General features: G+C 62.7%; 106 protein-coding genes, 4 tRNA genes and 2 riboswitches. Of the genes, 48 read left to right on the plus strand and 62 right to left on the minus strand.

Going from position 1 to position 113,816, the window contains the following annotated elements; genetic code table 11:
• Positions 1-138 precede the first annotated feature (138 nt).
• Positions 139-408 carry a hypothetical protein gene (locus PYR64_RS01650; protein ID WP_275777909.1) on the minus strand — a complete coding sequence of 90 codons (270 nt, stop codon included), beginning with the start codon at positions 406-408 and terminating at the stop codon, positions 139-141.
• A gap of 155 nt (positions 409-563) precedes the next feature.
• Here PYR64_RS01650 and PYR64_RS01655 point away from each other — a divergent pair, with 155 nt between their 5' ends.
• Positions 564-1,340: an SGNH/GDSL hydrolase family protein gene (locus PYR64_RS01655; protein WP_275777911.1), complete on the plus strand. Its 777-nt coding sequence runs from the start codon at positions 564-566 to the stop codon at positions 1,338-1,340.
• A 4-nt stretch (positions 1,341-1,344) separates the two neighbouring features.
• Here PYR64_RS01655 and PYR64_RS21720 read toward each other — a convergent pair whose 3' ends face one another.
• The 10 genes from PYR64_RS21720 to PYR64_RS01705 all read right to left on the minus strand — a co-directional run bounded on the left by PYR64_RS21720 (position 1,345) and on the right by PYR64_RS01705 (position 6,874).
• Complete coding sequence (locus PYR64_RS21720) at positions 1,345-3,174, minus strand: SGNH/GDSL hydrolase family protein (protein ID WP_345799340.1); 1,830 nt, start codon at positions 3,172-3,174, stop codon at positions 1,345-1,347.
• Between the two features lie 3 nt (positions 3,175-3,177).
• A complete protein-coding gene (locus PYR64_RS01665) occupies positions 3,178-3,324 on the minus strand; it encodes a hypothetical protein (RefSeq protein WP_275777914.1) in 147 nt (48 codons plus the stop codon).
• 326 nt (positions 3,325-3,650) lie between these two features.
• The gene (locus PYR64_RS01670) at positions 3,651-3,884 is read right to left on the minus strand and encodes a hypothetical protein (RefSeq protein WP_275777916.1); all 234 of its coding nucleotides are present in this window, start codon (positions 3,882-3,884) and stop codon (positions 3,651-3,653) included.
• Complete coding sequence (locus PYR64_RS01675) at positions 3,881-4,039, minus strand: hypothetical protein (RefSeq protein ID WP_275777917.1); 159 nt, start codon at positions 4,037-4,039, stop codon at positions 3,881-3,883. The genes PYR64_RS01670 and PYR64_RS01675 overlap by 4 nt, the downstream gene beginning before the upstream one ends.
• Before the next feature lie 271 nt (positions 4,040-4,310).
• A complete protein-coding gene (locus PYR64_RS01680; protein WP_275777918.1) occupies positions 4,311-5,201 on the minus strand; it encodes a hypothetical protein in 891 nt (296 codons plus the stop codon).
• A gap of 3 nt (positions 5,202-5,204) precedes the next feature.
• Positions 5,205-5,408 (minus strand): hypothetical protein, encoded by a 204-nt coding sequence (locus PYR64_RS01685; RefSeq protein WP_275777920.1) that lies wholly within the window; start codon positions 5,406-5,408, stop codon positions 5,205-5,207.
• Positions 5,405-5,602, minus strand: a complete 198-nt coding sequence (locus tag PYR64_RS01690; protein WP_275777921.1) for a hypothetical protein — start codon at positions 5,600-5,602, stop codon at positions 5,405-5,407. Before PYR64_RS01690 ends, PYR64_RS01685 begins: the two co-directional genes overlap by 4 nt.
• Positions 5,599-5,796, minus strand: coding sequence for a hypothetical protein (locus tag PYR64_RS01695; protein ID WP_275777923.1), 198 nt, complete (start codon positions 5,794-5,796; stop codon positions 5,599-5,601). The genes PYR64_RS01690 and PYR64_RS01695 overlap by 4 nt, the downstream gene beginning before the upstream one ends.
• A gap of 527 nt (positions 5,797-6,323) precedes the next feature.
• Positions 6,324-6,449, minus strand: coding sequence for a hypothetical protein (locus PYR64_RS01700; RefSeq protein WP_275777926.1), 126 nt, complete (start codon positions 6,447-6,449; stop codon positions 6,324-6,326).
• On the minus strand, positions 6,446-6,874 hold the full coding sequence (locus PYR64_RS01705; RefSeq protein WP_275777928.1) for a hypothetical protein: 429 nt from the start codon (positions 6,872-6,874) through the stop codon (positions 6,446-6,448). Before PYR64_RS01705 ends, PYR64_RS01700 begins: the two co-directional genes overlap by 4 nt.
• A gap of 496 nt (positions 6,875-7,370) precedes the next feature.
• Between PYR64_RS01705 and PYR64_RS01715 the strand changes: the two genes are divergently transcribed.
• Both PYR64_RS01715 and PYR64_RS01720 read left to right on the plus strand, forming a co-directional pair.
• Positions 7,371-7,895, plus strand: coding sequence for a helix-turn-helix domain-containing protein (locus PYR64_RS01715; protein ID WP_275777931.1), 525 nt, complete (start codon positions 7,371-7,373; stop codon positions 7,893-7,895).
• On the plus strand, positions 7,882-9,015 hold the full coding sequence (locus PYR64_RS01720) for a tyrosine-type recombinase/integrase (RefSeq protein WP_275777933.1): 1,134 nt from the start codon (positions 7,882-7,884) through the stop codon (positions 9,013-9,015). Before PYR64_RS01715 ends, PYR64_RS01720 begins: the two co-directional genes overlap by 14 nt.
• A gap of 61 nt (positions 9,016-9,076) precedes the next feature.
• On the opposite strand, the gene PYR64_RS01725 is transcribed toward PYR64_RS01720, so the two are convergent.
• Positions 9,077-9,166 (minus strand) — tRNA-Ser (locus tag PYR64_RS01725).
• Between the two features lie 137 nt (positions 9,167-9,303).
• On the opposite strand from PYR64_RS01725, the gene PYR64_RS01730 reads away from it, so the two are divergent.
• From PYR64_RS01730 to PYR64_RS01745, 4 genes are read left to right on the plus strand one after another with little or no spacing between them, the layout of a single operon-like run.
• A complete protein-coding gene (locus tag PYR64_RS01730) occupies positions 9,304-10,305 on the plus strand; it encodes a zinc-binding alcohol dehydrogenase (protein WP_275777935.1) in 1,002 nt (333 codons plus the stop codon).
• A 3-nt stretch (positions 10,306-10,308) separates the two neighbouring features.
• Entirely contained in the window at positions 10,309-10,707 is a 399-nt protein-coding gene (locus tag PYR64_RS01735; RefSeq protein ID WP_018777978.1) for a 6-carboxytetrahydropterin synthase, read from the plus strand.
• Positions 10,708-11,700, plus strand: coding sequence for a glycosyltransferase family 4 protein (locus PYR64_RS01740; RefSeq protein ID WP_275777937.1), 993 nt, complete (start codon positions 10,708-10,710; stop codon positions 11,698-11,700).
• 22 nt (positions 11,701-11,722) lie between these two features.
• On the plus strand, positions 11,723-12,937 hold the full coding sequence (locus PYR64_RS01745; protein WP_275777939.1) for a crosslink repair DNA glycosylase YcaQ family protein: 1,215 nt from the start codon (positions 11,723-11,725) through the stop codon (positions 12,935-12,937).
• 7 nt (positions 12,938-12,944) lie between these two features.
• On the opposite strand, the gene PYR64_RS01750 is transcribed toward PYR64_RS01745, so the two are convergent.
• A complete protein-coding gene (locus PYR64_RS01750; protein ID WP_144651627.1) occupies positions 12,945-13,325 on the minus strand; it encodes a VOC family protein in 381 nt (126 codons plus the stop codon).
• Between the two features lie 24 nt (positions 13,326-13,349).
• Complete coding sequence (locus PYR64_RS01755; protein ID WP_189076136.1) at positions 13,350-13,907, minus strand: nucleoside deaminase; 558 nt, start codon at positions 13,905-13,907, stop codon at positions 13,350-13,352.
• A gap of 22 nt (positions 13,908-13,929) precedes the next feature.
• Here PYR64_RS01755 and upp point away from each other — a divergent pair, with 22 nt between their 5' ends.
• Genes upp through PYR64_RS01775 form a run of 4 tightly spaced genes read left to right on the plus strand, consistent with a single transcriptional unit; the run spans position 13,930 to position 17,159 of the window.
• Positions 13,930-14,565 carry a uracil phosphoribosyltransferase gene (upp, locus tag PYR64_RS01760; protein ID WP_275777943.1) on the plus strand — a complete coding sequence of 212 codons (636 nt, stop codon included), beginning with the start codon at positions 13,930-13,932 and terminating at the stop codon, positions 14,563-14,565.
• A gap of 46 nt (positions 14,566-14,611) precedes the next feature.
• Complete coding sequence (locus tag PYR64_RS01765) at positions 14,612-14,989, plus strand: VOC family protein (protein WP_018777972.1); 378 nt, start codon at positions 14,612-14,614, stop codon at positions 14,987-14,989.
• A 45-nt stretch (positions 14,990-15,034) separates the two neighbouring features.
• Complete coding sequence (locus PYR64_RS01770) at positions 15,035-15,718, plus strand: HAD-IA family hydrolase (RefSeq protein WP_275777945.1); 684 nt, start codon at positions 15,035-15,037, stop codon at positions 15,716-15,718.
• Positions 15,719-15,767: 49 nt separating this feature from the next.
• Positions 15,768-17,159 (plus strand): aminotransferase class V-fold PLP-dependent enzyme, encoded by a 1,392-nt coding sequence (locus PYR64_RS01775; protein ID WP_275777947.1) that lies wholly within the window; start codon positions 15,768-15,770, stop codon positions 17,157-17,159.
• Between the two features lie 32 nt (positions 17,160-17,191).
• On the opposite strand, the gene PYR64_RS01780 is transcribed toward PYR64_RS01775, so the two are convergent.
• The 4 genes from PYR64_RS01780 to PYR64_RS01795 form a co-directional block, all read right to left on the minus strand.
• The gene (locus PYR64_RS01780; protein WP_275777949.1) at positions 17,192-18,223 is read right to left on the minus strand and encodes a glycosyltransferase; all 1,032 of its coding nucleotides are present in this window, start codon (positions 18,221-18,223) and stop codon (positions 17,192-17,194) included.
• Positions 18,224-18,395: 172 nt separating this feature from the next.
• Positions 18,396-19,253: a hypothetical protein gene (locus tag PYR64_RS01785; protein ID WP_110505008.1), complete on the minus strand. Its 858-nt coding sequence runs from the start codon at positions 19,251-19,253 to the stop codon at positions 18,396-18,398.
• A gap of 3 nt (positions 19,254-19,256) precedes the next feature.
• Positions 19,257-19,444: riboswitch (cyclic di-AMP (ydaO/yuaA leader) on the minus strand.
• A gap of 108 nt (positions 19,445-19,552) precedes the next feature.
• On the minus strand, positions 19,553-21,052 hold the full coding sequence (locus tag PYR64_RS01790) for a HAMP domain-containing sensor histidine kinase (protein ID WP_275777952.1): 1,500 nt from the start codon (positions 21,050-21,052) through the stop codon (positions 19,553-19,555).
• A gap of 3 nt (positions 21,053-21,055) precedes the next feature.
• Entirely contained in the window at positions 21,056-21,796 is a 741-nt protein-coding gene (locus PYR64_RS01795; RefSeq protein ID WP_275777954.1) for a response regulator transcription factor, read from the minus strand.
• A gap of 661 nt (positions 21,797-22,457) precedes the next feature.
• On the opposite strand from PYR64_RS01795, the gene PYR64_RS01800 reads away from it, so the two are divergent.
• Positions 22,458-23,324, plus strand: coding sequence for a winged helix-turn-helix domain-containing protein (locus PYR64_RS01800; protein ID WP_018777965.1), 867 nt, complete (start codon positions 22,458-22,460; stop codon positions 23,322-23,324).
• Between the two features lie 103 nt (positions 23,325-23,427).
• Positions 23,428-23,952 (plus strand): histidine phosphatase family protein, encoded by a 525-nt coding sequence (locus tag PYR64_RS01805; protein WP_275777956.1) that lies wholly within the window; start codon positions 23,428-23,430, stop codon positions 23,950-23,952.
• Positions 23,953-23,958: 6 nt separating this feature from the next.
• Here PYR64_RS01805 and PYR64_RS01810 read toward each other — a convergent pair whose 3' ends face one another.
• Positions 23,959-24,870 carry a LysR family transcriptional regulator gene (locus tag PYR64_RS01810; RefSeq protein ID WP_079581543.1) on the minus strand — a complete coding sequence of 304 codons (912 nt, stop codon included), beginning with the start codon at positions 24,868-24,870 and terminating at the stop codon, positions 23,959-23,961.
• Positions 24,871-24,942: 72 nt separating this feature from the next.
• On the opposite strand from PYR64_RS01810, the gene PYR64_RS01815 reads away from it, so the two are divergent.
• Positions 24,943-25,854: an EamA family transporter gene (locus PYR64_RS01815; RefSeq protein WP_275777959.1), complete on the plus strand. Its 912-nt coding sequence runs from the start codon at positions 24,943-24,945 to the stop codon at positions 25,852-25,854.
• A 43-nt stretch (positions 25,855-25,897) separates the two neighbouring features.
• Here PYR64_RS01815 and PYR64_RS01820 read toward each other — a convergent pair whose 3' ends face one another.
• The 5 genes from PYR64_RS01820 to PYR64_RS01840 all read right to left on the minus strand — a co-directional run bounded on the left by PYR64_RS01820 (position 25,898) and on the right by PYR64_RS01840 (position 31,635).
• Positions 25,898-26,521 carry a hypothetical protein gene (locus PYR64_RS01820; RefSeq protein WP_275777961.1) on the minus strand — a complete coding sequence of 208 codons (624 nt, stop codon included), beginning with the start codon at positions 26,519-26,521 and terminating at the stop codon, positions 25,898-25,900.
• 141 nt (positions 26,522-26,662) lie between these two features.
• Complete coding sequence (locus tag PYR64_RS01825) at positions 26,663-27,295, minus strand: TetR/AcrR family transcriptional regulator (RefSeq protein ID WP_039239714.1); 633 nt, start codon at positions 27,293-27,295, stop codon at positions 26,663-26,665.
• Entirely contained in the window at positions 27,292-29,328 is a 2,037-nt protein-coding gene (locus tag PYR64_RS01830; protein ID WP_275777963.1) for a YhgE/Pip domain-containing protein, read from the minus strand. Before PYR64_RS01830 ends, PYR64_RS01825 begins: the two co-directional genes overlap by 4 nt.
• Positions 29,325-30,107 (minus strand): ABC transporter ATP-binding protein, encoded by a 783-nt coding sequence (locus tag PYR64_RS01835; protein WP_275777965.1) that lies wholly within the window; start codon positions 30,105-30,107, stop codon positions 29,325-29,327. Before PYR64_RS01835 ends, PYR64_RS01830 begins: the two co-directional genes overlap by 4 nt.
• Positions 30,108-30,177: 70 nt before the next feature.
• Entirely contained in the window at positions 30,178-31,635 is a 1,458-nt protein-coding gene (locus PYR64_RS01840) for an NAD(P)/FAD-dependent oxidoreductase (RefSeq protein ID WP_275777967.1), read from the minus strand.
• A 109-nt stretch (positions 31,636-31,744) separates the two neighbouring features.
• Between PYR64_RS01840 and PYR64_RS01845 the strand changes: the two genes are divergently transcribed.
• Entirely contained in the window at positions 31,745-32,614 is an 870-nt protein-coding gene (locus PYR64_RS01845) for a sulfurtransferase (RefSeq protein WP_275777969.1), read from the plus strand.
• 60 nt (positions 32,615-32,674) lie between these two features.
• Here PYR64_RS01845 and PYR64_RS01850 read toward each other — a convergent pair whose 3' ends face one another.
• The 7 genes from PYR64_RS01850 to PYR64_RS01880 form a co-directional block, all read right to left on the minus strand.
• The gene (locus PYR64_RS01850) at positions 32,675-33,361 is read right to left on the minus strand and encodes an N-acetylmannosamine-6-phosphate 2-epimerase (protein ID WP_055973202.1); all 687 of its coding nucleotides are present in this window, start codon (positions 33,359-33,361) and stop codon (positions 32,675-32,677) included.
• 10 nt (positions 33,362-33,371) lie between these two features.
• Positions 33,372-34,352, minus strand: coding sequence for an ROK family protein (locus PYR64_RS01855; RefSeq protein WP_275777972.1), 981 nt, complete (start codon positions 34,350-34,352; stop codon positions 33,372-33,374).
• Between the two features lie 6 nt (positions 34,353-34,358).
• Entirely contained in the window at positions 34,359-35,276 is a 918-nt protein-coding gene (locus tag PYR64_RS01860; RefSeq protein ID WP_018777954.1) for a dihydrodipicolinate synthase family protein, read from the minus strand.
• A gap of 37 nt (positions 35,277-35,313) precedes the next feature.
• Entirely contained in the window at positions 35,314-36,120 is an 807-nt protein-coding gene (locus tag PYR64_RS01865; RefSeq protein ID WP_275777975.1) for an ATP-binding cassette domain-containing protein, read from the minus strand.
• The gene (locus PYR64_RS01870) at positions 36,117-38,237 is read right to left on the minus strand and encodes a dipeptide/oligopeptide/nickel ABC transporter permease/ATP-binding protein (protein WP_275777977.1); all 2,121 of its coding nucleotides are present in this window, start codon (positions 38,235-38,237) and stop codon (positions 36,117-36,119) included. The genes PYR64_RS01865 and PYR64_RS01870 overlap by 4 nt, the downstream gene beginning before the upstream one ends.
• 3 nt (positions 38,238-38,240) lie before the next feature.
• Entirely contained in the window at positions 38,241-39,197 is a 957-nt protein-coding gene (locus PYR64_RS01875; RefSeq protein ID WP_035733684.1) for an ABC transporter permease, read from the minus strand.
• 100 nt (positions 39,198-39,297) lie between these two features.
• Positions 39,298-40,935 carry an ABC transporter substrate-binding protein gene (locus PYR64_RS01880; RefSeq protein WP_055973213.1) on the minus strand — a complete coding sequence of 546 codons (1,638 nt, stop codon included), beginning with the start codon at positions 40,933-40,935 and terminating at the stop codon, positions 39,298-39,300.
• A gap of 317 nt (positions 40,936-41,252) precedes the next feature.
• On the opposite strand from PYR64_RS01880, the gene PYR64_RS01885 reads away from it, so the two are divergent.
• Positions 41,253-41,981 (plus strand): FadR/GntR family transcriptional regulator, encoded by a 729-nt coding sequence (locus PYR64_RS01885; protein WP_018777949.1) that lies wholly within the window; start codon positions 41,253-41,255, stop codon positions 41,979-41,981.
• Between the two features lie 87 nt (positions 41,982-42,068).
• On the opposite strand, the gene PYR64_RS01890 is transcribed toward PYR64_RS01885, so the two are convergent.
• Positions 42,069-42,692, minus strand: coding sequence for a TetR/AcrR family transcriptional regulator (locus PYR64_RS01890; protein ID WP_144027621.1), 624 nt, complete (start codon positions 42,690-42,692; stop codon positions 42,069-42,071).
• A gap of 151 nt (positions 42,693-42,843) precedes the next feature.
• On the opposite strand from PYR64_RS01890, the gene PYR64_RS01895 reads away from it, so the two are divergent.
• From PYR64_RS01895 to PYR64_RS01905, 3 genes are read left to right on the plus strand one after another with little or no spacing between them, the layout of a single operon-like run.
• Positions 42,844-44,079, plus strand: a complete 1,236-nt coding sequence (locus PYR64_RS01895; protein ID WP_275777983.1) for an MFS transporter — start codon at positions 42,844-42,846, stop codon at positions 44,077-44,079.
• On the plus strand, positions 44,072-44,857 hold the full coding sequence (locus PYR64_RS01900) for a cyclase family protein (RefSeq protein ID WP_018777946.1): 786 nt from the start codon (positions 44,072-44,074) through the stop codon (positions 44,855-44,857). The genes PYR64_RS01895 and PYR64_RS01900 overlap by 8 nt, the downstream gene beginning before the upstream one ends.
• On the plus strand, positions 44,854-45,810 hold the full coding sequence (locus PYR64_RS01905; protein ID WP_275777985.1) for a fumarylacetoacetate hydrolase family protein: 957 nt from the start codon (positions 44,854-44,856) through the stop codon (positions 45,808-45,810). The genes PYR64_RS01900 and PYR64_RS01905 overlap by 4 nt, the downstream gene beginning before the upstream one ends.
• Before the next feature lie 136 nt (positions 45,811-45,946).
• Here the strand turns inward: PYR64_RS01905 and PYR64_RS01910 are convergent.
• A tRNA-Arg gene (locus tag PYR64_RS01910) sits at positions 45,947-46,020 on the minus strand.
• 284 nt (positions 46,021-46,304) lie between these two features.
• Here PYR64_RS01910 and PYR64_RS01915 point away from each other — a divergent pair.
• Positions 46,305-48,131, plus strand: coding sequence for a phosphoenolpyruvate carboxykinase (GTP) (locus PYR64_RS01915; RefSeq protein ID WP_018777944.1), 1,827 nt, complete (start codon positions 46,305-46,307; stop codon positions 48,129-48,131).
• 129 nt (positions 48,132-48,260) lie between these two features.
• Here the strand turns inward: PYR64_RS01915 and PYR64_RS01920 are convergent, their stop codons facing one another.
• From PYR64_RS01920 to PYR64_RS01940, 5 genes are all read right to left on the minus strand, one after another.
• Positions 48,261-49,418 (minus strand): globin domain-containing protein, encoded by a 1,158-nt coding sequence (locus PYR64_RS01920; RefSeq protein WP_110505035.1) that lies wholly within the window; start codon positions 49,416-49,418, stop codon positions 48,261-48,263.
• Between the two features lie 159 nt (positions 49,419-49,577).
• Positions 49,578-50,045 (minus strand): Rrf2 family transcriptional regulator, encoded by a 468-nt coding sequence (locus PYR64_RS01925; protein ID WP_018777942.1) that lies wholly within the window; start codon positions 50,043-50,045, stop codon positions 49,578-49,580.
• A gap of 22 nt (positions 50,046-50,067) precedes the next feature.
• Entirely contained in the window at positions 50,068-50,544 is a 477-nt protein-coding gene (locus PYR64_RS01930) for a hypothetical protein (RefSeq protein ID WP_275777990.1), read from the minus strand.
• On the minus strand, positions 50,541-51,455 hold the full coding sequence (locus PYR64_RS01935) for a hypothetical protein (RefSeq protein WP_275777992.1): 915 nt from the start codon (positions 51,453-51,455) through the stop codon (positions 50,541-50,543). Before PYR64_RS01935 ends, PYR64_RS01930 begins: the two co-directional genes overlap by 4 nt.
• A gap of 10 nt (positions 51,456-51,465) precedes the next feature.
• A complete protein-coding gene (locus tag PYR64_RS01940; protein ID WP_275777994.1) occupies positions 51,466-52,884 on the minus strand; it encodes a phosphomannomutase/phosphoglucomutase in 1,419 nt (472 codons plus the stop codon).
• A gap of 140 nt (positions 52,885-53,024) precedes the next feature.
• On the opposite strand from PYR64_RS01940, the gene PYR64_RS01945 reads away from it, so the two are divergent.
• The gene (locus tag PYR64_RS01945) at positions 53,025-55,190 is read left to right on the plus strand and encodes a RecQ family ATP-dependent DNA helicase (protein WP_275777996.1); all 2,166 of its coding nucleotides are present in this window, start codon (positions 53,025-53,027) and stop codon (positions 55,188-55,190) included.
• A gap of 112 nt (positions 55,191-55,302) precedes the next feature.
• The gene (locus PYR64_RS01950; protein ID WP_275777998.1) at positions 55,303-56,742 is read left to right on the plus strand and encodes an MFS transporter; all 1,440 of its coding nucleotides are present in this window, start codon (positions 55,303-55,305) and stop codon (positions 56,740-56,742) included.
• 147 nt (positions 56,743-56,889) lie between these two features.
• Here the strand turns inward: PYR64_RS01950 and PYR64_RS01955 are convergent.
• Together PYR64_RS01955 and PYR64_RS01960 are read right to left on the minus strand one after the other, a co-directional pair.
• Positions 56,890-56,977: transfer RNA gene (locus PYR64_RS01955), tRNA-Ser, on the minus strand.
• A gap of 143 nt (positions 56,978-57,120) precedes the next feature.
• On the minus strand, positions 57,121-59,388 hold the full coding sequence (locus tag PYR64_RS01960) for a prolyl oligopeptidase family serine peptidase (RefSeq protein WP_275778000.1): 2,268 nt from the start codon (positions 59,386-59,388) through the stop codon (positions 57,121-57,123).
• Between the two features lie 60 nt (positions 59,389-59,448).
• Here PYR64_RS01960 and PYR64_RS01965 point away from each other — a divergent pair, with 60 nt between their 5' ends.
• Together PYR64_RS01965 and cycA are read left to right on the plus strand one after the other, a co-directional pair.
• Entirely contained in the window at positions 59,449-61,386 is a 1,938-nt protein-coding gene (locus PYR64_RS01965; RefSeq protein WP_275778002.1) for an FAD/NAD(P)-binding protein, read from the plus strand.
• 75 nt (positions 61,387-61,461) lie between these two features.
• Positions 61,462-61,560: riboswitch (glycine riboswitch) on the plus strand.
• A gap of 146 nt (positions 61,561-61,706) precedes the next feature.
• Positions 61,707-63,167 carry a D-serine/D-alanine/glycine transporter gene (cycA, locus tag PYR64_RS01970; RefSeq protein WP_079581522.1) on the plus strand — a complete coding sequence of 487 codons (1,461 nt, stop codon included), beginning with the start codon at positions 61,707-61,709 and terminating at the stop codon, positions 63,165-63,167.
• Between the two features lie 78 nt (positions 63,168-63,245).
• Here the strand turns inward: cycA and PYR64_RS01975 are convergent, their stop codons facing one another.
• From PYR64_RS01975 to PYR64_RS01990, 4 genes are all read right to left on the minus strand, one after another.
• Positions 63,246-67,778 carry an ExeM/NucH family extracellular endonuclease gene (locus PYR64_RS01975; RefSeq protein WP_275778004.1) on the minus strand — a complete coding sequence of 1,511 codons (4,533 nt, stop codon included), beginning with the start codon at positions 67,776-67,778 and terminating at the stop codon, positions 63,246-63,248.
• 183 nt (positions 67,779-67,961) lie between these two features.
• The gene (locus PYR64_RS01980) at positions 67,962-68,453 is read right to left on the minus strand and encodes a septum formation family protein (protein WP_018777932.1); all 492 of its coding nucleotides are present in this window, start codon (positions 68,451-68,453) and stop codon (positions 67,962-67,964) included.
• 178 nt (positions 68,454-68,631) lie between these two features.
• Complete coding sequence (locus PYR64_RS01985; protein ID WP_018777931.1) at positions 68,632-69,417, minus strand: VOC family protein; 786 nt, start codon at positions 69,415-69,417, stop codon at positions 68,632-68,634.
• A 189-nt stretch (positions 69,418-69,606) separates the two neighbouring features.
• Positions 69,607-69,697: transfer RNA gene (locus tag PYR64_RS01990), tRNA-Ser, on the minus strand.
• Between the two features lie 101 nt (positions 69,698-69,798).
• On the opposite strand from PYR64_RS01990, the gene PYR64_RS01995 reads away from it, so the two are divergent.
• The 7 genes from PYR64_RS01995 (at position 69,799) to PYR64_RS02025 (ending at position 76,169) form a co-directional block, all read left to right on the plus strand.
• Positions 69,799-70,782 (plus strand): NAD(P)H-quinone oxidoreductase, encoded by a 984-nt coding sequence (locus PYR64_RS01995; RefSeq protein WP_039239742.1) that lies wholly within the window; start codon positions 69,799-69,801, stop codon positions 70,780-70,782.
• A gap of 30 nt (positions 70,783-70,812) precedes the next feature.
• Positions 70,813-71,370, plus strand: coding sequence for a PadR family transcriptional regulator (locus PYR64_RS02000; RefSeq protein WP_018777929.1), 558 nt, complete (start codon positions 70,813-70,815; stop codon positions 71,368-71,370).
• Between the two features lie 158 nt (positions 71,371-71,528).
• Positions 71,529-73,799, plus strand: coding sequence for a carbon starvation CstA family protein (locus PYR64_RS02005; RefSeq protein WP_039239745.1), 2,271 nt, complete (start codon positions 71,529-71,531; stop codon positions 73,797-73,799).
• Positions 73,799-73,990: a YbdD/YjiX family protein gene (locus tag PYR64_RS02010; RefSeq protein ID WP_018777927.1), complete on the plus strand. Its 192-nt coding sequence runs from the start codon at positions 73,799-73,801 to the stop codon at positions 73,988-73,990. Before PYR64_RS02005 ends, PYR64_RS02010 begins: the two co-directional genes overlap by 1 nt.
• Before the next feature lie 79 nt (positions 73,991-74,069).
• A complete protein-coding gene (locus PYR64_RS02015) occupies positions 74,070-74,723 on the plus strand; it encodes a bacterial proteasome activator family protein (RefSeq protein ID WP_039239748.1) in 654 nt (217 codons plus the stop codon).
• A gap of 8 nt (positions 74,724-74,731) precedes the next feature.
• Positions 74,732-75,172 (plus strand): hypothetical protein, encoded by a 441-nt coding sequence (locus PYR64_RS02020; protein ID WP_018777925.1) that lies wholly within the window; start codon positions 74,732-74,734, stop codon positions 75,170-75,172.
• 157 nt (positions 75,173-75,329) lie between these two features.
• On the plus strand, positions 75,330-76,169 hold the full coding sequence (locus tag PYR64_RS02025) for an aldo/keto reductase (protein WP_275778010.1): 840 nt from the start codon (positions 75,330-75,332) through the stop codon (positions 76,167-76,169).
• Between the two features lie 56 nt (positions 76,170-76,225).
• On the opposite strand, the gene PYR64_RS02030 is transcribed toward PYR64_RS02025, so the two are convergent.
• From PYR64_RS02030 to PYR64_RS02060, 7 genes are all read right to left on the minus strand, one after another.
• Entirely contained in the window at positions 76,226-76,543 is a 318-nt protein-coding gene (locus tag PYR64_RS02030) for a putative quinol monooxygenase (protein ID WP_018777923.1), read from the minus strand.
• A 69-nt stretch (positions 76,544-76,612) separates the two neighbouring features.
• On the minus strand, positions 76,613-77,785 hold the full coding sequence (locus PYR64_RS02035) for a Gfo/Idh/MocA family oxidoreductase (RefSeq protein WP_110505051.1): 1,173 nt from the start codon (positions 77,783-77,785) through the stop codon (positions 76,613-76,615).
• A gap of 28 nt (positions 77,786-77,813) precedes the next feature.
• Positions 77,814-78,629, minus strand: a complete 816-nt coding sequence (locus PYR64_RS02040) for a sugar phosphate isomerase/epimerase (RefSeq protein ID WP_018777921.1) — start codon at positions 78,627-78,629, stop codon at positions 77,814-77,816.
• Entirely contained in the window at positions 78,626-79,777 is a 1,152-nt protein-coding gene (locus PYR64_RS02045) for a Gfo/Idh/MocA family oxidoreductase (RefSeq protein ID WP_275778014.1), read from the minus strand. Before PYR64_RS02045 ends, PYR64_RS02040 begins: the two co-directional genes overlap by 4 nt.
• A gap of 6 nt (positions 79,778-79,783) precedes the next feature.
• Positions 79,784-80,770 carry an ABC transporter permease gene (locus tag PYR64_RS02050; protein WP_079581516.1) on the minus strand — a complete coding sequence of 329 codons (987 nt, stop codon included), beginning with the start codon at positions 80,768-80,770 and terminating at the stop codon, positions 79,784-79,786.
• A gap of 3 nt (positions 80,771-80,773) precedes the next feature.
• Positions 80,774-82,282 carry a sugar ABC transporter ATP-binding protein gene (locus tag PYR64_RS02055; protein WP_055973269.1) on the minus strand — a complete coding sequence of 503 codons (1,509 nt, stop codon included), beginning with the start codon at positions 82,280-82,282 and terminating at the stop codon, positions 80,774-80,776.
• A gap of 55 nt (positions 82,283-82,337) precedes the next feature.
• A complete protein-coding gene (locus PYR64_RS02060) occupies positions 82,338-83,498 on the minus strand; it encodes a substrate-binding domain-containing protein (protein ID WP_275778017.1) in 1,161 nt (386 codons plus the stop codon).
• 329 nt (positions 83,499-83,827) lie between these two features.
• On the opposite strand from PYR64_RS02060, the gene PYR64_RS02065 reads away from it, so the two are divergent.
• The 3 genes from PYR64_RS02065 to PYR64_RS02075 all read left to right on the plus strand — a co-directional run bounded on the left by PYR64_RS02065 (position 83,828) and on the right by PYR64_RS02075 (position 87,937).
• Entirely contained in the window at positions 83,828-84,904 is a 1,077-nt protein-coding gene (locus PYR64_RS02065) for a LacI family DNA-binding transcriptional regulator (RefSeq protein WP_275778019.1), read from the plus strand.
• A 333-nt stretch (positions 84,905-85,237) separates the two neighbouring features.
• The gene (locus tag PYR64_RS02070; RefSeq protein WP_275778021.1) at positions 85,238-86,902 is read left to right on the plus strand and encodes an alkaline phosphatase D family protein; all 1,665 of its coding nucleotides are present in this window, start codon (positions 85,238-85,240) and stop codon (positions 86,900-86,902) included.
• Between the two features lie 78 nt (positions 86,903-86,980).
• The gene (locus PYR64_RS02075) at positions 86,981-87,937 is read left to right on the plus strand and encodes an AsnC family transcriptional regulator (protein ID WP_275778023.1); all 957 of its coding nucleotides are present in this window, start codon (positions 86,981-86,983) and stop codon (positions 87,935-87,937) included.
• On the opposite strand, the gene PYR64_RS02080 is transcribed toward PYR64_RS02075, so the two are convergent.
• On the minus strand, positions 87,918-89,366 hold the full coding sequence (locus PYR64_RS02080; protein ID WP_275778025.1) for an amidase family protein: 1,449 nt from the start codon (positions 89,364-89,366) through the stop codon (positions 87,918-87,920). The genes PYR64_RS02075 and PYR64_RS02080 overlap by 20 nt on opposite strands.
• 275 nt (positions 89,367-89,641) lie before the next feature.
• Between PYR64_RS02080 and PYR64_RS02085 the strand changes: the two genes are divergently transcribed.
• From PYR64_RS02085 to PYR64_RS02095, 3 genes are read left to right on the plus strand one after another with little or no spacing between them, the layout of a single operon-like run.
• Positions 89,642-90,868, plus strand: coding sequence for an amidohydrolase (locus tag PYR64_RS02085; RefSeq protein WP_275778026.1), 1,227 nt, complete (start codon positions 89,642-89,644; stop codon positions 90,866-90,868).
• An 18-nt stretch (positions 90,869-90,886) separates the two neighbouring features.
• Complete coding sequence (locus tag PYR64_RS02090) at positions 90,887-92,113, plus strand: CoA transferase (protein ID WP_275778028.1); 1,227 nt, start codon at positions 90,887-90,889, stop codon at positions 92,111-92,113.
• Complete coding sequence (locus PYR64_RS02095) at positions 92,106-93,614, plus strand: carboxyl transferase domain-containing protein (protein ID WP_275778030.1); 1,509 nt, start codon at positions 92,106-92,108, stop codon at positions 93,612-93,614. The genes PYR64_RS02090 and PYR64_RS02095 overlap by 8 nt, the downstream gene beginning before the upstream one ends.
• A gap of 312 nt (positions 93,615-93,926) precedes the next feature.
• Here PYR64_RS02095 and PYR64_RS02100 read toward each other — a convergent pair whose 3' ends face one another.
• Together PYR64_RS02100 and PYR64_RS02105 are read right to left on the minus strand one after the other, a co-directional pair.
• Positions 93,927-95,072 carry a site-specific integrase gene (locus tag PYR64_RS02100; RefSeq protein ID WP_275778032.1) on the minus strand — a complete coding sequence of 382 codons (1,146 nt, stop codon included), beginning with the start codon at positions 95,070-95,072 and terminating at the stop codon, positions 93,927-93,929.
• A complete protein-coding gene (locus PYR64_RS02105) occupies positions 95,059-95,718 on the minus strand; it encodes a hypothetical protein (protein ID WP_275778033.1) in 660 nt (219 codons plus the stop codon). Before PYR64_RS02105 ends, PYR64_RS02100 begins: the two co-directional genes overlap by 14 nt.
• A gap of 181 nt (positions 95,719-95,899) precedes the next feature.
• Between PYR64_RS02105 and PYR64_RS02110 the strand changes: the two genes are divergently transcribed.
• The 4 genes from PYR64_RS02110 (at position 95,900) to PYR64_RS02125 (ending at position 97,822) form a co-directional block, all read left to right on the plus strand.
• Entirely contained in the window at positions 95,900-96,130 is a 231-nt protein-coding gene (locus PYR64_RS02110; protein ID WP_275778035.1) for a helix-turn-helix domain-containing protein, read from the plus strand.
• A 219-nt stretch (positions 96,131-96,349) separates the two neighbouring features.
• Positions 96,350-96,649, plus strand: a complete 300-nt coding sequence (locus PYR64_RS02115) for a hypothetical protein (protein WP_275778037.1) — start codon at positions 96,350-96,352, stop codon at positions 96,647-96,649.
• Complete coding sequence (locus PYR64_RS02120) at positions 96,646-97,041, plus strand: helix-turn-helix domain-containing protein (RefSeq protein ID WP_275778039.1); 396 nt, start codon at positions 96,646-96,648, stop codon at positions 97,039-97,041. The genes PYR64_RS02115 and PYR64_RS02120 overlap by 4 nt, the downstream gene beginning before the upstream one ends.
• A gap of 493 nt (positions 97,042-97,534) precedes the next feature.
• A complete protein-coding gene (locus PYR64_RS02125) occupies positions 97,535-97,822 on the plus strand; it encodes a hypothetical protein (RefSeq protein ID WP_275778041.1) in 288 nt (95 codons plus the stop codon).
• A gap of 445 nt (positions 97,823-98,267) precedes the next feature.
• On the opposite strand, the gene PYR64_RS02130 is transcribed toward PYR64_RS02125, so the two are convergent.
• On the minus strand, positions 98,268-99,566 hold the full coding sequence (locus PYR64_RS02130) for a transposase (RefSeq protein WP_275778043.1): 1,299 nt from the start codon (positions 99,564-99,566) through the stop codon (positions 98,268-98,270).
• A 1,646-nt stretch (positions 99,567-101,212) separates the two neighbouring features.
• Here PYR64_RS02130 and PYR64_RS02135 point away from each other — a divergent pair.
• Both PYR64_RS02135 and PYR64_RS02140 read left to right on the plus strand, forming a co-directional pair.
• The gene (locus tag PYR64_RS02135; RefSeq protein ID WP_275778044.1) at positions 101,213-101,362 is read left to right on the plus strand and encodes an ATP-binding protein; all 150 of its coding nucleotides are present in this window, start codon (positions 101,213-101,215) and stop codon (positions 101,360-101,362) included.
• A gap of 53 nt (positions 101,363-101,415) precedes the next feature.
• Positions 101,416-101,544 (plus strand): ATP-binding protein, encoded by a 129-nt coding sequence (locus PYR64_RS02140; RefSeq protein ID WP_275778046.1) that lies wholly within the window; start codon positions 101,416-101,418, stop codon positions 101,542-101,544.
• 590 nt (positions 101,545-102,134) lie between these two features.
• On the opposite strand, the gene PYR64_RS02145 is transcribed toward PYR64_RS02140, so the two are convergent.
• Both PYR64_RS02145 and PYR64_RS02150 read right to left on the minus strand, forming a co-directional pair.
• Positions 102,135-102,344 (minus strand): hypothetical protein, encoded by a 210-nt coding sequence (locus PYR64_RS02145; protein WP_275778048.1) that lies wholly within the window; start codon positions 102,342-102,344, stop codon positions 102,135-102,137.
• Positions 102,345-103,347: 1,003 nt separating this feature from the next.
• The gene (locus PYR64_RS02150) at positions 103,348-104,826 is read right to left on the minus strand and encodes an NAD-dependent succinate-semialdehyde dehydrogenase (protein WP_275778050.1); all 1,479 of its coding nucleotides are present in this window, start codon (positions 104,824-104,826) and stop codon (positions 103,348-103,350) included.
• 147 nt (positions 104,827-104,973) lie between these two features.
• Between PYR64_RS02150 and PYR64_RS02155 the strand changes: the two genes are divergently transcribed.
• The 5 genes from PYR64_RS02155 to PYR64_RS02175 all read left to right on the plus strand — a co-directional run bounded on the left by PYR64_RS02155 (position 104,974) and on the right by PYR64_RS02175 (position 109,620).
• Positions 104,974-105,795 carry an IclR family transcriptional regulator gene (locus PYR64_RS02155; protein ID WP_275778052.1) on the plus strand — a complete coding sequence of 274 codons (822 nt, stop codon included), beginning with the start codon at positions 104,974-104,976 and terminating at the stop codon, positions 105,793-105,795.
• Complete coding sequence (locus PYR64_RS02160) at positions 105,767-106,513, plus strand: IclR family transcriptional regulator (RefSeq protein WP_275778054.1); 747 nt, start codon at positions 105,767-105,769, stop codon at positions 106,511-106,513. The genes PYR64_RS02155 and PYR64_RS02160 overlap by 29 nt, the downstream gene beginning before the upstream one ends.
• Before the next feature lie 216 nt (positions 106,514-106,729).
• Positions 106,730-107,617: a transketolase gene (locus tag PYR64_RS02165; protein WP_275778056.1), complete on the plus strand. Its 888-nt coding sequence runs from the start codon at positions 106,730-106,732 to the stop codon at positions 107,615-107,617.
• Complete coding sequence (locus tag PYR64_RS02170; RefSeq protein WP_275778058.1) at positions 107,614-108,555, plus strand: transketolase C-terminal domain-containing protein; 942 nt, start codon at positions 107,614-107,616, stop codon at positions 108,553-108,555. The genes PYR64_RS02165 and PYR64_RS02170 overlap by 4 nt, the downstream gene beginning before the upstream one ends.
• 9 nt (positions 108,556-108,564) lie before the next feature.
• Positions 108,565-109,620: a 1-phosphofructokinase family hexose kinase gene (locus tag PYR64_RS02175; protein ID WP_275778060.1), complete on the plus strand. Its 1,056-nt coding sequence runs from the start codon at positions 108,565-108,567 to the stop codon at positions 109,618-109,620.
• Positions 109,621-109,705: 85 nt separating this feature from the next.
• Here the strand turns inward: PYR64_RS02175 and PYR64_RS02180 are convergent, their stop codons facing one another.
• The 5 genes from PYR64_RS02180 to PYR64_RS02200 all read right to left on the minus strand — a co-directional run bounded on the left by PYR64_RS02180 (position 109,706) and on the right by PYR64_RS02200 (position 113,545).
• Positions 109,706-110,782 (minus strand): SDR family oxidoreductase, encoded by a 1,077-nt coding sequence (locus PYR64_RS02180; RefSeq protein WP_275778062.1) that lies wholly within the window; start codon positions 110,780-110,782, stop codon positions 109,706-109,708.
• Positions 110,783-110,909: 127 nt separating this feature from the next.
• Positions 110,910-111,875 carry an NAD-dependent epimerase/dehydratase family protein gene (locus tag PYR64_RS02185; protein ID WP_275778064.1) on the minus strand — a complete coding sequence of 322 codons (966 nt, stop codon included), beginning with the start codon at positions 111,873-111,875 and terminating at the stop codon, positions 110,910-110,912.
• 39 nt (positions 111,876-111,914) lie between these two features.
• Positions 111,915-112,253, minus strand: a complete 339-nt coding sequence (locus tag PYR64_RS02190; RefSeq protein WP_275778066.1) for a Dabb family protein — start codon at positions 112,251-112,253, stop codon at positions 111,915-111,917.
• Between the two features lie 15 nt (positions 112,254-112,268).
• Entirely contained in the window at positions 112,269-112,754 is a 486-nt protein-coding gene (locus PYR64_RS02195; protein WP_275778068.1) for a hypothetical protein, read from the minus strand.
• Positions 112,751-113,545 carry an SDR family oxidoreductase gene (locus PYR64_RS02200; RefSeq protein WP_275778070.1) on the minus strand — a complete coding sequence of 265 codons (795 nt, stop codon included), beginning with the start codon at positions 113,543-113,545 and terminating at the stop codon, positions 112,751-112,753. The genes PYR64_RS02195 and PYR64_RS02200 overlap by 4 nt, the downstream gene beginning before the upstream one ends.
• Between the last annotated feature and the right edge of the window lie 271 nt (positions 113,546-113,816).

Consider the following 113,816-nt stretch of genomic DNA (forward strand, 5'->3'; position numbering starts at 1 on the left):
GGTGCGGACGCTGAATTGGCGACAAGTCGAACATCTTCGTTGTTGACGTCTGTTTGGACGAGACAGGCGAGATCCGGACTTACCGCCAAGACAAGCTGGAACAGTTGCCAGACGGCGACTGAGAGAGTTTGTCCTGGCTCAGAGGTACATGATGGACAGGATGCTTGACACAGTGGAGCAGGTGAGGCCGAAGGCGGCCACAAGTGCCGGCCACTTGAGTGCTGAGCGGCGGGAGCGGAAGAGCTCGGGGATGTCATGCTTCATCCACAGTTCAACTTGGCCGTATTTGGTGACTTCCCCTCGTGCTGGATCTGGCATGGTGGGATACGTGCGGAAGAATGCGAAAACGGCGGCGCCGATGGGGAGCACCCAGCCGATGAGTTCGAGGATGATGCAAAGTATCGCCATGGCCACACAGTAGCTCAGCAAAGGGCCCCCGCCTTTCCGTGGAGGGCGGGGGCTCTTGCGTTGCTGGCAATACCGGTCTTACTTGCCCCTAAAACCTGAGTGCGGGGAACCCCGCGAGAGGCCGTAGAATTTGGCTTGACTTTGAAATTGTGACCATGGGGGTTATCTTGTCCAGTTCTTCGCGCCGCCGGGCCAAGCGCAATAAGCTCATTGCTGTCGGCGCCGCGGCTCTACTCGTGTTCGGCGGGCTAGGCACTGCTCTTGCCCTGGGTGTTGGACGTCCGGCTGTCCCCGAAGTTAGCAGCAAGGTCGCTGAGTACTACGCACAGAACAGCGCCGTGCCAACCCCTACCAAAGACACGCGCCCGTTGGCGGTTTTTATCGGGGATTCCTACACTCAGGGCGTCGGGGCCTCAGCCGCCCCGAACAAGTGGGTGGAAGTCCTCGCTGCTAAATCGAATCTGGCGTACGTGAACCTTGGCAAGGGCGGGACGGGCTACGTGTCCACGTCTGGCCCGTCTGGTTGCGGACTGTCGTTCTGCCCGGCCTACAAAGAAATGGTGCAGCAGGGCCTCGCTGAGAAGGACGCCACGTACTTTGTCGTCTCCGGTGGCCAGAATGATTTCGATGACTTCAAGAAAGACCCGGCTGCGGTCACGGCAGCAGTCGAAGACGTCTACCAAACCATCCGAGCTGGACTACCTACAGTCAAGATCGTCGCCGTTGGGCCGTCCACTCCCTGGGGTGTGGATCCTTTGGTGCTGGGCTTGGACAAGGCGGTCCAAGATGCTGCCGCCAAAGTGGGAGCCACCTACGTCAGCATGATTGATCCACCAGCCTTCAATGCCAACATGATCGCCAAAGACAAAGCGCACGTCACTGATGCAGGCCACGCGGCGATAGCGGAGCGCGTCGCCACGGCGCTCCGCTAGGCCCTCACGGAAGCGTCGTAAGGCTGATGGAGCCCCAACGCTGCGAAGTGGTGGATGGGTAAGCGATGAAGCCGTACCCATAGCCGCCTGCGATGGCCGGAACTGTGCCCGTAAAGAGCGTCGTCCCGTTGATGGAAACCGTGGCCGAGGTCCCGTTGAGATCTACAACAATCTGATCCCCCGGAGTTGGGACGGCCTCAAGCGTGGCTATGTCCGTGTTGACGCCACCGACTCGCTGCCGCAGGCGATACTTGAATGGGCTTGTCGTGTTGCCATCAAGCCAGAGATAGTTACTGACATTCTGGTAGCGCATCAGAAGCTCGCCACGAGCTCCCGCTGTCAGGGTTGCTGAGAGCCGGCCATTGGTGGTAGTTCCAGCCATGACGAACGCGAATTGCTCGGTAGTTGCTGTCAAGGCTACGGCGCCGCTGGAAATGACTGCCGTATCGGGTCCTGCCGCAGCCCAGGTGAGCCCACCCGTCGGAGTGGTAGATCCGTAGAGGTTTCCGTCGGCCCGTTCAAAATCGTCCGCGAATATCGTGGTGGGTCCGGGCGGAACCGTGCCGCCTGACACGTCAGGGTTTGCGAGGATCCCTTGATAGTAGCCGCGTGCAATCTTCTTGTGTCCCGCAAAGGTGGGGTGCACCCCGTCCGGCCCAAGATCAGCCTCGGTGATCCATGACTCCGCGATCCCATCCAGGAATGGGCGTCCCACAGCGATAGTGGCAGCCTTCACCGCAGAGTTGCGTCCACTAAACGGGCTTGTCGATGGGCCAGAGACGTAGACCTCTGGGATCGTGGCGAAGCTGTTCAGCAAGCTAGTCACTGCCGCTGTAAGAGCGGCGCTGTCATTCGCGTCATTTCGCGAGCCCAGAATGAGCAGGATATCTGGGTTGTATGTCAAGATATCCGCCGCCCGACCGCTGAACTTAGTGGTTCCTGAGCCGTCTGTGATCCAGCCAGTTCCTCCGATTCCAAAGTTAATGAAGGACCCAGCGCCCAGCAGTTTGGCCACAAAGTTGCACCAAGTTTCGAATCGCAAAGCCCCGTCAGGAGCAATGCCCGAACCGCCCGAATACGAATCTCCCAGGACGGCGAGTTTCCGTTGAACGGGCTCAGCAGGGCGAGTGAACGTGCCCGACGCGGCGATCATTCCGCCGAATGACATTCCGGAACCGCCGTACTCCATGAGTACTCGACGGCGACGCGCCGTCGGAAAGGTCAGGACGATGTAGTACGTCGCGCCGGAAGTAAGGCCAGTGAACCTAGTCGCCTCCTGTGTCACCCAACGCCCACCAACACTGAACCGCAGAGAAAGCCCTGTTAGGCCTGCGCGAACCTTGTAGGCGACTTGGGCAACTGCTGGTGTGTAGGTTTCGATGCGAAGCTGATACTGAGCTCCCTGCCCCGCACCACCTGGCAGGTCTGTCGTTCGGACAAAGGCTGCGGCATTCGCTGGATCCGCGGGGAGGCTGAGCATTCCGTCATACCTGAATGAGGGGTCATTCACTAGATCGACAGGGCCAGATGGGGCAGTGCGTAGCTCTCGCGCCAAAGTTCCGACCGGGGCTGTCGTGGTAATCGAGATAGCTGGTGTATCGCCGCCAGCGGGGGGAGCGAATGTCGCCGCGAAGTAGTCCACCGTGGGCGTCGGGAGGCCAGCCAAGGCATCCGCTATTTGCTCCGCAATAGCGGCCTGGATACCTGCTGCGTCGGGGCCATAAGTGGCATTCAGTGCCGTTGCTCCTAGGCGGGTGGGGAGGTTCGCGTCAGTTGTTTTGACGGAGGGCGGGAGGGTGAAGTTGTCATCTACAGATACGAGGCGGTTTACCATCGGTCATTCTCCAATCAGGTAGAAGCCGGGGTGTTCCGGATCCGGGATCAGGGTGCTTGCTTGGATGTTCTCCGGAGACAACCGATCCGGGAGATGCTTGTCGAAGATCTTGCCGGACTCATCAAGGGTCGGTACGTGCTTTACAGCCATTGTTGGCCTACCTTTCGGCTCGAATCGCAAGACACTGCTCCCCAAGAGTGGGAAGCGAAACACGCGGGCTTTGCCGCAACTGCGAGGTTTGAAATACGTGGGAAAAGTGTGTGCAGTACCGCGGCCGCCCCAAGTTGGGCGGCCGCGGCTTCCGTTGCATCCGGAGGGCTGAGGAGTGAAGGGGGTGGTTTCCTTTCGGTATAGTCCGGCCCATTTGTTCCGGTTGCTGGCGCTGGCGGATCGTCGCGTCGTCTGGTGAACGCTCCCCGCCATGCTTCGGCACTTGCCCTGTTGCAGCCCGCCGTGAGCTTGACGCCAAGTCATCGTCAGAAGTTCGGGGTGCCGTCAGCGGCGTAGGGCGTCCAGGGCTGGTCAGGGATCCACCCCATGTATGGCGGGAGATTCGCGGCCCCTCCGGCAAGGTTCTTGACTGCCCAAGCCTCACGATCCTCTTGCCAGACCTCATAGTCGGCCCAAGTGGCATCCGTAGGCTGCCGCCCTGGGGTGAAGTCCGGCAGCTCGCTCACCTTCTGGTTGAGACCTGTCAACCGGCGCCTCATGCCACCACTCCTGGGACGGATCGGAAGCCTACGCGCCGCTGCTGGGTCCGGCCGGCGGCTTGATCGTCGTCCATGGGGATCCGGAGCGAAGCCACAAGCTTGGCCAGCGTCACCCGCTGCTGGCGGGCCTCCACCAAGGCCGGGTGAGCTCTCACGCCCTGCGGCGAAACGTTCGTGACCCCTTCTGACTGAATGATGTTCTCGAGTTCATCCAATGCATCCACCGTCCTCGCGGCTTCTAGGAGAACCGACAGTTCGTGCTGAGCGAGCTCGAATTGATCCGTAACGGACTTCCACAGTTCGCCGCCTCTTTCCTTCAACCCGGCCGGTAGGTCGATTAATCCAGGGTCCGAGAGTGAATCTGGCACTATGCCGGAGGCGGGCCTGGGGGGACCCCCGGGGGCATGCTGCCCCCGGGTCCCTGGCTTAGTGGACATGGGTTACCTCGTCTGGGTCTACGTAGTCGATGGCGTGGATACCGGCTTTGGCTGCGGTCTTGTGTAGTTGGTCCTTTTCGGTGCGGTGGGCGTCGTCTTCGGGGTCGTGTGGGAGTTGGTAGATGCCGATGCCTCCGCGTTCTGCTCGTATTTCCATTGGGCGTGGTTCGCGGTATGCCTTGGCGTTGTTGAGTTCGGGTGCTTCGATGGTGGCGCCTAGTTTCCAGAGTTCGCGCCAGTGTCCGGCTCGTCCGGTGGTGTTGGTCCAGGCTTCCCAGACGCGGCGGCGGTGGAGGCCTGTGGTGTCGGTTGTGAGGCCGATGAGGCATTGGTCGTGGAGTCCGGTGGGTTCGGCCTTCCCTGCGAGCGTGGCGGCCGTGTGGAGGGCTTGCATGAGGTCGGTGAGTTCGAGTGCTCGGATGGGGCCTTCGGACCATGCTGCGCGGATCTTGGCTGAGGCTTGGACCATCTCTTCGGGGGAAGCTTCAGCGTCGGCGGTTTCCAGTGCTGCAGTCAGTTCGCGGGCTTTGTCGTTGAACTTTGCCCGGATGGTTTCGTAGTTCGCTGCTGCGACGGTGCGGTACTCGGCGCGGAGGGCTGCGAGGATCGCGGCTCCTGCTTCGTTCCGGACGGCGGCTTCCGTGACTGGGTTGGAGTTCTGGGCTGCCAGGGCGAGGGCTCGGAGCTGGGCGAGTTCCGCCGGCGTTGCTTCGGGGTCGAGGATGGCTTTGTTGAGTTCGTCCTGCATGGTTGCTTCGAGTTCCGCGAAGGTTTCCCAGCGTTCGGCGATGGTCTCGAACTTCTGGGTGATGGTGCCCCCGGCTTGTACGACGTTATTGACTTGTTCGATGTATGCCGGGGGAAGGGCGATGTTTCGCATTGGTTAGTTTCCGTTCTGCTGGCTGGCGTTGTCCGCGATGGCTTGGATGATGGATTTCTTGAGTTCGGGGCTGTTGAGCGCTGGGACGGGCTCAGGTGCTTCTCCTGGGTTGTTGAGGTCCAGGGTGAGGGGCTGCTTGATGGCGTCGTCTCCCCAGTGCGCGGCGAGGATGTCACGGATGGATGGCTGCTGGGTCATGTTGGTCATCTGCTTTCTGTGGTTGTGTGGCTGGCTGCGTCCACGAGGTCGTGGAGCTTGTCAGCCAGGTCTCGGGCTTCGTCGTATGTAAGGTGGGCTACGAGGTTGCGGCGCCAGAGGGACAGCCCGGGGACTTCCCTTCCGGAGCGGTCCTTCCAGGTGTATTCGCGGACCTTGACGTATGGGCGCTGTTCGCCGCTCACGATGCCTCGAACATGTCGGGGTAGCGGGCTTCCATGGCTGCGAGTTGTGCAGTGCGTCGGTCTTCTACTGAGGTGGTTTCGAGCAATCCAGGCTTTTCAGCCGCGCTCGCTCTGGTGAGGTGCTTTTGATTGGTGATTTGTACTCCTCCTTGTTTTTCATCCTGTATTCCTCCCAGTGGTTCCTCAGTACTCATAGGGGGCAATGTTTCGTTGGGGCTGTTCCCAATGTTTTGTTGGGGCACGTGGGGCAATGTTTCGTTGGGGGTTGGGGCAACGTTTTGTTGGGGCACGTGCGGCAATGTTTCGTTGGGGCTCTTGTCTCTTGGCACTGGCTCCCACGTGACGCCGCGGCCGTTCCCATCCCGCCCGTGGTCCCATTTGGCGTAGCTCTGTCCGGGGTCCAGAGTCAGGGCATATTCCGCTCTGACGCCGAGCCTCGCTTCGCCGCTGGATATGACCGCGCCAGCGACAGATAGTTTTGCGATTGTCTGCCGAAATGCTTCCTGGGAGCTTGCCCGCTTGTTCTCTGTATCGAGTCCTAGAGCGTCGGCTACTGCCTTCCAGCCTCCGAAGTAGACGGGGGGCTTATCGGCATCAAGGGCGATGAGAGCCATGTACGTCAGGGCGCGTGCTTCCCGGTGGCTGAGGTGCCGCCAGTGGACGAATACCTTGGCGACGTTCTGGGCTCCCATTCGGCGGCGTTCCGTTTCTGTGATTCGTCTTAGGCGCTCAGGCCGAAGATGAGATTGACGAGGATGTCCGGCAGCGACATGACGAGCAGCGCTAGGGATGTGATCACTGCAGCGGTAACCGTGCGGGCTGCTCCCTGGATGAGTTTCTGAGTCACTTTTGAGCCCCGATCTTCGCGACGGCTTCCGTTAGTTCGGTGGCCAATTGGTGCGCCTCACCTGGCGACAGTTGCCGATATGTCTCGTCGGGGTTTGTCGCTATCCACAGCTCGATGGCGTGTTGTCTGGTGGTGGAGTTCCAAGTCGGCGTGATGATCCAGCCGCGGGCGAATGTCTCAGCACCCACCCAGACGTCCGTGCCTCCGGGGGCCAACTCGTATCCTGTTGGTGGCGCCTGCTCCGTGGCGGAATACTCGCTTGTCTCAGAGGATTCGGCCGAGAAGTCTTCGTGGTCGCGATTCCACCAGTTCACGCCCAGGGTCTTGGTTAGGAGGTCTAGAACCTCCGCAAAGCCCATATCCAATTTTTCGGCGACTTCGCCAAGTTCTCGGATTGTGGTCGGCGCTTTGATAGTCTGCTTCATGGATCTACTCCTTGGTGGGTGTTGGTTCATCGGCGGTGACGGACTTTGGCGAGGCGTCACCGCTTTTTTGTGTCTTGAGGCTTACTTTGCAGGCTTTGGCCGGTGTCATCACTGGCACTGGCGGCCCTTCGCAGTAGCAGAGCCCGAGCCATTCGCAGTTGCAGCCGCTCATACAGGCACCTGCTCGCCAGTCTGCTGGCGAGTCTGAGCGTCGAGCCAAGCCGTCAAATCTGAGGCCCTATACCGGACTGAGCGGCCGGCCTTGATGAACTTTGGGCCTTTTCCCAGGTAGCGCTCCTGCGCTGCTGTTCCCTTGCTGATGCCCCTCCACTCGCAGTATTCGGCGACAGTGAGCAACTTTTCCTGCTCCATGCTTCCTCCAATAATCTCAAGTTGACCTTCATCTTTAGAAGGTTAGTTGTCATCTTAGGTTGATTCAGCTTGATCGTCAATAAACGCAGGTGCACTTTCATCTTTTGCATGTCAAGATAGATTCATGGCTGGAAAGAAGATGGACATGGGTCCCAGTGGCGAAACGGTCGCGGACAACATCAAGAGGGTGCGGGAGGCCAGGCGATGGACCTATACCGAATTGTCAAAGCGCCTGACCGACCTCGGGAGGTCGGTTTCTCCGCTCGCGGTGAGACGCATCGAAGAGAGGGAGCGCAGGGTTGATGTTGATGACCTGGTTGCGTTTGCCATCGCTTTGGAAGTCACCCCGAAGACTCTCCTTATGCCCTACAGCGAGAGCATGGAGGACATTGTGGGGATTACGGGAGGGGTTGATGAGCGTGCCGGCGTCATAAACGCCTGGATGACTGGCGAGGCGCAATTGCCCCATCAGTCAGGCACACAGTGGATCGAGTTCATGGCTCTTGCTGCCCCAGCGTGGCGATATAAGGAGATCGCGGCTGTGGTTAGGGGTGTGCGTGTCGTGAACTCGCTCGATGATCTTCGAGCAAGGCAAACCGGGGAGTTGCCGGGGCCTCGAGAAGCTGGACAGCTCAATGGCGACGATTGAGCCATACGAGACTTCGGCCGGTAAGCGATACCAGGTCCGCTATCGGAAGCCGGATCGTTCGCAAACCAAAAAGCGTGGTTTCAAGACCAAGCGTGATGCCGAGCTGTTCTTGGCTTCGGTTGAAGTGTCCAAGGCGCGTGGCGAGTTCATCGATGCGACTGCAGCGAAGGCATTGATTGGGCCCCTTGGTGCTCAGTGGCTTGCGCGTCAGACCCATCTGAAGCCATCGTCCCTCCGCCCAGTGGAGTCTGCCTGGCGAAACCATGTCCTGCCGGCGTGGGGTCACGTCCCTGTCTCCGATGTCCGTAGAACAGCAGTGCAGCAATGGGTGTCAGAGATGACGCTAGGGGACCTGGAAGCGAAGCCGCCGCGTAAGCCCAAGGGGGCAACACTCGTCATCCGCGCCTATGGGGTGCTGGCCGCCATTCTGGATGACGCCGTGAGTGACCGCCGCACGCTCAGCAACCCTGCCCGAGGCGTCGTGCTGCCCCGCAAAGTGAAGAAACCCCACGTCTATCTGACGCATGAGCAGGTCCACGCTCTGGCCGCGGCCAGCAAGTACCCGGCACTCGTGCTCACGCTCGCATACTGCGGCCTACGCTGGGGCGAGGCGACCGGGCTGAGGGTCAAGCACTTAGACATGCTCCGTAGGCGTTTCATGGTCGAAGAGAACGCCGTCCAAGTCGGTTCCGTGATTGAGGTGGGCACGCCCAAGAACCACAAGAAGCGCACCGTTCCCTTCCCACGTTTCCTGAGTGAGCAATTGGCGCTCCAATGCGAAGGGAAGGGGCGCGAAGATCTGGTATTCCCGGGCGAGGACGGGCACCATCTGAGACTGGCGCGGGTGCACGAGGACAACATGAGCTGGTTCGCTGGCGCCGTGAAGCGTTCCGGGATTCCCAGGATCACGCCACACGATCTTAGGCATTCTGCTGCGAGCTTCGCGGTCTCGGCCGGCGCCAATGTGAAAGCCGTCCAGAAGATGCTGGGCCACAGTTCCGCGGCCATGACGCTGGACGTCTACGCGGACCTCTTTGACGGCGACTTGGACTCGGTTTCGGACGCGCTAGATCACGCTGTATCTCTGGCGAATGTGCCCAAAATGTGCCCACCAGCCTGATTTGGACAAAGCAAAAGGCCCCGCCTCCCTTGTAAACAAAGGGAAGCAGGGCCTTTCTCATTGGCGGTGACGGTGGGATTTGAACCCACGTTGGCTTTTACACCAAACAACATTTCGAGTGTTGCACCTTCGGCCGCTCGGACACGTCACCAACTGAAATAGGGTACCGGAGTCGGGGCCGGTTCCCCAAAACGGGCCCGCGGGAAGCCGTCGGCAGAACCACCCCAAGCCCCGCGAAACAAGGTCAACTTCCATCCGAAGCGACCCACCGATAGATTCATAAGCATCATGACTATTCCTCACGATCAAGTGCACGAAGCCCACGCCTACTGGGTCACCAAGTCAGGCGATGGCGAACTACGCCCGGAGTCCCTGCCGCCGAGGCAAAAGGAAGAAGCCCTGGTCAGGACCCTGTACTCAGGAGTCAGCCGCGGAACCGAGCGCGTGGTCCATGAAGGCCGCGTCCCGGAGCGGGTCGCCGATCTGATGCAGGCTCCGCACCAGGAAGGCGACTTCCCCGGCCCGGTGAAGTACGGGTACCTGAGCGTTGGCACCGTCGAAGAGGGCCCGGAGGAATGGCGGGGAAAGACTGTCTTCAGCCTCCACCCGCACCAGGATTTTTACATCGTTCCCACCAGCCAGCTCACGGCTATCCCCGCGGACGTCCCGGCCCGCCGCGCCGTACTGACCGGCATCGTCGAGGTTGCCATCAATGCCATCTGGGAAGCCGGACCGAGGCTGGGAGACCGGGTCGCCGTCGTCGGTGGTGGCTTGGTGGGTGGCGTCCTGGCGACGCTCCTGCGGAAGTATCCGCTGGGCCGTCTGCAATTGGTGGATGCCGACCCGGAGAAGCGCAACCTCGCCGAAAAGCTCAGCATCGAATTCGCCGAGCCTGAGGACGCAGCCAACGACAACGACATCGTCTTCCACTGCTCCGCCTCCAACGACGGCCTGAAGCTGAGCCTGCAACTGGCGGGTGACGATTCGGACGTCATCGAGCTTTCCTGGTTCGCGGACAAGGAAGTCACCCTCCCGCTCGGCGAGGACTTCCACGCCCGCAGGCTGAACATCCGCTCCAGCCAGGTGGGCGCCGTCGCTCTCCCCAGGAGGCACCGGCGCACCAACGCCCAGCGGCTTCAGGAAGCTGTCAACCAGCTCAAGGATCCGCTGTTCGATACGTTCCTCAGCAGCGAATGCCAGTTCCAGAACCTGCCCACCACACTTGTTAAGTTGTTCGAACGGCCCGGCGGTTTCTGCCATGTGGTCGCGTACCCAAACCCGGAGGATTAGTACATGTTCAGCCTGACCGTCCGACGCCATTTCATGATCGCCCACAGCCTTCCCCGCGAAGCGTTCGGCCCCGCGCAGGGCCTCCACGGGGCCACGTTCGTTGCCGAAGTCAGCTTCCGCCGCCAGAACCTCAACGACGACGCAATCGTCCTGGACATCGGCGCAGCAGGCGGCATCCTCGAGGAAATCCTTGAAGACCTGAACTACAAGAACCTGGACGAACACCCCGCGTTCAAGGGCAAACTTTCCACCACCGAGGCGCTCGCAAAGCACATCGCAGACGCCATGGCCACCCGGATCCAGGACACCGAAGACGGGCCCGCGCTCGCCGGCATCGATGTCGTCCTCCGCGAGAACCCCGACGCCTGGGCCGGCTACTCGCTGGAGCTTCCGGCCAAGTAAGTGCACATCCGCTTCCTGGTTCCGGGGAACGTCAGGCACGGCTCCGGCGGCAACAAATACAACGCCAAACTCGCCGAGCACCTGACGGCCCTCGGCGCCTCGGTTGAGACGGTAACCGTCGACGGCGACTGGCCGGTTGGCAGCCCGGCGGACCGGCAGCGGTTCGCGCAAGCGCTCGACGGCGGCACCACCGTGATTGCCGACGGCTTGGTAGCGAGTGGGGCTCCGGAGGAGATCGCCGGCGCGGTCAAGGCCGGAACCAAGGTCTGGATCCTCTCGCACATGGCATTGGCGGAGCACGGTGACCTTGAGTCGAAGGCGTTGGCGGCCGCGACCGGGATTATCTGCCCTAGCGTCCACTCCGCCGCTGAATTGCAGGCTAAACACGGCTCCCTGGACATAGCGGTGGCCACCCCCGGCGCCGAACCAGCAGACCTCAGCGCGGGTTCACAGCCCAAGCACATCGTTGCTGTCGCGGCGTTGCTGCCCAACAAGGACCAAGCACACTTGGTAGAGGCCCTGAGCCAGATAAAGGACCTGCCCTGGACCGCAGCGCTCATCGGTTCGGAGGAAGCTGACCCGGCGTACGCGGCCGAGGTGAGGGCCGCCGTCGAGCGTCATGGACTCAAGGACCGCATCCGTGTCACCGGCGAGCTGACCGGCACCTCACTCGAAGAGCAGTGGCACCAAGCCGACCTCAGCGTCCTGCTTTCGCACTCCGAGTCCTTTGGGATGGTGGTGACCGAATCGTTGGCCCATGGCGTCCCGGTCCTTGTCCGGCAAGGGACAGGTGCAGTGGAGGCGCTGGGCGGTACCGGGGCGGGCGCCGCGTGGGATCCCCGGGAAGCTCTCGCGGACACTCTCCGGAGCTGGCTGACGGACGTCGAAATCCAAGGGTCCTGGCATGAAAACGCCATCCGGGCCCGCGACAACCTTTCGGGCTGGGACAACACTGCTGCGATTGTTTTGAAAGCCGTGACAGCTTCGCCCTGATAACCGGGTGCAGAATGGGGCCATGACCAGCATCGCGCCTGCCGCAGACACCCTGACCCCTGAACGGCTCCGGGCCTGGGCCTGGCACAAGCAGGGCCTGGACGGTTCGCTCCAAGGCAAAACCTCAGAGGAAGTCTTGGACCACGCCGGTTGGGCCCGATCCGTAGGCGGCGCCAACCCGTACCTGACGCTGTTCGCCAGGGCAGGAACCAGTCGCGAACAAGCTGACAAGGACGTCAGGGCGCTCAGAATCCACGAACTCCCGACCGCCCGCGGATGCACGTATGTCCTGGGCCAAAGTGACTACCCGTGGGCTCTCCAGATCGGCCGCGACGCCGCGATTGCCCCGTTCAAGGTGCTGGCACGGCTCGGCGTGGAACGTGGCGAGATCACCCTCCTGGAGGGCGAAGTGGAACACGCCCTCAAAGAGTCAAGTGAGCCAATGGACCCCAAACAACTCAGGGACGTGCTGGGCGATTCGGTCCGCAGCCTGGGTGAGGAAGGCAAGAAGAAGGGCGCCTCCACCACGCTGCCCACCGCCCTGGGGCTACTGCAGGCGGAAGGCCGCATCCGTCGCGTCCCGGTCAACGGCCGCCTGGACCAACAGCGCTACGCCTACACGAATTGGGGCCTGCCGCCCAGCGATATGGACGACGACGGCGCCCGCCGCCTGCTGCTGGAACGGTACTTGCGCTGGACCGGGGGAGCGACGTTCAAGCAGACCCAGTGGTTCACTGCCTTTACGGTGGCCCAGAGCAAGGCAGCGCTCGCCTCCATTGGTGCCATGGAGGTGACCACAGCCAGTGGAGATGTGCTCTGGATGCTGCCTTCCGACGTCGAGCGTTTGGCGGACTTCGAAGAGCCGGGTGACGAACAAATCCAGCTGTTGGCAGGCACAGATTCATTGGTCCTCCACAGGCGCAATTCGGGGGACATGTTCGCCGATGAGGACAAGGGAAAGAAGGTCCTGGACACCACGCTGGCACTTCAGGCCGACCTGCCGGACCACCCCATCCTGGATCGTGGGCGGATCATCGGACTATGGCAATACGATCCCGGTAAGGAACGGATCGCGGCGTGGACTTTTGACGCTCCCACTGCAGCTGTGAGCCAACGGATCGCCGAGGTGGAGGCCTGGATCCGCGATGAACTCGGCGATTTCCGTTCGTTCAGTCTGGACTCCCAGGCATCACGCCAGGTGCGGATCGACGCGTTGGACGCGGCGGCAGGGCGGTAGGGCGCGATCAGCCCGAACCATACGGCCGGGTGATCGCCTCCAGAAAGTGTCCGTCGGGGTCCGTGAAATAGATGCCGCGGCCGCCGTCGTTGTGGTTGATCTGTTGCCCGCGGGAACGTGCAGGGTCGGCCCAGTAGGGCACGTGTTCTGCGGTGATCCTGAGGAAGATCTGGTCGAACTCTTCTTCACTGACCAGGAAGGCGTAGTGCTGCGGTGTGATGTCCCCGTCCGCGCCCAGGAAATCCAGTGTCACGCCGTTCTCGAAGGACACCGTGACGAAGGACCACATGGGCTTCGGTGCCGGGAGACCGAAGATCCGGGCAAGGAACTCTGCGGATCGCTGCTTGTCCGTGGCGTAGACGATGGTGTGATTGAACGAAACTGTCATGGCTTGCTCCCGTGAAGGAAGGGATCAGGATGGGCGGTGCTCTACAGCGTGTTCCGCCGGAGCGTGTCCTGCCGGAGCGCGATGTGAGGCGAAGAAGTCCTTGAGGAGCGCCGCACATTCTTGCTCGCGGACCCCGGCGTAGACCTCCACCCAGTGATTGAGGCGGCGCTCGCGGAGGATATCGAACACGGATCCCGCCGCTCCTGCTTTCTCGTCCCACGCGCCGAAAACGACGCGGGGAATGCGGGCCAGGACGATCGCCCCGGCACACATGGCGCACGGCTCCAGGGTGACCACCAGGGTGCAGTCCTCGAGCCGCCAACCGTCGTCGCCCCCTCCGGAATCCAGGGCGCGTTGTCGCAGCGATGCGGCCGCCTGGCGGATCGCCACCACCTCGGCATGGGCGGTCGGGTCACCGTGCGCCTCCCGTTCGTTACGTCCGGAACCCAGCACGCCGCCGTCGGGCCCCAGCACCACGGCGCCGATCGGCACGTCGTCGGTTTTCAACGCCAACCGGGCTTCGTCCAGGGCAAGGCCCATCCAGGCCAGGTGTTCTGCGTGATACGGCTCGGTGGCGCTCATGTCTCAATGATAGTTTTGGGGGATGCGCACACTCGTCGTGGACCACCCGCTGGTCGCTCACAAGCTCACCGTTCTGCGGGACAAGAACACCCCTTCACCGGTCTTCCGGCAACTCACCGAAGAACTGGTCACCTTGCTGGCTTATGAAGCCACCCGCGGGGTCAAGGTCCAGCCAGTAGAGATCGAGACCCCAGTCACCAAGACCATCGGCACGGCTTTCACCAAGCCCACGCCGCTGGTGGTCCCCATCCTGCGCGCAGGGCTGGGCATGCTGGAGGGCATGACCAAGCTGGTTCCCACGGCCGAGGTCGGCTTCCTGGGCATGGCCCGCGACGAAGAGACGCTGGACATCATCACCTACGCCGAGCGCCTCCCCGAGGACCTCACAGGCAGGCAGATCTTCGTCCTGGATCCTATGCTCGCCACCGGCGGCACCCTGCGCGAGGCCATCAAATTCCTCTTCAAGCGCGGCGCCTCCGACGTAACCTGCATCTGCCTCCTCGCAGCCCCCGAAGGCCTGTCCAAGCTGGAAGAAGAGCTGTCTGACGCCAACGTGAAGATCGTCCTGGCCTCGATCGACGAGAAACTCAACGAAAAGTCTTACATCGTGCCCGGCCTGGGCGACGCTGGCGACCGCCTCTACGGCGTGGCTGGCTGACTCACACCCCTACCGGTTTCCCGGCGGCCCCGTTAGCCTGTGGCGCATGGACTGGAAACTTGAACTGGTATTTGTCCCTGTGTCCGACGTCGACCGCGCGAAGGATTTCTACGTCAACAAGGTCGGTTTCAACGCCGACTTTGACGAGCGTCCCATGGACGGCATCCGCTTCGTGCAACTGACCCCGCCGGGTTCGGCCTGCTCCATCGCTATCGGCGAGGGCTTGTCAGATGCTCCTCCAGGTACCGCCCCTAACCTGCAGGTGGTGGTGAGCGACATCAACAAAGCCCACGATCAGCTCAAGGCAAACGGCGTGGACGTCAGCGATGTCGACATCCAGGACTGGGGCCACTTTGTGTACTTCGCCGACCCCGACGGAAACAAGTGGGCCCTCCAGTACTTGCCGCAGCGGCCGAACGGCTAAGTCACACAGCAGCACCACGTCCCGCGGGTGCGGCAGGATGGAACCATGAGCCATCCTGCCCAGCCTGCCTCCCCGCCGGTGCTGAATGCCCGTGCCGTCCTTTTCGACATGGACGGCACCCTGGTCGATTCCACGGCCATTGTGGAACAGGTGTGGCTGGAGTTCGCCCAACGCTATGGCCTGGACTTCGACGAGATCCTCCGCACGTCCCACGGCGTCCAGGCAGGCGATACTGTGCGCCGCTATGCTCCCGCGGGTTCCGACATGGAGGCGCTGACTGCCGAGCTCGGTGAAATGGAGCGGTCCCGGACGGACGGTGTGATCGCGCTGCCCGGCGCCGAAGCGCTCTTGGCTGGCCTGCCGGATGAGGCCATTGCGTTGGTTACCTCCGCAGACCGCATCCTGGCCGAAATCCGCATGCAGGCCGCCGGGCTCCCCATGCCGTCCACCACCGTCACCGCAGAGTCCGTCACCCGGGGCAAGCCGCATCCGGAGGGCTACCTCAAAGCGGCCGCGCTGCTGGGAGCCGAGCCGGCCGACGTCGTGGTTTTCGAAGACGCACCGGCAGGTATCGCGGCTGCGCGGGCCGCGGGGATGCGGACTGTTGTGGTGGGCGACGCAGGAGGCGGCCTTGAGCCTGGCATGTGGCGGATCCCGGACTACTCGGCCGTGACGGTCACCGTCGTGAAGGACGCCGACGGCGGCCACCTCCTAACGCTGACCCTCTAGCTTTCAATTCGTACTGTTCCAGCCAGTTAACCGGGCGTAGGCTGTGCGCATGTCTGCGATGCCGGAGGCTTACGGTGCTGCATTGGAACGGGCCATGGTCCATGCCGGTGCTTGGCTCACGTCAGTGCCTACCCGCCCTGTCCGTCCTTCGTCCGACGCCGACCAGGTGGCTAAAAGCATCCTGCCGCGGCTGCCTGATGAGGCCACCGATGCCGCCGAGGTAGTGGATGAACTCGCCGCTCTGGCTGAACCCGGCCTCATGGCCATCCAGTCCGGCCGGTTCTTCGGATGGGTCATGGGCGGGACCCTGCCCGCAGCCATGGCCGCCGATTGGCTCGTATCGGCATGGGACCAGAACACCGGACTCCGCTTCGCCACACCGGCGGCGGCCGCCATCGAGGAATCTGCGGCTGCCTGGCTGCTGGACCTTCTCCACCTTCCGGCAACGTCTGACGTCGGATTCACTACCGGTGCCACCACCGCCAACTTCGTGGGCCTGGCAGCGGGACGACAGTTTTTGATGGATGAGGCAGGCTGGGACCTGGACTCGTTGGGACTCAACGGCGGGCCGCGCATCACCACTTTTGCCGGCAGGGAGCGCCACGCCGCCGTGGACCTGGCGCTGCGGTATCTGGGTTTGGGAGCATGCGTCCCTGTTGAAGCGGACCGGCAGGGAAGGATCATTCCCGAAGCTTTGGCTGCGGCCATGGATGAGCAGCCCGGACCGTCGCTGGTCTGCCTGCAGGCGGGCAACCTGCACTCCGGCGCTTTCGACCCGATGGAAGAAGCCATTGCGGTGGCCCACGACCGCGGAGCGTGGGTCCATGTTGATGGTGCTTTTGGTTTGTGGGCAGCCGTCAGCCCCACCCTGAGGCCGAGGCTGGCCGGCGTCGAGGAGGCAGATTCCTGGGCCACGGATGCCCACAAAACCCTGAACGTTCCCTATGACTGCGGATTGGCGATCGTCTCGCGGCCGGAATCCCTCCGCCGCGCGTTCAGTGTCCACACCAGCTACCTGATCGCCACGGAAACAGGCCTGGGGGATCCGTTGGAGAAGGTTCCTGAGATGTCCCGGCGCGCACGCGGCATCCCGGTGTGGGCTGCGTTGCGGCAGCTGGGCCGCTCCGGTGTGATCGCCATGGTGGACAGGCTCGCAGCGAACGCACGGGCGTTGGCGGAAGGCCTGGCCGCTATCCCTGGGGTTGAGATCCTCAATGACGTGGTGTTCACCCAGGTGTCCGTGAGCTTCGGCAGCGATAACCGGACCCACAGGATCACGCAGCGGCTCATGGCCGAGGGGGCGGTGTGGATGTCTGGATCTTCCTGGCGCGGCCGGGAAATCCTCAGGATCTCGGTGAGCAACTGGACCACGGACGCCGGGGACGTTGCAGCGTCCATCGCAGCCGTCCGTGGCGCGGTTGAGGCGGAACCTGAAGAATAGACGCCCGTTACTGTGCCCTGGCCTGCGGCAGCTCAATGCTGGGGACGGTGGGCGGACTTCTGCCCGCGCAGGACGACGCGTAACCCTGCGGCCACCCGGGCGGCCGATCCCGTCAGAACCAGCGCGGTCAGGGCGCCCGGCAATAAACCGAGGGGATTGGACGTCAGCAGGACAACAACGACGAAGACCGCAGCCCACCCCAGGGCGCGAAGTACTCTGCCGGGAATACCGCTTCCCGTTTCCGCCACCGCACCGAGCTCCCTCCTAAGCTCACGGACGGGGACCCGTCCCCGGGCGAGGTCGCGCATCAATCGCGCCATGCCGCGCAGATCGGCGAAGGCTGTCCGTACGACGTCGACGCTTGAGTTGGGATCGTCAGTCCAGTCCACGGGGACCTCGTGGACGCGCAAACCGCAGAGCTCGGCGTCGATCATGAGTTCAGTGTCAAAGAACCAGCGGTCGTCTTTGATGTAGGGGAGGAGCTTGCGTGCGGCGTCGGCCCGGATGGCTTTGAAAGCGCACTGGGCATCGGAGACGTGGGCGCCCATGAGGGTCCGCAGCAGGGCGTTGTAGCTGCGGGAAATGATCTGCCGCTGCGGGCTCAGGTTCGTGTGCGAGGCCGGTGACAGCCGGGTGCCGACAGCGACATCCGAGTGCCCGGAGAGCAGCGGGGCCAGCAGGGGTGCCAAGGCGGAAAGGTCGGCCGGCAGCTCGGCTTCCATGTAGGCCAGAATGGGCGACGGCGAGTTTTGCCAGACCTGGCGGAGTGCGTTCCCACGGCCTCTGTCCTGGAATCGGACGACGAGAAGTTCGGGCAGTTCCCGGGCCAGGCGCTCGGCTATCCGAAGCGTACCGTCCGTACTGGCGTTGTCGGCAACAGTGATCCGGAACGCGTGCGGCAGTGACTCCATGAGGTGGCCGTGCAACCGGCGGAGGTTCGCCTCTAGCCGCGCTTCCTCGTCGCAGACGGGCACGGTGAGGTCCAGGACAGGAACCCGGGCGGGGACGCCCACGCCCGGGTCCTGCGGGTGGTGGACTACGGTCCCTGGATCCGTGATGGTCATGGATCCAGAATGAAGGATCAGATTATGAACGCTTTAGGCGGAAGCTGTGACACTACTGTGAGCCCCGGCAAGCACCTGTGAAAACGAAAGAAGCCGCCCTGGTTCCCGCCATCCGCTCCAGTAAGAACTGAGGCAAACGGCGGAAGCCGGGGCGGCAATCAAACAGCTTGGCTTAGTACCAGTTGTTGGCCAGGTGGAAGGCCAGGGCAGCTGACGGGGATCCGTAGCGTTCCTTGATGTAGTTCAGGCCCCACTTGATCTGGGTCTGGTAGTTGGTCTGCCAGTCAGCGCCGGCAGAAGCCATCTTGCCGGCCGGAAGGGACTGGACAATGCCGTAGGCGCCGCTGGAGGCGTTGGTGGCAGTGGTCTTCCAGTTGGATTCCTTCTCCCACAGCGTGTTCAGTGCCGTCATTTCGGCGGCGCTCCAGCCGTAGCTGCCCAGAATGCTGGCGGCGTAGGCCTTGGCAGCAGCGGGGTCATCCACAGCCTTGGGAGCTGCTGCGGCGGCTGCGGCTTCTGCGGCGGCGGCAGCAGCGGCGTCGGCTGCCTGCTTTGCGGCAGCGTCAGCGGCGGCCTTTTCGGCGGCAGCCTTTTCTGCGGCGGCCTGGTCGGCTGCTGCTTGTGCGGCGGCGGCCTGATCGGCAGCGGCTTTGTCGGCGGCAGCCTTGTCAGCGGCAGCCTTTTCGGCGGCGGCTTTGTCAGCTGCGGCCTTGTCGGCGGCAGCCTTCTCAGCTGCGGCCTTCTTGGCTGCTGCGGCTTCCTCGGCGGCCTTGTTGTTGCTGGCCTCGGCGGCGGTCCGGGCTTCGGCCACGCGGCTTGCCTCAGGGAGAGTAAGAGCTGCGTTGGCGGCGGTTCCGAGCGATGCAACGCCCAGTGCAGCGGCTATAACACCGGCTACTACGGACATGCGTGCACCGGACTTGCCGTCACGGGCTGCCTTCTTGAGGACTGACTGCGACTTGGTCGACGGGTTGTCGTTATGGTCGCGGTGACGCGCGGAATGGCGCGTCTGATCGTTGAATTCAGACATGTGTGATTACCTCTCAGCGCCTGCGGAGTTAGCTGTCGGGTTCGGATGAGGTCATCCGGCCGCGCATCACGCTGCGGCTTCACCCCAAGGGCCGGCAATAAATGCCTGGGCCCGGAGACTCTGGGTCCCCCGTCTCTGCCTCGGAGAAAGTACGGACTCCGGGAAGTGGCAGAGCTCGGCGCATCCCGGATGTGGGCCAGTTGGGGCGACCCACCCTTTCGACGGTACAGGAGGTTTCTGCAGAAGTCACATTTAGGTAACAGAGATCACGACGACGGTGAGTCGCCTTGCCGGGATCGTTACAGTTGTCCGCCGCTCACGGTTGGAAGCCTCACGGCGAACTCCGTACGACCCGGACGGGAGGTCACTTCGACGCTTCCACCATGCGCTTCCACTATGGATTCCACGATCGACAGGCCCAGGCCTGACGTTCCTTCCGACCCCGACCGCGCTGCGTCGGCCCGGGCAAAGCGGGAGAAGATCCGGCCTTGGAAATCGTCCGGAATGCCGGGCCCGTTGTCCGTCACGGTCACCACTGCACTGCCGTCGGCCGAGAGCATCACGCCGGTGACAACCGTAGTTCCGGGATCTGTGTGCTTCCTAGCGTTCGAGAGCAGATTGGCCAGCACCTGGTGGAGCTGCGTGGCATCGCCGCGGACGGTGATGGGTTCATCAGGCAACGAGAGCTGCCAAATGTGGTCCGGGGCCATGACTTTCTCGTCGCTCACTGTCTCAACCACAAGGTGGGTCAGGTCCACATCGGTGACCTTGACCGGTTGGCCTTCATCCAGCCGTGCAAGCAACAGGAGGTCCTCCACCAGCGTGGTCATGCGCTCGGACTGGCTTTGGACCCTGGCCAGCGACTTCCTGCCGTCGTCCGTGAAGTTTTCGGTCATCCGCAGCAACTCGGTGTAGCCGCGGATGGCGGTCAGCGGGGTACGCAGTTCATGGGAGGCGTCCGCTACGAACTGCCGCACCTTGGTTTCGCTTTCCTGCCGGGCTTCCAGTGCGCTGGATACGTTGTTCAGCATTTGGTTCAGGGCGTAGCCGACGCTCCCTACTTCAGTGCCGGGATGGGAAGCCGACGCCGGGACCCGCACCGCAAGTGCCACCTCGCCGGCGTCGAGAGGGAGGCGTGAAACCTTGGTGGCGACTTCGGAGAGCTGCTCAAGCGGCCGCATGGTTCGCCGGATAATCACCGTGCCAACCAGGCCGATCACCACCAGACCGCCCAGCGATACCAGCACCATGGTCCAGACCAGGGACGCCTCGGCGGTCTGCTTGTCCGCCAGCGGCAGGCCCGTCACGATCACGTCGTCGTAGTTTGTTGTCACGGCCACCAGACGGTAGTCGCCGTTGGACAGGGAACGGTCCACAGGGCGGCTGTCCCGGGGGAGTGTCAGAAGTACCTGCTCGTCAGCGTCCGAAAGGGAGACCCTCTTGCCCTGGGCGTCGATCAGGCCTGAACTCCGAACAGTTGATCCGTCGATCCGGGCGTTCAGCGTCCCGGCGGCCTGGCCGCGGGCCTCCAGCGGATCCGGCCTCCCGGACGGTGCGTTCGGAAAGCTCGACGGCGGCCTGCCGAACTCGTTCGCGCGGCTGGAGGCCTGTTGAAGCTGCTGGTCCAGTTGCTTGTTGAACACCGCGTCCATGGAGGCGTAGCTGACGATTCCGACGGCGCTGCAGATTGCTACCAGCAAGGCCATGGCTACCAGCACCAGGCGGGTGCGCAAATGCCAGGTGGAGGGATTGAGCCAGCTGCGCCGGGAGCTCCTGGCAACTCCTGAAAGGGTGCCCAATGCCTAGTCCGCGGGTTTGATGACGTAGCCGGCACCACGGATGGTGTGGATCATGGGTGGGTGGTTCGCCTCGATCTTCTTGCGGAGATACGAAATGTAGAGCTCCACGATGTTGGCCTGGCCGCCAAAGTCGTAGTCCCAGACGCGGTCCAGGATCTGGGCCTTGCTGACGACGCGCTTGGGATTTTCCATGAGGTAACGCAGTAGTTCGAACTGCGTGGCGGTGAGGGTGATGTCTTCACCGGCCCTGGTCACCTCGCGGGTATCCACGTTCAGGGTCAGGTCTCCCACCACCAGTTCGGCGGTGTCCATGGCAGCGACGCCGGAACGCTGGACCAGCCGGTGGAGGCGGAGGAGGACTTCTTCCATGCTGAAGGGCTTGGTGACGTAGTCGTCGCCCCCGGCTGCCAAGCCAACGATGCGGTCCTGCACGGCGTCCTTGGCGGTGAGGAACAGCGCGGGAACTTCAGGGGCGAAGGCGCGGATGCGGTTGAGGACCTCCACGCCGTCGAATCCGGGCAACATGACATCGAGCACCAGCACGTCGGGCCGGAATTCTTTGGCAAGCTTCACCGCCCCGGGACCGTCTGCGGCCACAGCTACGGACCAGCCGGCCATGCGGAGACCCATGCTCATGAGTTCGGCAAGGCTGGGTTCGTCGTCCACCACCAGTGCACGGATGGGGGACCCGTCAGGATGGGTGAGCTGGGGAAGGTTGTTGGTCATGGAGTGCGAGGGGGCCATGGGACAACTCTCTGTTCTGCTGGTTTGCCAGCGCTTTGCCGGTCCTGTGAAGACGCTGTGAAGTCAACACTAGCGAGGTGGGACCCGGCCCGGGGTGGCACTTGGTCCTGAAACGGGGGACGATTTCGCCGTCTCTACCAGATTCCGGACAAAAAATTCGAGAAGTTGCCGGCCGACGATTGGACAACAAGTGTTTCAGAACGTGAGATTCCGAATCAGCTGCGATCGCGAACACGAGAGTGCGAATCATGCCCGATCAGCCGAAGAAAATTCACTGGAAGGCTAATATTTCTTCCTCGCAACGAATGAAATGGCGTTCATTTTAGGGGTCCACGGAATTGTGATTTGCAGCACAATAGACCTCTACGTCTCAAAATGTGGACGGTTCGGCGCTTTGTTACTTGCGTGTTGCCATTGTTACGTTGCACACTTCCAATGTGAACAAGAACTCAACAGCACCTGCAGCCGCAGCAACCTGGTCCAGCACACCCGCTGGCCATGATGACCGCTGTTGTCGAATGCAAGCCTAACTTTCCACCCCAAGAAGTTTCAGGCATTCGCCCCCTAGCCCAGCGTTGGGCGCCCCTCCCCAAACTCATTGCGGGGACATTCAGCATTCGAAGCCGCGATGACGGCTATTCACTTTTGAGGTAAGCACTCCATGTCAGTTGCATCTGGATACGTCCACATCTCCGTCCGTAACGCCAACAAGGCCGCGTCGAACGCAGGGCTCCGCCCCGGTTTTGGCAACCGCCCCGGCTACGCTCCCGCCCAGCAAGGCGCCGGCCAGCAGGCTCCCGGGTACGTGCCGCAGGGCTACAACCCCAACTCCTACGGCCAGTTGCGTGCAGTACCTGCCGCCGAGCCGGCACCCATGACTGCGCCCACGCCGGTGATCGCCCAGTCGGACAGGCTGCGCCCCGTCGCCAACGACAACGTGGCCCGCGGTTTCGTGCTCTACATGGGTATTGACGAAGAGACCGCAGCTGCGGCTGGAACCTCCATTGCCAAGTTGGCCCAGGAAATCCGTGCCTACGCGCAGTCCTTGGTGACCGGTGCCGAGAGCTACGCGGCAGTGGCCGTCGCTCCCGCCGGGGCACCCGGGTCCGCGCTCGACGTCGTGCGTTCCACCTTCGGCGACCCCACCGTAGCCTCCCGCCAGCGTGCGGAAGCGGCACGTCCGGCTCCGCAGCAGGAAGCCCGCCCCTCAGGCGTGCTGATCGATCTTGCCCGTCGCGAAGTGCACCTGGATGGCGAGTCGTTGAACCTGACGTTCAAGGAGTTCGAGCTTCTCAACTACCTCGTCGAAAACGGCACCCGCACCGTGGGCCGCGACGAGCTGCTGGAAGGCCTGTGGCGCAACGCCGAAGAGGTGCCGAACGAGCGCACCATCGACGTCCACATCCGCCGCCTCCGCTCCAAGCTGGGCCGCCTGGCGAACACCGTGCGTACCGTCCGTGGACAGGGTTACCGCTTCTACGAGCACCCCGAGGTCATCGTCTGGGCCGCTCCGGAATACTCGATCTAATCTTTTGACTGCGAAAGCGTCCGCCCTCCAGGGCGGGCGCTTTTGCGTTGTCCGGCCAGTGAGAATTGGCCTCCACGGTCAAGGGGACGGATAGGGTTGATCTATGAGTGACCATCACATCAAGCGGCTTGTGATCATGCGCCATGCCAAGGCCGACTGGCCCACGGGTGTGCCGGATCATGAGCGTCCACTGGAGGAACGCGGACACCGCGAGGCGCCGCTGGCCGGCAAGTGGTTGCTCGAAAACGGTGTTGTTCCGGACTTCATCCTCTGTTCCTCAGCCCTGAGGACGCGCCAGACCTGTACCTGGGTGTGCGACGAGCTCGGGGAGAAGGCACCCACGCCCAAACTTGAGGACGGTCTGTATTCCGCCTCGGCCAACCGCATGCTGACGGTCATCAACCACGTGCCGGACATGGTGACAACGCTCATGGTTATCTCGCACATGCCTGGGGTGCAGGATCTCGCCATGCACCTGGCCTCCCGGGATTCGGATCACGACGCCTACATGGATGCCGCCACCCGCTACCCAACCAGCGCGTTGACGGTCATGGAAACGGAAAAGTCCTGGGCTGAGCTCGACGGGCAGGATGCGCGGCTGACGCACTTCACGGTGCCCCGCCACTAGCTGCTGCTATTCAGTCAATTCCTCAGCGGCCACTTCACGCAGCAAGCGGACAACGTGCCGGATGTTGGGGCTGGCAGTCATGGTCTTCCTGTACACGATTCCCACGGATCGCTGCTGGGCAGGCCTGACCACGGGAATGGCCACCACGCCGGGCGGCAGGGTAGGCCTGCCCAGGCGGGGGACCAGCGCAATCGCCACCCCCTGTTCGACCATGGCGATGTGGGTAGAGAAATCGGGATCGTAAACGCGAATGTCCGGGACGCGGCCCAGTCCGGCGAAGATCTGCAAAAGAGCCTCATTGCAGATGGCTCCTGCCGGGGTGCTGATCCACGTCTCGTCCAGCAGGTCCTCACGCTCGACGGCGGTACGCGCCGCAAGCGGGTGCGTGCTGTTGACCAGGACATCGGCCTGGTCGACACACAGGTCCTCGTGCACGACGTTATCCGGTATCACCAGCGGAACGGAGTTCCAGTTGTGGACCACCGCCAGTTCGGCTTCGCCTGACGCCACGCGCTGCACAGCTTCGCGCGGATCCTCCGCCAGGACGGTGATGTCCAGCGCGGAATGTGCGGCTGCCATTCGTCCGAGGACCGGTCCCACCAGACCCCGGCAGGCCGTGGAGAAAGCCACCAACCGCAGCAGCCCAGACGGTTTGGCGGGATCGGCCAGAAGGGTTGCCTGGAGTTCCTCAAGTTCGCCCATGATCCGCCGGCCGTACCCTGCCAGCGCCAGCCCCCGCTCAGTCAGCAGCACTCCACGGCCGTTCCGCTCCAGGACGGCCACGCCTGTCTGCTTCTCCAATTTCTTGATCTGCTGGGAAACCGCTGAGGGGCTGTAGCCCATGACGTCCGAGGCGGCCACTACGGAACCGTGCTGTTCCACGGCGACCAATGCGCGCAAAGCCGAGATATCGATCATGAAGCAAATCTACTTGGTTCGTTGCTGAATTCAACGCTGGTGCTTCAAGGAAAAGGGCGTCAGAGTGTACTTGTGAACCTTCGCCACTCCTTCCTTGCCGCGCTTGTCGCCGTCCTCTGGGGCATCAACTTCGTCGCAATCGACCTCGGACTCCACACGAACGGCCGGGACGTCCCGCCGCTGCTCTTCGTGGCCATGCGCTTCCTCCTGGTGGTCTTTCCTTTCATCTTCTTCATCCGGAAACCGGACGTCGGCTGGAAGGCGATTATCGGCGTCGGACTCTTCATGAGTGCCGGGCAGTTCGGTCTGCTGTACCTCGGCATGGCGCTGGGGATGCCTGCAGGCCTGGCGTCCCTGGTACTGCAGGCGCAGGTGCTATTTACGGTGCTGCTTGCCGCGCGTGTCCTTGGCGAAAAGCCAAGCCGGAGGCAACTGGTCGGCGTGGCGCTCGGTATCGCAGGCTTGGCCGTTGTGGCGCTGGGACGCAGTGCCGTGGCGCCCGTGCTGCCGCTCATGATTGTGCTCGCGGCGGCATTGTCCTGGGCCGTGGGGAATGTGGTGGCGCGTCATTCCAAAGCTGCATCGGGCCTGGGGCTGGTGGTGTGGTCCGGCGCTGTGGTGCCGCTGCCGTTGGCCGGGTTGTCGCTGCTGGTGGACGGGCCCGGGGTCGTGTGGGGCACGCTCACCGATCTCCAGCCGGCCACGATCTTGAGCGCGGTCTACACGGCGGTGTTTGCCTCGTTGGTGGGTTACGGCATCTGGAACCGGCTGTTGTCGCTGTACCCGAGCTCCGACGTCGTGCCTTTTACGCTGCTGGTTCCGGTGGTGGGCATGACGGCTGCGTGGCTGGTCCTGAACGAAATTCCCACGCCCGCCGAAGTCATGGGTGGCCTGATCCTGCTGCTCGGCGTCGCGACGGCGGTGCTGGGAATCCCCCGGAAACGCCCGGATGTTCCCGTTGCGGGGCCCGCTCTGCGCGTCTAAACCTGGCGTAAGCGCGTAGAGCGGGCCTCGCAACGCAGGGGCGTTAGCGTTTGGGCGCTGCCTTGCGTTGGTTTGGAGCGTTCGACGCCGGCCGCCTGGCTGCCGTGGTCGGCGTCCGGGATGGTGCGGGGCGCTTAGGGGCAGCCGGCTTTGCAGTGCCCGCGGGGCGTTGAGCCGGCGCAACCGGACGCTTGGACTGCGTCGCCTTGCGGGAAGTTGGCGTGCGCGCTGCCGGCCGTTTCCTTGCCGCAGGGACGGGCCGTTTAGCGGGAGCTGCAGCCCGCGAACCAAACGAAGGCACCACGGCTCCGAGGAACATGACGGCCAGTGTTCCCACCCCGGCGGCCACCGCTAAGTAGAAATAGATGTCAGAGTCCTTGGTGCTCACCGCACTGCCCAAAGCGTTGGCATCCTGGGTGAACGCGATGCCCCACATCCGCAGGAAGGCGATGCTGCAGCCGATGAACAGGCTCGTTCCGATGGCGCCGAGCAGGATCACAAAGTACCGCCGCCGGTTGAAGACCTGGACCAGGGACGCCAGGTAGCAGAGCAGCACGCTGCCCAGGAACAGGTACAGCACCAATTCCTCGAGCACGACGGCTGCCATGACCAAGAGTCCCAGGGACACAAAGGCAGACACCACCGCAAGCTTCCCGCTGTTCCCCATGTGACGCATGAGGTTAATCATCGCCGACCATGTGGCCGCGCCACGCCGTCGTACATTGCAGTTGCATACCGTTGCGGGGCCTGCTGAGCAGGCTATGAGCGCGTCATGCCACGCAGACCGGGCCTCACAACGTGCTTGAAGCTACTTGATCACGTAGCCGTGCATGATGGTCATCACTGCGGCCACGCTTTGCTCGCGGGTCCGCTCCGGGTTGTACGTTTGCCGGTCCAGGCCCACCACGAAGATGGCCCCGAAGATGGCTGCTTCCAGGCTGCCCCGGACAATGCTTTGGTCAACCTTGTAGCCGGCGGCGACGCGCTCAACTGCGGAACCGATCACGTCCAGCAGCTCTGCGCGGAGTTCGGTGAACACAGCGCTCCACTCGCCGGGTGTCCGCCAGTTTTCGCTGACCCACAGCCGGGCGAAGGACGGGTAGTCGTCCATGAATTCCATGGCCTGTGCCACCATGTTCTTCATGGATTCCAGCGGATCACTGCTTTGCCCCTGGACGTCCTGGAGCCTGACCAGCATGATGTCCACGCCGTGCCGCAGGAGCTGCGCGATCAGGTCCGACTTGCTGCCGAAGTTGTAATACACAGTCCCCTTGGACACTCCTGCGGCGGCCGCGATCTCGTCAACCGTCACTCCCGCTGCACCACGTTCGCCAATCAGCTCCATGGACGCTTCGAACAGGCGCTGCTTGGTGGCGTTGGTGCGACCCGGGCGCAGTTTCTTTCCGGTATCGCCGGAATCGGATGGCTGGGTGGTGCTCATACTGCGATCTCCGGCTTCAGGGTCTTCAGGGTCCACATTTTGTGCTTGCGGACTGCCAGCGTGGACAGCGCCGCTCCGAGCAAAGTGTATCCAAGCAGGCCCAGAACCGTCGGCCAGATCATGCTGAGTTCACCGCCATAGATCAGGTGCCGCATGCCAGTGACGACGTAACCCATGGGCAGGACCTCATGCACCACATGAAGCGGCATGGGGGTGGTCTGCCAGGGGAAGGTACCACCGGAGGAGACCAGCTGCAGGACCAGCAGGATCAGCACAACGAACTTGCCGGGCGTACCCATCAGCGCCACGATGCCCTGGATGATGGCACTGAACGCCATCACCGCGGCCAGCATGAACAGCCACATCCCGATCGGATGGGCCGGATTCAAGCCAAGTCCGAGGTCCACCACCAGGGTGAGGATGGTGGCCTGCAGCACCGAGACCACGAAGAACGGCAGCCAGCCTCCGACGGCGATTTTCCAGGCGGGGGCGTTCGACGCCAGGGCCCGCTGGGTGATGGGCCGCATGGCCTGGACCAGCATGAAGACACCGATCCACAGGGCCAAGGTCAGGAAGAAGGGCGCCAATCCAGCGCCGTAGGAACCTGCCTTCGCCTGGGAGACGTTGTTCACCGAAACGGGGTCGGCGATGACCTTGGAGACGTTGCTCTTTTGTTCATCGTTCGGGTTGGGGATCTCACCCGCACCCTTGGCGAGCTCCGTGGCCAGCGTGTGCGAGCCATCGGAAGCGGTCACTGCACCATTGGCAAGTTGTCCCGCGCCGTCGTCCAGTTGGCGGGCGCCGTCGTCGAGCTTTACTGCGCCGTCCAAAGCGGTCTGCTGGCCGGCGGCCAGGGTTGCTGCGCCGGAATTCAGCTGCCCGGCACCGGCCGCAGCCTGCGAGATGGCATCGGTCAGCGTCGGCGTGGCGCCGGCAAGCTTCTGGGCGCCTGCGCTCACTGCTGCCGAACCGTCCGAGAGCTGCTGGATCTTGGCCGCATCACCGGAGATCTTCGCCTTGGCATCGGTGACCGGGCTGGATGCTGCGGCGGCATCGAAATCTGCCAGGACCTTATCGGCCTGCTCCTGTGTCAGCACGCCCGCCGTGACGAGCCGTGCGTTCGACTCCACGACGCGGTTGCGCAGGCCCTTGTCGGCGGCGTCCAACTGTCCGACGACCTCCTGGACCTTGGCGTTCAGCTCCGCATTTCCAGCGGCCACCTGGGCTGCACCGTCCGCGAGTTTCTGCGAATCGGCAGGCAAAGTGGCGGTTTTGTTCTTCAATTCCGTGAGGCCGGAACTCAGCTGGCCGGCACCCGTGTTCAGTTGCACGGCGCCATCCCGCAGCTGGGTTTGGCCGGACACGAGCTGATCCGCGCCGGTGACCAGCTGGCCGGTGCCCGTGTGGAGGGTCGCGGCGCCGTCGCTGAGTTTTCCGACGCCCGTGGCCAGCTCGGACGCGCCGTCGGCTGCCTTCACGATCGACGCGTGAATGGTGCCGAAACCGGTGAGGAGCTGGTTGGCCGTTTCCTCGCCTACTTCCTTGGCCACCGTCGAGTGCACGGCAGTGGTGAGTTTGTCCACGATGGTGCTCAGGAGGTAGTTGTTGGCGTCGTTGGTGGTGACGTGCAGCATGGCCTGGTTTGCGGCGTCGAAGCTGCCGGGCGAGACCAGGTTTGCTGAGAAATCCTTGGGGATCCGCAATGCGAAGGCGTATTCGCCCGTCCGGACGCCGGCGTCTGCTTCTTCCGCGCTGGAGACCTGCTTCCAGTTGAAGACATGGCCTTCTTCCAGGCTGTCGGCCACCTTCTTGCCGGCCTGCAGCTCGGTGCCGTCCTTCGACGTCGCTCCGGTATCTTCGACCACCAAGGCAGCGTCGATCTGGTTCAGGTTGCCGTACGGATCCCAGTTCGCGTACAGGTACACGGCGCCGTACAGCAACGGAACCATGGTCAGGGCGAGGATGGTCAGCTTGGGCAGGAGCCCGCCGGTCATGCGCTTGAGTTCGGAGCGGGCAAGCCGCAGAACAGTCACTTTGCAGTCCTTTGGAGGTTTTCGGTTTCAGGTTCTTCGGTCACGTCCGGGGTTGCGCCGGCGGCGTGCTTGGCTTTGGGTTCGACCGCCGGTTCGGCGACGGCGGCCGGCTCGGCCGGTGCCGGCGCGGGCTCCGCTTCCGGTTCAGGGGGATGGGTCACTGAGTTGCCGATCACGGCTGCGGCGCCCGTCCAGTTGTCCGGGAGGGCACCGACGACGGCGACGACGGCAAGCGGCCGCCCGGCGTCGGACGCCAATGCCTGGAGCCGGGGCAACCAGGTCTCAGGATCCGCGCTGTGTCGGTCGGGGGAGTCGATGACCAGGAGGTCCGTGGCAGGGTCTGCCAGGGCGAGGGCCGTCAGCAGTTCAAGGCGTCGGCCGGCGGGAAGTTGTTCGATCCAGAGGCCGGCGATGTCCTCGAAGCTGTTCACTTTGAGCCAGGGTTTGCTCAGCAGCGCACCGCGGTAGCGTCGCGGGATAAGGGAAAGGTCTTCGGTGACGAGGTCGCGGACGCTGAGGTGCTGCTCCGGTTCGTTGACTCCGGGGGAGTCCACCAGGGCGCTGGCAAGCCTGATCTTCTTTGTTTTGGTGGTGTTGTCCCAGCTGAGGACGCCGTTGCTGGGCTTCATGCGGCCGCTCAGGGCCAAAGCGAGGGCGGTCCGCTGGTCCTGGCCTTCCCCTGCAACCAGGAGGAGTTCGCCGCGGTGCACCTGGAGCGAGGTTGCCGGGAGGAGATCGTCCCGGCGGCCGTTGATCTGGAGTTGCTGTACGGACAGCACAATGATGCCTTTCGCAGAACTGTTGTCTGCTGAAAGTCTAACTGAACTGACTGGTCAGTTCAAATAAGAATCAGAGGCCATACTTTTCCATAAGCCGCAGCCATACCTCGCTGATGGTCGGATACGACGGAACCGCATGCCAGAGCCGGTCAAGCGGCACCTCCCCAACGATGGCGATCGTCGCCGAATGGAGGAGTTCGGCGACGCCGGGACCTGCGAACGTCGCTCCCAGGATCACCTTCCTGTCCTCATCCACCACAATCTGGGCCCACCCCTTGTAGTCCGGGGAGTACAGCTGTGAGCCGCTAACGTTGATGGGAAGTTCAACCCCCGTAACGTTCCTGCCCTGCAGGAGTGCCTGCTCAAGGCCCTGGCCCACGGACGCAACCTCGGGGTCGGTGAAGACGACGCTGGGCACCGCGTGATCATTGGCGGTATGCGCCCAGGGGCTCCAAGGCTGCGGACTGCCTTTCAGTTCGCCCTTGGCCCGGGCCACGATGGCGTCCCCCGTTGCCCTCGCTTCGTATTTGCCTTGGTGTGTCAGGAGCACCTTTCCGGCAGCGTCTCCGGCGGCATAGAGCCACGGTGCGTTGCTTTCGCCGCCGGATGGGCCCTCGACGAGCCCGCTGGCATCCGTCGTGAGCCGGAGCGGTTTGCCGTCCCCGGCTTCAAGGCCCACGCTTTCCAAGCCCAGGTTGGCCAGGGCGGGATGCCGTCCTGAGGCGACCAGCAGCTGGTCGGCAACGAGTGTCTTGCCGTCGAGCACCACGGTGATGGAACCGTCGTCGTTCTTCTCCACCTTGTGGACGTCGCTATGGAGGTGGACCGCGACGCCATCGGCGCGAAGGCCGGCCAGGACCAGGTTCGCTGCTTCCTCCGCATAGCTGCTCAGCAGCCGCCCGCGCGCCACCAGCGTGACATTGGAACCCAAGCGGGCGAATGCCTGGGCCAGTTCGACGCCGGCCACGCCACCGCCGAGGACGACGAACCGCTTCGGAACTTCCTTGGCTGCTGTGGCCTCCCTGGTGGTCCAGAAAGGTACGTCCTGCAGGCCTTCGATGCCCGGGACGGTGGGCTTCGAGCCGGTGGCGAGCACTACGGCGTGGTGTGCCTTGAGGGCGTAGCTGTTGCCGTCAAGCCCATCCACGTGAACCTCGCGGTGGCCGGTTATCCGGCCGCGCCCGCGAATCAGGTCAATGCCGGCGCTGTCCAGCCATTCAACCTGGCTGCCATCCTGCCAATTGTTGGTGAACCAGTCCCGGTGCTTCAAAGCTGCGTTGGCATCAATTGTCCCGGTAACGGCCTCCGTCGCACCCGGAATTCCCTGGGCGGCATGGAGGACGCTGCCGGGGCGGAGAAGTGCCTTGGAGGGGATGCAGGCCCAGTACGAGCATTCGCCGCCAACCAATTCGCTTTCAATGATCACTGCCGAGAGGTCGCCCCGAACCACCCGGTCCGCCACGTTTTCCCCAACGGCGCCTGCGCCGATCACTATTACGTCGTATTCGCGGGAGCTCTCGGCAGTCATGGGGAAAGCCTACAACCGCTCCGCTGGCGTTGTGAGGGCAGGAGCTTTGCATTGTCCATATATTGATATCCATATCTCAAAATATGGATTGATTGATTAGGCTGCCGACATGAACGAACACCTGAGGCCGTTTGTTGATTGGAAGTGGTGTGCGGGGCGCCTTGAGGGCATCGTCCTGGCGGACGCCCGATGGTATCTCGACGGCTCGTCCGGGCGGGACGAGTACCTGCGCGGCCATCTCCCCGGCGCGGTGTTCATCGATCTGGACCGCTGGCTATCCGGTCCGGCGTCCCCTGAGGCCGGGCGGAACCCGCTGCCCGATCCCGAAGTGTTCGCCGAGGGGATGCGGGCCGCCGGTATCAATGACGCGGACACAGTAGTTGCCTACGACGACGCCGGTGGAGTCATCGCGGCCAGGCTCGTGTGGATGCTCAGGTCGACGGGACACAAGGCAGCGGTCCTGCAGGGAGGGATGGACTCCCATCCAGGCCGGCTCACCAATGAAACCGCGCCAAGGCCGCGAGGGAACTTCACGGCCCGGGCATGGCCGGCGGGCTATCTCGCCGATATCTCGGACGCTGCTTCCGGGAGGTACGTGACGTTGGATGCCAGGAACCGTGACCGTTTCGAGGGCAAACAGGACCCCATCGATCCTCGTCCGGGCCACATACCCGGAGCCGTCAACGTTCCCTGCCGCGGCAACCTCGACCCTTCCGGGCAGATGCTGCCCGAACTCCGGATCCGTACAAACTTCGAACGGGCAGGCATAAAGTCCGCAGACAACACCATTTCCTACTGCGGCTCCGGGGTGACTGCCTGCCACAACCTGCTGATGATGGAGCACCTGGGAATGGGCCGCGGCAAGCTGTTTGTCGGCGGGTGGTCCCAGTACGGACAGGCGCTGGACAGGCCGGTGGAGACGTCCTGGGGACAGGTTCGTGGAGATTCTGCTGGATCATCGCCGTCCCGAGCGGGGTAACCCACGCCATGTGGGGCCCACGCAGGGTGGGTACACGGAATGATCCAGCAGAAAATGCAGCTACGCGTGCATCGCACCCTTGAACCAGCCCGTGATGCTGGCCGGGTGGGTGATGGCGGTCCCGACAACCACGGCGAAGGCGCCGGCGTCGAGGGCTTGGCGGGCCTGGGCGGGGGTGTGGATGCGGCCCTCGGCTATCAAGGGCTTTCCCAAGCCGGCAGAAGCGATCCGTTCCAGGAGCTCCAGGTCCGGCCCGTCGGTCTTGGGGCGCTCGCCGGTGTAGCCGGCCAAGGTGGTCCCGATCAGGTCCGCGCCCGCCTCAACGGCGGCGACGGCGTCGTCGAACGAACCGCAATCAGCCATGACCAAAGCATGGGATTCCGCATGGATTCCGGCAACGGTCCCGGCGAGGGAAAGCCCATCCGGTCGGGAACGCCGTGTCCCGTCAATGGCGACAACGTGTGCACCGGCATTGGCCACAGCGAGGGCGTGCCGCAGTGTGGGAGTGATGAAGACACCGTCGTGTCCGTCCTTCCACAGGCCTATGACAGGGACCTCGACGGCGGTGCGCGTGAACTGCACGTCGGCCAACCCCTGGACACGGATCGCCGCAGCCCCGCCGATCACGGCCGAGGCGGCCACCTGCCCGGTGGTCCGGGGATCGCGCATGGGCTCACCCGGGTAGGCCTGGCAGGAGACGATCAGTTGGGCACGGAGGCCTTCGAGGCCTGCTGGAGTGAGGATCAAGATGTCTTCCTTACTGAAGGACGAGTTTCGCAGCACCAACAATGGCAGCGCTGTTGCCGAGGGTTGCCCGGACTACCGGCACGGAAAGCAGCGGCGAGAGCAGTTCCCTGCGCAAGGCGATCTCCATGGGCGTCCACCAGAGGTCGCCCGCGTCGGCAACGCCGCCGGAGACCACGACGGTTTCAGGGTCCAGGATATTGATGAGGCCACCGACGGCTTGCCCGGCGGCGGCAGCGCCGAGTTCAACGGCTTGGGCCGCGGCGAGAGTGCTCGCGGTGGCTGCGTCGGCGTTGCTGTCAGGTTCGGCCAGCGCGAACACGCCACGGGTGTCAGCGGCATCCAGGGCAGAACCCCCCAAGCGGAGGTAGGACTCGTGGATGGCAGGTCCGGAAGCGATCGCCTCCACGTGCCCGGCAGAGCCACAGACGCAGGCCAGGGGAACGCCGTCGAACGTGGCGTAAGGCGAAGCGAAGTGCCCAACATGCCCGCCGACAAACCGGTGGCCAAGAACAGGGGTGCCGTCCAGGACAAAACTGCCTCCGACGCCGGTCCCGAAGGCCACCATGAGGGAACTCGACGATCCCTCGGCGGCACCCAGCCAGGCTTCGCCGAGGGCATGGGCGTGGACGTCGTTGACGGCACGCACGCGCAGGCCGAGGCGCGCCGACAGGCCGGCGGCAAGCGCCGTCCCGGCCCAGCCGAGGATGGCATCCGTTGCCGACACCACGGTCCCGGAAGCGGCGTCGATAACCCCTGCGGAGCCCACACCGACGCCGGACACGGTATGTCCGGCGTCGGCAGCGCGCTCCACCAAGCCCGCGATCAGCGCAGAGGTGGCGTCGAGGATCGCTTCACCACCTGCCCGGTTCAATGTCGGAATGGTCTCCGACATCAGCACAACACCAGTGGAGTCAACAACCCCGGCAGCGGTTTTGGTGCCGCCGAGGTCAACGCCGATCACGTGGGTCGCTTGGGCTAGGGGAGCGGTCATGAATGCTTAGACCAGCCCGTTCCGTTCAAGGATTTCGCGGATCGCAGCAGTCTCGGATTCATTCAGGGACAGCATGGGCGAGCTCATGGTGTTGGACTCGATCACGCCCATCACCTGCAGCGCGGTCTTGAAGGCACCCAGGCCGGCGGCACCGCCGGAAACGCGTCCATTGGGGGTGTAGACGATCTCGAAGACGTCGGCCAAGCGGTCCTGCTCGCGGGCCGCACCTGCCCAGTCGCCTGCTTGCGCGGCGTCGAACAGGCGGCGGTAGCCTGCCGGGTCAACGTTGCCCAGGCCCGGAACAACGCCCTGCGCGCCGCCCAGGAGGGCGCCGTCCACCACAACTTCGTGACCGGTGAAGATGTCGAAGTCGGGGATGTCCTTGGCTGCGAGGAGCAGCTGGCGGAAGGAAACGTCGTCGCCCGAGGAATCCTTGACACCGGCAATGACGCCGTCACGGCCGAGGCGGACCAGGAGGTCGGTGGGCAGCTTGAAATGCGTGCGGACCGGGACGTCGTAAGCGAAAATCGGCTTGTCGATGGCGGCGTGGATGCTGCGGAAGTGCGTTTCGGTTTCCGCTGCGTTGCCGATTGCGTAGTACATGGAGGTGACTACGATCGCGTCAGCGCCCAGGTCAACCACCTTGCGCGCTTCTTCGATCACGCGGTTGGTGGTCTGCTCGTTGGCGCCCACGATCAGCGGAACCGCGCCGGCGTTGGCGTCGGCGATGGTGGAGACCACCAGCTCACGCTCGTCGTTGCTGAGGTACGGGACTTCGCCGGAGGAGCCCAGGACGAAGAGGCCGGACACACCGCCGTCGATCAGGTGCTTGGTGACGTTCTTCAGCGACGCGGTGTCGATGCTGCCGTCAGCGTGGCGGGGGGTGATGACCGGGGGGATGACGCCCTGGAACTGAGTGGACACAGAATTCTCCGTTGTTTGTAACTTGTGAAGGGAAAAACTAGATGTGAAGCAAGCTCGGCGCGGCGCCCAGCAGCTTCTTGGTGTAGTCGTTGCTCGGGTTGTCGAAGACCTGCGCGGCTGTGCCCTGTTCGACGATCTTGCCGAAGTACATGACGCAGATGCGGTCCGAGACGTACCGGACGGTTTGGATGTCGTGCGAAATGAACACCATGCCGAGGTTCAGTTGGGTCTTCAGGTCGGACAACAGGTTCAGGACCTGCGCACGGACTGAAACGTCCAAGGCCGACGTCGGCTCATCCGCCACGATGATGTCCGGGTCCAGGGCCAGTGCGCGGGCGATCGCCACACGCTGGCGCTGGCCGCCGGAAACCTGCGACGGCGTCACTTCGGCTGCCGATTGCGGCAAGCCAACCAGCGCCAACAGTTCCTTGACCTTGGCGTCGCGTGATGACGCGTTACCGATGCCGTGAATCTGCAAAGGATCCGTGAGGATGTCCTGGATGGTCATGCGCGGGTTAAGTGCCGTTGCCGGGTCCTGGAAGACCACGGAGACGGAGCGGCCGAACTGCTTGCGCATGGCGGCGTTCCGTTTGATGGCAGGCTTTCCGTGGAACATGACCTGGCCCGACGTCGGCGGCTGCAGTCCCACGAGCACTGACGCGAGCGTGGACTTACCGCAGCCGGACTCACCGACGATGCCCACGGTTTCGCCGCGGCTGATGGTGAAGTCCACGCCGTCCACGGCTTTGACGATGTTCGGCCGGAACAGGCCACCGGTCCGTGCGTGGTGGTAGACCTTGACGTCCTTGAGTTCGATGACCGGCTTGCCGGTTGACTCGCTCATTTCGCGTCCTCCTTCAAGTGGCTGGCCCAGTAGTGGTCGGCATCGTCACCGTTTGCGGAGTCAACCGAAGGAACCGTGGTGAGGACCAGCTTCTGGTGGGGGTCGGCGTCGGGTCGCAGTGAGCGGGCCGCGAAGCGGTCGCCCGTTGCGAAGTCCCGGGGCGACGGGACGGTGCCGGGAATCTGGTGGAGACGAACGGCGTCGGCTTCGATGGAAAGGACGGCGCCCAGCAGACCCCGGGTGTACTCGTGCTTGGGGTTCTGCAGGAGTTCGGAGGCTCGTGCGGATTCCACCACCTGGCCGGCGTACATGACGGTGATGCGATGCGCCAAGGAAGCCACCAGCGCGAGGTCGTGGCTGACGAATACCATCGCGAAGCCGAGCTGTTCGCGCAGTTCGTTGAGGAGATCCACAACCTGCTTCTGGACGGTGACATCCAAGGCTGTCGTGGGCTCGTCGGCAACCACGATCTTCGGCGAACGGGACAGGGCCATGGCGATCAGCACACGCTGACGCTGGCCGCCGGAGAGCTCATGCGGGTAGCTGGCGAGGGTCCGGACAGGGTCCAGTTTCACCATTTCAAGGAGCTCGGTGGGCGTCTTCCGTCCGCCGCGTTTGGTGAGCTGCTCCAGCTGGTCCTTGATCTTCATGGACGGGTTCAGGGAGCTCAAGGCGTCCTGGTAGACCATGGCAATCTGCTCACCGCGGAGGCCCTCGTACGCCTTGGAATTGCTGTGTTGCGTCTTGGCATCCAGGAGTTCCTTACCGTCGAACATGATGGAACCGGTGACCTGGGCTGTTTTGGGAAGAAGGCCCATGACGGCCAGCGAGGTGATGGACTTGCCGCAACCGGATTCGCCCACTAGGCCCATCGTTTCGCCTTCGCGGACGGTGAAGGACACGTTGTCCACGATCGCGATGTCGCCGAAGCGGCCCGGGAAGCGGATGGACAGGTTCTTCACCTCAAGGACGTTGCGTGCGCCGGCCGCAACCTGGGGGAGGCGGTCGGTGCGCTTCGCTTCGATGGCTGAGAGCAGTTCCAGCTCACGGTCCAGCAGGAGGTGTGGATTCGCGGCAGCGAGTCGGACGTCGGTGAGCACGGCTGAAGTGGCCACATCAGAAGCGGATCCGTCACCGGAAGCCGCAAGGACGCCGTCGAGCTCATGTTCCTCAACCACCGAAGGCTGGGCAACTGAGGTTGCCACCTCAGTGTCAACGGCCACAACTGCGGCGGATCCGTCGTCGTCCTTTACTACGGGCGCACGGCGGAGTTTCGGGTTCACCATCGCATCCGTGAGGCCCTCGGCGAGGATGTTCAGGGACAGAACTGTCAGGAGGATGGTCAGGCCGGCGAAGGTGGTGGCCCACCAGCCGCCGGACAGCACCAGATTGCGTCCGTAGGAGATCACGTTGCCCCAGGACGGGGCGGGATCCTGCACACCGGCGCCGAGGAAGGACAGGGAAGCTTCCAGGATGATGGCGTCTGCCACCATGACCGTAGCGAACACCAGCACCGGAGCGGCGGTGTTGCGGACGATGTGCTTGACCAGGATGTAGAAGCGTCCGGCACCGATCACCCGTTCGGCTCGGACGTAGTCTTCGCCGTACTGTGCCAGCACGTTGGCGCGGACCACGCGGGCCAACTGCGGGGTGTAGATGATGGCGATCGCGATGATGATGGTCGGGACCGAGTTGCCGAATGCTGCCAGCAGCACGGCGGCCAGGGCGATGCCTGGGAACGCCATGAGGATGTCCATGAGCCGCATGATGATTTCATTCACGGACTTGCTGGAGGTCGCCGCGAAGGAGCCCAGGAGAGCGCCGGCGAGGATGGCCAGAGCCACTGCACCGAGGCCGATCATCAGCGACGATTGTGCGCCGAACAGGAGCCGGGAGAAGATGTCGCGGCCTAGGCGGTCGGTACCGAAGAGGTGCTCGGCGCCGGGCGGGGTGGCTGGAATGAAGGTTTCCAGCGGATCGTGCGGGGCAATGACCGGCGCGAAGACCGCGGCCAGGACAATCACGATGAGGAAGAGCAGGGCGATGCGGGAGCCCCAGGGCAGGGCCTTGAAACGAATGCCCGGGGCACTTAGCCGTTCTGCGAGCTTGCTGCGCATGAGCTATACCGTCCTGATTCGGGGGTTGATGAGCAGGTAAAGAAGGTCCACCACGATGTTCACCAGAACGAAGGTGACGGAGATGGTGAGCACCACGCCCTGGACCAGGTTGACGTCCAGGTTGGTGATGCCGTTGAGGATCAGCTGGCCCATGCCGGGCAGGGCGAAGATCATTTCAATCACGACGGCGCCGCCCAGCAGGTAGCCGACGCGCAGTCCCAGCACGGTCACCGGGGTGACGAGTGCGTTGCGGAGGACGTTCTTGGAGACGACCTCACGGTAGGGGACACCATTGCCGATGGCGGTTCGGACGTAGTCGCGGTCCAGTTCTTCCACCATCGAGGTGCGGACCACGCGGATCAGCGAGGCGGACACGGGAATGCCGAGCGCGAGGGCCGGGAGGGCCATCGAGTTGAGCCAACCGCCGAAGCCGGATTCCGGCGTCGCAATTCCGCCCGAGGGGAACATCGGGTTCTCGCCGAGCGCGAACCACTGGATGAGCAGGATGCCCAACCAGAACGACGGCGTGGCGATCGCGGCGATGGAGAAGACGCGGACCAACTGGTCCTGCCACTTGTCGCGGTAGAGCGCGCCGAGGATGCCGAACGCCAGCGAGAGCACGATGGCGATGAGGACGCCCAGGAAAGTGAGCTGGAGCGTCAGTGGGAAAGCCGAGCCGATCATGGAAGCCACGGACTTGGCCGGCGGGGTGGTGGTGCCAAGGTCGAACTGCAGGAGCTTGCCGAGGAATCGGAAGTACTGCAGGACCAGGGGATCGTTGAGGCCATTGTCCTGGCGGTACTGCTGCTTCGCTTCTTCGCTGGCGCCGTCACCGAGGGCTGAGCTTGCCTGGTCTCCGGGAGCGGCCTGCAGGACGAGGAAGACGAGCAACGTGATGCCCAGGATCATCAATGGCAATGCTGCAAGCCTGCGGCCAAGCAGACGCAATATCGTGACCAATTTGTTCTCCGGTTGGTTGGTGGTGCTGGTTGCGGGGCCTGCTCTGCGGGCTCTGTGGGGGTTTCAGGCCGCAGAGCAGGCCCCGCAACGCGAGGGGTGCTTAGGCCGTGCGTCCGACGTCGATGAAGGACAGGCCGGTGGTGGGCAGAGGCTGGAAGCCGTTGAGCTTCTTCTCGTCCCAGGCGCTGGGGAGCTGGCGATGGAAGACCGGGTACAGGGGAACCTCGTCCGAGACCATGTCCACGATTTCGCCCACGATCTTCTTGGCTGCATCACCGGAGGCCTGGGAGCCCTTGTCCATGAGGTCCTGGAGTTTGGTGCGTTCCGGGGTGGTCCAGAAGGCGCGCTTGTCCATCCAGGTTGCGCCGGAGTAGAACCAGCTCAGGAGGAGGTCCGCGTCGTTGCCGAAGACTGAGGGGTCGCCGGGTGCTGCGACCACGGAGTAGTCGCCCTTGCCCACGCGGTCGCTGTACAAAGCACCGGACTGGAGGCTCTTGACCGTCACCTTGACACCGGGGATCTTGTTCCAGGATTCCAGGATCAGTGGGGCCACATCCTTGACCCAGGCGGTGTCCGTGGTGAGCAGCTCGAATTCCAGGTTGGTGACGCCGGCCTGCTTCAGGAGGTCCGCGGCCTTGGAGGTATCAAAGCCATAGACGTTCTTGGCCTTGACGTAATCCGGGTGGCCTTCCTGGAAGTAGGACGTGGCTGCCTTGGCGTTGCCGAACAGTGCCTTCTTGATGATGGCTTCCTTGTCCAGGCCGTAGTGCAGGGCCTGGCGGACCAGCTTGTTGTCGAACGGTGCTTTGGCGCAGTTGAACATGAGGAACAGCAGGCCGAAGGACTGGACGGATTCGACCTTCACCTTGGACTTCAAACCGTCGACATCCAGGTACGGAACGTCCTCGATTGCCTGGACGCGGCCGGACTGGACGGCGGTGACGCGTGCTGCTGCATCGGAAAGGAGAAGCCAGGTCATGCCCTTTGCCAGGGCGGGCTTGGGGCCGTTGTAGTCGGCAAATGCCTCGAAGACGATCTTGTCGTCCTTGACGGCGGAGACCAGCTTGTAGGGGCCCGAGCCCACCGGCTTGGCGTCGAAGGCCTTCAGGTCGGTGGCGAGGGCCTTGGGGACGATCTTCACTACGGAGATGCGTGGACCGAAGCCCGGGAAAGCGTACTTGAGCGTGAATTCAACCGTCTTCTCATCCAGCGGCTTCACGGCCTGGATGAAGGGGATGAACTGGGAGAAGAGGGACTTGTTCGCCGGGTCCATGACGCGGGTGAAGGAGAAGGCAACGTCTTCGGTGGTGACGGGGGAGCCGTCGTGGAATTTCGCGCCGTCGCGGATGGTCACCTGGTAGGTGGTGTCGTTGACCTTCTTGGGGTCCGCTGCCGCCAGGGCGTTGTACGGCTGGCGGGTAGCCGGGTGAAGCTCGATGAGTCCTTCGAAGATGTGCAGGTTGGCTGCCATCGGGGTCGCACCCGAGGAGCTCAGGGGGTCGAAGCCTGTGGAGAGTGCATAGGAAATGCCTGCCTCGATGATGAGGTCCTTGTTCACTGCAGCTGTGTTCGTTGCGTTGCCGGTCGTGGTGCTGGCAGCGCCGCCGCACGCAGAAAGGGTTGCCGTGAAGGCGGCTGCTGCACCAACTGCGCCGCTCAGCTTCAGGAAGTTCCGGCGGCTGGCATCGTTGACCAGCGGCAGGCTTTGGATCGTCTTGCTCATAGGGTGCCTCACCATTCGAGTTTCGTGGGTTATCGGATGTAGGACGTCCGATGCTCGTATGGAAACTGTAAGGGCGGTCACAGCGGAACGTCAAGTGAGATTGAGCGGCCGGGGCGCAGTCCGCGCGCCTTGCGGTTATCCGGCTACGGCCGGTTCGTGGCGGAAATCTCAGGGATATCCGGGGAAATCGCACTCCACGTCTATCAGGGAGGTGGGACATCCGATATTGTATGTTGCGAGCTACTCATTCTGTGGTGAGCGCTAAGCTCGCCTCTATATTAACACCGCACCACTTCAAACCCTTGGGGCCGGTGCACGGCAAGGAGAAAGCCATGACAACTTCCGGTGTGGTTCCGCAGGCGCGGTTCAGCGCACAGGCCCGGCTGCGCGCATTGCAGTCGGACATTATGGAATTGATCCTTGAGCGCGAGCTTGAGGCCGGCGATCCCTTGCCCACGGAAAGCGAACTGTCGGTAGCCCTCGGCGTAGGGCGCAACACCCTCCGTGAGTCACTGAAGGTGCTCCAGGCGTTGGGCGTCATCGAAATCCGCCACGGGTTCGGGATGTTCGTCGCGCCGAGCAACTTCGACGCGCTCGCCGACGGGCTGACCTTCCGTGGCAGGCTCTCGCTGCGTCACCAGGGACTCGAAGCGCTGCAGTTGGTGGACGTACGCCAGGCCCTTGAGTCGGGACTGATTGGTTCCTCCATGGACGTGATGACCAAGGAGCAGTTGGCGTCCATTGAAGAATCGGTCAAGCAGATGGAGGAATTGGCAGGAGCCGGCGAGAACTTCGTTGCCGCCGACGCCGAGTTCCACCGACGCCTTTTCGAGCCCCTCAACAACGAGCTCCTCATCAACCTCATGGGCGTCTTTTGGAAGGTCTACCGCAAGATCCACGTGGAGATCGGCCCGGGCAACGAGGACCTCGTCAAAACAGCAGCGATGCACCGCGACATCTACGCCGCCGTTGCCGCGGGGGACAAGGTAGCGGCCGCTGAGCTGCTCAACCGGCATTTCGATGGCATTCGCCGCCGCATCAGCGAGGCCGTCGGCGAGTAACGCACTCCACCCAAGGGCCGCCGTCGTACTTTCACCGGAAGTACGACGGCGGCCCTTGCCGTTAACGGCGCGGCTCAGCTTCGCGGGTCAGTGGCCGCGCCAGCCGGCGATGAGGACTGTCCGGAGGTAGTCGTAGCGGAAGTCGTTGATGTTCGGCAGCTCCGACAGGGAAGCGATGCGGCGGGGGAGTGCGGTGCCGGTCAGTGCGCCCACGCCGAACATGTAGGCCCACTCGTGGAACCCGGGTGGTTTGTCCGGAAGGGCTTTGCGCATCACCTGGATGAAGTCCCTGGCCATGGGATCGAAGTATTCGGCAAGGATTCCGCGGTCGTGGGCTGACGGGTCCGAGGCCTCCCGAAGGACGAGGCGGGCGAACAGCTTTCCGTCCGCGGTTTCCTGCGCTTTCAGGGTCGGCATCAGGAAAGCGTCCACAATGCGTTCGACGGCGTCGGCCGCCGAAGCATCCACCGCGAGGACCTGCCGGCGGCGTTCCTCATTGAGGTACTGGTACCGGGCGAAGACGGCCCTGTAGAGCTCCAGCTTGGTGGCGAAATGGTAGATCACCAGGGGTGCCGTTGTGCCGGTTTCCTCCGCAACCGCCCGCATGGTGGTGCTTTCAAAGCCGCGGTTGGCGAACATTTTCACCGCGACATCCAAGATCTGCTCCCGGCGGCGGGTTCCGGCGGTATTTCCCTGTACTTCCGTGGACATGAGTCCCACCTTATCGGCCTCCTTGCTGGTCGGAGCTGTGAGCGTTGACACAAATTGAATGGGTGTATAAATTCTATTCCAGCAGAAACTGAACGGGTGTCAAAGTTCTCTTTCTGTTCCGGGCAACGATGCCCCCATCGAAAGGGATCCCATGAAACGTGGAACCAAGTGGTTCATCCTTGTTGGGTCGTTCATCATTTATCTGTTTGATGCACTGGAAATCGCAGTGCTGTCGTTCGCGCTACCGGCCATCAGTGCCGAACTGAAGCTGACCCCGGTTGCCGGCGGCCTCCTGGCTACCGCCACGCTGCTTGGCATGGGTTGTTCCAGCGTCGTGACCGGGTGGGTGGCGGACAACCGCGGCCGCCGCATCGCGCTCATCGGCTCCATGGCGGTGTTCGTTGCCCTGACGTCGGCGCTCTTCGTGGTGCCGAACTATGGCGTGTTCGTCGCCCTCCGCTTCCTGGCCGGCATAGGCCTTGGCGGAGTCTGGTCAGTTCTGTCCACGTACATTGTGGAGACCTGGCCCGCCGAACAAAGGGGGCGGGCCGTGGCATTCGTTTTGGCCGCCTATCCCTTGGGCGGGGCGGCCGCGGCGCTGATTGCAGGCGCTTTCATGCCCGATTGGCGGCTCCTTTTCCTGGTTACCGGTTTTTCGGCACTGCTGCCCTTGCTCATGGTTGTGTTCTTCTTCCCCGAATCCAGGGCCTGGCTGGAAGAACGCGCACGGCAAGAGAAGGGCAACGTCACCGTCAAAGAACTCTTCACCGGTACCTATCGCCGCCGCACAGTCATCGCCACCGTGGTGGCAGTCTGCGCATTCGTAGGTTTCTACGGAGCCTCAACGTGGATGCCCAGCTACCTCTCCACCGAGCGGGGCCTCGATCCCCGGCAGGTCAGCCTCTTCATGACCGTCCTCAACCTGGGCATGTTTGCCGGCTACATAGTGTTCGGCTGGATCGCCGACCGGATTGGCAGGCGCAACGCCATCCTGCTCTCCCTGGCCGGCACCGGACTGTTGATGCCGCTGTACGGCCTGGTCACCAACCAGTCGGTCCTCTTGTGGATGGGACCGCTGTACGCCTTCTTCATGACCTTTGCCGGACTTTTTGGTTCGTACCTCGGGGAGCTGTACCCCACCAGGATCCGTACCACCGGCGCCGGTTTCTGCTTCAACATCGGACGCGGAGTGGCGGCGTTCGCACCCCTGGCGATGGGTGGGATTGCAGCCTCCTGGGGGTTCTCCACCGGGCTGATCCTGTCCGGAGCAGTCTTCCTGGCCGGTGCTGCCCTCATGCTGCTCCTTCCCCATACCCACCGCGGCGCCTCCACGGACAACTCCCCAACCGACTTCCATTTTGAGAAGGAATCCATCAAGAATGCCTGACCTGATAGACCTTTCCGTCAGCCTCCGAGCCGGTATCGCCTCTGATCCACCCGGAATGACGCCGCATATTGACTACTACACCCACAAGGAAACGGCCAAGGACCTGGTGTCCTACTTTCCGGGGATGGGCGAAGAGGACCTTCCAGGGGAAGAAGGCTGGGCCATTGAGCGCATCAGTGCCACGACCCATACCGGTACACACCTGGATGCTCCCTATCATTACGCTTCCACCATGGACGGGGGAGCGCGCGCCATCACCATTGACGAAGTTCCCTTGGAGTGGTGCTTCGGCCGCGGGGTGAAACTGGACTTCCGTGGATTCGAAGACGGCTACGTTGCCACGGCCGCCGACGTCGAGGCCGAGCTTCACCGGATCGGGCACGAGCTGGTCCCGGGAGACATCGTGGTGGTCAACACCTCTGCCGGCACCCGGTACGGCTTTGACGATTACCTTTCCAAGGGTTGCGGAATGGGCCGCGAAGCCACACTCTTCCTTACCAGCCGGGGCGTTCGCGTCACCGGCACCGATGCCTGGAGTTGGGACGCCCCTTTCATCCACACCGCCAAGCGGTATGCGGAATCCGGCGATAACACGTTGATCTGGGAAGGCCACAAAGCCGGGATGGAGATCGGTTACTGCCACATCGAGAAACTGCACAACCTGGAAGCGCTCCCGGCCACCGGGTTCAATATTTCGTGCTTCCCGGTGAAGATCCACGGAGCCTCCGCAGGCTGGACCCGTGCTGTAGCCATTCTTGATTCCGGGGTGGCCGCGTGAAATTCTTCAGACTCCTCCTTGACGGCTTACCGCGTCTTGGCCAAGCCGACGACGACTTGGTGTCAGGCCGCCTGTACCCGGCAGGGCTCGATGCCTTCGACGTGCTGGACCGCCCCTGGACAGCAACGGAGGGTGAGCCCCTGGATTTCGCGGCGGTGGAACTGCTGCCTCCCGTCGTGGCTCCGACCATCCGGGACTTCATCACCTTCGAGCAGCACACCGTCGGAGCCCTGCGTTCAGTAGCCGCAGGGAAGGGCATTCCCTCCGCCTGGTATGACGCGCCGTCGTTCTATTTCACCAACCCGCACGCGGTGACCGGACACAACGCCACGGTCGCGATGGCTCCAGGTACCGGGCAATTCGACTCTGAGCTGGAGGTTGCGGCGGTCATTGGTGCGGACGGCTACAACCTCTCGGTGGAGGAAGCCGGCGAGCACATCGCCGGGTACATGATCCTGAACGACTGGTCCGCAAGGGATCTTCAGCGCGGCGAGATGACCGTGGGGCTGGGGCCGGCCAAGGGCAAGGACACCGCCACGTCCCTGGGCCCGGTCTTCGTGACCAAGGATGAACTCGCCGACGTTACTTCTGACGGCTTCTTGAATCTCTCCATGAGCGTTTCTGTCAATGGACGGGTTCTTGCCACGGATTCGCTGGCCAACATGGCGTGGACCTTCGCGGAGCTTGTGGCCTACGCCAGCAGGGGAACCTGGGTCCGTCGCGGTGACATCCTGGGATCCGGGACCAGCGGGGGCGGCTGCCTGGCTGAATTTTGGGGATGGTACGGGGCCATGACCCCGCCGCCGCTGGAACGAGGCGATGTTGTGAGCCTGACGGTGGAGCGTCTGGGTACTTTGACCAACCTTGTGGGCCGCGCGGCCCCTGTCCATGAGGTCCCCAAGGCCCGGCGGCGCGTGTACGCACCGCCGTTGCCGTTTATTCCGGACGCTTGAGCGGACGCCAAGGGCCGCCGTCGAATCTTCTGAAGAAGCCCGACGGCGGCCCTTGCGGTTTTCGGGACGGCTCGCCTGCCGCTGTTCTGGACATAAAAAAGACCCGCACCGGCGAACCGGTGCGGGTCTTGATTTGTGCGCCCAAAGGGATTCGAACCCCTGACCTTCTGTTCCGTAGACAGACGCTCTATCCAGCTGAGCTATGGGCGCATTTCGCGTGATTCTCTGCGGTCTGTTTCTCTGACCCCCTCGAACCTCAATAAACTTTACAGAAGTTCATGTGAAGTTCCAAATCGAGAAGCTGTAATCTGCGCAACTAGACCGGTCTACGTGACCTTAGTCACTTAAAACGCCGCGTCCTCAATCCGAATCGTTGATTTTTAGGGGTTTTTACTTTTCGAGTAGGTGGATGTCCGATGTCTGACAGGGGAATGGTCTGGTCCGCGGCCCCTATCGTTTAGGACACACCACTGAACCCGAGGAAGGGAACCGCAATGGGCGATCTGGCGCGACTGCCGCTGCTTGAGAAGGCACCTACTACGCATGCACGCCTGCTGGCTTGGGTTGAGGAAGTTGCCGAGCTGACACAGCCGGACCGCATCCACTGGGTTGATGGCAGCGAAGCAGAAAACAAGAAGCTCACCGACGAACTCGTCGAGGCCGGCACGCTGAAGCGGCTCAACCCGGAAACGTTCCCGAATTCCTTCGCGGCGTTCTCGGACCCCGCTGACGTTGCCCGCGTGGAAGAGCAGACCTTCATCTGCTCCGAAAACGAACGCGACGCAGGCTTCACCAATAACTGGATGGCTCCGGCTGAGATGAAGCAAAAGCTGCGCGGCCTGTTCGCCGGCTCCATGCGTGGCCGCACCATGTACGTCATCCCGTTCGTCATGGGCCACCTTGACGCAGAGGACCCCAAATTCGGCGTCGAGATCACTGACTCCGCCTACGTCGTAGCGTCCATGCGCATCATGGCCCGCATCGGCACCGACGTCCTGGACCGCATTACCCAGACCGACGCATTCTTCGTTCCCGCCCTCCACTCGCTGGGCGCACCTCTGGAAGCCGGCCAGGCCGACGTCGCCTGGCCCTGCAACCCGGACAAGTGGATCGTCCACTTCCCCGAAGAGCGCTCCATCTGGTCCTTCGGCTCCGGCTACGGCGGAAACGCCCTCCTCGGCAAGAAGTGCTACGCGCTGCGCATCGCATCGGTCATGGCCCGCGATGAAGGCTGGCTCGCCGAGCACATGCTCATCCTGAAGCTGACCTCCCCCGAGCAGAAGACCTACTACGTCTCCGCTGCGTTCCCCTCCGCTTGCGGCAAAACCAACCTCGCCCTGCTGGATCCCACCATCAAGGGCTGGAAGGTCGAGACCCTTGGGGACGACATCACCTGGATGCGCTTCGGGAAGGAAGGCGAACTCCGCGCCGTCAACCCCGAGGCCGGCCTGTTCGGCGTCGCACCCGGCACCGGTTGGGGCACCAACCCCAACGCCATGCGCGCCATCGCCAAGGGCAACAGCATCTTCACCAACGTTGCCCTGACAGATGACGGAGGCGTCTGGTGGGAAGGTATGACCGAGGAAACTCCGGCGCACCTGACCGACTGGCGTGGCGAGTCCTGGACTCCGGACTCCGATACCCCGGCAGCGCACCCCAACTCCCGCTTCTGCACGCCGATCGACCAGATCGACATGCTGGCCGAAGAATACTTCAGCCCGGAAGGCGTGGAGCTGTCCGCGATCCTGTTCGGCGGCCGCCGCAAGACCACCATCCCCCTGGTGACCGAAGCCCGCAGCTGGTCCAACGGCATTTTCATGGGCTCCACGCTGTCCTCGGAAACCACTGCTGCTGCCGCCGGTGCAGTCGGCGTTGTGCGCCGCGATCCCATGGCCATGCTCCCGTTCATCGGCTACGATGCCGGCGATTACCTGAACCACTGGGTCAACCTGTCGGCCAAGGCAAACCCGGAGCGGCTGCCCAAGATCTTCCTGGTCAACTGGTTCCGTCGCACGGCCGAAGGCGGCTTCGCGTGGCCCGGCTTCGGGGACAACGCCCGTGTCCTCAAGTGGGCCATCGAGCGCCTCGAAGGCAAGGCCGACGCCGTGGAGACGCCGATCGGGTTTGTCCCGACCGGCGAGTCCATCGACCTCGAGGGCCTGGACATGACTCCGGCCGAGGTTGAGGCCGCTGTTCGCGTCGATGCAGACGAGTGGGCAACCGAGCTGGCGTCCATCGAGGAATGGTTCGCTAACTTCGGCGAATCTCTCCCGGCGGCACTCCAGTCCGAGCTGGACGGACTCAAGACCCGTCTGGGCTAGACCTCTTAGGAACAACGGCGTTCTTAAGTGAACGACGACGGCCCGTCACCTTTCGTTGGAAAGGTGGCGGGCCGCCGTCGTGCTTGGTGCTGGAGTCCCTGGGCTGCAAGTTTCCCTGGCGGTCCGGCGTTAGTTTGCGAGCCAGACGTCCGGTCCAAAGACTTCGTAGTGGATCCGGGTGGCCGGAATCCCGGCGTCGATTGCTTCGTCGCGGATGGACTTCATGAAAGGGAGCGGGCCGCAGAGGTAAAGTGACGCGTCAGCCGGCAGGTCCATTTCGCGAAGGGACATAAATCCCTCCTTGGCTCCGGCGTGCGGCGTCTCCAGCCAGAGCTCGAGTTTGGCGTCGATCCTGGATGCGTCCTGGGTCATCTGGCCGCTGAGTGCCCAGTTGTCCATGGCCTTTTCGGCGTGGAGCACGATGACCTCGCGATCCGTGCCGGATTCGGCGAGTGAACGCAGGATGGATGCGGTGGGAGTGCAGCCGATGCCTGCCGAGGCGAGAATCACCGGTCCCTCACCGTCCTTGAGGGTGATCTCACCATAGGGATTCGAGATTTCCAGGATGTCACCGGGTTCGACGTCGGCATGCAGGACGGTGGACACCTCACCGCCGTCGTTGAGCTTGGTGGTGAAAATCCGGCTGGTGCCGGCATCGCCGGACAGCGAATACTGACGGACCTGTCGGAGGCCGTCGGCGAGCGTCACTTTGACGCTGACGTACTGGCCCGGTTTGGCTTCGGTGACCGGGGTTTCATCCGCGGGTTCCAAGGTGAAAGTAATGGAATCCTTGCCCGCGGGTTCCTTTGCGACCACGCGCCACGGCATCCACATCCGGTCGTTTGCCTGGCTAGCGTAGAGGTCCTTCTCGAGCTTTATCAGGGCATCGGCCATGAGCCAGTAGACCTCGGTCCAGGCCTCGGCAATTTCCGGGGTAATGACGTCGGCCAGATCCGCCGCGATTGCTGCGAACAGGTGCTTGTAGACCACGTCGTACTGTTCCTCGGTGATGCCCAGGGAAGCGTGTTTGTGAGCGATGCGGGAGAGGACCTTCTCGGGCAGGGAGTCCGGGTTAGTGAGCAGGTGCGAGGCGAAAGCGGCGATGCTCCCGGCAAGTGCCTTCTGTTGTTCGCCTGAACGCTGGTTGGAGCGGCTGAACAGGCCGTCCAACAGTCCGGGGTGCGCGGTGAAGAGGCGGTTGTAGAAATCCGCGGTGATTTCGCCTATCCGGGATCCGACCAATGGCAGGGTGGCTTCAATAACGGGACGGGATTTTTCCGAGAGCATGGTTCTCCTGGCGGTTGAGGCCGGGCCTTCTGTCCGGCCGGATAAATACACGCATTGGGAATGCATGTATTTACTCCAAGTTCTACACCTCGTAGAAATCATGTGCAAATTATGAAGCGGGAGGCTTCGTGAAGGCCTTTTGCGCGAGGCTATGGGCCGCTACTGCGCTGCAGGCATCCGGATCTCAGGCCGAAGACCGATTGACTGGAACACCGGGTTCATCTGCCGGGCGTGGGGAAGGGATGAGATGACCACCGCATCGAGCTCACGGTAGAACGCCTCCCTGGCGCGCGTCATGGCGTGACGGAGTCCGCACTCGGTGATGAGGGGGCAGTTCTTGGTGGGGGACTGGCACTCTGCCGGGTCCTGCCGGCTGTCCAAATGGCGCAGCACCTCGCCCACAGTGGCTTTCCGCCCGGCTTCGTTCAACCGGGACCCACCCAGCCGGCCCCGTTCGACGTCGATCAGCCCCAGTGAACGCAAACGGACCATGGCCTTGCTGACGTGGTTGTACGGAGTTCCAACAGCATCTGCCACTGCCTGGGTGGTCAGCAGTGCACCCTCGGGAGCTGCGGCCAACACCATGATGGCCCGAAGGCTCACATCTGCGAAGGCGTTGATTTTCATGGAATCAGTCTAGATCGTAGGTCTAGTCCACCCAGATGGATGGCTCGTGGGTGTCCGGTTCCATGGCAGCGAAGGTAAATCCCTCAGCTCCCGGGACATACGGGATGATGGCGGCCAGAACAGCACCATCACGGTGCTCCGCCGCGCCGTGAATGCCGTCTGAACCATGTTCGGGCAAACTGACATCGCTGACGATGGCAACCGCACGGTATTCATCCCGGCCTTGGCGCAAGAGTTCGTGAAGATCGGTCAGCATCTGACCGGCATCTACCTGGCCATCCTCGTCAGGTTCCCCGGGAGTCACCATGACGATCCGGAGTTCGCCATCACTCCCGAGCGTGATGCCGAAGGGGAAGAAGCCGCCATTCTGCTGGAGATGCTCCTGGGCGGTCCCGAGGCCAGTGCCCAGGGTCTCCCGGAGCTCGCGGTCCTGGGCTGATTCTTCCGATTCTTCCGGCACTGATTCGTCCGGGACGGCGCCAGAGCTTTGTTCGCTCATACTGACCACACCTGGGCGTCGGTAGGAATAACCGCCGAATCACCGAAAATGACCGCTCGGGATTGCCCGTCAATCTCGTACGGCTTCAAGATGTTCATGGACAGTCCTTCGGAGTGTTCGATGTGCAGTCGGACTGCGTCCACGGCCCCACCGTTTTCAACCTGAACCAGAACGTCCGACAGGATGCAGGTTCCCCTCAGCGTGTCTTTTTTGTTGCGGAAGCCCTCGGCCATCATCTGAACGGACTCCGCAGAATCTACTTCGCCGTCTGCGTTGGCCTCATGGTAGGCCATGTGATGCCCCAACTCGCCGGCGAGGTCGGTGGTGATCCCGTACGGGGCCAGACCGCCGTTCCTGGACAGCTGATCCTCGGCGAACGGAACTGCGACACCCACAAGCTTGAAAACATCCTGGATGGCCTGCTCCGAAAGTCCTTGGTGCCACCATTCCTCCGCTGGGGCCAGTGCCTCACCGTTCCACAGGTGGGCCGGCTGATCCTCGGCCCGGGGTTCGCTGAAAGTAGGGTGCTTGAGGAACTTCTTGCGCGTGAAGTCCACACGGATGAGCTGGGCAATGCCACTGCGGTGTTCAGCCCAAAGATGGAGTGTGTCCTCGGCCTTGCCCGATAGCGGATCCAGTACAGCCACCATGGCGTGGAGGTTCTCTGCATATCCAGCGAAGAGGTCGAGGGTCAATTTCACGGCTACCACTGGATCCGGGGGCATGGTCCCCCGGATTTCCTCGGGGACCTCGCCGTTCTGCACGATGCCCTCGGCGTCGAGCATAAAGACGAATGGGGCGAAGCTCTTGTTAAGGACCAGCCGGGCGTCTGCCAGCTTCAGAGCCTCGGCCACGACAGCAGCCAATTCGGACTCGGGAGAGGTTCGTTCTTCGGGCGAAAGCTGCATCATGCCAGCAGGCCTAGCCCCGGACCAAGGCAAGAACGCGGTCGCGGATCTTCTCCATGGTGGGCTGGTCCTTGGCCTCGGCGTTCAACCGCAGGAAGGGCTCGGTGTTGGACGGGCGGAGGTTGAACCACCAGCTGCCGTCCTTCGCGGTGAAGGTGCTGCCGTCCATGTGGTCGATCTCGATGTCTTCGCTTTCGAAGTCCACGCGGACACGCTCTACGGCGCCGGCTTTGTTTTCGATCTCGGAGTTGATTTCGCCCGACGAAACGTAGGGTTCGTATTGGCGGCCGAGTTCGGACAGCGGGCCGTCCTGCTCGCCGAGGGCAGCGAGTACGTGCATGGCTGCGAGCATGCCGGTGTCTGCGTTCCAGAAGTCCCTGAAGTAGAAGTGCGCGGAGTGCTCCCCGCCGAAGACCGCACCTTCCTTCGCCATGACGGCCTTGATGAAGGAGTGCCCCACACGGGTCCGGACGGCACGGCCGCCGTCCTTTGCCACGAGTTCGGGAACGGCCTTTGAGGTCAGGAGATTGTGGATGATGACTGGAGTTTCTTCCCCGGCCTTCCGTGCCCGGGCGATCTCGCGGCGGGCAACCATGCCAGTGATGGCCGACGGGGACACGGGCTCGCCCTTTTCGTCGATCACGAAGCAGCGGTCGGCGTCGCCGTCGAACGCCAGACCGATGTCCGCGCCGTGTTTGACGACCGCCGCCTGGAGATCGCGGAGGTTTTCCGGTTCCAGCGGGTTGGCGGGGTGGTTCGGGAAGGAACCGTCCAGTTCGAAGTAGAGCGGGATGATCTCGAAGGGCAGGGCCGGGAGCAACTTGTCTCCCAGGACGGCAGGGGTGGTGAGGCCGGCCATGCCGTTGCCGGCGTCGACCACGATCTTCAGCGGCCGGGAACCGGAAAGGTCCACCAGCTTGCGCAGGTACTCGGAGTAGTCCTTCAAGACATCATGGACACCGATCTCGCCGCGCGTCGCTGCGGACGGGATGGTGCCTGCGTTCAGGTACTGCTCCGCGAGTGCCTGGATCTCTTTCAATCCGCTTTCGGAAGAAATGGGTTGGGCGCCGGCCTTGGCCATCTTGATGCCGTTGTATTCGGCGGGGTTGTGGCTGGCGGTGAACGTGGCGCCGGCTGCATTCAGGGCGCCGCATGCGTAGTAGAGCTCATCGGTGGAGATCAGGTCCAGGAGTTGTACATTGGCCCCACGCGTGGCCGCGCCGTTGGCGAAGGCCTGGCTGAACTCCGGTGACGAAGGACGCATGTCGCCACCGACCAGGACAGTTTCGCCCTCAAGGCCCAGGACGTCGATGAAGGCAGCGCCGACTGCCTCGACGATTTCAGACGTGATGGATTCACCCACGATCCCCCGGACGTCGTACGCCTTGAAGGATGCCGAGAGGTCGAATGTCTTGTTCTGCTCGCTAGTCACGGGCTCAATCCTACTGTGGCTACCCAGCACGGCATGAACCGGGGGCCTCCCCATGTGGATAGCAGTCATCCACTGGCTGTTTATCCACATAGCTGATCTGCTCCGGTCTTGCTGTCAGGGGCGACTGGAATACTGGGGTCATGGCCAACAACTCCCCAAATACTGCCGCTCCCGTGCAATCGACAACCCAGCAGGAGGCACTGGCTTGCCTTCGCGAACTTGTAGGCCACCCTGAGGCGCAGTTCCACGATGGCCAGTTCGAAGCGATCGAGGCTTTGGTGGATGCCGGCCGAAGGGCGCTAGTGGTCCAGCGTACCGGCTGGGGAAAGTCCGCCGTCTACTTCGTTTCATCCTTGCTCTTGCGCCGCAGGGGAGCCGGACCGACCCTGATCGTCTCACCCCTGCTGGCGCTCATGCGTGACCAGGTGGCCGCCGCTGCGCGTGCAGGTGTCCGTGCTGTGGCCATCAATTCCGCCAACGCCCTTGAATGGGACACAGTCCTGGCCCAGTTGGCGGCAGACGAGGTCGACGTTCTCCTCGTGTCTCCCGAGCGCCTGACCAATCCGTCCTTCCGTGAGAACCAGCTTCCGGAGCTTATCCGGAGGACAGGGCTTCTGGTGATCGACGAAGCCCACTGTATTTCCGACTGGGGACACGACTTCCGGCCCGATTACCGCCGCATCTCCGACCTCATCGCCCAGTTGCCGGAGACCGTTCCAGTCCTGGCAACCACTGCTACTGCCAACTCCAGGGTGGTCCATGACATTGAAGAGCAGCTCGGCGCAGGAGTGCTGACCATCCGCGGGGGCTTGGGGCGGGAGTCGCTGCGTCTTGGGGTCCTTAATCTCTCCGACTCCAAGGACCGGCTGGGCTGGCTGCTGACCCACCTTGCAGACATGCCGGGGAGCGGCATCATTTATACGCTCACCGTCTCTGCGGCCGAGGACACTGCGCGGTTGCTTGCCGGAGCCGGACACAACGTGCTCTCTTACACAGGCAGGACCGATCCCGCTGACCGGGAGCGGGCAGAGCAACTGCTCAAGGACAATCAGGTGAAGGCGCTGGTGGCAACCTCTGCCCTGGGCATGGGCTTCGACAAACCCGACCTCGGCTTCGTGATCCACCTTGGGGCGCCATCATCACCGGTCGCCTACTACCAGCAAGTCGGCCGCGCGGGCCGTGGCGCCGCCAATGCCGATGTACTGCTCCTTCCTGGGTCGGAAGACCGTGAGATCTGGCAATACTTCGCTACAGCATCCATGCCGTCCGAGGAGAAGGCAGCTGCCGTGCTGGCTGTCCTCGGCGACGCCGGCACAGCCATGTCCACCGTCGCATTGGAAGCCCGCGTGGACCTTCGCCGGACGCCACTGGAATTGCTCTTGAAGGTTTTGGCGGTGGATGGCGCCGTCGAGCGCGTTGGCGGCGGTTGGCGGTCAACCGGCCGGCCGTGGAATTACGACGCCGAACGCTATGCGCGCATTGCCGAGGCGCGGGTGGATGAGCAGGATTCCATGGTGGTCTACCAGGACACGGCCGGTTGCCGGATGGAGTACATCACCTCGGTGCTCGATGATGAAACTGCTGCCGCCTGTGGACGTTGTGACAACTGTGCGGGCCGATGGTTCCCCGTGGAAGTGGCGGAATCGGCGGTGGAAGCGGCAGGCCAGACTCTTCGCCGGGCAGGAATCGCCATTGAGCCGCGCCTTCAATGGCCCAGCGGAATGGACCGGCTCGGTGTTGCGGTCAAGGGAAAGATCAAGCCCGACGAAAGCGTTGCCGAGGGACGTGTGCTGGCCAGGCTGACAGACCTGGGCTGGGGTGGCGCCCTCCGCGAACTGTTTGCTGCTGGCGCGCCGGACCGGGCCGTAGATCAGGGGATGCTGCAGGCATGCGTGCAGGTCCTGAGGGAGTGGTCAGGCGCCGAGGGTGGAACGCCGTGGAGCGGCGTCGGACGCCCGGTGGCCGTCGTCAGCATCCCGTCGCGAAGCAAACCGCAACTCGTGGATTCCCTGGCCCAGGGGATAGCCGGAATAGGCAGAATGCCGTACCTGGGGCAGCTCCAGCCCGCTCACGGTGGTCCAACCGGCGCGCGTGGCGGCAATAGCGCCTACAGGCTCGCCGGTGTGTGGGACCGGCTGGTGGTCGGGCCTGAACTTTCCCAGGCCCTGGCCGATATCGGGAGCCAGCCTGTGTTGTTGGTGGACGATCTGGTCGACAGCCGCTGGACGATGACGGTATCGGCGCGGGCTTTGCGGCAGGCAGGCGTAGCAGCGGTCCTCCCACTTGCATTGGCGCAAGCGGGGTAGCGGAAGGTAGGAAAGCGTCATTTTGTGATCGCTCCCACACCTGGTCTATAGGATCGAGGAAACGCCCCCTGCTGCCTTCGTGGAGCACCAGCGACGAACTTGGACCGGAGCCATGACCACAAGACCCAGCGCAGGCATCGAAGAAGCCAGCGAGACCAGTTGGCGCCCCCGCTTGGCCTTGTTGGTGGCCGCGACGTTTTTCATGGAGTTCCTTGACGGGACTATCCTGACCACCGCTATTCCGAGCATTGCGTCCGACTTCCGAGTCGCACCGGCCGACATCAACATCACCATGACGGCCTACTTGGTGACGGTCGCGATGGGAATCCCACTGAGCAGTTGGCTCGCTGAACGGTTCGGCGCTCGCCGGATCTTCTGCCTGGCCATAGCCGTTTTCACCATTGCTTCCCTGCTCTGCGCCGTGAGCACCGACCTGACCATGCTCACACTCAGCCGGGTGGCCCAAGGGATGGGCGGGGCCATGATGGTTCCTGTCGGGACACTGGTGGTCCTGCGGGGTACGCCGAAATCCGAGCTCCTCCGGGCAACGGCCTATCTGGTCTGGCCCGGGCTCCTCGCACCGGTACTTGCGCCGATGGTCGGTGGCGCCCTCACAACGTTCCTTTCATGGCATTGGATCTTCCTCATCAACGTCCCGCTGGGCCTGGCAGCCTTCATCGCTGCACTTCGGCTGGTGCCTCGGACGCAATTCGATGGAAAGCGCCGCCTTGACTGGTTCGGGCTGATGCTGACCACCCTTGGCGTCGGGGCGTTGGTGGTGGGGCTGGAAACCTTGGGCGGCCATGCATCCAACGTCCTCGCTGTAGTGGTGGTAACCGCCGGAGTGCTGTCCTTGGCAGGGGCGGTCTGGTGGATGGGGAAAGCGAAAGTACCACTCTTCAACCTCAGCGTCTTCGGTACCAGGACTTTCCGGGCGACCTCAACCGGTGGCTTCATCTACCGGCTGACCATCAGTTCGGTCCCCTTCTTGTTGCCCCTGATGTTCCAGGATGGATTCGGCTGGGACCCGCTGAAGGCCGGCGTCATGGTGGCGGCAGTCTTCGTCGGCAATATCGGGATCAAACCTGCCACCACGCCACTGATCAGGCGCTTCGGGTTCAAAGCCGTGCTTGTCTTCGCGTCGTTCGCTTCCGCCGTAACGTTCGCTTTGTGCGCGTTCCTTGACGCCCAAACACCGGAACCGCTGATTTTCGCTTTGCTGCTGTTCAGCGGCGCCTTCCGCTCCATCGGTTTTTCCGCCTACGCTTCGGTGCAATATGCGGACATCGTCCCGGGGCAGCTGCCCTCGGCCAACGCCATCTCGGCAACCCTCGTTCAGTTGGCAGCCGCGGCCGGGATCGCGGTGGGAGCTTTGTTCCTGCGCCTCTTCGAAGCCACGGGTCTTTTCGGGACGGACCAGGTGGGGGCATACAAGGGTGCTTTCATCGCCATGGCCGTCCTGATGCTCATCAGTACGGTGGACAGCCTGACCCTCCACCGTCACGCAGGAGCCGAGGTCAGCGGTACCTCAGCCGGGGCAAAGCGCGCCTGAACCCTGCCGGCGGGCGTCCCGGCTTGGTCGCTGGCGCTGCCACGGGCGCTGACACTGGCGCTGCCACGGCCGCCGCCACTGGCGCTGCCACGGCCATTGGCTCGCTTAAACGCAAAAGGCCCCGGTTCGAAAACCGGGGCCTGTTCGCGGAGACGGGGGGATTTGAACCCCCGGTGGAGTTGTGCCCCACACTTCATTAGCAGTGAAGCCCATTCGGCCGCTCTGGCACGTCTCCCTTTGCTATTGCTAGCCCACCAAGGATACGCAGAACCTGCCGTCCAGCGCAAAACACGCCAGAGCCGGGTGTCCGTTTCGATGTTCCGCTGCTATTCGTGCCGTGCGCGTGGCCTTGTGCGCAGGGAACCATCGAAACAGGCGTCAGTTGCTTCCGGCCAGGGAAACCCACAGGAAGTGGTTGCTCCGTGCCTGCAGTGCTGCAGCCTGCCGGTTGTCCGAGGCTCCCGCGTGCCCACCTTCGAGGGCTTCGTGGAACCAGACGTTCGGAATCCCCATGGCCTGCATCCGTGCCGCCATCTTCCGGGCCTGCACCGGCCCCACCCGGTCGTCAGAGGTTGCTGTCCAGATGAAGGTTTCGGGGTACTCCACGCCGTCCCGAAGCAGGTGGTACGGCGAGAAAGTCCGGATGAAATCCCATTGTTCCGGCACATCCGGGTCACCGTACTCGGCAATCCAGGAGTAGCCCGCCGAGAGCTTGGTGTACCGGCGCATGTCCAGGAGGGGCACACCGCAGGAGACAGCGCCAAACAGTTCCGGGTACTGGGTCAGCATGTTGCCCACCAGCAGGCCACCATTGGAGCCGCCCACGCAGCCCAAGCGACGACGACTGGTCACGCCACGCGAGATCAGGTCCTTGGCTACTGCGGCGAAGTCCTCGTAGGCACGGTGACGGTTCTCCTGGAGTGCTGCACGGTGCCACGAGGGGCCATACTCCCCGCCGCCGCGGATGTTGGCAACCACGTACACGCCGCCGCGTGAGTGGGCGGCAGCCCCGTCGTCGGACGCTATGCCCGCAGTACGGCGCTCCAGCCAGGCGCGCCCGATCGTCCCGCTGTACGCCGGGGTACGGGAAACTTCGAACCCGCCGTAGCCGGAGAGCTGGGTGGGGTTCTCCCCGTCCAGTACCAGGTCCTTGGAGGCCACCTGGAAGTACGGAACCTTGGTGCCATCCAAGGAAACCGCGAAGTGCTGCTGGACCTCGTAGGCGGCTTCGTTGAAGAACGACGGCGACCGCTTCACCTCGGTGTGCCGGCTCACCACGCCACCGTCAGCCACGTCACCGTCGGCCGTGTCCTGCGCTGCTGCAGGCGAAAGCGTACCCCGGGTCAAAGTGGTGGGTGTCGTGAAGCCTGTGGCCACCAACCAGAAGTCGTTCCCGGCGCCGGAGTCGGAGACGTCCTCATCATCCACGGCGTAGGCATTGACGTCATGCAGGGGAGGGCAGGCGTCCAGGACGGTGGAGGCCCACGAGCCTGAGGCGTCAACAGCCGACGGATCCAGGACCCTGATCTCGGAGGAGACGTCCCGGAGGAGGTTCAGCAGCAGGTAATCCTTGGTCCAGCTCCAGGACTGCAATGACGTGTGCGCATCAGGGGTGAACAGGACCAGCAACTTAGCCGGGCCAGCCAGGTAGCTTTCGAAATCTGCGGCCAGCAGGGAGCCGGCCGGGTACGTGACCCCCGCTGCTTCCCAGTCGCCCTGGGGGCGGAAAAGCAGCCAATCGCGGTGGACGCTGATGTTGACATCGGTGGGCACGTCAATGGCCACCCACGAGTCGTCGCGCAGCAGCCACGTACTGCGGTTGTAGAAGTCGATGTAGTCAACGGCGAAGGTCCGCTTGAAACCGGGCGTGGAATCGTGCGCCACCATGGCCAGCATGTGGTTCTCCGGAATTTCGAACAGGCGCTCAGCGTCCGCGAGCGACTGCCCGCGGCGAAGCTTGACGCCGGTCCGCGCATAGGAGGACGACGTGGCGGGCAAGCCTTCAGCTGTGCTGGACACGAGAAGGGTGTCGGCATCCAACCAGCTGATGTTGCCTTTGGCTGTGGGAATGTCGAAGCCACCTGCTGCCGGGTCCACGAAGGTTCGCGTTTCGACGTCGAACTCGCGGTGGCGGTCGGCGTCGCCCCCGTCGGGGGAGAGCGAAACCATGGCAAAGCGGTACTCCGCGCCGTCCGAAGGACGGAGGAAACCGGCACCGTGGAACACCCACTCAACACCTTCAGCAGCGGCAAGGGCATCGACGTCGAGCAGTACATCCCACTCGGGATCCTCGGTGAGGTAGCTCTCCCAGGTGGTGCGGCGCCAAAGGCCCTTGGGGTGCTCCTGGTCCTTCCAGAAGTTGTAGTAGAAATCGCCGCGTTTGTTGACCATGGCGATCCGGTCCGTGGAGTCCAGGACTTCCAGGATGCCGGACTCGACCGCCGCGTAATCGGCGTCTTCGAGCAGTTCCTCGGTGCGGGCGTTCTGTTCCCTGACCCAGGCCAACTGCTCTTCGCCGTGGATGTCCTCAAGCCAGGCGTTTTCATCCGTGGGCTCAGGTGCGGACTCCGCCGCGTGGCGCGGTCCGGAGGCCGGCGCGGTGTCATTCCCGGAAAGTGGCGACGGATCAGCTTCTGTGGTGGTCATCGCCCCATCCAAGCAACACACTTCGACGGTAAGCAAGTCACGCAGAAGTTAGGCTGGAGCGTGGCTAAATCCCAAATCAACCGTGTTGCCCTTGTGGGGGCAGGCCCTCGGGGCACCAGTGTCCTCGAACGGTTGCTCGCGAATTGGGCTGCGAAGAGAGCTGAAGGCGCCACCCTGCAGATCCATGTGGTGGATCCGTACCCCGCCGGCTCCGGACACGTGTGGCAGCCGGAACAGTCGCGCCTCTACCTGATGAACACCCAGTCGTTCTATCCCACCCTCATCCCCGAGGATTCCGGATTGGCGGCACCGTTGGCGGGTGGTTCCTTCGACCAGTGGCGCGAGGCCCGGCGTCGCGACGGTGCCGGGCTGAACGACGCCGAAAAGGCAGAGCTGGCCACGCTCGAGTCCCACGATTTCCCCAGCCGTGCGCTGTACGGGCGGTACCTGCGCCAAACCCTGGCCGGGTTGCTGGAGCGGAAGCCCGACGGCGTGGAAGTCACCTTCCATGAAACGCTCGTCGTTGCGGCGCGGCCCGCGGACGGGATGTTCGACGTCGAACTGGCCGACGGCGGCACGCTCACCGTCGATTCGGTGGTGCTGGCTCTGGGGCACATCGAGTCACGGCTGAATCCGGAGCAGAAATCATTCAAGCGCGCAGCTGACGAGTTGGGCCTGCTGTACTTCCCGCCGGCACCGCCCGCCGACGTTGACTGGCAGGTTGTGCCGGACAATGAGCCGGTTCTTGTCCGCGGCATGGGCTTGAACTTCTTTGATGTGATGGGCCAGCTGACTGAAGGCCGCGGCGGCAAGTTCCTTGAAGCCGGAACGCCCGGTGCCGGGGTGTTGGAGTACCGGGCCTCGGGCCGGGAGCCCAGGATCATCGCCGCGTCACGCAGGGGAACGCCGTACCGGGCGAAGGCCGGTTTGGAGGGCTATTACCCGCGCAGCATCACCATGCGCTACCTGACCGAGGACGCAGTGGACCGGTTCCGGGCCGCAGGCATCCAGCCCGGCTTCGACCATGACCTGTGGCCCTTGCTGCACCGGGACGCGCTGTGGGCCTACTATTCGACGCTGGCCCGGTCCCAGCCGGCCGCGATCAAGGACCCGGCGCAGTTCCTGGCCGACCTCGAAGACGCGCTCCAACCTCATGCCCACACCACGGCAAACTGGGAAAGCGACGTGGAGGTCCTGGTTGAAAAGCATGTGGCGGCATCACGGCGTTTGAACCTGCGCGGGCTCGCGGCGCCGTTGGCAGGCCGGACGTTCGCGTCACGGCGTGACCTGGATGCTGCGATCACCGCGTACCTGGACGACGACGCGCGGCGTTCGGCGCTGGGCGAATCGGACCCCGTGAAGATGGCCATCGGCGCGCTCCACACCGGCCGTGCCATCCTCAAGACCGTTGTAGCCGACGGCGGCATCACCGACGAGTCCTGGCTGGCAGGGCTGCGCGGCTGGTTCGAGTCGTTTGTCGAAGGGTTGGCCAGCGGACCTCCTGCGCTGCGTTCGGAGCAGCTGGCCGCCTTGGCGCGTGCCGGCGTCGTGAGTTTTGTGGGACCGGACCCCAAGTTCAGCGTCGATCGTGGCGCCAAAGTGTTCCGGGCGGCGTCACCCTGGGTCCACGAGGGGCCCGCTGAAGCACGCACCCTGATCGAAGCGATGTCACCCGCCAACAGGGTGGGCATCAACATTTCTCCGCTGCTCGAACAGCTCATGGCCGACGGCCTGGTGCGGACCAAGATCATGATGAGTGTGGAGGGGACGCCCATGCAAACCACCGGCCTGGACGTTGAGCCGCATCCTTACCGTCCCATTGCCGCCAACGGATCCATCACGGAAAACATGTACGTTCTGGGCTTGCAGTTGTCCGCGTCGCAGTGGGGCAATGCCATTGCCGCCGAAGCCCGTCCCCGCTCCGGGCGGGCCTATGCCAGCGGCCAGCGGACCTTGCGCGACGCTGACGAGATCGCCCGCAGCATCCTGGGCCTCTAGCCGTCACAGGCTTGCGTTGCCTGCCAGCCTTCGTTACTGTGTGAGCTGCATCACCCGCAAGGGTGTGCGCGCTTTTGATCTGCGGCGGGAGAGTCCTGCCGGTACATCCCGTCAGGCGCCGTAGGAGCAAACCCTCCCCAGGAATCTCTCAGGCCCATGTACCGCCGCGGCGAGGCAACTCTGGAAAGCAGTCCGGCCATACCGGACTCACCGAAGGTGCAAGCAGGCCCATGCCCGCGGAAACTCTCAGGTCCACGTACAGAGCGGGGAGGAACCCGAATCAATGCGGCACCTTGTGCCGCCTGAACGACGGAGTTCCTTTGACGATTCATCCTTCCGCGAGTGCCGGTTCACCCCATCTCGAACGCCAGCTCAGCAACCGCCACATCCAGCTCATAGCCATCGGTGGAGCGATTGGCACCGGCCTTTTCATGGGCTCGGGAAAGACCATTTCCGCAGCCGGCCCATCCGTCATTTTTGTGTACATGATCATCGGCTTCATGCTGTTCTTCGTCATGCGTGCCATGGGCGAACTGCTCCTCAGCAACCTGAACTACAAGTCCTTCAGCGATTTCGCCGCGGACCTCCTGGGCCCTTGGGCCGGGTTCTTCACCGGCTGGACCTACTGGTTCTGCTGGGTCATTACCGGGATCGCCGACGTGATCGCCATCGCCGGCTATTCCAAGGAATTGTGGCCTTCCCTGCCCTTGTGGGTTCCGGGACTCATCACCATCGGCATTCTCCTGCTCCTGAACCTGGCCACCGTGAAGGCCTTCGGTGAGACGGAGTTCTGGTTCGCGCTCATCAAGATCGTGGCCATCGCTGCGCTCATCATTGTTGGCCTGTTCATGATCTTCAGCGGCTTCGAGTCCGACGCCGGTCCGGCCGGTTTCTCCAACCTGTGGAGCCATGGCGGCTTCTTCCCGAACGAGTTCATGGGCTTCGTGGCCGGTTTCCAGATCGCCGTGTTCGCATTCGTGGGCATCGAACTGGTGGGCACCACCGCTGCCGAAGCCAAGGACCCGGAGAAGAACCTCCCCAAGGCCATCAACTCGATCCCCATCCGGGTTCTCCTGTTCTACGTCGGTGCCCTCATCATCCTCATGTCCGTCACACCGTGGACGCAGTTCGCCGCCGGCCACAGCCCGTTTATCGCGATGTTTTCCCTGGCAGGCCTCGGCGCAGCGGCCACCATCGTCAACCTCGTGGTGCTGACATCGGCCATGTCCTCTGCCAACTCCGGCATCTATTCCACGTCCCGCATGGTGTTTGGTCTCGCCCAGGAGGGCGACGCGCCCAAGGTGTTTGGCGCCCTCTCCGGACGCAAAGTACCCCGCAACGCCCTGTTCCTGTCCTGCGTCCTGCTGCTGTCCGGCGTCGTGCTCATGTACGCCGGCCAGGACGTTGGCAAGGCCTTCGACATGGTGACCACAGTGTCCGCGGTGTGCTTCGTGTTCGTTTGGTCGATCATCCTGGCCAGCTACCTTGCCTTCAGGAAGCGCCGGCCACACCTGCACGAGTCGTCAGCGTTCAAGATGCCCGGTGGCGTGGTGATGGTGTGGGTGGTGTTCGCGTTCTTCGCTTTCGTGCTGTGGGCCCTTACCACCCAGCCGGACACCCTGATTGCCTTGCTCGCCACTCCCGTGTGGTTTGTGATTCTGGGGGTCGCGTGGATCATCCTTCGGCGCCGGCCCGCGCATCTGGCACGCTACGCGGAGTTCCAGGCCGAATTGCAGCGGGATGCTGAGAGGACGGCCGTGCCGGAGCCGGCCACCAAGTAGGCTTCCCGAACGCAAAAGCAGGGCCCTTCACGCTGGCTGCGTGGAGGGCCCTGCTTATGTTGCTTTTGCCGGGAGTGGTCAGCCCCTCAAGCACTTCTGGTAGTCCAACCAGGCGAAGGCATACCGCAGCCAGCCCGCGATGTCGTACCACTTGGACGGCTTGGTGGGTGGGGTGCACTGGGGCGGTTGCGGTCCGCTGTCCGCCACAGTGATCAGAGCCTTCACCACCGTTCCACTTTCGACGGCGGTCAGCACCAGGGTGCCGGTACCTGCAGCTGCCGCCGCGGGAACCTTGAGGTTCACCGTTGCCGCGCCTGCCGTCACCGGCACGGAACCGAGCGCCACAGCGGCGCCCTTGCTGTCCACGAAGACGGCGTTCAGCGAGGCGTTGGCCGGGCTGCCGATCGACGTCAGGTTCAGCTTGGAAACAGCCAGGGTGATGGGCTCACCGGCCTTAACCTGGGCCGCCGTCGAGTTGGCGACGGCAACCGAACGGCGCCCGAAGTCCGGGGACACCGGGTTGTGTTCGCGCAGGTACTTGATCCACGCATCACGGTCCACCAGGCCGGTGTCCTTGGTGTTGCTGCCTTCCTTGAAGACCCGGAAGTTGTCACCGCCGGTTGCCAGGAAGCTGAAGGTGCCGATCCTGTACAGCTTGGCGGGGTCGATCACGGCGCCGTTTACCCAGATGCCGGTGATGCGGTCACCTGCAGGGCGGGCGGCGTCGTAGGTGTAGTTGACGTTCTTGGACAGACCCAGCTGCTGGTACGGGCGGCTGGGAACAGTGCCGTCCGGGTTGGTCTGCCACTGCTGTTCAAGAAGTGTCTTGAACTGCGTGCCGGTCAGGGACGTAGTCCAGAGGTTGTTCACGAACGGCAGCACCGCGTTGGCCTCGGCGTAGGTGATGGTGCCGTCTGGTGCGTAATAGAGCTCGTTGCGCAGGCCGCCGGGATTTACGACGCCGATCTCCGCCGAGCCCAGTTCAGGCGCCTTGAGCGTGTCCACCAGTGAGTCCGCCACCAGGTTTCCCAGCGTGGACTCGCTCGCGCGGTCGTCACGCTTGGGAGCCCCGCCGGCGGGGTCCGGGGTGAAAGCGGTGGTGATATCAGCGGTCACTGCACCCACCGGCTGGTTGCCGATCTCGGCAGCCTGGGCAAGGGCCTTGTCCACGATGGTCTTCACTGCCGCCACCCGCGGGTAGCTGGCCACGAGGCTCTCGGCGGTATCGGTCGTCCGGTCCACCACAGCGGCCTTGTAGGCAGTGACGGACTTGCTTGCGGTGTCTACCGTGAGCGTCACGCTGCCCACGTTTTCGCCGTAGTTGCCGGTCTGCACGATCGGCCGGGTCTTGCCTGTGGGCTGGCCGTTGGCGTCCAGGACCGGTGCGTCCCAGGCGTACTCCTTGTGCGTGTGGCCGGTGAAGATGGCAGCGACGTCAGGAGTGGTTTCGTTGACCAGTTTGGCGAACGGTCCGCCTGCTGCGACTTCCTGTTCCAAAGTGGCGCCTTCGGGCGTACCGGAAGCGGCGCCGTCGTGGTTCTCCACAATGATCAGGTCTGCCAGGTTCTCAGCCTTGATTTTTGCCGCCACCCGGTTGATGGCTTCCACGGGGTCCCCGAACTCAAGATCGGCAATTCCGGCCGGAGTTACCAAGGAGGGAACTTCCTGGGTGACGGTGCCGATCACGGCCACGCGCATCCCGTTCATGTCCAGTACCTTGTACTCCGGCAGGACCGGGGTGGTGGTGCCCTTCTGGTAGACGTTCGCACCCAAGTAGGCGAACTTCGCGTTGGTTCCTCCGGCGATGACTCGCTCGCGCAAGTCCTGCCAACCGCCGTCGAACTCGTGGTTGCCCACAGCGGAAGCCTGCAGCTCCAGCGCGTTGAGGATGTCGATGGTGGGCTGGTCCTTCGCCACTGACGACGCGAACAAGGAAGCGCCGATGTTGTCACCAGCGGAGATGAACGCCGTTGCGCCCGGTGCTGCAGCGGCACGGAGTTTCTCCACGGTTCCTGCGAAGAGCACGGTGTTGGTGTCGATGCGGCCGTGGAAGTCGTTGATGCCCAGGAACTGCAGGTCAACGGTGGCCGGTGCGTCGGGAGTCAGGTTCAGTCCAACCACCACGGGGTCATGGTCGCTGGCCCGGAATTCGTCTGCGGCGTAGTAGTTGGTCACGTTGTTGTTATACCTGCTGTATTCCAGCGCGACGGACTCTACGGAGTTGATGTTCCAGATGTCGGTCCCGGTGACTTTTTCCGCAGCCGCCGGGGAAGCGAGGATGTGGTCGAGCGAACCCACCATGCCACCGAACAGGTAGGAGTGTTTGCCGGTGCCGGCCTCAAGGTCGGTGTAGCCGGCGCCCGTCAGGACGTTGATGGGATCTTCCTTGGCGTAGGCGTTGAAGTCACCGATGAGGAAGACCTTATCCGTGCCCTTGGAAGCCTGCAGGTCCTTGGAGAAGGCGAGCAACGATTCGGCCTGCTTGGTGCGGGCGATGTTTGAGGCACCCTGGCCCTTGTCGGTATCGTCCGGGGTGGCCGCGGAACCCTTGGACTTGAAGTGGTTCACGATTGCTATGAAGTTCTTGTCGTCGGCAGCGCCCACCGGCTTGAATACCTGTGCCAGCGGCTTGCGGGCACTTGCGAAGGCCACGGTGTCGTTGTGGATGATGGACTCGCCCACGGGCTCGGCAGCGGCCTTCTTGTAGATGAACGCGGTGCGGATCATGTCCTCATCGCTCAGCGGGGGAGCGTTGGCCGGAGTCCGCACGTAGTCCCAAACACCCGGAGTCTTGACGTTGAGCGCGTCAACCAGCTTGGACAGGGCATCGTCGCGGCTCTTGCCGAACTGTGCCGAGTTCTCGATCTCTTCAAGGGATATGACGTCCGCGCCGGACTTGGTGATGGCTGCTACGATCTTGGCCTGCTGGCGCTCGAAGTTCTCCGCGTTGGCGGCTCCGCGGGCGTTGCAGCCTTCCTTGACCGTAATCGGGTTGCCCTCGCGGTCGGTGTAGAAGACGCAGCCGCTCAGCTGGTCCCCGGTGGTGGGGAAGTAATTGAGCACGTTGAAGGACGCCAGTTTAAGGTTTCCACCAACGTTGGCCGGACCATCGGGCCGGGTGGAGGTGAAAGACGCAGGCTGGACTGAGTCCGCGTTGGCCGGGGTCAGCGCGGCCAGCGGCTGGAATTTCCAGGAGTTGTTGCCGTAGCCCAGGATCACGTCGGTGCGGAACTGTGCCGGCGATCCGACCCGCACGGGATCAGAGGTGCTCAGGTACGGCAGTTGTTGTGCCTTGGTGGTGGCGTCCTTGAGGAAGTTCGTGGACGCGCCGTCGTCGAGCTTGATGGCCCGCAGGGCGTTATCGGCAACCACAGCGGCGTACTCCGGCGAACCGTAAGTGGCCACTGCCGTCGGCTGCACCAGTGGTGATGTGCCGGCCGCCAGGCCGACCTCGCCGTACTGGTTGAGGGAGTAGTTGTCCGTGACGGTGAACTCGCCCTGCGGAGCGACGAGCATGCCCTCCAGGCTCTCACGGGCGGCTTCATTGGCCGGCAGGGAGAACGGGGTGGACTTGACCTCGGGCGCTGCCTCGCTGAGCTTCTTCAAGCCTGCGGCTTCGACCGTGATCTGGGTCTGGTTGGCGAATTCGCTCACCGCTCCGGTGAGTTCCAGGTAGTCACCCGGCTGTACCGTTGCCGCCGTCGTAGGCGAGTAGACGAACAAAGCGTCCGACGCCGTCCTGGCCGCCCCGCCGGCGTCGCCGCCGGTTCCGGGGGTCTGGACGTAGTAGCCGTTGAATCCGCCGGTTGCGTAGACGGCCGTGACCTTGCCGCGCGTCGTGACGGCGCTGCCTACGAACGGGCTTGCCGTGCCGGTGCCTTGGATCTCTGCGATGGTCTTGACGCCGGGCTGCGGACCGGGGTCCGTGGGCGGGGTTCCGCCGTTGGAACCTGTCGGGGTGATGGTGGTGCTGAGGCTGAAATCGGCGGCGTTGGAGTCGGTGTCCACACCGTTGGTTCGATTCAGGCTCTTGACGTCTGCGTTGCCGGCAGGTGCGCTGGCTGCGGCGGTCTCGAAGGTGTTGGAGGTGCCGTAGCCAAGGAGGTCGGCAATGGCGGGGTTTCCGGTGACCGAGCCGGCAGGGAGCGGTGAGACCGCGTTGGCTTGCTTGGCCAGGACCAGGGTTCCCGTGGTGCCGCTGGGATTGAGGGTGCCGGTTGCCTGCACATCGGGCGTTGGGAGGTTCGGGGCCGTGGAACTGCCGTTGTTCGTGGCTCCCTGAACCAGGTAGTAGCCCTTGGCCGGGATGCTGCCCGTCAAGGGAGTGATGCCGGTAGGTGCCGTAGTGGCGGTGGCTGATCTGTACTGCAGAGACCATCCGGCCAGGCTGACGGGAGTGTCCGAGGAGTTGTAGAGCTCCACGAACTTGTTCTTGAAGGCGGCGCCGGTACTGCCGCCGCTGAGGTACGCCTCATTGATTACCACAGGCGAAGTGCCGGTGGGTGCTGCCGGATCGTCCGCCGCGAAGGCGGGTGCCGCGGTCAGCGGGGCTGCAAGCAACCCGACTGACAGGACCGTTCCCGCAGCTGATTTCCAATATTGATGTTGCATCCGCTCTAACTTTCATTAGGGAGCCCTGTGGGGCCCTGTGGACGACGCCCGCTGTCTTGTGAAGTGGGCGATATGCCCGGAAGTTACTCCGGGGTAAAGCTGCCTCGGGCATAGCTGAACACGAACGGATGAATGGGAGGTGGCGCATCGGTGGCCGGAAGGTTCTCCCGGCCACCGAGGCTCCTACTTGGCCGCGCCCTTCAGGGTTCCGGTGGTTGCGGCTCCAGCAGCAGCGCCGATCAGGCAGACGATCTCACGATCGCCGGTCTTCCAGGAATCGCTGGTGGGGTGGAGGAAAGTGACATCCAGGGCGGACTCTTCGAAGGGTACGCCTACGAAAGTTGCGAACTGGGCACCGCAGAACTCCTCCGCCTTGGTGCCCACTTCGGTGTCACCGGGGAACGCGGACGTGTCCATTTTGGTGACGGCGTAGGCCTCGAGGTCGTGGCTCTGGTCGCACGGAATGATGGTGACGTCCACGACTTCCTGGGTATCAGGGTTGGCGATGCAGTCGCCCAGTTTCACTTTGAAGGCGTCTGCTTTGGACGATTCCGTTGCTTTGCCGGATTCATCCCGCTTGGCGTCCCCGCTGCTGATGAGCGAACATCCCGCCAGTGCCAGCGATGCCATGGTCAGCACGGCAGCAGCCCTGAGGGTCTTTGAAAGGTGGAGCATTCTGGTCCTCATTCCAGAAGGAGCACAGGATTCCTGATCGGAAAGGCACTGTGGTCAACGATGAGGGACCCAACAAGGTATTCCCACGCCGGTCGATCCCCCAAGGCCGACGATGAGAGGCTCCGGCCGGACTGCCCCTGGGTAGGAGGCAGACCGGCTGGACCCGAATTTTCATAGTCTAGGCCGTCTGGCCCTGCTCCTGGATCACCTTGAAGACGGCACCCGTGGGATCGGACAACGTTGCCAAGCGGCCGAAGGGCGTCTCTTCGGCGGGTTCCATGACGGTGGCGCCCAAGGCCGCAGCCTGCTCAACGGTGGCATCGGTGTCCGCCACCGCGAAGTACACGCTCCACATGGAAGGGACCTGCGGGGGGAGGAAGCCGGAGGCATCCATGATGCCGGCCTGCGCGTTGTCTCCCGAGCCGAGGGTGGTGTACCGGAACTCAGGGGTGTCGCTCATGACGTCCGTTTCCCAGCCGAACACCTTCTGGTAAAAGGCGACCGCGGAGTCGTAGTCCTTGGAGAGGAGCTCATGCCAAGCTGGAGCGCCGGCCTCGGCTGCGATCTCATAGCCCTTCATCTCCCCGAATTGCCAAGCACCGATCGAGGCACCCGAAGAGTCACCGTACATGGCCATGCTGCCTTGCTCGGGAACCTCCATCGGTTCCAGGTACACCTGGCCGCCGTTGGCAGCTGCGGCTTCCGTGGTTGCCTTGATGTCATCGGTGCGCAGGTAAGTGGACCACACATCCGGCATGGCTCCCATGTCCTCCTGCTTCTGCATGATCCCTGCAACCATCCGGCCGTCCTTGGACGCTGTGATGTAGCCGCCGTACTTCTCCTGGTCGCCCGTCTCGAACGTCCAACCGAAAAGGGTGCCGTAGAAAGACTTCGCCTGTTCGGTATCGGAGGTCATCAGGTCGATCCAGCAAGGTGCTCCCGGAGCGATGTCAGGGGTTGGCATAGGTGAGGCTCCTGTTGTTGTTCCGCGATGAAAACCGCGTCTGATGTCGGTCGTGTGGAGACAGTCAGAACACTATGCCGGGGGTCTGACACTTTCAATGATCTGCCGGAAGCCGGTTCCCGGAGCGGGGGGCGAGCAGGTACTGGAAGCAACAAAAATGCCCCGGGTTGAAGAACCCGGGGCATTCGTTGGCGGAAGGTAAGGGATTTGAACCCTTGGTACGGGGTTACCGCACACTGGTTTTCAAGACCAGCTCCTTAGGCCGCTCGGACAACCTTCCTCGCCTAGTAGTGTTTCATAGGGAGTTGGCTGTTCCAAAACATCACGTCCACCAGTCCCCGTCCCGGGGCCGGCGGACAAGCAAGAAACCGGGAGTTCGTCATGAAAGCCGTCTTTATCCCAGAGCCGGGCGGGCCCGAAGTCCTCGAGGTCCGCGAGGTCCCCTCCCCGGTGCCGGGCGATGGCGAGGTACTGATCGACGTCGTTGCTGCGGGCCTGAATCGTGCGGACGTCCAGCAGCGCCGCGGCTTCTATCCACCGCCGCCCGGGGCATCGGAAATCCCCGGACTCGAGGTTTCCGGTCGGATCTCCGCTTTCGGCCCCGGCGTTACCAAGGCCTTCTCCGTGGGGGACAAGGTAGTGGCGCTGCTTTCCGGCGGCGGCTACGCCCAACAGGTGGCGGTTCCTGCCGAACAGGTACTTCGCGTTCCTGAAGGCGTGGACCTGATCACCGCAGCTGCCCTGCCGGAGGTTGCCGCGACCGTGTATTCGAACCTCATCATGACGGCCCAGCTGCAACCCGGAGAGACGGTGCTCATCCACGGCGCCACCGGCGGAATAGGCACCATGGCCATCCAGCTCGCGAAAGCCTACGGTGCCACAGTTGCGGCAACTGCGGGGTCGGATGAAAAAGTCGGCACGGCCAAGGCGTTCCTCGGGGCCGACATCGCCATCAACTACACCGAAGAAGACTTCGTTGAAAGCCTCAAGGCACAAAACGGCGGCAAAGGCGCGGACGTTATCCTCGACGTCGTGGGTGCCAAGTACCTCCAGCAGAACGTCGACGCGCTCGCTGAGTACGGCAGGCTCATCATCATCGGGCTGCAGGGCGGCGCCAAGGCGGAGATCAACCTGGGCCAGCTCCTCAGCAAGCGTGCAGCCGTGATCGGCACAGCCCTCCGGCCCCGTTCGGTTGCCGAAAAAGGCATCATCATGACGGCGGTGCGCGAGTCCGTGTGGCCCATGGTCACCGACGGTCGCATCACGCCGCTCGTCGCCAAGACTTTCCCGCTGGACCAGGTCCGCGAAGCGCATGAGTACTTCGACTCGGGGGAGCACGTGGGCAAGGTCCTCTTGCTCCTCTGACATTCCAGCCAACCCGCAGCAAGGAGCTCCATGTCCATCCGGCACAGCCTTCTGGCCCTGCTCCAGGACCAGCCCAGGTATGGCTATGAGTTGCGTGTCGAATTCGAGGACCGGACCGGCGCCGCCTGGCCGCTGAACATCGGCCAGGTTTACACCACCTTGGACCGGCTTGAGCGCGACGGCCTGGTCAGCAAGGACGGCGACGACGGCGGCGGGCACGTCATCTACAGCATCACTGACGCTGGGGTCGAGGAAGTCGCGGCGTGGTTTTCCGGGGCTGTCGACCGGGGAAATCCGCCGCGGAACGAGATCGCCATCAAACTGGCGCTCGCCGTGACCATGCCCGGGGTGGATGCCGCTGCGGTGATCCAGTCCCAGCGTGAAGTTTCCGTCAAGGCGCTGCAGGAGCACACCCAGGCGCGCAAAGCGGTCTCGGCCAACCAGCGCTCAGCCGACACGGCGTTCCTGCTGGTGCTCGATTCCCTGGTGTTCCAGGCAGAGGCCGAAGTCCGGTGGCTGGACCTGTGCGAAGCCCGCATGGTGCAGAGCCTGGGCAAGGGCGGGTCAAGCACCGCTGGTGCCAGCTAGCTGTACAACCGGCCCACCGTTTGCCGCAGGCAGGCTACCGCTCAGCGCAGCCAACGGATCCGGCGGTGAGTACGGCCACTTCCCGGGGAACCTTATTGCTAACTTGCCCGTGACGCACGTCCGAGCCAAGGCAGCGCAGCAGTTCTCAAGGAGGAGATATGGGCAAGAATCCTGACCAGACCGGACTCATGGAAGGACTTGATCCTACGCTGCCTGCACCCGCGGTGGACCATTCCGCCCGGGACGCCGAGGAACGCAAATGGACTCCGGCGAAAATCGGTCTTTGGGTGGCGATTTCGCTGCTCGGTGCAGTGGCGTGGTTCATGCTCGCCCTGGTTCGCGGCGAGACGGTGAATGCCATCTGGTTTGTCTTCGCCGCAGTCTGTACCTACCTCATCGGCTACCGCTTCTACTCCAAGGTCATTGAACGCTACCTGCTGAAGCCGGATGACCGAAGGGCTACGCCCGCCGAGTATAAGGCCGACGGCAAGGACTACGTCCGCACGGACCGGAACGTCCTGTTCGGGCACCACTTCGCGGCGATCGCCGGTGCAGGCCCCTTGGTGGGTCCGGTCATCGCGGCGCAGATGGGTTACCTTCCAGGCACCATCTGGATCATCATCGGCGTCGTGTTTGCCGGTGCCGTGCAGGACTATCTGGTGATGTTCTTCTCGATGCGTCGAGGCGGCCGGTCCCTGGGCCAGATGGCCCGTGAGGAACTGGGAGTCATTGGCGGTACAGCGGCCTTGATCGCAACGTTGCTGATCATGATCATCATCGTGGCCATCCTTGCGCTGGTAGTGGTCAATGCCCTGGGTGAGAGCCCGTGGGGCGTCTTCTCCGTTGGAATGACCATCCCGATTGCGCTGTTCATGGGCGTGTACCTTCGGTTCATCCGGCCCGGCAAGGTGATGGAGGTTTCCATCATTGGTTTCGTGTTGCTCATGGCGGCCATCATCGGCGGCGGTGCTGTGGCTGGTACCGAGTGGGGTGCGGCATTCTTCCACCTGGACAAGGTGACCATCGCCTGGGGCCTGATCATCTACGGATTCATTGCCGCGATCCTGCCCGTGTGGCTGCTGCTCGCGCCGCGCGACTACCTTTCCACGTTCATGAAAATCGGCGTGATCGTGATGCTGGCCCTCGCCATCATCGTTGTGCGGCCGGAAATCACCGTCCCTGCCTTCAGCGAGTTCGCGGGCCGCGAGAACGGCCCGGTGTTCTCCGGCGCGCTGTTCCCGTTCCTGTTCGTCACGATTGCCTGTGGTGCCTTGTCCGGTTTCCACGCCCTCATTTCCTCGGGGACCACCCCCAAGTTGATCGAGAAGGAACGCCAGACCCGTTTCATCGGGTACGGCGGCATGCTGATGGAGTCGTTCGTGGCCATCATGGCGCTCGTGGCTGCAATCTCGATTGACCGCGGCATCTACTTCGCCATGAACGCGCCCCTGGCACTGACCGGCGGCACGGTGGAGTCAGCCGCCACCTGGGTGAACAGCCTGGGCCTGGCCAACGTGAACATCACCCCGGACGTGCTGGCCCAGACGGCCAAGGACGTGGGCGAGGAAAGCATCATCTCCCGCTCCGGCGGTGCCCCGACGCTGGCAGTTGGCTTGGCGCACATCATGCAGCAGTTCATCGGCGGGCCCGCCATGATGGCGTTCTGGTACCACTTCGCCATCATGTTCGAGGCGCTCTTCATCCTTACCGCCGTGGACGCCGGAACCCGCGTTGCCCGGTTCATGCTGCAGGATTCCATCGGCAACTTTGTTCCCAAGTTCAAGGAAGCTTCATGGCGCCCCGGTGCCTGGCTCTGCACGGCCATCATGGTGGGTGCCTGGGGCGCTGTGCTGTTGATGGGTGTGACGGATCCGCTGGGCGGCATCAATACGCTGTTCCCGCTGTTCGGCATCGCCAACCAACTGCTGGCAGCCATCGCCCTGGCGGTGTGCTTGGCCATCGTGGCCAAGCGGGGCACGTTCAAGTGGCTGTGGATCGTGGCCGTCCCGCTGGCTTTCGCGGCTGTCGTCACCATCACTGCCAGCTTCCACAAGATCTTCTCCCCGGTACCGGCCGTAGGGTATTTCGCCAACAACCAGGCGTTCTCCAAGGCACTTGCCGATGGCAAGACGGAGTTCGGCACGGCCAAGAGCGTCGCGGCCATGGAAGCTGTCGTCCGGAATACGGCCATTCAGGGATGGTTGTCGGTGATCTTTGTGGTCTTGAGCATCATCGTGATCCTCACGGCCCTGATCGCCACCGTCAAGGCCATCCGGGCCGGTGGGGGACAGGATCATGAAGATCCTGCCGTACCGTCCAAGGTGTTTGCTCCTGCAGGACTCCTTCCCACCCCGGCTGAGAAAGCGCTGCTCGCCGAATGGAACGCGTTGCCTGCTGACAAGCGCACCCACAAGGCGGGGCATCACTGATGAACGCGGTCACCAGGGGCTTTCGGGGCTTTGCCGCATACATGGGTTCGCTTATGGGCGCTGACGCGTACACGAAATACCTTGAGCACTTCACCGCCTCCGGCCACGCCGGTCCCGCCATGACCGAACGCGAGTTTTGGCGGGACCGGATGGACCGGCAGGACAGCAATCCCCAGGGCCGCTGCTGCTGAGCTGTAGTTTCGCTACGAACGAAGTCCAAAATCCGGCTGTGGCCGGAGGTTCACGGGAAGCACATGAGAGTATGAACGAATGAGCGATCTGAACGACATTCAGCCCACGGATGAGGCTTCGGACGACACTCCCGTGGAAGGAACCACACTGGACGGGGATGCGGCTGCGCCCAATGGCGGGCAATCCCCGCAGGGCGAGGCAGCGAACGACGTCAAGCCCAAGCCCAGCAACCTTCAGGAACTGGTGGACGAGCCTGCCAAGGTGATGCGGATCGGCACGATGATCCGTCAGCTTCTGGAAGAAGTTAAGAGCGCCCCGCTTGATGATGCAGCGCGCGGTCGCCTCGCCGAAATCCACGAGCGGTCCATCAAGGAGCTCGAAGATGGGTTGGCACCTGAGCTCATTGATGAGTTGGAACGCATCAGCCTCCCGTTTCCCGAGGACAAGGCCCCCTCGGACGCTGAGCTTCGCATCGCACAGGCCCAGCTGGTGGGGTGGTTGGAAGGGCTGTTCCATGGCATCCAGGCAGCCATTGCCGCCCAGCAGGCAGCGAAAGAACACGCTGCCGCGCAAATGCAGCTTCGGCAGCTGCCCCCGGGTACGGTCATCGCGCCGGGCATCATCATTGGTGAAAACGGGCAACCGCAGCGGGCTGCTGCGCCCGGGGCTTCGGGTGCTGCTTCCAATGGACGCCCGGAAGATCCCGACCACGGCCCGGGCCAGTACCTCTGAGTTCGCGGGTGGGTTTCTTTGGGGCCGTCCGGCAGGGACGGAAGGACGATCTTGAGCTCGGCAAGGGCCTGTGGCGCCGCGCCCACGACCGCTTCCATCGCGGGCTGGACCGTTATCACCAGGTCCTTGAAGGCGTGGACGACGAGCAGCTCTACAACGAGCTTGTGGAGATCGCCAATGAACTGGCGGAGTTGTCCCCACGGGTGCGGAGCATCTGCGTAGAGGCGCAAAAGCGCTCGCCCAGCGATGGGCTGGACGTGCCAGGAGCGCTCGCGGGCGTGCACCGGGCGCTGTCCAAAGCCGGCAACTCGCTCGCCACCACAGCTGAGGCTGCGGCGATGTTGCGTCTGGCTGTAGGTCCTGTACCGGTCGGTGCATTATCCGTGCGGCGCCGTGCTGAGTCCGTCTTCGAGCAGGTGGCCGACGCGGAGCGCCAACTCAATCCCTGATCCGGAAACTAAGTAATCAGGAGTAATCCGGAAATAAGGCAGGCGTTGACAACTACACGCGTGCGCCCTTATTCCCTGTATGCAAGAAGTTAAGCGGATAGCTGATCTTCGTCATAATCGGCCCATGACCCAGGCGGTAGCTGGCAGGATGACAACCATGACTTCGTCACCAGAACTTACTTTTAACGACGGCAACACCATCCCCCAGCTCGGCTACGGGGTATGGCAGGTTGAAGACGATGTAGCCGAAAAGGTAGTACGCCAGGCTTTCGACGCCGGGTTCCGCCACATCGATACCGCAAAGATCTACGGCAACGAGGCCGGCGTTGGCCGTGCCATCGCCTCTTCGGGCCTCTCCGCCGAAGAAATTTTCATCACCACCAAGCTGTGGAACGCGGACCAGGGCTACGAATCCACCCTGGAGGCCTTCGAGAAGTCGCTCGACCGCCTTGGCCTGGAAACCCTGGACCTCTACCTCATCCACTGGCAGCAGCCCAAGCAGGAGAAGTACGTCGATACCTGGAAGGCCCTCATCGAGCTCAAGAAGCGCGGACGGGTGAAGTCCATTGGTGTCTCCAACTTCACCAAGGAAGGCCTGCAGCACATCATCGATGAAACCGGCGTCGTTCCGGCCATCAACCAGGTTGAACTGCACCCCTTCTTCAACCAGGCCGAATTGCGCGAATTCAACGCCTCCAAGGGCATCCTCACGCAGGCATGGTCCCCGCTGGGCCAGGGTGGCGAGCTCCTGGAGAGCGCCACGATTGCTGAGATCGCAGCCAAGCATGGTGCCACGCCGGCGCAGGTTGTCATCGCATGGCACCTGGCCATCGGCAACGTCGTGATCCCCAAGTCGGTCACGGAGTCCCGCATCCAGGAGAACTTCGCAGCCCTGGACGTCACGCTGGACGGTACCGACGTCGAGGCCATCAACAGCCTGGACCGCGGCGCTGAAGGCCGCATCGGCCCGGACCCGGCAGTCTCCGACTTCGCCTAGGCCCCGCGCCTTACTCAGGTGCCCCGCTCCCTTCCGGGGGCGGGGCACCTGGCGTTTCACCTGATGGGCGCGAGGGTGGTCACTGAGAAGGGCACTTCCAGCAATGTCTTTACCGCTTCCACAAAGTCCTTCACATGCTGTTGCCGGTTGTGGGCTTCGAGATCCTCGGCACTTGCCCAGCCTTCAAACATGACGAAGGTGCCGGGCTGCTGCCCATCGGCGAAAACGGTGTACTCCAGGCAGCCCTGGTCCTTGCGGCTGTTCGTCTGCAGTGAGCTGAGGACTCCTTGCAGCTCGCTTTCGCGTCCTGCTTTGGCGATAAATACCGGCATGAGCCACACTTCTGCGGGCTCTTTGTGGGTTGGGCTGGTCATTCTTGTTTCCTTGATGATGGGCCGGAGGGGCCGGGAGGGACGGAACTTCGCCGTCCCTCCCGAAAGGGATCAATCGGTGATTTGTGGAACCTCAACCCAGGACTCTTTGGCCGCGGATTCGACGATCGCGTCATCGATGAGGGCGACTTGGTAGCCGTCGGCGAAGTTGGGGCTAACGCTTCCGCCTTCGGCGATGGCTTTGAAGAAGTCATGGGCCTCGATGATCTTGGTCTCTCCGTAGCCGATGCCCAGGGCCGGAATGGGCCACAGCCCCTCACCGTAGGGGTGGGCCGGGCCTGTGTAGATGGTCCGGAACCCGCGACGGTCTGCTTGGTCTGAAGCGAAGCAAACCTGGAGCTCGTCGCGCCGCTCGTAGTTGAAGACGATGCTGCCTTCGGTTCCATGGATTTCGAAGGTGATGTAGTTGTTCCTGCCGTGCGCGTTGCGTGTGGCTTCGACCGATCCAACCGCTCCATTTGCGAAACGGATCATGGTCATCACTTCGTCGTCGACGTCAACCGGGCCCTTCGGGCCCTCTCCGCCGCGCACGGTGCCGAGGGCATCGGCCCCGCCGGTTTGGAGTGGCCGCTCGGGGATCCACGTCGACAGGAGTGCGTTGACGGCGCTGAACTCTCCCACGAGGTACCGCGCCATGTCTATGACGTGGGTCGCGATATCGCCAAGCGCGCCGGAACCTGCGATGGACTTCTGGAACCGCCATGACAGCGGCGAGTTCGGGTCGGCGCTCCAGTCCTGGAGATAGGTTCCGCGGAAGCTGAGGATCTGGCCAATGGCACCTTCTTCGATGTACTTCTTTGCCAGTGCAACGGCTGGAGTGCGCCGGTAGTTGAAGGCAACCATGTGGACGATGTCCTTGTCCTTGACGGCGTCATACATGGCCTTGGACTCTTCGCCGGTGCGTGCGAGGGGCTTCTCGCAAATGATGTGCTTGCCCGCCTCGGCGGCGGCGATGGCGATTTCGGCGTGAAGGTGGTTCGGCGTCGCGATGTCGACGACGTGAATGTCGGGATCGTCGATGATGGACCGCCAGTCCGAGGTCGAGTTCTCGAAACCGAAGCGCCTGGCGGCTTCTGCGGCCAGCTCGGGGTTCGCCTCGGCGATGACTTTGCGGACCGGCAATGCCGGGGCAGGCCAGAAGAACATGGGCATGGCGGCATAGGCCAAGGAGTGGGCCTTGCCCATGAAGCCTCCACCGATGAGGCCAACGTTGAGGTTTTGCATGTGGATCAGGTCCTTCCGTAAGGATTGCTTAGAGGAGTGTCTCGAGGTATTTCTTGCTGATTTTTGCTGCTTCGGCGGGGTCGCCGTCGTAGTTGTCGAGTTCGACCATGAGCCAGCTGTCGTAGGCGCTCTCCCGGATCGCAGCGATGATGTCCGGGAAATCGAGCTCACCTTCGCCCAGAGGGAGGAAGTTGAACGGGTCTTGTTGGAAGTCCTTGAGGTGGACATGCTGGATTCTGTCGGAGTACTTGCGGATAACCGCGGCCGGGTCCGCCCCGCCTGCCGCAAGGTGCGCCGTGTCCGGGCAGAACCCGATCCTGGTCAGCGGCATGAGCTTTTCCAGCTCGTCCGGGCTCTCCACGATGGTGCTGAGGTGCGGGTGGTAGCTCGCGGACAGGCCGAAGCTCTCCGCGATGTCCGCTACGCGGTCCAGCGCCTGGCCCAGCAGGTAATAGTCCTGTTCGGTGGTTCCAGCAGCCCGGCGCGCGCCGCCGCCAACCACCAGCCGTTCAGCTCCGAAGTTCGCAGCCAGTTCTGCGGCCTTGTGGATTCGGTGCATCTCGTCGGGAAGGATGTCGGCGTAGATGAAGTTGGCCCCGGTGTAGACACTCGTCAGCACGACTCCGTTGCTGCTGAGGATCTCTTTGAGTTCCTCCGGCTTGTCGGCATATTCGGCCAGGTTTCCGTCGAACATCTCCACGCCCTCATAGCCGACGGCGGCGATGTCACGCACGGCGTCGCGCATGGATCCGTGGGTCATGTAGAAAAGGTCCTTGACGCTGGTCACGCCTTGCGGGTGTCCGACGACCCCGCCCCAGGTGATGGAACAGTAACCGAGTTTCATTGCATTTGCCTTTCAACTGCCGGAGAAGAGCTGGGAAAATCGAAGAGGTTGCCGGTGGGAACGTCCACCCATGACTGTCGTGCCGCGGAGGTAACCACTGCGTCCGTGAGGAGTGCTGCCCGGAGGCCATCCCGGAAGGTGGGCAGGCCCTCGGATTCGTGTCCTTGGACAGCTGCATAGGTGTCAGCGACGAAAGCGTTGAAGCTGTCCTGGTACCCCTGGGGGTGACCCGCAGGGAGCTTGGCGTAGCGCCCGCCGCCCGGGGTGGACAGGGTCTCCGGCCCCACAGGAATGTGCGAAGTGGAATCCACGCGTCCGATGTGCAGGGTGTCCGGTGTTTCCTGGTTGAAGCTGAACGATGCCGCAGTTCCATCGAAAGAGAACCAGAGGCGGTTTTTTCTTCCTGGACTAACTTGGCTCACCACCAACGAACCGGCGGCCCCCTTGTCGGTTTCGAAGAGCAGTGTTGCCCCGTCCTCAGTTGATACCGGGGATAACTGGCCAAGGCTTTCGCGTTGATCATGGGCCCGGCTGGTACTGGCCATGATCCTGGAGATGCGGTGTCCCGTGGTGAACTCCATCAGGTCGCACCAGTGCACTCCGATGTCACCGAAGGCCCTGGATGCTCCTCCGAGCTTGGAGTCGACCCGCCAGTTTGTTGCCGCTGCACCTGCCAGCCAGTCCTGCAGATAGGATCCGTGCAGCAGCCAGAGGCGGCCTGCCTCCCCGTTGTGGATGCGCTCGCGGGCCTCCCGGACGGCCGGATAGAACCTGTAGACGAAGGGCACGGCGGTGACCACATTTGCCTGTTCTGCAAGGTCCGTCAGTTCCTTGGCATCCTCAATGGTGGTGGCCAGGGGTTTCTCGCAGATGACGGCCTTGCCGGCGGCGATGGCCAAGCGTGCAAGGTCCGCATGGGTGGCGTTTGGGGTGCAGATGTGGACGACGTCCACGTCATCGCGGGCAATCAGGGCTTCGGGGGAGCCGGCCGCGGCCTGTGCACCCAATCGGGCCACAGCGGCCTCGGCACTGGCCAAACTACTCCCGGCTACTGCACTGACCGTGCTTCCTGCGGCCCGGACGGCATGGGAGTGGACTGTGCCCATGAATCCTGTGCCGATAATCCCGGCACGTGGTGTGGAGGCCATGGACTGTCACTTCTTCCGGGCGAGGGCGACTGCAAGGATGATGATGGCTCCGCGCACTACTTGCTGCTGGCTGCTGTCGAGGCCTGCAAGGATCAGTCCGTTGTTGATCAGGCCGATCAACAGGGCGCCGAAAAGGGTTCCGATGATGGAGCCGAATCCGCCGAAGAGGCTGGTCCCGCCGAGGATGACCGCAGCGATGGCTGAGAGTTCGTCACCGGCGCCCCACTGGAACCGTCCGGACTGGAGGCGGCCGGCGTAGAGCATTCCGGCAACACTGGCAACCATGCCGGAGATCAGCAGCACCTGGAACTTGATGCGCTTTGTATTGATGCCAGTGAATTCGGAGGCGTTGCGGTTGCCACCCGTAGCCAGGACCTGCCGGCCGAATTTGGTCCGGTTAAGCACGACGGCGCCGATGGCTACGAAGATGCCGCTCCACACCACAAGGCCCGGAATGGGTCCGAAGTTCCCGGATCCGAACACCGCGTTGAAGGTGTCGTCCAGGATGGGCTGGGGCGCTGAAGCGGTGATCCACTGCGCGACGCCCACGGCAATGCCGAGCATGCCGAGTGTCACGAGGAAGGAAGGGATGCCCAGGAGGCTGACCAGTGCGCCGTTGACCGATCCGACCACGAGGCCCACGGCCAGGCCGGCAAGTATGCCAGGGACCAGGCCCCATTGGGACAGGGCCATAGCGGTGCAGACGCTGGAGAGGCCGGCGACGGATCCCACGCTCAGGTCGATCTCGGCGCAGGCGATGACGTAGGTCATGCCCACTGCGATGACGGTGATGGTGGCCGTCTGCCGGAAGATGTTCAGCAGGTTGTTCGGTGACATGAATCCCTGGTCGCGCAGCAGGACCGCGAAGATCAGGAAGACGACGACGAAGCCGATGTAAATGACGTAGCGCCGCCAGTCGAGGTCCTTCAGGATGGTGCCGACGTTGCGGGGTGCCCCGGTGTCCCGTGGCGCGATGGTGTTTGTCTTGCTCACTGTTCAGACTCCCTGGACTGCAAGTTGTAGATATTCCTCGTCAGCAATGTCGCTGCGGGGGATGTCGCGGATGATGGAGCCGTCCTTGAGGACGAGGACGCGGTCGCTGACCGCGAGTAGTTCGGGATACTCGGAGGAGATGACGATGATGGCTTTGCCATCGCTTGCCAGTTCGCGGATCATGTCCAGGATTTCGCTCTTGGTGCCAATGTCGACGCCGGCCGTCGGCTCATCGAGGATCAGGATGTCGGGATCGGTGCCCAGCCACTTGGCGATGACCACCTTTTGTTGGTTGCCGCCCGAGAGCAGCCGCACGGGCCGGTGGGGGTGGGCGACCTTGACTGCGAACCTCTTGATCAGCGACGCGGACAACTCGTTGCCCTTGGCGCCATCAAGAAGGGGGCCACGCTGAATGTGCTTCAGGAGCGGCAGCAGCAGGTTGTCCTGGACCGAGTGTTCCAGGACGAGGCCTTGTGCCCTGCGATCCTCCGGGACAAGGGCGATACCGGCGTTGATGGCCTGCTGCGGAGATGCCAGGGTAACTTTCCTGCCCCGGATGAGGACCTGCCCGCTGTCCAGTTTGTCGATGCCGAAAAGTGCCCGCGCGAGTTCTGTCCGCCCGCTGCCCATGAGCCCGGCCAGGCCGAGGATTTCGCCGGGCCGCAGTGCGAAAGAAACGTCCCGGACCCGTAGGCCCGCGTTCAGCCCGCGCACTTCCAACAGTGGCTCGACGTCGGTGCCCACATCGTTCCGCGCCCGATAGGAAAGTTGGCCCTCGACCTTCTTGCCCACGATTCCTTCGACGATTTGTTCGGGAGTGACCTCCGTCAGTGGCTCGGTGAAGAGGTGCCTTCCATCGCGCAGGATGGTGATCCGGTCCGCCAACCTGTACACCTCATCCATGCGGTGGGAGATGTAGATGATGGAGATTCCGCGCTGCTTGAGGCGGTCGATCAATTCGAAGAGCGCCTCGGACTCGTGCCGGGCCAAACTTGCCGTGGGCTCATCCATGATCAGCACTTGTGCGTTCTGAGCGAGGGCTTTGGCGATCTCGGTCAGCTGCCAATAGGCGGTGCCAAGCCGGGAGACCTGGGCGCCGGCGTCGACGTCGACCTCCATCTCGGCGAAGACTTCCTTGGCCCGTCGCACCGCGGCGCGGTCATCGATGAGGCCGCCCCGGCCGAGCGGCTCTGCGCCAAGGAAGATGTTCTGGGCAACGGTAAGGCTGGGTACGAGGCTGAATTCCTGGAAAACCATCCCGATTCCGGCGGACTTCGCATCCTGGATCGAGTTGATGGCGGCCGGTTTGCCGCCAATGAGGATTTCTCCGGCATCCGTCTGGTAGACGCCCTGGAGGATCTTCATGAGGGTGGACTTGCCGGCCCCGTTGCCCCCGGCCAGTGCGTGGACCTCGCCCTTGCGGACATCGAAGCCGACATCCTTCAGAACGGACACGCCGTTGAAGGCCTTGGATATCGAGCGCATCTCGACGACATTGTCTGCGGTGTTCATTTCCCGCCCTTTCGGCGCGGTGCGGGGGCCTGGGCCCCCGCACCGTAGGATCTGGCTACTTCTTGTAGGAGTCCTGGATGTCCTTGGGAGCGTCCTCGTGGTAGACCTGCTTCCAGGCTTCAAGGACGTTCGAGTGGTCAACAGGGAGGGCGCTCAGGGCCACGTACGGAGGTGCTTGCTTGCCGAGAAGTGCTCCTGCCGCGAGCCGGGCTTCGGTGACACCCTGGTCGAACGGAACCTGGGCGCCGAGGCCGACGACGAGTTCGTCCTTGGCCAGGGCGATGGCCACGTTCTTGCCGAGGTCTTCCGTGGCGATTTTCAGGTCCTGCCGGCCGGCCGCGCGGGCCGCCGCCATGACGCCTTCAGCAGGGACGTCCCACACGGCCCAGATGCCGGCCAGGTCAGGGTACTTGCTGATCATCGCGTTGGCAGCAGCCTGTGCGTCTCCAGCGAAGTCCGGGCCCGCGATGCCCTTTTCTTCGACGATCTGGATGTCGGGGTATTCCTTGGCGATAGTCTCCTTGAACCCTTCGTGTCGCTGCTTGGTCACGAAGAAGTCGGCTTGGTGAAACACGAGGCCGATCTTTCCCTTGCCGCCCAGGGCTTTGGCCATCTGGTGAGCGGAGACGACGCCGTTGCCGTAGTTGTCAGCCGAAACAACTGAAACGTAGTCCGTGCCGGGAGTCAGACCCTGGGGGACGTTGTCCATGAAGACGAGCTTTGTGCCGGCAGCCGCAGCCTTTTTGTACGCGGAGGCCGTGGCCACCGGGTCCGTGGGGATGGAGACGATGACATCCGGGTCCTGCGTCATGACGGTCTCGATATCCGAAACCTGCTTGTCCGGCTTGAAATTCGCGTCCGTTGTCGCGATGACCTTGACGCCGAGCTTTTCGAATTCACTCTTGAGGCCGTTGACCTGGGCCGTTGCCCAGTCGTTGCCGCCGTAGTGCATCACGATTGCTGCCTTGGCGTTGAGTGCCTTGATCTTCTCGATCTCCTCCGGCGTCAGATCTGACACGGATGCCGGGGAGGGGGATTCGCCGTTGGGGCCCTTGCTCAGGACCTGGCCCTTGATCTTGTCGAGGGCCTGCTGGGCCTTTTCGGACACGCCGGCGTCGGGTGCGTTCGACGTGCTCGCCGCCGAGCTGCTGCACGAGGCTACGGAAAGTGACAGGACAGCGGCCAAAGCCACGAGGGGAAGCCTGCGGATCATCATTGTTCTCCAGTGCTTATGAGGGGATGTGGTGGTGGAGGGCGGGAACGAGCGCGCCTGCAACCGGTGTTAGGGCGGACGGACCCTTTCCGGCGGAACCGTCGATGGTGGACGCCGAAGAGTCTGCGGGGGCGGTCCGCTTCATCCTTGGTGAACCCGGACCGTAATCGCTAACGGGAGTTCCGTGAACGTTTACGGAACCGATCGTAAACGTTTACGGTAGAGAGTGTCAAACATCACGCCCCGCCCATTTCGAAGTAACCGGATGGGACGGGCGCACGTAGTATTGGTACGCATCGGCCCGGTTGGACGGTGTGGGGACAGGAGAGAGCGTGTCAGGCATAACGGTTCCACGTGGAGCGAACGGGCAAACAGGAGCCACGTTGCGGCGGAAGCCGACCATCAACGATGTGGCGGAGATCGCGGGCGTGTCCTTTGGTACTGTCTCCCGCGTACTGAACAACGCCCCGGACGTGAGTGCGGCCACCCGGGAACGCGTCCTGCAGGCCATAAAGGACATCGGCTACCGCAGGAACCGGGCAGCCACTGCCCTTGTCACCAACCGGTCAACATCCATCGGGCTGCTCTCTGATGGTTCCCCGCGGTTCGGTCCGGTAGGGACACTCATGGCCCTGGAAACCGTTGCACGGAAGAAGGGGTATGCCACAACAGTCATCAGCGTGGATAAACCCTACGACGAGTCCGTGCAGGCGGCCTTGGACACTCTGGACGACACCGGCGTTGGGGGCATCATCGTCGTCGCACCCTTGGTCGACATGGCGTCGGCTGTCTGGAATGCCTCCTGCCGGGTACCCGTGGAAATGATCGCGGCAGGAGCGTCATCAACTCCGAATGTCTTCACTTACTCGGAAAACCAGGAACTCGGAGCCCGGCTCGCCACCCAGCATCTCATCGACCTCGGCCACACCGACATCGCGCACTTGGCAGGCTCCATGGACTGGTTTGACGGGCGCGTGCGCAAGCGCGGCTGGGAGGCGGCCCTGGGTGACGCCGGACTTCCGCCGGGGCTGTGCCTGGAGGGCGATTGGAGTCCCCGATGGGCCTATGAAACCGGCCTCCGCCTTGTCCGGGAGGGAAAGGTTCCCCAAGCTGTTTTTGCAGCCAGCGACCATACGGCACTCGGACTCATACGGGCCTTGACCGAAAATGGAATCCGTGTCCCGGAGGACGTCAGTGTGGTGGGATTCGACGACATCGAAGGTTCAGACTACTTCCTGCCCCCGCTGACCACTGTGCGCCAGGACTTCACAGCCCTGGCGCACATGAGCATGGAGGTCCTCCTGGGCGCCATGGAGGGGCGGGAGGTTGACCGCACCCCGATCGCGCCCACCCTTGTTGTGCGCGAAAGTTCCACGCGGGCAACACGCCATTCAGGAAGAGATACCTAGCCTTCAGGGTCCTGCTGGCAGGTCAGCTTGAGCGGACCTTCCGTAGGGACCTGAACACGACGACGGCGCCTGCAACGAGCGTCAGCCAGCGGACGATCCGGCCTTCGCTTCCCGGGGCCATTTCTCAGGCTGGCGCTCGGGGAAGTCCCAGTGCGCGCCAGTCTCGATGCCTGGTTGTTCGCGGGGGTAGGAGGGGCGGTCGGCGGGGTCGAGATCGGCACCCCACCCCGGGATCCGGGCCCGCAAAGTGTGCTCCCTTCAGGACTGGCAACCCACGAAAATCTTCACCCCACCCTCACATTCCGTTCATGACGGCCGGAAAGGGTGGATGCCATGACCGACTTTTCACGCCGCACCCTCGTCAAGTCCTCCCTCGCCGGCCTTACGCTGGCCGGCCTCACCGTAGGGGCCGCCGGCCCGGTCGGCGCAGCACCCGCAGCCATCCCGCTGGTCCGCAAGCGACTCACGCTCCTCACGGGCATTGCGACCGGGGACGTCACCACGGATTCGGCCGTCCTGTGGTCGCGCGCCTCAGGACCCGGACGTCTCACCGCCACCCTCAACGCCATCGACGACGCCGGGGAGCTCCTGCGTGGACGCTACGGGTTCAGCCGAACCATTCGTGGACCCCTGGCCACGGAAGCCAGTGACTTCACCGCGAAAATTAACGCCAAGGGACTGCCTGCGGGCACCAGGTTCAGGCTGGAGCTGAACTTTGAGGATGAGAACGGCATGGGCGAAGCCGGGCAAGGCACTTTCAGCACGGCGCCCGGAAACAAGGAACCCAACGACGGCGGCCCCTCGGGCGGCCGCGGGGGCGGCAGGCCGGCGTCGTCCTCCCAGTCCTTCGTCTGGACCGGCGATACCGCCGGCCAAGGCTGGGGCATCAACGAGGAGATCGGCGGCATGCGCGGTTACAAGGCCATGCATGACGTGCGGCCGGACTTCTTCATCCATTCGGGAGATACCATCTACGCCGACGGCCCCATCGCGGAATCAGTAATTGAGAAGGACGGCCAGGTCTGGCGCAACATCGTCACCGAGGAAGTCTCCAAAGTAGCCGAAACCCTCAAGGAATTCCGGGGCCGGCACCGCTACAACTCCCTCGACGCCAACATGCGTTCCTTGTTCGCCGACGTGCCGGTCATCGCGCAGTGGGACGACCACGAAACGCACAACAACTGGTACCCGGGCCAGGTCCTGGACGACGCGCGCTATACCGAACGCAACGTCAACGTCCTCGCCGCGCGCGGGCGGCAGGCGTGGCAGGAGAACATGCCGATCGCGGACTCGGCGGCGCTGTGGCGCCCCGGAACCTACGACGCCGGCCAGTACCAGCCCGCACGCATCTACCGCAAGATTCCGCGTGGCCCGCAACTGGACATCTTCTGCCTGGACATGCGGACGTACAAGTCGCCGAACACCGACGGCAAGGAGCCCTACACCACCAACATCCTGGGCCAGGAGCAGGTGGACTGGCTGATCAAGGAAGTCCGGCAGTCGAAGGCCACCTGGAAGGTCATCGCCGCGGACCTGCCCTTGGGCATCGTGGTGCCTGACGGTCCCGTGAACCAGGAGAGCCTGTCCAACCGGGACAATGGTGCGCCGCTGGGCCGGGAACTGGAGATCGCCGGGGTTTTGAGCGCCTTCAAGAAGTATGGCGTGAAGAACACGGTGTGGCTCACCGCCGACGTCCACTACTGCGCCGCCCACCATTATTCTCCGGAGCGGGCATCCTTCAAGGACTTCCAGCCATTCTGGGAGTTCGTTGCGGGGCCCATCAACGCCGGCTCTTTCGGCCCGAACGACATGGACGGGACCTTCGGGCCGGACGTCGTGTTTTCCAAGGCGGGACGGTTCCCGGGTGAGTCCCCGCGCAACGGGGAGAACCAGTTCTTCGGGCATGTGGAACTCGGTTCGGATGATTCGTTCACCGTGAGTCTGCGCAACGCCAACGGAGCTGCAGTGTTCTCGAAGGTGCTCAGCCCCGAACGCTGACCGTCGCCGCGCTCCGCCGCTCCGGGAGTCCGTGGTCAAATTGACCCGTACCCATGAACCGGAGCGGACGGAGCGCGCATGGTGCTGTTTGACCCCTTGGAACGGCAGATCGTTGCCGCCTTGCAGTTGGACCCCCGCTGCCCGTGGCGCAAGATGGCCGCGGTGCTCGGGGAGGCCGAGCGGACAGTGGCGCGCCGTGGATCGCAGCTGCTGGAATCCGGTGCGGTGGCCGTTGTCGGGATTCGCCCCAGGCCCGCTGTAGTGCTGGTGCAGATGCGATGCATGCCTGGAACGGTCCGTGCCGCCGCTCAGGCCTTGTCGCAGCGCAATGACACTACGTTCGTCTACACCACCACGGGAACCGGCGACTGTGTGGCCGAGATCCTCACCGAACCGTCCCGTATGGGCACCGTCCTGTCCGATGAGTTGCCGTCCACTATTGGTTTACGCGATTCCACCAGCTATCCCGTTCTTCGGTACTTCCGCACTATCCGAGGTTGGCGGCCTGAGATCCTCACCGCTGACCGGGTAGAGGCATTCCGTTCAGCCCTGACCCCTGATTCGGGCGTCCTGGTTCCGCGGCAGGAGCTCAGCCGCCAGGACAACGAGCTCATCGATGCGCTGTGTGCCGATGGCCGGATGAGTTTCGAAGCGCTGGGGCGCCGGGTTGGTGTTTCCGAGGCTACGGCGCGTCGGCGCAGCGAATGGCTGCTGACCAACAACCAGGTCCACTTGCGGACGATCGTTGAGCCCGCCGCTTTCGGTCTTGGTGTCGAGGCCCTGCTGTGGATCCGGGCGTCGCCGCACCAGGTCGAGCCGGTGGGCAAGAGCCTCGCGGAGCTCCCCACTGTCCGCTATGCTGCGGCAATTGCCGGCGACTATCAGATCATGGCCGACGTCACTGTGGAGGACATGTCGTCCCTCTATCGCTTCATCACCGATTCGGAATGGGCCCGGAACGCCGCTGGCGTGGACGTTTCCATCCTGCTCGATGCCCGCAAGCGCGGTGGTCGGCTCATGCGCTCACCGTCGTAAGCCGTGCCGGTTCTGCTGTGACAACAGGGGCGACGGCGGCGTACTCCGTCTGCTGCTCGAAGGCGCGCCCATAGCGGAGAAGCTGCATATCGGTGTAGTGGTTGGAAGCGAGTTGAAGCCCGATGGGCAGCCCGGCGGAGCTGAACCCGGCGGGGACGCTGAGGACGGGGAGCCCCGTAGCGGACAACAGGCACGCCGAGCGCATCCAGTCCAGGTAGGTTCCGGAGGCAACGCCCGCGACGTCGTCGGGATAACGAAGCGTAGCGTCGAAGGGAAGGACCTGGGCGCAGGGGCTTGCGAAGAGATCGAAGCGGCCGAAGAACTCCTGCACGCTGCGTTCCAGGCGAGTCCTGGCAGCCATGGTTTCGATGAGGTCGCGGGCAGTCAGCGCGAACCCCTTGTTCACGTTCCAATGCACTTCCGGCTTGATGACGTCGCCGGAACGCTCCAGGATCGGGCCCAGTCCTGCGGCGAAGTCCATGGCCCGGGTGTTCCCGAAAACGAGGTCAGCCTCGCTGAAGTCCGGCGTTGCTTCCTCCACGATCGCACCCAGGTCTGCGAACACCGACAACTGCCGTTCCAGGTGCTCCAGGATCTCCGGTTCCACCGGCACGCCGATCCCGAAATCCCGGGACCAGCCGATCCGCACACCCCGCATGTCCGTCTCCAAGCTGGAGCGGAAAACCTTGGGATCCAGCCCTTCGGGGTGCGGTACACGGGGATCACTGCCTGCGGTCACGGACATGAACAACGCAATGTCCTCCACGCTGCGGGCCATAGGCCCAGTCCTTCCCAGCCACGCATAGGCGTTGACGTCGGACGGCATGGGGATCACCGCCGTCGACGGCCGGAAGCCCACCACGTTGCAGAACGAAGCCGGGATCCGGAGCGAACCGCCCATGTCGCTGCCGTCGCCGATCGCCTGGATCCGGGAAGCGACGACGGCGGCCACCCCGCCACTGCTGCCCCCGGCGCTCAGGGCGGGCGCGTACGGGTTGGTGGTGGTTCCGAAGAGGTCGTTGAACGTGTGTGATCCGGCTCCGAACTCGGGAACGTTGGACTTGCCGGTGCTGACGACGCCCGCCGACTTGAGCCGCGCAATGATGAGGTCGTCGGCGTCGGGCACGAAGTCGCGCAACGCCAGGGAGCCTTGGGTGGTGCGCATGCCCGCAGTGTTGTTCGTGTCCTTATGGGTCATGGGCAGGCCATGCAGGGGAGGCAGTTCGGCCCCGGACGCCGTCAGCTGATCGGCATTGAGCGCCAGGGCACGTGCGCCTTCGGCATCCAACGTCACCACGGCGTTGATCACCGGGTTCACATCCGAAATCCGCTGGAGATGATCGTCCAGGGCTTCGCGCGCCGAGATTTCCTTGCTGCGGATCGCGGCGGTGAGTTCGACGGCGGACAGCTCGCCAATGGTGCTGGACATGGTGCTCCTTTGCTGGATATTCGCTTGCTGAAAGTGTGTCGAGTCACATCGCACCCCGGAAGGGCGCCCCACCCAAGCGGCATCGTTTGACTGTTTCGGCCAGATATTTGGCGGATTCCGTCAGCTATTGTGTGTGATCCGGCTCATAGCGGAAGGTGTTGCTAACCCTGCTGGCCTGGTTCTTCCGCGGAAAGCAGGTTGCGGCCGCCACGCCGATCCACATCGAATAGCCGCCGCCCCCCACACCGTCAGCACGCAGCAGAAAGAAGAAGACCATGACCCAAACAGCCACTGTCCTCCAGCTCGATACCGAACAGACCACGGCGCTCCACGAGCTGTACCGCAGGCTCCACGCACACCCCGAACTCTCCATGCAGGAGCACGCCACGGCTGCCCTTATCGAGGAACAGCTGGACCGGCTCGGTGCGGACCACTTCCGCTGCGGCGGGACAGGGGTGGTCGGCATCCTGCGCAACGGTGAGGGGCGCGTAGTCGCGTTCCGCGCGGACACGGATGGGCTGCCCATCGAAGAGGCCACAGGCCTGGACTACGCCAGCACGGACACGGGAATGCTGGACGGTTCCGAGGTTCCGGTGATGCACGGCTGCGGCCACGACACCCACGTGGCCAGCCTGTTGGGAGCTGCGGAAATCCTCGCCGGAAACCAGGACGCCTGGTCAGGGACGCTGGTGCTGATTTTCCAGCCCGGTGAAGAAACGGCCGCCGGGGCGCTGGCCATGCTGGAGGACGGGCTCTGGGACAGGGCTCCCCGCCCGGAGGTCGTGTTCGGGCAGCACGTCATGCCACGGCCCGTGGGCACAGTATCGATTTCCAGCGGTCCGGTGGCAGCAATGGCAGATTCCCTCCGCGTGACGGTCCACGGACAGCAGTCGCACGGCTCGCAGCCCCAGGACTCCATCGATCCCATCGTCATGGCAGCCCACATGATTACCCGGCTGCAGACCATCGTGTCCCGCGAGCTGGATCCCCGGAAGTCCGCCGTCGTAACGGTTGGAACCTTCCACGCCGGTCTGAAGGAGAACATCATCCCGGCTTCCGCGGAGTTCACCCTCAACATCCGCACTTTCGACGAAGAGATCCGAGGCCAGGTCCTGACCGCTGTCCGACGCATCATTGAGGCCGAGGCAGCTGCCTCCGGAGCACCGGGCCCGAAGATCGAAGAGCTGTACCGCTTCCCGCAGTGCTACAACGACCCCGACGCCGTTCCTTCTGTTTTGGAGGCACTGCGAGATGCGTTGGGGGCTGAGTCTGTCGAGGTGACCCCGCCCATGATGGGCAGCGAAGACTTTGGACACCTGGGTACGGCCATTGGCGTCCCTTCCGTGTTCTGGATGTTCGGCGGTACGCCGGGTGCTGTGTTCGACGGTCCGGGACCAGTCCCGGTCAACCATTCGCCCTTCTTCGCCCCCGAGCTGGAGGGTTCCCTGGCCGGGGGAGTCTCTGCCGCCGTCGCCGTCCTCCTGTCCCGCCTGGGCAACTGAGCTGCAAGGAGCGTCGCCATGACTTCAGCATTGACCGAACCGGCACCTGCGCTTCAGGACACCGGCGGCCCGCTTTCCGGCAGGCTCGTGGTGGACCTCAGCCGGGCGCTCGCAGGCCCGCATGCGGCCATGATGATGGGCGACCTGGGAGCACGGGTCATCAAGATCGAGAATCCTGGCACGGGGGATGACACCCGCGGGTGGGGTCCGCCTTTCGTCGGCCCCGAGGACGATCCACAGGCCACCTACTTCCTCTCCTGCAACCGAAACAAGGAGTCCCTGGCCCTTGACCTCAAGAGCGACGACGGCGAGACAGTCCTGCGCCAACTCCTGGAACGTGCGGACGTGGTGGTGGAGAACTTCCGGCCCGGGGTCCTGGACCGGTTGGGCTTCAGCACCGACGCCATGCACCGCATCAACCCGCGCCTGGTGATCCTGTCCATCACCGGATTTGGCCACGATGGTCCCGAATCACAGCGCAGCGGTTACGACCAGATCCTCCAGGGCGAGGCCGGGCTCATGTCGCTGACGGGCTCGGGACCCGATGATCCACAACGCGTGGGGGTGCCCATCGCGGACCTGCTCTCCGGCATGTACGGGGCATACGGGGTGGTCGCGGCATTGCTGGAACGCGAACGGACCGGCCAGGGGCAGGTGGTGCGGACGTCGCTCCTGGCATCACTGGTGGGGGTCCATGCTTTCCAAGGGACCAAGGTGACGGTTGCGGGGGAGTCGCCTGAAGCCCAGGGCAACCACCACCCCTCCATCGCGCCGTATGGGCTCTTCCGTTGCCGGAACGGAAGTGTGCAGATCAGTGTCGGCAGCCAGAAGCTATGGGCGGCCTTCACCTCCGCCTTTGGCCTTGATCCCACGGCCGACGGCGTTGCCACCAACGCTGATCGGGTGCGGAACCGCACGCACGTGATCGACGTAGTCGAAACAGCGTTTGCCGACTACGACGCCGAACCGTTGCTGGCGAAACTTGCCGGCGCGGGAATTCCCGCCGGGAAGGTGCGCTCCTTGAAAGAGGTCTATGAGTGGCCCCAACTGGCATCCCAAGGCCTGCTGATCGACGTTGACCACCCGGTGCTCGGAGCTGTCACGCTGCCCGGACCGCCGCTGCGTTTCTTCGACAACATCTCCGGGGCGGAAGCCACCCGGCGAGCCCATTGTGCGCCTCCGGTGCTCAACCAGCACAACGAGGAGATCCGGGGCTGGCTCGCGGGGGAGGACATTGATGACTGAAACGGCTACGCGACGGCGCCTCGGCGCGCGCGAACTGCTGGATTACATGCTCGACGCCGGGAGCTACCTTTCGTGGGACGCCCCGGTTCGCGGGGTGGCAGGCGACGGGACCGGAAACACCGGGTATGCGGCCGACCTGGCAGCGGCCCGGGGCAAGTCCGGCAGCGACGAATCCGTTCTCACCGGGGAGGGCCGGATACGGAACCATCGGGTCGCCGTCGTGGTTTCCGACTTCGCTTTCCTGGCCGGGTCCATCGGGCGCGATGCCGCCCAAAGGTTGGTGTCCGCCGTCGAACGCGCCACCAAACAGGGCTTGCCTCTCATCGCCATACCGGCATCCGGGGGGACGCGCATGCAGGAGGGAACCCCTGCGTTCCTGGGAATGGTGGAAATCGTGGCGGCCGTGCAGGCACATCGAACCGCGGGCCTGCCGTACTTGGTGTACCTCCGGCATCCGACCACAGGGGGAGTCATGGCATCGTGGGGTTCGCTCGGGCACGTGACTGCTGCCGAGCCGGGTGCTCTCCTGGGTTTCCTGGGCCCGCGCGTCTATGAGGCACTGCATGGAGAGGCTTTCCCCTCAGGTGTCCAAACGGCGGAGAACCTCTTCGACCACGGATTGGTGGACGCCGTGGTTCCGCCTGAAGGGTTGGGGGACTACTTTGGGCGGGTGCTGGATCTGCTTGAGCCCGGGCACGTGGTGGGCGGCGGTGCGCTGCCGTCCACCAGCTCCGCCACGGCCGGGGCAGCCGGGCAGACTGCTTGGGAGTCCGTCCTCCGTTCCCGGGATCCCCTGCGGCCATCCACTGCTGAACTCCTGCGGCATGCCGCGGGCAGTGTTGTGTTGCTGCGTGGGGCGGGTGATGGCACCAAAGACCACGGCATGCTGGTGGCCCTTGCCCGATTCGGCGCCACCTCGTGCGTACTGGTGGGGCATCAACGCAACAACGCGATGGGACCGGCCTCGCTGCGGGATGCCCGGCGCGGGATGCGTCTGGCCAAGGAACTGCGGCTGCCGCTGGTCACCGTTATCGACACACCGGGGGCCTCCCTCTCCCGGGAGGCCGAAGAAGGCGGGCTCGCCGCCGAGATCGCCCGCTCGTTGTACGACCTCCTCGGAGTGGGAACAGCTACGTTGTCAGTCCTGCTGGGTCAAGGAACCGGGGGAGGGGCGCTGGCCTTGCTCCCGGCAGACCGTACGATCGCAGCCCAGCATGCGTGGCTGGCACCCCTGCCCCCGGAAGGGGCGTCAGCGATCGTGCACAGGACCACGTCCCAGGCTCCCGCGCTCGCCGAGAGCCAAGGCATCACTGCCTCTGTGCTTGCAGGTCGGGGAATAGTGGACGTGGTGGTGGAGGAAGTCCCGGAAGCGGCGGCCGCCCCGGTGGAGTTCTGCCGCCGGGTAGGTGCGGTGATCGCCGTCGAGCTTCAAGGCCTGGCGCGGCGGGGTGCGCCCGGTTTGCAGGCACGGCGGTCCAAGTACCGGGCGCTGATCGGCTAGGTTGCGAGCATCTTCCGGCGGCTCATGGGCGAACCTGAAGCTTGGAGAAGCGCGGTACCAGTGCCACCTCAAAATCCCCCTTTGATCAATATTTCGAACATATCGACCCGTTGGCGGATATGTTCGATATTTCGACCATCGCCGAGGCGTCTAAAAGCAAAAGAAAACCCCCGGAAATCACATGATTTCCGGGGGTTCCTTGTCCGAGCTTCCTATCAGAATCGAACTGATGACCTTTTCATTACGAGTGAGAACCAATAGTCAGTAATCTAAAGGGTTCACGCCGGTTGAGGTGTCGAAAAAGTGACGACCTTACTTCCAGTTCATCGCTTCCAATGCTTGATTCAGGCGCTCGGCACTGTCGTGGAGATCGTGATCAAAAAGTCCAGCGTAGGTGTCCAGCGTCATCGTAGCGCTGGCGTGCCCGGCGATTCGTTGGACCACTTTGACGTTGGCTCCGGAGCTGATTGCCAAGCTCACGGCGGTGTGGCGGAGATCGTGAAATGTTGGACGGGGAAAGTCAGGATCCTCGGTACGGACGCGTGCGATGGCAGGGGAGTAGTGGCGTTTGGTCCACGTGCCGTTACGGAGAGCTGATCCTCGCCCACCGCTGAACACCCGTGTTCCTGGGGATGTGGCTCCCGTGGTGGCTTCGAGCCGCTCGGCGACGACCTTCGGTAGGGGCACAACCCTGTTTTCCCCGCTCTTTGTAGGGCCCAAAACCAGTTTGCCCCCGATCTCCGTGTAGGCCTTGTTCACGCTCAGGCTCGGCTTGGCGCCGAACTTGAGATCCCCATGTGTGAGCGCGGTAATTTCGCCCCACCTGAGGCCGCACGTCCCGGCGAGCATCACCATCAGCTCAAACCCCTTACAGGCCCTGGCCAGGGCGGCCAGTTGAGGCATTGTCAGATACACGTGGGCGCGCTGCCTGACGCGGGCTGGAATGTAATCCGTCTGCCCGAGGGCATCCTTGGCGGGATTTGCCGTCAGCAGCCTGCGCTTGACCGCGTGACCCATGAGTCGACCGAAGTATAGGCCAACATCATGGCGGGTGGCATCACCCGCCGGTTGCCCATCCTTGCCTTTTAGGCCGATGATCCAGGCCGCAACGTCGTCATAGTGCACCTTGCTGATAGGAGTCGCGCCCCAGTGCGGACCCACATAGTTTTCGTAGCAGCGCCTGTAATTGTCGAGGGTCTTTGGACTGGCCGGCTTCCGGCCTTTGGCACCTAGTGTTGCAACGCGTTGGATCCACTCTCTATAGAGTTCATCGACAGTGAGCTTGGAGGCAGCCCTGGGGTCGATGTACACCCCGTTGCGTACGGCCCGCGTCATTTCGTGCCAATGGTCGTCGGCTTCCCGCTTGGTGAGGAACCGCTTGCGCTTCCGGCGCCCATCCGCGGTGGTCCAGTCGGCTTGCCAGCGCTTGACGCCGCTGGAGAGCTTAGTGACGGCCATCAGGGTTGTCCTTGCGTGCGCGTAACCTCATCCAGAGCTCGTTTGACTGTCTCAGATAGGACGGAGCTATCCGCGAGTTGCGGCCTCGCCCCTCGAGTATCCCCTTTGCACGGGCTCGACGCAGCCTCGCCGACCATGTGTCCACGCTCTCGCCGGTCCACTCAGCGAGTCTTTTGATGGGCTCCACGGAACAGGATCCCAGGGCAACGTAGGCGCATGACACGTGGACGTAGTCGGCTTCCGAATCGACGCGGGCTGGGAGCGGCGTTATTTCATCCTTGAGGGCGGCAACCGACAGTTGCTCGTGCCGGTCGCGCATAAGAGCACGAGCATGCGCCATGGGGATGGAACGCAAGAGGGACGTGGTTATCCCGTCCAACGGACCCACCTGGTGGGAGTTGCCTTCCGAAAGCCTGCTATAGAGGAATTCGTCAAAGTCGATCCTGAGTTGGTCAGGCTCGCGGAAGCTTCCCATGTCGTGGTCGACGGTCCAGCCGATCTCGATCGAGAAGTTGTCGATCCGGTAGCGCGCGGACAGGCGGTGGAAAGGGGAGCTGTCAGCACCAGCCAACTTCTCGTCGGGACCCGACGTATCTCCTAAGTATTCAACGTTCGGTCCGAACGCCGGAAGCGAGGGCGAATTCATGGCCAAACGCTAACACGGTTTCCCTGTCAGCGAAACTGTGCTTTGCGACCGAGGCTTCGTTGGTCAGCTCCATAGAGTGATCTGTATCACCCAAGACTTCCGCTGAACGTCGCGGGAGCCTTCATGAATACGCACAGTTCGTTTGGTGACCAAACTGTGCCATCCGAGAGGAGATACCCCTTTGAACAGTTTTGTGGTTGGCGATTCGGGAACGTCCGGATTTGACGAGTCCTTGCCCGCTTCGCCTTACATGACCCGCAAGCAGGTCGCTGCCTACCTGAATGTCACCGAGAAGTGGTTGGCGGAGTACAAGGCATCTGGTCCTCGCTTCTACAAGTTCGGCTCCCGGTGCCGCTATCTGCGCGACGACGTCCTGAGTTGGGCCCGCCAGCAGCGGGCTACGCGGCATTAGCGACGTCGACTAGCGCCGTGCGGCGGCCAGGGCGAGTGCCTGCTCCACATGCACGAATCACACCATCCTCCAGCGAACTCCGGCTCACACGAATTGCCGGTCTTCACAGCCGAGATCATTCAGGAGACAAATGAATCCACATACCGCCGCGCAGTGTTCGCGGCAGACTCGTCCGTCCGATGCCCACATGCGGTATTCGATTACCGGCCGGGAGGCCAAATGAGCTTCGGGGTCAATTCGTACAGGGACGCCTGGGTTCGCGCCGTCAATAATGACATCACCGTTAGCGCCGAGGCACGCTCTGCGGCACAGGCGATCGGACGCACTATGGGCATCGGGCGGATTGCCACCAGCAGTTGGCATCGTCTCAACGATTTCATGAATCGTCGTCGGGCAGACCCCGATGTTCTCATCGGCATCACAGAGCTCAAGGACGCCGGCTACCTTGAACGGCACATTGGCGATGAGGGCCGGTATGCATTTGGTTGGCTGTTGACACTTCCCGGGAGGGTGCTGTGAAGGCTCCGATCCGGGGGATTCCGTCCCGCCCGCTGCAGTACGCGAAGGCGATCAGCAATTCGGACCTTCCCACGACGACACGGACCGTGTGCTGGGCGATTGCCAGTTTCGCCAACAACACCACGGGCCAGGCATATCCGTCGCTGCGAGCCCTTTCCAAGGCCACAGGGCTTTCCACGGCTACGATCTCCAAGCACACGATTCTTGCAGAATCCCAGGGGTATCTCCTCAAGCATCAGCGGTTCAACAATTCCATCTGGTACGTCATCACAACGCCACCGTCGGGTGAACCGGAGCCGGTAACGATGGCCACAGGTGATGAACCCGAAGTCCATTCGGACGCGTGGTTTCGCAAGCTTTACGGGTTGGACGAACCAACTCTGGATCCATAGAAATCGAAGGCCTGACGCCAGGGTAGGTGCTGCAGATAAGTGTGAGCGGACATCCTTCTGCAGCTACCTACCTGGCCTTGACAAGGTACCCCTACCCACAGCGGACATCATGAGGTAACCCGACCAAAGCGTTCCCTAACTACCTCACGGTTACTACCTCAGAGTAGAACTACCTCAGTAGTTCTACCTCTACGGAACTACCTCTATTACAACTACTCCAATGGCCACGATGTCGTAGCCCCGAAGTCGGGGCCCTTGACTGCGCCCCTCCTAAGCAGCGGTGCCGCACTAAAAATCCAGCCTACGGCCGTTCCCGCCTGCCTTCAGGGCAGGAACATGTTCCAAATATGCATCGCATATAAATTACCGAATTCATCGATTCGGCTGTGAAGGCAAGCGGAGCGCCGCGCAGCCCGCAGGGCGGAGCAAGCTCCGCGTAACTCAATGATTTCTGAGACGTGCCTCCGGCACAAACAACCCGATAGAGGAAACCATGACAAAATTTGCGTCCGGGCGTGCCGCATCTGTGGAAACCGTCAGGCAGGCCCGTTCGTTCGACGCCTACAAGCGCCGTTATGTCCGACTGGGTCTCTGCTACCCCTGTGCCGCTCAGGCGGCATACGGACACCAGTTGGGCTTTTCCCTGTCCAAGCCGCCCTGCCACGCATGCCAGGCAGTTGTGGACACCTTTCCCGTGAAGCGGGTAAACGGGTGGAGCTCGTGGAGCCCGCGCCACGGGGCCAAGCTCTCAGCGGGGCTGCGCCCCAGGAAGGCCATTTAGCGGCCCTGAGCGCCGAATTTCTGACAACGGTCCCAGTAACAGGAACCGCGAGGTCCATCCTCACCCGAGAACGGTACCGATCATCAGCAGCCGCTTTCAATGTGGTTTTGACAAGACGGCGGGTCCAGTGACGTCGTATGGGGCACTCGAAGGCACCGGGAGCTCGGAGCTGAACCTTCCGCGCAGCCCCGTCCATGGCAAGTGATGATGCGGATTGACTGACGTTGGAGCCCTACTCCTAAGCCGATGGATTGCCGTTGAACGTGCTCAGACGGCCGTGGGCCTGTATTTCTTGACAACGCCTCATCTGCCCCCTGACGTACTTAGAAAGATGTGACATCACTCCACAATGCGAGCTTCTCGTAGCGCGGCTTCCGCCGTGTCACGCAGGGCCAGCCCGGCCCTGAACGTCGTGACGCCGGGCATGCCGCCGACGTCTCGGTACCTAACCTGAAGGGACACGCCCAGCCTCAAGTGAAGTCATTCCGATGAAATGGGCTTCTCGTGGCGCGGTTTCCGCCACGTCACGCAGGGCCAGTCCGGCCTTGAGTATATTGACTGCCGCGTTGACATCGGCGTCATCAACATGCCCACATGAGAGACAACGGAAAAACTTGCCATTTCGGTTGGCGGCTTCTCGGTGCCCGCATTTGCTGCATGATTGGGACGTGTAGGCGGGGTCGACCTGGATGAATTCCCGCCCGGCGCTCTCAGCCTTGGCACGTATCATTTCCAGGAACAATCCCCAGCCCGCGTCGTGGATGGACCGGTTGAGTCCAGTCTTTGCGCTCCCTCCGTTGTGCTCGTAGCCCCTGGCCCCGTCGGGCCGGGGCGCTGCACGCCGAGTCATGCCAGCGATGTTCAGGTCTTCGGCCACTATGACGTCGTACCGGTCCACGAGCCGGCGTGCCGCCTTGTGGAGGTAGTCATGGCGCTGGTTCCTGATCTTCCGATGCACATCGGCGAGCCGCTGCCGGGCCTTGCGTCGGCGGTTGGATCCCCGCTGGGTGCGGGACAGCATCCGGTCGGCGTCAGCCAGCCGGGACTGGGAGGCCCTGCCGTATGCGGGGTTTTCGATGCGCTCTCCCACAGAGGTGTACGCCAGCCCGTTGGGCCCAGTGGCCAGGTCAATCCCAACCATGACGCCGGTCATTTGCAGCGCCGCCGGCAAAGCCTGATCGGCGGCCAGGATGACATACCAGCGCCTGCCTTCCCGCTTGATGCCGATTCTGGTCAACCGCCGTGCAACGACAGGGCGATGCTGCCTGACCTTGATGTGGCCAACACCTTGAAAGTAGACCTTGGTCTGAGTCGGGTGTGAGTCCCACTTAGCACCGTCGCCATTGCGGTGGTCCACCGTGTCGAAGTAGCCGATGCCCTTGAAACGGGGATATCCAGGGGCTCTACCATCTCTGACGCGCCGGAAGAAGGCCTTAAAAGCCTTGTCAAGCCGTCGGAGTGTCTGTTCCTGCGCCGAATAGGACCAGCGCGCTTGATCCTTGTCCTCTGCACGTATCGCAGTCAGCTGGGCATCCTGATCGGCAAACCAAATCTGCTTCCCACGTTTCCACGCATCCCTACGTTCCTGCAATGCAGCATTGTAGAGGGACCGGTGGTCGTCCAGCATCGCCCGGAGCAGTGCGTCCTGCTTCGAAGTCGGGTACATGCGGAACTTGTAAGAGCGGATCACCGCAGGTCCTAATGTGGCGAAAGCCACCCCGTCTAGAAGCGTCAAAACTACCATGTGTTACTAGTGCGGCAGACAAGCCCCAGTGTACTTCGACTGGCATTGATTTGTGCCTACACGTCCGCAGCAGTCTTCCGAGGAGCAAACGCTCCGATGTGCTGAAAGGCGGGAGCTTGTTGGGGGCCGCATCCGGGAGATTCGCCTTGAGCAGGGCGTGTCACAGGAAGCCCTGGCCTTGGAGTCAGGCCTGAGCCGGACCATGATCATCGGGATCGAGTGGGGTCGGAAGAGTGTTGCTTATGAGCGGTTGTGAGACATCGCCGCGGTCCTCGACTGTGACGTCACTGAATTGTTTGTGCCTGCTCAGAGCCGTCCATCAGTCACTCCGTATCGAGGCGGCAGCAGAGCGATGAGCAAATCAGATACAAGTAGTGTCCCGAGCATGCCATAGGCGTAAAAATGGAGTTGTTCATAGAATCGCGCGCGGCCCGGATGGGACTCCGGATTTCATGTCTACCGCGAGTCTGGGACCTGCCTTCGGCGGAACAAATGCACAACGGGTGGATATCCTGCAGGGCCTGCCACATGTTCGAGGCGTAGTGCGAGCGCCTTTCCTCGCGTACGGAATGGGGAGCCGCCAGGATCAGCAGGATTCAGCGTTGTTGCTGGGAAGGGATCTCCTGGGGCGACCAATTTCGGGACGTGTTGGAACTCCGGCGAAACTGGCAAGGTGTCCCAACCCGGCCGGGTTCCCGTAGGGCAGACCATTGGCTTCGGCCCACGCGTCCATTTCCGGGCTGACAGGGATGTGGCCCAAGACCCAGGCCGTCTCGGGGGGAGCAAAGGCTCTCGCATCGCGGCGCTTGGTGTTTACAGTCCCGGTGACAACCTGCATGTGGTCTGGCCGCACGCAGAGCTTACGGTTGCAAATGTGGTCCAAAGTCTTACCCTTGGCGTGGCCACCGTAGAACCAGACGTATGCGAAGCGGTGGGCTAGCCATGGCCCGCCAGCGTGAAACTTTCCGTAACCGTCATCAGGGGTTTCTCGCCATAACCAGCAGCCATACACCCAGTCAGGTTCGATAGCGCTAAGGAATCTGACCAGTGTCTTCTCTTGGGCAGCTTTGGATCTGGTTGTGAGAGCTAGCTGCTCGTGGGGCCGACAGTAGTCGGATCTCGTTTTCCTGTCCATGGGGAATAATCTTGTAGTGCAGCCTTTCGCCCGACACTGCGGCTGCTTACGCAACCACGCCTTGTAATGCTTCTCGCACATGTCCCGCTTGATTGCCGGTGCCTGGCAGCCGCCCTCAAAGCAGGTCTTCCCCTTAACCAAACCGCTCCCATCCTTGTCCCACTTTTCAGCCTCCTCAGCCTATCCGGCCCCTGGTTTCCCGGCGTCACTGGGCGGTTTTCGGTCTGCTTTCGATTGCTGGGTTCGCAGTGACCCTTTTAGGTATTTGGTGGGTGTTAACTGCTGGCGGCCGCCGGAGCCAGCAGTGGAGCGGCGGGCTGACAAGCTATCAGTTGATGGTGGGCTCGGCAGGAACCATAGAGTGTCTCCATCTGAGATCTGTACCGGGCCTCCGGATGGAACGTCCCGGGGCTGTCATACTCCCACCGATCGTTTGGTTCCTCGCGGGCACCTATGGCATTTACCCACCCTGACACGGTGCGTCGCCAAGCCCATCACTGCTGTCCAGTTGGTGAGACGTGCATGCGACGACAGCGTCACCCGCGCAGTAACGAGAATCCTGAGATCCGAACTCGTGGTGATCGATGACATCGGCCTGTTGCCCGTGGCCACCGACGCCGCCGATGTGCTCTACCGGGTCCTGGACGCCGTCTACGAATAAACGCTCCGTCGCGATCTTCCCGAACCTGCACCCAGCCGGGCTTCGACGAGCTCATGCCAAAAACCTTGGCCACAGCAACCGTGGACCGGCTCCTGCACCACGCCCACGACTGCCAAAACAGTGGCGATTCCATCCGCCTCACCCAGGCCCTCGCCGGAAAAGGAGTCACCCAACTGAACTAACCGAAACCGACCATGGCCAATCCCGCCGAACCAATCAGTGGGCAGATCCATTGGTCATCACCGGGCGGAACTACTGGCCACCAGCGGGAACATCAACTGGCCGCCCGTGGGCAGAAACTAATGGTCATTGACACCGTGCCGTCAAGACACACGTCCTTGGCTTGTATCGTCGTACCACCTTTGTCGGAGTCACCTGCGTCTCTCGTACGAACGAGGGCGAGGTGGGAGGTAAAAGCACCCGCGTCTCTCTCGCGGAAGAACGCGGAGCGCATCTGCGTCTCTCAGATGGACTACGCGTGTGGCTCATCCCCAGAACCACCCGCCTCTCGTGGAGATCGAGGATGCTCTATCGCGGGAATCACGTTACATCGAAAAGATGCACGTGTGTTGTCGGGCTACTCTGACCCGGGGCACCCGAAGCGTCGTCAGAATATCGGCGCGCACGGCCTCCTGTGGGCTGCTGTGCCCGCAGGCACCACTACGGATGTCACTGCCAGCGGGGTGCGAATGGCTCTCTCCTAAGAGTCGATGTGCCCACGCGACTACTTGCTTGACGGGTGCCGCTGACTGAACCGTGGGCATGTCCGACCCTAGTCGGCGTTCGTCTGGTGGGCCCGTTCCTGTCGGATTTCCTCGCGGCCCCTAAGTATCCACTCCGCAAGCGACATTGCCATTATCAATGCGATGTAGGCCCAGGCCCATAAGCCAGTCAGGATGCCGGTCGCCAGCAGCACGAAGCCGAGGGCAACGAGTGCCCAAGACGTGACCTTGAGTGCGCGCACAACGCTTGCGACTGGCATGAAATGATCATCCCTTTCCCAGTGACTGCCGTAAAGACCATGCCAAAGCCCTTGGTGGCGACTTCGAGCAGTCCATGAGTGCACCATCCCGACGCATTACAGGGTGATATTCGCCTTGCCTGACGCGTCTGGTCCTACCGGCATCTGAGAATGAGCTGTGACAGCATCCTTGGGGCCGATAACCCGACGGTCAATATGGGTAACAACTACCATGGCCACGCTTCGGATCGCAGCCACCACCGATGGGGTGGGGGTATACCCTTCGATTCTGCGGGCCCCTGCCCGCCGGTGATAGCGCCTGACTACTCGTACGGGTTAAAAAGTTCTCCCAGTCCCGTTCCGCATCATTTCAGCCCGGGGCTGACGTCACATTCTTTGTCTCCGCTCTCGTCCGCCTCCCGGGTCATACCGAAAGGCACCAACGGACTGACCGTAACAGTGAACGCTTGCGGACTCTGCCGCGTTACCAATATTCCTATGCGGAGTTCTGTGGCAATGTCGCGTAGCGATGTGACTGCAGCCTCGAGACGGTCGTCGCGTTCTTGGCAATTGTCCACAGAGACAGTCACGGACTTCTGCGCCTTGTACTCTTCTTGCATGACGGGTCTTTCTTGTCGGAAGGGCTGTCGCGAATCCTGCTGCAACGTTTGAAAGGCCCAGGAGTGCGGCGTGGCACTCTGGGTGTCTCACGTGAGGTACCGAAACACACCCCACCCTGGAGTGCAGACGACGCAGCCGTTTCGGTGGCGTGCCCCGAATGTGGGCCTTCGCCTGGCCGATGAGGACTGAAACGCTGCCGGGGCACCGCAGCCTAGGCATACTAATGAGGGTCGCAAACGTCGCTGTATCTCGGGGTCCTGACGGTCAAACTCTTCAGCTTCCCACTCTCGGCCGTCGAAATCGCTCTTAGCCCATCTCATCGCATCAGATTGGACCGGCGTGCGACCCGCGGCTTGCCTCGCAAGACATGCGCGGATCGCAGTCACCGCCCTTTTTGGATTTCCTAAGACCCAGCCGGAACAGCGATGCCCACGTATTGGGTGGAAAGGTATTCCTCAATGCCCTCAAGTCCACCTTCGCGACCGAGTCCGGATTGTTTTACTCCTCCAAAGGGGGCTGCCGCATTGGAGATGATCCCTGCGTTCAGCCCCAGCATGCCGGTATCGAGCTTCTCGCTCATCCTCAAACCACGGTTCAAATCCCTAGTGAAAACATAGGCAGCAAGCCCGTACTCCGTGTTGTTGGCGAGTCGGATCGCTTCCTCCTCCGTTGAGAAGGTAACGATGGGTGCGACGGGGCCGAATATCTCTTCGGAGAGAATGGGAGACCCTTCGGTCACTCCTGTGAGAATTGTTGGCGCGTAGAAGTAGCCAGGCCCATCAATTGGGGCCCCGCCGGTAACTGCCGTGGCGCCGGCAGATACCGCCTCTGTCACCAAGGAGTGGATTTTGTCCCTGCTCTTGGCATCGATCATGGGCCCGATCTGTGAGCCTGGCTCCGTTCCGCGGGCGGTAGTCAGCGAGGCCATGCGTGCTGCAAATTTCTCCGTGAACTCGTCAGCGATTGACTCCTGGACGATGAACCTGTTCGCAGCGGTGCAGGCTTCGCCCATATTGCGAAGCTTCGCAAACATGGCGCCATCCACGGCGGCATCAATATCCGCATCGTCGAAGACGACGAACGGCGCATTCCCACCCAATTCCATCGAAGTTCGCAGCACCGTCTCCGAGGCATCGGCAAGCAGGCGCCTACCGACCTCCGTGGAACCGGTGAATGAAAGCTTCCGTAACCTGGAATCTTTGATCAGCGGTCCGGTGGTGGCGCCAGCCCTCGTGGACGGAACCACGTTGAGAACCCCGGCGGGAAGGCCGGCCTCCTGCATGACCTGGGCAAATAGCTGGGAAGTAAGTGGAGTCAATCTTGCGGGCTTGAGCACCATGGTGCACCCCGCGGCCACGGCGGGCGCGATCTTCCTTGTGGCCATAGCGAGGGGAAAATTCCACGGTGTAATCAGGAGGCAGGGCCCCACCGGCTTCTTTTGAACCAGGAGCCGTGACTTCCCATCGGGAGAAACCGAGTAGCGGCCCCAGGTACGGACGGCTTCTTCCGAAAACCAGCGCAAAAACTCGGCCCCATAAGCGACTTCACCCTTGGCTTCGGCCAAGGGTTTGCCCATCTCGAGCGTCATAAGCAGGGCAAAATCATCGGCCCGCTCTGTGACCAACTCGAAAGCGCGGCGAAGGATTTCACCGCGGTCCCTCGGTGCGACGGCGGCCCATGACTCCTGGGCGGCAGCGGCCGCGTCGAGGGCACCCAAGCTGTCCTCGGGCGCAGCGTCCGCGATGCTTGCCAGGACCTTGCCAGAGGCGGGATCTTCGACGTCAAATGTCGCGCCGGAGGCAGCCCGCCGCCATTCGCCGCCAATCAATAGGCCGGTGGGTACCGAGGCGAGCAACTCGCTCTCGCGCAGGACAAATGTCATCTTGTTCTCCTTGCTAGGTGGTGTCGTTTCATTCTATCGCCATGCGGACTTCCTGTCTGCAGGGCGGGAATATGAGTTTCTTGCTTGGGGCTAACGAGCCCCGTATCGTCAATGTGAAAAGGTTGTCCGCGGGGTGAGAGAAGTAATATGACTGAGAATTCGGAGGCTTCCGTCGGAGGCATGGGCTTGGTGACCAAGTCGGCCGCCGTTCTTCAGGCTCTGGCCGCCTCGGGGGAGCTCACTGTTGGGCAGTTGTCTGCAGCGACAGGGGAGCCCGTGAGCTCGCTGTACCGGTTGCTCTCGTCGCTGGACGCAATCGGGTGGGTTGAGCAAGGCGCCAAGCGCGGCAAGTTCCGCCTTGGCTTGGACTTCCTCCTGCTGGGATCTCGACTCGAAGCCCAGCTTGACCTTCGTCAGCTTGCCCTCCCGGAACTGATCCGCCTCCATGAAGCTTCCCGGGAGACCGTGTTCCTCTGCATCCGTCGCGGGACGTCGGCCGTGTGCATCGAGAGAATCGACGGGCGGGACGTCCAGATACACAGCCTTCGGCTGGGCGAGTCGCTGCCACTGGGGGAGGGGGTTGCCCCTAGGGCGATACTCGCCTTTGAAAGCCCGGAGTTCGTGGCCGGATACCTTCGAGATTTCGCCTCCAAGCCTCCCATTAGTGCAATAGCCCCCGATGGCGCTCAGTTGGTGAAGCTGTTGGATGAAACGGCTGCGACTGGTGTGGCTGTTGCCGAGGCCGACTGGGTTGATGGGATTGGGGGCGTTGGCGCTCCGATCTTTGACCACAAGGGTCATGTCGTCGGCGCGCTGTCGATCAGCGGACTGTCGCGCCGTCTCTTTTCCGGCGAATTCGATGCCGTCGCATTGGTGACCCAAGCGGCGCGGGCCGTGAGTGAAAAGCTCGGTTCGGATCTACGTGATGGAAAGGTGGACCATGGCCAAGCCAATCCAGTTGCTAGCTAAGAGTAGTAAGCTGCTCCATTCCCTGGCTGAGAAGGGAGCCCTGCCAATCAGCGAGTTGGCGGAGGAGCTCGATATGCCGCGGCCCAGCGTCTACCGGTTGATCGACGCACTGAGGCTGGTAGGTCTGGTCTCCACGACCGAGGACGGGCGTAGTCAGCTTGGTGTGGAAGTGCTTCACCTGGCCCGTGCGGTTCTGGACGCGCTTCCTGAAGCTCGGGCGGCGCAAGGCGAACTTCAACGGCTGAATCAGGTCACAGGTCAAACCGTCTACCTTTGCGCCCCTAGGGATAACCGAGTTGCCTGCCTCGATTGGGTCAGGGGCACTCGGGTCTCCCTTCTGGCTCTCAGTCCCGGCGGCACGTTGCCGGTCAACGCTGGTGCAACCAGCCGGGCTGTCCTTGCTTATTCTCCCGGCCTGCTTGCTCGGCTTTCAGGTTCCCCTTTTGAACAATTGACGCCCAAAACTCTGGCTTCGCTGGAGTCGCTGGAACGCGACGGCAAGGCGATTCGCGACCGAGGCTACAGTGTCTCAAACGAAGATGTAACCCTCGGCGTTTCGGCATTGGGTGTTCCGGTCTTCGGGCCCGCTGGCGAACTTAGCTGCGCCATATCACTGGCCGGGTTGACTGATGACATATTGGGGAATGAGCCGGAGTATGCCAACGAGTTGCTGACGTCCGCCTTCCGGATCCAGGAAGCGCTCAAGGCCTCCCAATAGGCCGCTGCCTCGTCATCCTCCCCTCGGACTACCCCTGTAGCTCACCCCGGATTCTTGATGCTTGGCCGTGGCGCGCGCCTCGTCCTGCGGCAGCTAAGTACTCCACACCTTTTTCAACTACCTCCAGCGCTCGCGTTCATTCTCTATTCTCATCTCATAGACAAGATGTCCATATGGCGGTAAATTGAGGATACGTCGTTGAGAGAGGTTTACCCCATGAACATAAAAACCGAGGTCCTTACAGACCTGGAACTGAGCAGCATCATTCAGGAAGCCCGATGGCGGGTCATTGACACTGTTGCCTCCAGCAAAGCCGGACACATCGGTGGACCCTTGTCCGCTATGGACGTGCTTGTATCGCTGTACTTCAAGCACCTGCGAATAGATCCAAATAGCCCTCAGGACCCGGACCGGGACCGGTTCATCCTGTCGAAAGGCCATTGCGCCGTCGGCCTCTACACGGTGCTAGCCCTGCGCGGGTATTTTTCGGTAGACGAACTGGCCAGCTTTGATCACGGAGACTCTCGCCTTCAAGGGCACCCGGATATGCTTCTGACCCCCGGAGTCGATGCGTCCACCGGATCATTGGGGCAAGGCCTCTCCAGCGGTGCGGGGATGGCGCTCGGAGCCAAAAAGCTGGGAAAAGACTTCCATACCTGGGTCATGCTGGGTGATGGCGAGATCGAAGAAGGCATGGTGTGGGAGACAGTCCTCTCCGCGCCAAGGTTTGGACTCGACAACCTTACGGCGATCGTGGATGTCAACGGACTCCAACAGTATGGCTGGCCGGCTGGGCCGGAGGACCGCTTCGACCGCAGCGAACCCGTGGGGCACGTGGACTTGGAGGCCGTGTTCGCGGGCTTTGGCTGGAACACGATCAGCATCAATGGGCACGACCTGAAAGAAATATCGGACGCCCTCACCTTTGCACAGTCGTTTCGCGGAGTCTCGGGCAAACCGACCGCGATTATTTCGAACACCACCAAAGGGTTCGGCGTCTCGTTTACCCAAGGAACCTACAAGTGGCACAACGGCATAGCCACTGAAGAACAACTGCGGATCGCCCGCGAAGAACTCGGCCAGAACATGGAGGCAGCCAAGTGAGCATCAAAGCGCAGCGTCAGGTTTGGGGTGAGACGCTATCTGAGCTTTCGGATCTTGATGAGCGGATCCTCGTTCTGGATGGCGATCTTGCAACTTCAACCAGGGCAGACATCCTGGCTGAGTCCCACCCTGACAGGTTCATCCAAGTAGGCATTGCCGAGCAGAACATTGTTGGCATGGCTTTCGGCCTCAGCACCCTCGGATACCGACCATGGTTGTCCTCGTTCGGAGTCTTCTTCACCCACCGTGCCCTGGACCAAGTGAGAATGCTTGTTTCACAGACCAAGGCCCCGGTTCGTATTGCGGCGGCCTATGCCGGCTTACTGAACGGTTCCAGTGGCAAAACGCACCAGGACATCGAAGACTTTGCCATCATGCGGGCCATGCCGAATATGACCGTCATCGCCCCCGCAGATGCTGCGGAAGCGCGCGCGGCGATTAAGTGGGTGGCGGAGTACGACGGACCCGTATACATTCGCTTCGCGCGGGACGCCGTTCAGGCCGTCTTTGAAGACGACTACGTCTTTACCCCGTACAAGCCTGTCGTCCTTCGGGATGGCTCCGATCTCACGGTAGTTTCCACGGGCGTGCAGACCTCAAGGGTTTCTCAAGCCTTAGATTCCCTCGAGCTGGAAGGTATTGGGGCGAAACACATTCACGTACCGATGTTGAAGCCCCTGGATGAGCATGAGTTGCTGCATGAACTCGGCGGCGCTCAGTTGATTGTCACTGTGGAAGAACACAGCGTGCTGGGGGGACTCGGCGGGCTCGTTTGCGAGCTTACTGCTGGATCTCCAGAGCCCGCGCGGGTGACCCGGATCGGACTCGAGGATCGCTGGTCCGAGTCTGCACCAAACGATTTCCTTTTGGATAAATACGGATTGTCTCCTGCCAAGGTCGCCCAGCAGATCAAGGCTAGCCTGAACACGCGGAAGTGAATGAAGGCCATGATGTCCAAGCCACTCCAGACCCTGGGCCCACGTGAAACAGTGAAGCAGGCCGCGCTATCATCTTTGTCGCGTATCGTTACCCTCACTCCCGCCCCTGCGATAGACAGGGTCTACTTTCTTGATCGAATGGTCGAGGGCCACGTCAACAGGGCCACCAGGGTGGAAACGTACCTCGCAGGCAAGGGCATCAATGTTGCACGCGCCCTTAGCCTCGCTGGGAACGTCGCCACCGCTGTAGTGCCCATCAATGCCGAGGACCTTGAACTGGCCGAGGGCAGCGAAAGCGTTCGTAAGAAGGTCTTCAAGACCGTGGAGGTCACTGCGCCCACACGGGTGAACGCGATAATTGTCGACACGGACGGCGCGACCACGAACTTCAATGAGAGTGCCGCACCTCTGTCCACTGCAAAGTGGCACCAACTGTGCGCGGCAACACTTCACGAAGTCGAACGAGTCAAAGCAGACTGGCTCGTCCTCGGAGGATCCCTGCCGGCGGACACCACCACGGGCCGCGAAGTCGATCCCGGAGACCTCTTTCGGGCGGCACGCCGGGCTGGTGCCTCAACCTGCCTGGACACGTCAGGAGAAACCCTCAGAGCTTGGGCGTCCTCAGCAAATCCGGTGGACCTGGTGAAACCAAACAAGGAGGAACTCGCAGATATCACCGGAACGCAGCTGAGGACTATGCGGGATGTGGTCTACGCAGCGAACCTGCTCCGGAAAAGGGGAGTTCGGACGGTCTTGGCCAGCCTGGGCAGTGACGGACTCGTTGAAGTGAACGAGCACGAGGTCCTCTGGGCGCGGGGACCCTCCGCTAAAGTCCTCAACACCACCGGGGCGGGCGACGCTGCCTTGGCCGGATATCTCAGCGCGTTGCCCCACGCCTCGGCCGCCCCCTTCACGCATGAGGTGGTTCGTGAGGCACTGGCCCGGGCGGTTGCCTGGGGCGCGCTCGCCGTCCAGGAACCAACCACCATCCTCCCTCGAGTAGTTTTCTCTCCAAAGGGAATCTCGGTTTCCGCCCCGGACCCCGACTACCTTCTCTCCCGGTAAGTTCGCCACTACTTACCATCCACAATCCGCCAGGGCCCGCGTCTCGCAACCACGGGCCCTGGCTTCTTTCGGCCGCGGATAGTACCTACGGAATGTAGCGGTTGTTGCGCAGGAAGTTCAAGTGATTCAGGAGGCTCAGGTGGGAGTCGATGCAGTCGTGGAAACCGGCCTGGCGGATCTTGATGGTGCTTTGCACCATGTCAAAGTCGGAAGCCAGCCAGCCTTCGACAAATGGCCACGAGGCAATGGTGGCCCATGGGGTTGGACGCAGTCCATACTGGGTGACCATGGTTTGCCAGAGGTCTTCCTTATCGCTCATGTGCTCAACCAAGGGCACCGGCTGGGGTTCCGCCGTCGGCATGTCGAAGAAGTCGGCTAGGTCGACCCAAAGCTGGCTCCAGCGGAAGTTATCGCCGTTGGTGACGTTGAAGATTTCTGCGTGTGCGCCGTCAGCGGTCAGCGCCCACGAAATGGCGCGTGCCAGGAGCGCCGAATCTGTGGCTTGATGCAGGGCATTCCACGTTCCAGGGAGGCCGGGGAAACGTAGCGGCACAGTCTGTTCTTTGCTGACTGCGGCAAAAACGGCCAACCCGTTGACGATATTCATGGGAGATCCTGCACTGAAACCGAATACCCCATCGGGACGCAGAACCGTCCAGGAGAATTTCCGGTCGAGAGCGCGCTGCTTCAGGGCGTCTTCCTGGTTGTTGTAGAAAATAGGTCCCAGGAAGCGTGGATCTGATTCCTTCGCGGGTGTCTTATAGTGGCCCAAATGTTCCCCATAGGATTTTCCGCCTCCCACCATGACCACTCTGGTGAGATTCACCCCTAGGGACTGAAGGGCATCAAGCGTATTCATCAGCATGGCGGTGTTGGGCGCCACGGCTGCTCGCATCGGCAGGTCGAGGTAGGCGGCGTAGACAACGTGTGTGACCGCCGCCAAGGGTGCGAAACGCTCCTTCACCGCGTCCAGATCCAGTAGGTCGACACTCACGTGCAGGACATTGCTCCGGGTTTTCAATTCTTCCAAAGGCCCACGCCTAGCAACGGTCACCACGTCCCAGCCCGCGTTGGCGAGCTCCAGAGCTGCGGCCCGCCCTATGACTCCGTGTGCTCCAACCACCATGACCCGGCCGTGTCTCACGTTCCGAAGTTCGTTCATTACATTTCCATCCCAGTTCGCTGCTTAAGTCTGAAAATAGCTTGGGCCGGGCCTATGGCCCGGCCCAAGCCGTTATTCACGCACTATGTGCGCGTTGTTGCTGTAGCGTTTGGACGCTGCTTTCCCCTTAGTGGGAGTCGGCACCTTCGAGGGCATCGTCGCTCGCCACTGCTTGCACGTGATCGTGCGGGTCTCCCTTGTAAGCCCAGATCCGCTTGTAGGAGCCGGATCCAAGATCGTCCAGCAGATCAGGTCCTACGGGATTCCAGCCCAGCTCTGTGCGAGCCTTCGCCGAGTCCACACGGCTGTTGCTTGAAATGGCCACGTCCACCCAGCGCTGACCCAAGGCCTCGTACGCGACCTCCGGCGGGCACGACTCGGCAGCCTGGAGGCCGACCAGCCCTGCGATGGTCTCTGCGATGTCTCCCATGCGCGCTTCACCAGCCGCCAGGTTGTAGGCGCTGCCGGTGGGAGCGTTGTGCAAGGCAAGGAAGTAGGCTTCTGCCAGGTCGGCGATGTATACGTTGGACCAACGGTTGTCACCGCGGCCGACGTATAGGCTGCGGCCTGACGTGATGGCCTGGCGGATGAGTAACGGCAGCTGTTCGCTGGCGCCATCGCCAAAGATCATGGAGGGACGCAGGACAACAGTGTGGATACCCCTGCCGGCGGCGTCGATCACGGCAAGGTCCGTGGCATATCGCGTTGCAACAATCTCAGCAGGGGAATGCGGGACCTCTTCGGTAAAGATAGTTGGGTTCAGCTCGCCCTGTGCTAGGTCCGTGTAGATACCCGTTCCGCTGGTGCGGATGAATTTCTTGCCGGTTCCCTCCAGCGCGGTGAGGAACACTTGGGTGGACTCAGCATGATCGGCTGTTGCCGTATCAATAACTGCATCCGCAGATAGGGCTGCTGCCCTGAGGACCGTAGAGTCATCGAGCCCTCCGAACACAGGAACGATGCCGCGGGCGCGCAGCGCCTTGGCACCGCTTTCGCTCCGGACGAGACCGCTGACGGAGTGGCCGGACTGGAGGAGCCGCTGGGAAACGGCCTGTCCGATGTATCCGGTGGCACCAGTGACGAAGATATGCATGGGTTTCCTTAGTTTTGCGGGGTTTCTCTATGGGACTGCTTAGGCCAGGTGGCTTAGCGGTTCTTCCTGCTGCTCTGGCGGGAGGATGCTGGGAGTGTCGTCGTCCAGGAGGAGGCGGCGAATGTCTAAGCAGACGCTTTCGGCCAAGACCCCAATGGGGGCGTGTTCCGGGTGTTCGAGATAACGTTTGTAATTTTCTTCCGACTCAAACACGGACACATAACCGGTGACGTTGACGTCATCATAGGCGCGGATGACCCGTACCTCTTCTAGTTCCCGGATTTTCCCGGGAAGGGCGCGCAATGCGTCCTCGAAGCTGGATCGTGCCTCCTTTGTGATGTCCTCGGGGAAAGTGAAGCTGACGAGTTGGTAGAACATCGTGTTTCCTGCGCCCTATCTCTGTTGTTGTTTCAGTTGTTTGATATTGGATTTGTGCTCAACGGTGACGAAGACCAGTTGAGACTGCCCGATGTTTTCCAGATCGTGAAGAAGGTATTCGCCGGGTCCGAAGTGAAAGTGACGAGTGTCACCCTCGGCGTAGTCCACTTCCCTGGTGGTCCCATCGTCCTCGTGCTGTCGGCTGCGTCCGGCGCTGACGGCGGTCCAGAAGTAGTTCAGAACATGGCGGTGGGCGGGCAGTCGGTGGCCGGGATCCAGCCTGATTTCCCAAACCCTTAAGTCTTCTGTTTCGGAAACTATGCGCTGCCCCACCGTGAAGTTGTGGGCGTTGTCATGAAATTCCTGGAGGACCTCGGCAGGCCAGCCATCGAAGTTGCGGGCTACCACGGCCCCCGCCCGCTGGCTTCCGTGCGGAATGGTGGCTTGGTTTTCTTGGGTTGGCACGATGCATCCTCTTAATAGCGGGTGAGAGAGGATCACACGAATGTCGTGACGCCTCCATTGACGGTGTATTCGGCCCCGGTGATAAAGCCTGCGGCCGGTGAGGCGAGGAAGAGGATCACTGGAGCGACATCGTCGGCGGTCCCCAGTCTCCCCACGGGGAGCCCTGTGTCTTCCACGAAGGCCTGGATTGCTTCTTCTCTTGGCACTTGAAATTTGCGTGCCTGGGAGTCAAGAAAGCCTCCGGGCCTATCCCACATAGGTGTGTAAATATGCGCCGGAGCTACAACATTGGACCGGATTCCGTTCGGTCCGAATTCCCGGGACAGGAGCTTGGACAGGGACAAAATAGCCGCCTTTGAAACGCTGTAGTCTGGAGCGTCCACCAGGGGAGTTCGTCCTGCTTCCGATCCCACGTGGATGATTGATCCTGAACCGGTTCGAAGCATATGAGGAAGAACCTCCCGGCACATTCTGACGTAGCCCATAAAGTTGAGTTCCATAGTGGCTTCCCACATTTCATCGGTGACATCAAGAAAGCCCTGCCGGACCGCTATGGCCCCTGCGTTGTTGACGAGGATGTCGATCCCGCCGAAGCGTTGTAGGGCCTGCCGTACCGCGATCTCAGGGGTCGCGGGAAGAGACAGGTCCGCGGAGATATGGAGAAAATGGTCGGCATTCGTGCTGGTTGTGATTGTCATTTCCGCTGGTTCGCGGCTGACTCCAACAACATTCGCTCCTTCCTCGAGGAAATGTTCGGCGGCCGCGAGCCCGATTCCTTGGCTCGCACCTGTGATGAGGACAGTTTTGCCACTGAAGATTTTGTGCATGGTCCGTGTGCCTTCCTCTGTTCATGCAAATTAGGTATTCGCAGAGGACACCGAGCTTAGCTGCCACGCGGCGGCGGGTCTCGGGTTCGAGGATCAGGAATTGATGGGGTGATTTTGCGTAGGCGGGTAGTGGAGAATCCTGAGGCCCTCGACTTGGGCTTGTTTCAATGTTTCCACGAAGGCGGGCAGGGCGTCCAAGACCAGAATGCAATGCCGGACCAAAGCGCTGCTTATGGCTTTGGGATGGCTGATTTTCCGTAGCTGACGTTAG

The organism is Paenarthrobacter sp. Y-19 (assembly GCF_029223985.1).
In the GTDB taxonomy this organism is placed as follows: domain Bacteria; phylum Actinomycetota; class Actinomycetes; order Actinomycetales; family Micrococcaceae; genus Arthrobacter; species Arthrobacter nicotinovorans.

Coding starts and splice junctions, on each gene's coding strand:
- PYR64_RS01680 (WP_275777918.1), bottom strand. CDS start 5,201: ATGCGAAACATCGCCCTTCCCCCGGCATACATCGAACAAGTCAATAAC.
- PYR64_RS01775 (WP_275777947.1), top strand. CDS start 15,768: ATGTCTGCGATGCCGGAGGCTTACGGTGCTGCATTGGAACGGGCCATG.
- PYR64_RS02175 (WP_275778060.1), top strand. CDS start 108,565: ATGATGTCCAAGCCACTCCAGACCCTGGGCCCACGTGAAACAGTGAAG.
- PYR64_RS01730 (WP_275777935.1), top strand. CDS start 9,304: ATGACTATTCCTCACGATCAAGTGCACGAAGCCCACGCCTACTGGGTC.
- PYR64_RS02155 (WP_275778052.1), top strand. CDS start 104,974: ATGACTGAGAATTCGGAGGCTTCCGTCGGAGGCATGGGCTTGGTGACC.
- PYR64_RS01765 (WP_018777972.1), top strand. CDS start 14,612: ATGGACTGGAAACTTGAACTGGTATTTGTCCCTGTGTCCGACGTCGAC.
- PYR64_RS02165 (WP_275778056.1), top strand. CDS start 106,730: ATGAACATAAAAACCGAGGTCCTTACAGACCTGGAACTGAGCAGCATC.
- PYR64_RS01920 (WP_110505035.1), bottom strand. CDS start 49,418: ATGCTCTCGGAAAAATCCCGTCCCGTTATTGAAGCCACCCTGCCATTG.
- PYR64_RS01845 (WP_275777969.1), top strand. CDS start 31,745: ATGAACGAACACCTGAGGCCGTTTGTTGATTGGAAGTGGTGTGCGGGG.
- PYR64_RS02200 (WP_275778070.1), bottom strand. CDS start 113,545: ATGCACAAAATCTTCAGTGGCAAAACTGTCCTCATCACAGGTGCGAGC.
- PYR64_RS01685 (WP_275777920.1), bottom strand. CDS start 5,408: ATGACCAACATGACCCAGCAGCCATCCATCCGTGACATCCTCGCCGCG.
- PYR64_RS02055 (WP_055973269.1), bottom strand. CDS start 82,282: ATGAACACCGCAGACAATGTCGTCGAGATGCGCTCGATATCCAAGGCC.
- PYR64_RS01975 (WP_275778004.1), bottom strand. CDS start 67,778: ATGCAACATCAATATTGGAAATCAGCTGCGGGAACGGTCCTGTCAGTC.
- PYR64_RS01880 (WP_055973213.1), bottom strand. CDS start 40,935: ATGGTGAGGCACCCTATGAGCAAGACGATCCAAAGCCTGCCGCTGGTC.
- PYR64_RS02115 (WP_275778037.1), top strand. CDS start 96,350: ATGAGCTTCGGGGTCAATTCGTACAGGGACGCCTGGGTTCGCGCCGTC.
- PYR64_RS02035 (WP_110505051.1), bottom strand. CDS start 77,785: ATGCAAAACCTCAACGTTGGCCTCATCGGTGGAGGCTTCATGGGCAAG.
- PYR64_RS01870 (WP_275777977.1), bottom strand. CDS start 38,237: ATGCGCAGCAAGCTCGCAGAACGGCTAAGTGCCCCGGGCATTCGTTTC.
- PYR64_RS01670 (WP_275777916.1), bottom strand. CDS start 3,884: ATGAGGCGCCGGTTGACAGGTCTCAACCAGAAGGTGAGCGAGCTGCCG.
- PYR64_RS01720 (WP_275777933.1), top strand. CDS start 7,882: ATGGCGACGATTGAGCCATACGAGACTTCGGCCGGTAAGCGATACCAG.
- PYR64_RS01855 (WP_275777972.1), bottom strand. CDS start 34,352: ATGACCGCTCCCCTAGCCCAAGCGACCCACGTGATCGGCGTTGACCTC.
- PYR64_RS01785 (WP_110505008.1), bottom strand. CDS start 19,253: ATGTCTGAATTCAACGATCAGACGCGCCATTCCGCGCGTCACCGCGAC.
- PYR64_RS01655 (WP_275777911.1), top strand. CDS start 564: ATGGGGGTTATCTTGTCCAGTTCTTCGCGCCGCCGGGCCAAGCGCAAT.
- PYR64_RS01985 (WP_018777931.1), bottom strand. CDS start 69,417: ATGCCAACCCCTGACATCGCTCCGGGAGCACCTTGCTGGATCGACCTG.
- PYR64_RS02085 (WP_275778026.1), top strand. CDS start 89,642: ATGACCCAAACAGCCACTGTCCTCCAGCTCGATACCGAACAGACCACG.
- PYR64_RS02185 (WP_275778064.1), bottom strand. CDS start 111,875: ATGCATATCTTCGTCACTGGTGCCACCGGATACATCGGACAGGCCGTT.
- PYR64_RS01950 (WP_275777998.1), top strand. CDS start 55,303: ATGACCACAAGACCCAGCGCAGGCATCGAAGAAGCCAGCGAGACCAGT.
- PYR64_RS02015 (WP_039239748.1), top strand. CDS start 74,070: ATGAGCGATCTGAACGACATTCAGCCCACGGATGAGGCTTCGGACGAC.
- PYR64_RS02005 (WP_039239745.1), top strand. CDS start 71,529: ATGGGCAAGAATCCTGACCAGACCGGACTCATGGAAGGACTTGATCCT.
- PYR64_RS02000 (WP_018777929.1), top strand. CDS start 70,813: ATGTCCATCCGGCACAGCCTTCTGGCCCTGCTCCAGGACCAGCCCAGG.
- PYR64_RS02140 (WP_275778046.1), top strand. CDS start 101,416: ATGCCAAAAACCTTGGCCACAGCAACCGTGGACCGGCTCCTGCACCAC.
- PYR64_RS01865 (WP_275777975.1), bottom strand. CDS start 36,120: ATGAGCGAGTCAACCGGCAAGCCGGTCATCGAACTCAAGGACGTCAAG.
- PYR64_RS01665 (WP_275777914.1), bottom strand. CDS start 3,324: ATGGCTGTAAAGCACGTACCGACCCTTGATGAGTCCGGCAAGATCTTC.
- PYR64_RS01705 (WP_275777928.1), bottom strand. CDS start 6,874: ATGAAGCAGACTATCAAAGCGCCGACCACAATCCGAGAACTTGGCGAA.
- PYR64_RS01930 (WP_275777990.1), bottom strand. CDS start 50,544: ATGAGCGAACAAAGCTCTGGCGCCGTCCCGGACGAATCAGTGCCGGAA.
- PYR64_RS02090 (WP_275778028.1), top strand. CDS start 90,887: ATGACTTCAGCATTGACCGAACCGGCACCTGCGCTTCAGGACACCGGC.
- PYR64_RS02145 (WP_275778048.1), bottom strand. CDS start 102,344: ATGCCAGTCGCAAGCGTTGTGCGCGCACTCAAGGTCACGTCTTGGGCA.
- PYR64_RS01770 (WP_275777945.1), top strand. CDS start 15,035: ATGAGCCATCCTGCCCAGCCTGCCTCCCCGCCGGTGCTGAATGCCCGT.
- PYR64_RS21720 (WP_345799340.1), bottom strand. CDS start 3,174: ATGGTAAACCGCCTCGTATCTGTAGATGACAACTTCACCCTCCCGCCC.
- PYR64_RS01890 (WP_144027621.1), bottom strand. CDS start 42,692: ATGTCCACGGAAGTACAGGGAAATACCGCCGGAACCCGCCGCCGGGAG.
- PYR64_RS02040 (WP_018777921.1), bottom strand. CDS start 78,629: ATGAAACTCGGTTACTGTTCCATCACCTGGGGCGGGGTCGTCGGACAC.
- upp (WP_275777943.1), top strand. CDS start 13,930: ATGCGCACACTCGTCGTGGACCACCCGCTGGTCGCTCACAAGCTCACC.
- PYR64_RS02160 (WP_275778054.1), top strand. CDS start 105,767: ATGGCCAAGCCAATCCAGTTGCTAGCTAAGAGTAGTAAGCTGCTCCAT.
- PYR64_RS01915 (WP_018777944.1), top strand. CDS start 46,305: ATGGGCGATCTGGCGCGACTGCCGCTGCTTGAGAAGGCACCTACTACG.
- PYR64_RS01820 (WP_275777961.1), bottom strand. CDS start 26,521: ATGGGGAACAGCGGGAAGCTTGCGGTGGTGTCTGCCTTTGTGTCCCTG.
- PYR64_RS02010 (WP_018777927.1), top strand. CDS start 73,799: ATGAACGCGGTCACCAGGGGCTTTCGGGGCTTTGCCGCATACATGGGT.
- PYR64_RS01885 (WP_018777949.1), top strand. CDS start 41,253: ATGACAACTTCCGGTGTGGTTCCGCAGGCGCGGTTCAGCGCACAGGCC.
- PYR64_RS01900 (WP_018777946.1), top strand. CDS start 44,072: ATGCCTGACCTGATAGACCTTTCCGTCAGCCTCCGAGCCGGTATCGCC.
- PYR64_RS01935 (WP_275777992.1), bottom strand. CDS start 51,455: ATGATGCAGCTTTCGCCCGAAGAACGAACCTCTCCCGAGTCCGAATTG.
- PYR64_RS01795 (WP_275777954.1), bottom strand. CDS start 21,796: ATGGCCCCCTCGCACTCCATGACCAACAACCTTCCCCAGCTCACCCAT.
- PYR64_RS02130 (WP_275778043.1), bottom strand. CDS start 99,566: ATGGTAGTTTTGACGCTTCTAGACGGGGTGGCTTTCGCCACATTAGGA.
- PYR64_RS01780 (WP_275777949.1), bottom strand. CDS start 18,223: ATGACCATCACGGATCCAGGGACCGTAGTCCACCACCCGCAGGACCCG.
- PYR64_RS02190 (WP_275778066.1), bottom strand. CDS start 112,253: ATGTTCTACCAACTCGTCAGCTTCACTTTCCCCGAGGACATCACAAAG.
- PYR64_RS01925 (WP_018777942.1), bottom strand. CDS start 50,045: ATGAAAATCAACGCCTTCGCAGATGTGAGCCTTCGGGCCATCATGGTG.
- PYR64_RS01995 (WP_039239742.1), top strand. CDS start 69,799: ATGAAAGCCGTCTTTATCCCAGAGCCGGGCGGGCCCGAAGTCCTCGAG.
- PYR64_RS02080 (WP_275778025.1), bottom strand. CDS start 89,366: ATGTCCAGCACCATTGGCGAGCTGTCCGCCGTCGAACTCACCGCCGCG.
- PYR64_RS02095 (WP_275778030.1), top strand. CDS start 92,106: ATGACTGAAACGGCTACGCGACGGCGCCTCGGCGCGCGCGAACTGCTG.
- PYR64_RS02070 (WP_275778021.1), top strand. CDS start 85,238: ATGACCGACTTTTCACGCCGCACCCTCGTCAAGTCCTCCCTCGCCGGC.
- PYR64_RS02100 (WP_275778032.1), bottom strand. CDS start 95,072: ATGGCCGTCACTAAGCTCTCCAGCGGCGTCAAGCGCTGGCAAGCCGAC.
- PYR64_RS01735 (WP_018777978.1), top strand. CDS start 10,309: ATGTTCAGCCTGACCGTCCGACGCCATTTCATGATCGCCCACAGCCTT.
- PYR64_RS01810 (WP_079581543.1), bottom strand. CDS start 24,870: ATGATCGATATCTCGGCTTTGCGCGCATTGGTCGCCGTGGAACAGCAC.
- PYR64_RS01895 (WP_275777983.1), top strand. CDS start 42,844: ATGAAACGTGGAACCAAGTGGTTCATCCTTGTTGGGTCGTTCATCATT.
- PYR64_RS02125 (WP_275778041.1), top strand. CDS start 97,535: ATGACAAAATTTGCGTCCGGGCGTGCCGCATCTGTGGAAACCGTCAGG.
- PYR64_RS02180 (WP_275778062.1), bottom strand. CDS start 110,782: ATGAACGAACTTCGGAACGTGAGACACGGCCGGGTCATGGTGGTTGGA.
- PYR64_RS01750 (WP_144651627.1), bottom strand. CDS start 13,325: ATGACAGTTTCGTTCAATCACACCATCGTCTACGCCACGGACAAGCAG.
- PYR64_RS01755 (WP_189076136.1), bottom strand. CDS start 13,907: ATGAGCGCCACCGAGCCGTATCACGCAGAACACCTGGCCTGGATGGGC.
- PYR64_RS02105 (WP_275778033.1), bottom strand. CDS start 95,718: ATGAATTCGCCCTCGCTTCCGGCGTTCGGACCGAACGTTGAATACTTA.
- PYR64_RS02075 (WP_275778023.1), top strand. CDS start 86,981: ATGGTGCTGTTTGACCCCTTGGAACGGCAGATCGTTGCCGCCTTGCAG.
- PYR64_RS01825 (WP_039239714.1), bottom strand. CDS start 27,295: ATGAGCACCACCCAGCCATCCGATTCCGGCGATACCGGAAAGAAACTG.
- PYR64_RS01960 (WP_275778000.1), bottom strand. CDS start 59,388: ATGACCACCACAGAAGCTGATCCGTCGCCACTTTCCGGGAATGACACC.
- PYR64_RS01650 (WP_275777909.1), bottom strand. CDS start 408: ATGGCGATACTTTGCATCATCCTCGAACTCATCGGCTGGGTGCTCCCC.
- PYR64_RS01715 (WP_275777931.1), top strand. CDS start 7,371: ATGGCTGGAAAGAAGATGGACATGGGTCCCAGTGGCGAAACGGTCGCG.
- PYR64_RS02150 (WP_275778050.1), bottom strand. CDS start 104,826: ATGACATTTGTCCTGCGCGAGAGCGAGTTGCTCGCCTCGGTACCCACC.
- PYR64_RS01840 (WP_275777967.1), bottom strand. CDS start 31,635: ATGACTGCCGAGAGCTCCCGCGAATACGACGTAATAGTGATCGGCGCA.
- PYR64_RS02045 (WP_275778014.1), bottom strand. CDS start 79,777: ATGGCCTCCACACCACGTGCCGGGATTATCGGCACAGGATTCATGGGC.
- PYR64_RS01800 (WP_018777965.1), top strand. CDS start 22,458: ATGTCAGTTGCATCTGGATACGTCCACATCTCCGTCCGTAACGCCAAC.
- PYR64_RS01980 (WP_018777932.1), bottom strand. CDS start 68,453: ATGCTCCACCTTTCAAAGACCCTCAGGGCTGCTGCCGTGCTGACCATG.
- PYR64_RS01695 (WP_275777923.1), bottom strand. CDS start 5,796: ATGAGTACTGAGGAACCACTGGGAGGAATACAGGATGAAAAACAAGGA.
- PYR64_RS02030 (WP_018777923.1), bottom strand. CDS start 76,543: ATGACCAGCCCAACCCACAAAGAGCCCGCAGAAGTGTGGCTCATGCCG.
- PYR64_RS01945 (WP_275777996.1), top strand. CDS start 53,025: ATGGCCAACAACTCCCCAAATACTGCCGCTCCCGTGCAATCGACAACC.
- PYR64_RS02025 (WP_275778010.1), top strand. CDS start 75,330: ATGACTTCGTCACCAGAACTTACTTTTAACGACGGCAACACCATCCCC.
- PYR64_RS01745 (WP_275777939.1), top strand. CDS start 11,723: ATGACCAGCATCGCGCCTGCCGCAGACACCCTGACCCCTGAACGGCTC.
- PYR64_RS02060 (WP_275778017.1), bottom strand. CDS start 83,498: ATGATGATCCGCAGGCTTCCCCTCGTGGCTTTGGCCGCTGTCCTGTCA.
- PYR64_RS01805 (WP_275777956.1), top strand. CDS start 23,428: ATGAGTGACCATCACATCAAGCGGCTTGTGATCATGCGCCATGCCAAG.